The following is a 114,021-nucleotide window of genomic DNA, read 5'->3' as shown; positions in this document are numbered from 1 at the left end:
CGCGGAATGTAGACCGGAAACCGTGGACGGTGTAGGCGGCGCCACCTGCCGCGCTGAGCGCCTTGCCGAGGCTAGCGTCCGACAACGGCTTCTTGTCGCGAACGCCTGGAAAGACGAAATCGTTGACGGACTGTGCCTTCATCGACTTGACGATCTCGACGGCCTTATCAGACAGCGCCACTCGATGTTCCTTGCCGCCCTTCATGCGGACGGCAGGTATAAGCCAGGTCTTCTTCTCCAGGTCGAATTCTGGCCAGACTGCAAATCTGACCTCGCCCGAACGGCAGGCGGTTAAAATGCACAATTCGAGCGCTCTGGCGGACACGCCCTTGACCTCAGCGAGCTGCTTCATGAAAGCGGGCGTCTCAACGTGTGGCAACGCGGCATGATGCTCGGTGGTAACTAGTTCGTTTGGCTTGTGAAGCACATGTTCCAAGTTGCCCCTCCACGCAGCCGGATTGTCCCCTGCACGATGCCCCTCCACTTTGGCTGCATCCAGCACCCGCTCGATCGCCTCTCGCAGCTTTTCCGCAGTTTCCTGTTTCGACCCCCAGACCGGATTGAGCACATTGATGACGTCCTTCGTTTTGACGCTTGCCAGCATCTTCGCGCGGATCGGCTTGGCATGGTTCTCTAGAAGATTCCGCCACCTGGCTTCCGTCTTGGCGCCGCGCCACCTACCGGCCTTCACGGCGGCATCAACGAACGCGTCCGCATACTCCCCGAACGTGATTGCCTTCGGTGTGTCCGCCTCATCTTCCTTGCGGGCAGCGATAGGATCCACTCCACGACGGACCATCGAGCGCGCCTCCTCTGCTTTCTCGCGCGCATCTGCGAGCCCGACCGTATGAAGCGGGCCGATGCCCATTTCACGCCGCAAGCCAGCAAAGGTGTAATGGAAAAACCAGTATCGACCGCCCCCTTTGGTGACGAGCCACAGCCCGCCGCCATCACGGAGCTTTACCGCCTTGCTAGCCGCAATAGACTTCACGGTAAGCGCATTGCGAGTATGGCTCCCCATTTGTCTTCCCCACTTTTTCCCCGCTTTTGGATGATGCGCTATAAATAGGCCTCTTGGATAAAATAGACAAGGGATTGCAATGATAACAAAAGGTTAAAACATATGCTGTTTACATTATGGAGCATTAAAGTTGATAAAAATTATCCGGCCCGGGGAGCCATTTTCAAGTAAGCGCCTGTTGTCGTTGATAAATCCGAAAGCAGGCGCTTTCTTTCCTATTCCCTCCTGCTTTCCGACACGATGAAAACCGGCCGGCTGGTGAGACCAACTGCGCGCTGGTGATGGCTTCGGTGGTCACGGCTGACAACGCGCTTTTTACTGCGAGCAGGTAACCGCTGGCCAAAAAACTGCCGGCGGTGTACAGCAAATGCCATGGCGCTAGATCCCGAAAAAGCATTCTTAGATTACAGTACGGCGGACTGCAGCGTGCAGTTCTGGACCGCCAATGCACCGGCGGTGCAATTCACCTCTTTGGAAGCCGCCGTCAGGTTCGCAAAAGACCATGGCGGCAGGTGGCAAGAGATCGAGATAACAGTCCATCTGCCGCGCGAGGACATCGCCTTCGCCACCGGAAAAGTGCATCAACTTATTGACGCTTTGCCCGGTGACCTCCGGAAAAAGCGGTAGCGAAGTGAATTGGCAGTCAAACCAACCAACCGGCTCGCTGCTGGTGTTGGCAACGGGGTGACCGACGCGGTGTGATTTGCGGCGGTGTTTGTTAGACCTCAACCTCGATGACCATCATCAGGCCGCCGCCCCCTTCGGTTTCGGTATTATTGTTGGTCGTGTGGTGCCCGATGTGGCAGTGAATGAGCCATTTGCCGGGATTGAGCGCCTTCCAGATAACGTCGTAGCGCTGTCCTGGGCCGACATTGACGGTGTCCGCCTGAAAGCGCGCTGTTGGCGAGAGATTGATGCCGTCACGGGCAACGACGGTAAATGGTCCACCATGAATGTGCATGGGATGGATGAAGCCATTGTTCGACCCGACAAAGCGCACCTTCAGGGTTTCGCCGACCTTCATTTTGATGGTGTCTGTCTCGGGATAGGCACGGCCGTTGATGGTAAAGTAGTTGGGCTGCCCGCCATCCATCGGCATGGCTGGATAGGTGAGGCCCTCGCGCTTCAGCCACTCCTGCAAGAGAATGACATACTCGTGGTCTGCGATCGTGGTCGGATCGGCTTGCGCCGGATCGATCATCAACGCGCCATAGAGGCCCAGAGCCTGCTGCCGGTCAACGTGGTCGTGCGAGTGATAGAAATATGAACCCGACTGCCCCGCAGTAAATTCGTACACGTAGGTCTCGCCCGGATTGATCGGCGGCTGGGTAATTTCTGCCGGTCCGTCCATCTCGTTGGGAAGGACCAAACCGTGCCAATGCACTGACGTGCTTTCGGGCAGGCTGTTTTTCACCTTGATGCGGACGCGATCACCTTCACGGATCTGAAGCCGCGGACCGGGGAGCTGACCATTGAAAGTGTAGGCGTCGACCGTGATTCCTGGCAGAATCGTCCAGCGAACGACCTTGGTCTCCATGTCGAAGACCTTGACGCCGCCCTCGATGCGAGGTTCGAGCACACGGTCGCCGCGCGTGTCGAGGCCATAGGTAGCGGTGATATAGCGTGGATGGATCGCCGCCATATCCAGCATCGCCTCGGCCGGAGTGTCGCGATCCATGATCATGCCCGGCGGCATGATGGCGCCCTCGACATCGCGCGCGCTCAACGTCATATTGACCCAGTTGGCAGGGGCGACCATGCCGAACAGCAACAACATCAGTGAGATGCCACCAACGGCAGCGAGCTGTGGCACAGGCGTATCCGGGGCCATGTCGTGGCCGGAACCGTGGCCATCATGATGGAGCGCGCTCCCGCGACGCGGCGACCGCGGAGCTTCCATCACGGCGTGTCGATGGTTTTCCTTGTGCTCATGCGCTGGTGGCGAGGGCTCCGAACGGCTTTCGTGCGCACGCTCGGCATGGTCAGTGTCTCCGCGGTCGGTCATCAAACCGTGCTTGAGACCATGGGCGACCATCCAGACATTGGACGGATAGGCGAGCGCGAACCCGACCATGACGCCCAACGACATGACGCCCCAGAATAGCAGTTCGGTCGGTTCCATGGCGCGCATATCGCGGCCCATCATCAGGAAGCTCATGACAGGCGCCATGCCGGCCATCATGAAATTCATGGAGATGAACTCAGGCAGGAAGGACTTGCGAACGTTCTCTTGGTAGGTGCCGCCCATCATGTTCTTCATGAAGAGGGACTGGAAGATGAAGAGGCCGACCACGAACCCGGCGATGTACTCGACGATCAGGTCGAGCCACATTGGCAGACCCAGTAGCGCGACGATCACCGCGGCGATGATGATACCGGTAGCATCTCCCGCCACACAGTGGATCGTGGAGCCGATGCCCTGCTTCCATAGCGGTTTGACGAACTCTTCGTGCGTGCCCGGCCGCGGCTCCTTGTCGGCGAGCACATAGATCAGCAACCCGAAGGGACCGAGGTAGAGCGTGACGAGGATGAAGCCCCACTTCATCACCACCGGTTCGGGATTGTTGGTGTACTGGTCCCAAGCAACGTACAAGGTGGACGTAAGGGCAAGTGCAAACCAAACAAGCAGAAAGTAATCAATTGGCTGAATGAGCATCGTTCCGCCTCTGACAACATTGGCACCTGATTTGGAGCGGTCGCCGCCCCCGGCAAGGGCGACGCCGTCAAGGAGGCGATCAGCCGCCCCTACGTGTTCTAATTAAAGCACCAATATGCCCGCTTAATCCCGTTTTCACTGGAACTCTCGCAGCCGGCCGCTGTTTTGCATTAGGCAACGAAACGGAGGAAAATCATGACTTCCAAACATCCCAAGTCATCTCGCCCTACCGACGCAGATCTCGAGCGAGATCCGGGTATCGGACAATCGAAGGGGCTGCATCGTGACACGGGCGCCGACGATATTGCCGGGGAGAACACCGAAGAAGGCGATGTGGCCAACGACACCAACAGATTTGGCGGCATAAACCCTAAACAGCGCGGCCGCACAAACAAGTAAGCATGCTCGATAAAAGCGCTGACGGCGCGCTTGTATTGCAGCCGGCCGGCCGGCGAAACAGTCCGCCACGGTGCCGGTTGGCGCTCCAGGAACCTAGCGCTGAAGCGGCCAGCCACCGCCTGTTGTGCTGACAAAGAGACGCCCGCCTTTAGACGCCTGGCTCTAATAGCTGCATGAACGGCCGTCGCCTGGCCGAAATCCATCCGCACAGGCCGGGTTCATTGAATCGCCCGGCTGATATCCTGATGCCGAGCCATATGAATTCGGTGGTGTCGAGCAGGCCGAGGTCATGGCGGCAAGGCTGATTGCCGCGGCTGCTACAAATGTCTGAAGTCTGTTCATCGATGCTTCTCCAGTTTACGAAGCGATGAGAGCCTCTCCCCTTTTGGAATACTGGGAGAAATTTTCCCAGAACTCATCTCCTTCCAGATCATCTGGATGATATAGGCGCACTCCCCGATTGGCGTTAGCTCCGAACGCGCAAGATTCTCTTGCGACCTCCATAAACTCTGCACCGTCAACCAAGGGCTCTCGAGATTGTTTCCGTTCGAAAGCTGCGGAAACCTCAGCGTCGACCTCTCTTGACTCGTCAGTCCATCGGAACATAATAGGAACATCGGCGTAATGGCCGCCAATCTGAAAACTTGCGGTGGAAACTCTGAAGGAGATCGAGATCGTGCGTCCGCAGATAGCTGAAAAGCTGGCAGAAGAAGCGCTGAAAGTTGAAGTCGATGCAGTTGTCGCCTTTCATGATGGTGACGTCCGTGCCGCCATCACGACATTGCTGCTGGACTGCCATCACCTGCGACTTCAGCTTGCCTTCGCGGAAAGAGGGATGGGTTGCGACATGACACGTGGACGGACACAGACTGTTGAACGGGCATGAAACATCGCCGCAGTATTGAACTCGCATCTCCTGGTCGCCACGCCGTCGAAATCGAAAAAGAAACGCTGGCGACCTTGCCGCAGTGGTACGTCCTCCATGCCCGTTGCCGCATATGCCATCACGAAACATCCATCGACCGGTGGGAGATTGCTCGCCGTTGCGGCCGTGACATATCTCTCGCCGAGGTTGCCAATCGCCTCAAATGTCAAGGATGCGGCAACCGATCCGACAATCTGTTGTTACTTTATAAGCTGCCGCGTGATTGAAGAGATTGCGCGGCAGATCATGTCGGGTTTCGGCTGAACCCGCGCGAGAGAAGCCGGCCGGGAACAAACGCCGTGGATAAAAGTTGAGTGGCATCAACCACGTAACGTCAGTTCCTGACAGGAGGTCTCTCATGGGTCGCGGTATTCTTCTTTGGCTGCTTGGTGTTCCACTGCCGATCATCATCCTTCTTGCTCTGTTTATGCGATAGGAACAGATCATGTCGGTTTCAATGACAGGTTCCGGAGAGATTGCTACTCCGGTCGAATCGTCCAAATCCGCCATCACATGGGGGCCTATCTTCGCAGGCGCCGCGGCTGCCATCGGGGTGACGCTCATTCTTCTGTTGCTTGGATCCGGGGTTGGGTTGACGATGGTGTCGCCCTGGTCGGGGCAAAGCAGTTCGCTCGGCACGGTGGGGGTGACGGCCGCGATCTGGCTCGTTGTTGTGCAATGGCTCTCCTCCGGGCTCGGAGGCTACATCACCGGCCGGCTGCGCACGAAGTGGGCGGCCGTCCACACCGATGAGGTGTTCTTCCGCGATACGGCGCATGGCTTCATCAGCTGGGCGCTGGCGACGATCTTCGTCGCCGGATTTCTGGCGTCGTCGCTGACTTCGCTTGCCGGCGCAGGCGCACAAGCCGTAGGCTCCGCCGCACAAGCTGTGGGTTCGACCGCCACTGCAGCCGGCACGGCAGCCGCATCGTCGACAGCATCGCCGATGGATTTGCCCACTGCCTATTTTACCGACGCGTTGCTGCGTCCTGATCAGACTCGCGCAGCGGCACCGTCGAATGACGCCGCGGCAACGGCGGAAGTATCCCGCATCCTCCTGAACGGCGCCGCTGAAGGCCAAATTCCCGATGACGACAAGGCCTATCTCGCCACCATCGTCTCTGCGCGGACCGGTCTTTCCGAAGCCGATGCGCGTACCCGCGTCGACACCGTGCTGAAGCGGATCGACGACGCCAAGGTCGCCGCCCAGAAAGCCGCCGATAAGGCACGCAAGGCGGCCTCCACCACGGCATTGCTCGGCGCGTTGTCGCTTCTGATCGGGGCTTTCATCGCCTCTGCCGCCGCAGCGTTCGGCGGGTCGCAGCGCGATGAAGAGGAGGATCTCCTCGTCACACCTCGGATTTAAGAATCGACGGAAACCGGGCGCGGGGTCGAAGGGCAACGCGTCCCCTTTTAACCGGCGCCATCGCGGCTCTCCGCCGCCGGAGTACGGCGGACCGCACTCCTCCCCTCGGCCGAGGGAACCGGCGACTTGCTAAAGGAGGCAACGGCCCGCGATTTCGTGGCGGATGCCTTCGTGCACTGCAAGTTCATCGGCTATGTGGAATCAGCACAGGCGCTGATGCAGAAGGCCGGAATCGCCAATTCACCCGATGAGGCGTGATTGCGCTCGGAGCGACGAAGGACTTTACAGCTTTTATCAAGGCGCTTGGCAAACTGCGTGTCTGGGGCCGGGAGCCATCGGTCAAATTGAATTGACCGTTTTCCTCGTCACTCGGTGAGAGAGTGGTTTGCCGTAGGTTTGAGCCTACGTCATGGAACTTGCCCGGAGCCGGTTCGTCGCGGGAGCCGGCGCAACATGCCCACGCGCTTGGAAGTGCAGCCATCCCAGAATATTGTGCACTGCAGCAACCATTCGCTCACTGACGCGTTTATGTAAGCATCACCGCCGTCCCGGCTGCTGATTGGCGGAGAATTTTTCATGAGATCCATGTCAGACACGCTTGCACGCCTTGCTGCGCTGCGAGGAATGCTTCGCACCCGCCCCACGCAGGACAACACCGACCTCGTCTCCCTGGAAACGTTCGGTTCTAATCCCGGCGCTTTGGGAGGCTATACGTATCTGCCGTCACAGCGCGGGAAGAACATGGCCCTGGTCGTCGTCCTGCATGGCTGCACCCAGACTGCCGCCGGCTATGATATCGGGTCCGGCTGGTCGCGATTGGCCGAGGACTACGGCTTCGCACTGCTGTTTCCCGAGCAACGGCGGGCAAACAATCCAAACCTCTGCTTCAATTGGTTTAACCCGGAGGACATAAGCCGGGATCACGGCGAGGTCTTTTCCATTCGTCAGATGATTGCGAAGGTGGTTGCGGAACACAGCATCGACCGCAGGCGCGTGTTCGTGACCGGACTTTCGGCTGGCGGTGCGATGGCCGCCGCCATGCTCGCCACCTATCCCGAGGTCTTTGCCGGCGGCGCAATCATCGCAGGCCTGCCATATGCCAGTGCCGCAACCATTCCCGAGGCGTTCGACCGAATGCGCGGCCAGGGCGGTCCGACCAGCAAAGAGCTTCAACAGCGGTTGAGAAATGCTTCAGAGCACAACGGACCGTGGCCGACATTATCGATCTGGCAGGGAAGCGCAGACAGAACCGTCGTGCCGTCCAACGCAAATACGATGGTCGAGCAATGGACACATGTCCGCGGCGTCGACGCATTCCCGGGGCGTGTCGAAGAGATCGGACAGCATCAGCGAAAGGTCTGGACCGACGCTGACGGCGTCGAGGTGATCGAGCTCTATACGATTGCCGGGATGGGTCATGGCACGCCGCTTGATGTCGGCACCGGCTATGGGGCAAGCGGTCCCTTCATGCTTGACGTCGGAATTTCCTCGACCGTCGAAATTGCCAGGTCCTGGGGTCTCGTCCCCTCGTTTGAAAAACGGCGCAACGCGAAAGTCTCTGCTGCTCAACCGGAAAGCGCGGCAGATCCATACGGCACAGGTAGCGATCGTGGCGGCATCCAAAAAATCATTGAAGACGCCCTTCGGTCCGCCGGACTGCTGCGATAGTCGCAAGGCATATGACGGCCGTCAGAACCTGCGAGATCGCCGCTATCGGTTTTGAGACTTGGGCAATGGTCCGTTTTGATGGCTGAAGACGAGTTCGCTCTGGACGTCTTGCTGAAACTGCAGCACCCGCTGACCGACATCGCTCTCCGGCATACCTGCCGCCAAAAGCTGATCGGCAATCCTGCGGCATTCGGCCTTCCAGAATTCTATCGCATCTGCGCCATGCCGCCGGCCGAGTTCGCGAGCGCAACGCTCGACATTGGCAGTTCCGGTTCCAGCGGGGAAGGCAATAATCCTGCCTTCATTGTCGCCGGCAGGCCGGCGGGTCATTTCAGTAGCCATCGAACACAGGTTCCTTTGATCCTGTTCGTTGTCTACGGGACTATGGTTAATGCTTTCTATTTGCTGCAGTAAGAAGATCAATCAGGTGGAATTTTGGCGGGCCGCAACGTCACCAGACAATCGGATGGGTCTTGCCGGTGAGCACGTTCACGAACCCCTCCGGCGCCAGTTCCGACGGCGCGACCAGGACCCAGCGCCAGGGCGAGCAGGTCAACGTCGCAAACGACAGGCGTTCGGGAAATCCCGGCCACCATCGAGGCGAAAAGGTCGGCTCGTACATCCAGTCGATCCCGGCGCCAGCGGCATAAAGAGCCTGCATCTCCGCATCGAGCACTTCGGCCGAACGCGCCGTCATCAAGCCGCCGATCTCGTAGCGGACGCGGGCGAGAATCTTGCCGCCGGATACCAGCACCCAGCCGCCCTGCTGCTCGTTCAGGGCATTGACTGATATCGCCATCGCCTCGTCGGATGAGCCGACCGTCCAGATATTGTGCTTGTCGTGCCCCAGCGTGGAGGCGAGTGCCGTCTCCGGCGTGCGCGGTCCGGTGCCCAGCCAGAACATCCTGGAGACCTTCGCCTCCCCGGAAAACCGGTCGACAATTGCGAATTTGGTGACATTACGCGCGGCATCCCGCTGCACGGCGCCCTCTTCCACCGGCAATTCCATGGTGATGAAATCGTCGTGCCAGTGAAACGGCCGCAAAAGTGCAGCATTGACCGTGGCCCGGTTCGGCGGCGCCTCGATGCGGAAATCGTCGGATGTCACCGTCCGGTCTATTTTCACGGTCCGCGTCGCCCATTGCGGCCAATCGATTTCAGGGCGCACGCCAATGAATGTCGCACCCTCGGACACGGGACGCCCGTCCGCCCACACTCTTTCGATCGACAGGCTGGCGATGTCGCTGAGAAGAACGAAATCGGCGAAGCGGCCCGGCGCGATCGATCCGACCCAAGGCGTCAGCCGCATATGGCGTGCCGGATTGAGGGTGACGCACTGGATGGCGATCTCCGGCGCAAGGCCGTTTTCAATGGCGAGGCGGACATTGTGGTCGGTCGCACCGATTTTCAGCGTGTCCGAGGCGCTGCGGTCGTCGGTGACCAGCGCGATCTGCGACCAATCCGTCAGCCCCTTGTCGATCAGTCCGCGGATGACCTCCGGCAGGGAATGCGGCCGGAGCTCGATGAAAAGACCGTGGAGCAGCTTCTGCCAGATCTCATCGAGAAACCAGCCTTCATGATCCGAAGCGAGACCCGCTGCGGCAAAGGCGTTGATCGAGGCCATGTCGCGCAGTCCCGCACCGTGGCCTTCGACGACGCCGCGCTGCTCGAAGGTCGCGCCGATCATGCCCCATAGGCGATCGTAGGAAGGATTGCCGGGATCTGAAATGGACGGCCAGTCCATGACCTCGTCCAGCCCGGCGACCATCAGGCTCTCGGAAAGAAAGGCTTTCTGTTCGTCGTAGCCGAACCAGCCGCCGCCCCACTCGTAGGCGGTCGGCGGCACGGCTGAGCCAGGCAGGGGAAAGATTTTCATCGGCGATCCGCGCCGGCGCGCTTCCAGCCAGAATTCCAGATTGCGGGCGCCGTTGACGTTGGAAAATTCGTGGCTCGCCTCGCATGTCCAGGTCACGCCATGCGGCATCACCAAAGCCGCCTCCCATTCGGGGGTCAGATGGGAGCTTTCGATATGTTTGTGTGCCTCGCCGAAGCCCGGCACGGCCGCAAGATCCGGCTCGGAGAACTGCTCGCTCACCTCGCCTGCGTAACTGCCGGCGGGGCCGACATAGGCGATGCGGCGGCCCTTGATGACAATCTCCTGATCGTCGAGCCATTTCCTCGAATGGACATCAAGCAACTTGCCCACGCGCAACAGCTTGTCGGCGGGCCGGCGTCCGAGCGCCGTCAGCACCAGATCCTGGCGCGTCAAAACCTCGTCGGACGCGTTGATCAGCAGATCGTCGGGAAGGGCAGTACGCGAAGTGGCCATGAATGAAATGCCCGTGAGAAGCTGGAACCGCCGGACCGTAAAGGCCACAGGCCGACGTGTAAAGCGATGCTCCGGCCTTGGAAAATTCCTCGCATAAGAGCGCATTTGCTCAATTATTGAGCTTGCGACCCGATCGATCAAAAAATAGTATCCCCCAAATCCTGGGGGTATCATCCCGATTGCCAACGCCGCTTTTCACAGAAGGACATTGCTCATGAAGGCCAGACGTTTTGCCCGAATCCTGTCTCTGGCGCTGCTTGCCGCCGTCGGCAGCACCACAGCGGCACATGCGCAATCGAAGACGCTGACCATCTCCTGGTGGGGCTATAACGGCGAGAAGATGAATGCGAACATCATCACGCCGTTCAAGAAGATCTGCGGCTGCGAGATCGTGTTCGAGACCGGCAACAATGCCGACCGGCTCAACAAGCTGAAACTGCGCGATGGCAAGGGCGTCGATGTCATCTATCTTACCGACAGCTTCTCGCAGCTCGGCATCGAACAGGGACTGTTCCAGGAGATCGATGCGTCAAAGATCCCCAACCTCGCGGATATCTACGAGCTGGGCAAGGCGCCTCAGGGTAAATACGGCCCCGCCTATACGATCGGGCGCGTCGGCATCGTTTATGATTCCGCCAAGGTCAACCCGCCGATCACCGCCTGGGGCGACCTGTGGCGCGACGATCTGAAAAGCTCCGTCTCCTTGCCCGGAATCACCACTACGGCCGGCCCGCTGGTCGTTCTGGAAGCCGGCAAGCATGGCGGCGCAGATACCTATGAGGACACCGACAAGGCCTTCTCGGAAATCGAGGCACTGAAGCCCAATGTCGTCAAGAACTACAACACCGGCTCGGAGCTGGTGAACCTGATATCAACAGGCGAAGTGCGCGTTGCGCTGGCCCAGGACTTTACCCTGGCATCGATGCAGGCGGCCGTTCCGACGATGACATGGGCCAAGCTTACGGACGGCGATATCGCCACCCTGAACACCGTGAACATCCCGAAGGGTTCGGAAAATGTCGAACTCGCGCATCAGTTCATCAACTTCATCCTGTCCAAGGACGTCCAGCAGGCTGAAGCCGAACAAGGTGTCGATGCGCCGATCTCGACAAAGGTCAGCCTGACGCCGGACCAGGCGAAGATCTGGACCTATGGCCCGGATATGGTCGCCAGCCTCACCCGCATCGACTATGCCAAGATGAATGCTGCCAAGGCCGACTGGATCGACCGCTGGAACGAAGTCTTCGGTCAGTAAGGTGCCCGATATCCCGGCCTGACCTGAAGCCGGTTGACTGCCAGACATGGAAGCGCCGCACATTCGAATCCGAGATGCGGCGCCCTGATATCAGGACATGCCACGAGTTTTGAGATGAAGCATTTTGCCAGATGGGGATTGACGATGCCGGCGACGATTGCCGTCATTGTGCTTCTCATCATTCCCGTCGCCATCACCATTGCGGCGACGTTTGCGGAACCGAAGGGTGTGTTTGCTCCCTATGTGACGTTCTTCAACAGCGGTTTTCGGCGGGCGGTTCTCTATCGCACGTTGGAAATCGCCCTGATCACGACGGCGATTTCGCTCACCGTCGGTTTCATCACCGCCTATGTGATCGCGCAGATGCCCGGTCGCGCAAAGAGCGTCATGATCATCGCAGCGGTTTTTCCGCTGCTGACAGGTGTCGTCGTCCGGTCCTTCGCATGGCTGATCATTCTCGGAAAGAACGGCATTCTGAACGCCATGCTGATCTCGACCGGCATCCTCAGTGAACCGCTTTCGATGCTCTATACCGAAGGTTCGGTGATCGTTGCCATGGTCTATCTCTTCGTTCCCCTGATGATCCTGACGCTCGTCGGGGTGCTTGAAGGCATCCCGCGCGATCTGATCGATGCGGCCGCGTCGCTCGGCGCGAAACCGCTGATGACATTCTTTCAGGTGATCTTGCCGCTTGCGACACCCGGCCTCATCGTCGGCGCGGTCCTGGTCTTCACCGGCAGCTTCACCTCCTATGCGACACCGCAACTGCTCGGCGGAGAAAAGCAGATGATGATGGGAACATTCCTCTACCAGCGCGCCATGGTGACCTTCGATTGGGTCGGTGCATCGACGATTGCCGCCATCATGGTGGTGCTGACGCTCGGCGTCGTCCTCATCATGAGCCGCATCGCACGCGGGCTCAATCCGATGGCGGTGTGATGGACCGGCGCGTTCACCCGATCCTCGCGGCCTTTGCGGCCTGCGTTTTCTTCTTCCTGCTCGCACCGCTCGTCATTATCATCGGTGCGGCCGTCAGCGACACGACCTATCTGACCTTCCCGCCGCAGGGCCTGACATTGCGCTGGTTCGTCAATATCTTCCAGATCGAGGCCTTCCGCACGACCGCGATCACCAGCCTGCAGGTTGCCTTTCTCGGCACGGCGCTCTCCCTGCTGATTGGTGTCCCGGCAGCCTATGCGATCAACCGCTACCGGGTGGAATTGCCGCGCTGGCTTTCCACCATTTTCGTGCTGCCGATCCTGGTGCCGGAGATCGTCTTCGGCTTCTCGCTGATGAAATCGGTGACGATCGGCCTCGGACTGCCGATCTTTATCAGCCTGCTGGTCGGCCATGCCCTGCTGATCCTGCCCTATTCGGTGCGTGTCGTCGGCGCCAGCCTGGCGGCCTTCGATTTTTCCGTCGAGGAGGCGGCGATCAGCCTGGGTTGCCCGCCGCTGAAAACCTTCCTGACCGTGGTCCTGCCGAACATCCGCGCCGGGGTCATTGCCGCCTTCATCCTCGCCTTCATCACCTCGATCAACGACGTGTCGGTTTCGGTCTTCCTGACGGGGCCGGGCATCTCGACGCTGCCGATCCAGATCCTCGCGCATATGGAACAGTTCTTCGATCCGACGATCGCATCGGTCTCGGTGCTGCTGATGTTCGTGACAGTCGGCGTCATGGCCGTCGTCGAGGCCACGCTCGGCCTCACCTTCCTGACAAAGTAGAACGCTCTTGACCGTATCCCTCACCATCGATTCCATCTCCGCCCACTACGGCAGCACGCAGGTGCTCAAGGACCTGTCGATCTCAATCATGGCCGGGGAACTGGTCTCCTTGCTCGGCTCCAGCGGCTGCGGCAAGACGACGACATTGCGCCTCGTGGCCGGTTTTCTGCAACCGAGCAGCGGCAGCATCAAGCTCGGCGAGCGCGACCTGACCGGCCTTCCCGCACATGCGCGCGACATCGGCCTGGTCTTTCAGAACTACGCGCTTTTTCCTCACCTGAGCGTACAGGACAATGTCGCCTTCGGCCTGAGGCAGCGTCGTATTCCTCAGCCGGAACTGACGAAAAGAACGATGGCCATGCTGGAGCGTGTCGGCCTTTCCGCCCTCGCCGACCGCCTGCCGTCGGCTCTGTCAGGCGGTCAGAAACAGCGCGTGGCTCTCGCCCGGGCCTTGGTCATCGAGCCACCGCTTCTGATGTTCGACGAGCCGCTTTCCAATCTGGATGCAAAGCTCAGGATCGACATGCGCATCGAGATCAGGCAGCTCCAGCGCGCCAATGGCACGACATCACTTTACGTCACCCACGACCAGGAGGAGGCATTCTCGATCTCCGACAGAGTGGCGATCATGAATGCCGGGCGCATCATGCAGCTCGACGCGCCGGAGGTGCTGTATCGCCAGCCGGCCAACGCCTTCGTCGCCCGTTTCGTCGGCTTCGAGAACCTGATCCGTATGAAGGTGACCGCGCGCAACGGCGCGCTTGTGACCACCGAAACGACGGGCGGAGCCAGCCTGCAGCTGTCACAGGACACATTCGGGCCGATCAAGGATGACTTCGTGCTGGCCTGCCGCGCAGACGGTCTTGCCGTCAGCCGTGACGGCGATGGCATCGCGGCCGTGCTCGGCACGCGCACCTATCTCGGCCGGGCCTATCAGTACAAATGCATGACATCAGCGGGAGAGATCACCGCCAATGGGGCGTTGTCCGATCCGATGGAACCAGGGGCGTCCGCGGTGCTGACGCCTCTAGCAGAGCAATGCTGCATTCTCGATCCGGAAGATTGAAACGCTGAGGAGAGACGATGAATAGTGCCATGGACCAAGATATCGATGCCGTTCTCGCCTATGTGGACAAAAGCCTCGATGGCAGCTTGGCGCGGCTGTTCGAGCTGATCCGCATTCCGAGCATCTCGACCGACCCGGCCTATCACGATCACTGCCGCGCCGCTGCCGAATGGCTGAGCCGGGATCTGGCTGCCATCGGCTTCGAAGCATCGGTGCGCAAAACGACTGGCCATCCAATGGTCGTCGCCCATGAAAAGGCGGCATCCGGACCGCATCTGCTGTTTTACGGCCATTACGATGTCCAGCCGGTCGATCCGCTGGCGCTGTGGACGAGCGATCCGTTCGAGCCGCGCATGGAAGCCTTGCCGAACGGCGATACCGCGATCGTGGCGCGCGGCGCGTCCGACGACAAGGGACAGTTGATGACTTTCGTCGAAGCCTGTCGCGCCTGGAGGAGCGTCACCGGAAAACTGCCGGTGCAGATAAGCGTGCTGTTCGAAGGCGAGGAAGAGGCCGGCAGCCCGAGCCTCGCACCCTTTCTGGATGCCACGGCAGACGAGTTGAAGGCCGATGCGGTTTTCGTCTGCGACACGGATATGTGGGATCGCGAAACGCCTGCCGTCACGACGATGCTGCGCGGTATCTTTAGTACGGAAATCGAGGTCATCTGCGCCGATCAAGACCTGCATTCCGGCATGTTCGGCAATGCCGCGCGCAATCCGCTGCAGGTGCTGTCAGACGTGGTTTCGAGCCTGCGGCGCGCCGATGGCGGCGTCGCGGTCGAGGGTTTTTATGATGGCGTCAAAGAGCTCCCGGACGCCATCAAGGCGCTGTGGAAAAGGCTGCCCTTCGATGAGGCGGCCTTTCTCGGCGATATCGGCCTCAGAGATCCGGCCGGCGAGGCAGGCCGTTCCGTCCTCGAACAGATCTGGGCGCGGCCGAGCTGCGAGATCAACGGCATGAGCGGCGGCTATACGGGCGAAGGCTTCAAGACGGTCATTCCGGCCAAGGCGAGCGCCAAGATTTCGTTTCGCCTGGTGGAAGGACAGGATCCCCAGGCGATCCGCGATGCCTTCCAGCGGCACGTGCGCGCATGTATCCCTCAGGATTGTTCGGTCAGCTTCAGGGATTACGGGCTCTCGCCGGCAACGGTCATGCCGATCGACAGTCCGTTTCTCACCAGAACGCTTCAGGCGCTTTCGACAGAATGGCAATGCGAAGCGGCCCTTGCCGGCACCGGAGGCTCGATCCCCATCATCGGGGAATTCAAACGCCGGCTCGGATGCGATGCCCTGCTGGTCGGCTTCGCCCGCTTCGACAACGGCGTCCATAGCCCGAACGAAAAATACGATCTCTCCAGCTTTCATAAAGGCATACGATCCTGGGTCCGCATCCTGGCGGCCCTCGCCGACTGACGCGAGTGTGCCGCGCCGGGCAGCTTTTCGGGCGCTGTAACACTTTGAATTGCTGCATTATGCAGTAGGCTATGGCGCAGCAAGCGCCCCACATTACCATCGATACCGAGGCAGTAGAGACCACCGATGACGATAACCGCTCCCCGCGATTTCCTGAAAGGCCTGTTCGACGCGGCGGTTCGCGCCGCCGATCCGCTGACCGGCATCAAGGCGCATCTGCCTGAAAGGCCGAAGGGAAGGACCGTGGTGATCGGCGCCGGCAAGGGCGCGGCGCAGATGGCGCGGGCACTCGAAAGCGTCTGGGACGGACCGCTCGAAGGTGTGGTGGTCACCCGTTACGGTTATGGCTGCGAGACACGCGGCATCGAGATCATCGAGGCAGCGCATCCGGTGCCGGATGCGGCTGGCCTTGCCGCCGCAAAGCGGCTGATGGAGACGGTGAACGGGCTGACGGAAGACGATCTGGTGATCGCGCTGATCTGCGGCGGCGGCTCGGCGCTGCTGCCTGCCCCACCGGACGGGCTGACCCTTGAAGACGAGATCGCGCTCAACGAAATGCTGCTTGCGTCTGGCGCGCCGATTTCGGCGATGAATGTCGTGCGCAAACATCTCTCCACCATCAAGGGCGGAAGACTTGCGGCAGCGACCGAAGCGAGAGTCGTCAGTCTGATCGTCTCCGATATTCCCGGCGACAACCCGGCCCATGTCGCCTCCGGGCCGACAGTGCCTGATGGTTCGACACGACATGATGCGCTCGAGATCATCAGGCAATACGGATTACAGCTGCCGCAGGCAGCACTCGACCATCTGAACTCGCCGAAGGCCGATGCACCGCGGCCGGATGATCCGGTCTTCTTGCGCCACGCGCATCACATCATCGCCTCCGCCGGCGTTTCGCTGGCGGCGGCCGCTGCCCTGGCGACGTCGCAGGGGATCGAGCCGGCGATCCTTTCCGATGCGATCGAGGGAGAATCGCGCGACGTGGCGCTGGTGCATGCGGCCATCGCCCGCGAAGTGTCGGGCCGGAATAGACCGTTTCCGAAGCCGGTCGTCATCCTTTCCGGCGGCGAGACGACGGTGACGCTGAGAACCAAGGGTGGCAAGGGCGGACGCAACGGCGAATTCGCGCTCGCCATGGCGCTTGCGATCGACGGACAGGAGGGCATTCATGTCCTCGCTGCCGACACCGACGGCATCGACGGCTCGCAGGATAATGCCGGCGCCTTTGCCGATGGCGGCACGGTGAGGCGCTTGCGCGCCGCCGGGCTCGATCCGCGCCGGCTGCTCGACGGCAATGACAGCTATTCGGGCTTTGCGGCCACCGGCGATCTCTTCGAAACCGGCCCGACCGGAACCAATGTCAATGATTTCAGGGCGATCCTGATCCGTTAGAGCAATTTCAGGAAAAGTGCGAAGCGGTTTTCCGTCCGGAATTGCGTAAAACAAAAGCAGCCGCCCGCTACGCGCGGCGCTGGCGGATCAGGTCTCGATCCGCCCCTGCCCGACCAGCCAACCCACGGATTCCTGCACCGCCTGCAGGGAGGTGTATCTCGGAGTGTAACCGAGCAGGCGTTTGGCTTTGGCGATCGAGCAATTCGGGCTGCGGGCAATATGTTCCCAGGTCGCCTTCGCATCCTCAGCCGTCTGATTTTCGGCCCAGGCGTCGAATGGGGCGAAGCTGAGCTTCGGCTCGTGCCCGAACCAGCGAGACATGGATTCGGCATAACCGCGAAGGGTCAATGCCTGCTCCGAAACCGCGTGGAAACTTTCGCCGGTCGACGCATTCCAGTTGGCGATCGCATCCATGAACATCGCCGCCACGTCGTCGGCATGGACGTGATGAACGGTCTCCAAGCCGAAATGGGGCAGCGCCAGGGTCTCTCCGCGGGCAAGGGTTGAAAAGGCCCGCAGGTTGAAATTGCCGGCCGGATTGAGCGGCGTCCAGCCGGGACCGACAATGTGCCCGGGATGGATGATGGTTGCCGGAAATCCGCGAAGCCTTGCCTGCTGCAGCAGATAGGTTTCGATTGCCGCCTTCTGCGTCCCGTAGTCGCCGAAGGGAAATTTCGGCGTCTCCTCCAGCGTGGGTACGACCGTCGAATGGCCATGCGTCCAGATCGTGCCGGTATGCAGGAAGTGACCGACATGCCCCGACAGCGCCGTCACCAGATGCTCTGCACTTTCCAGCGTGAAGCAAATCATGTCGATGACGATGTCGGCTTCCAATGTACGCACGGCCGGGCCGAAATCACCCGTCCGCTCCATGGCTGCCCGATCCATCTGACGCTGATCGACGGCAGCCCAGGCGTGGTTTGCCGTATAAGGCTTTGCCGTGCCGCGGCTGATCGTGACGACGTCGTGACCGGCTTCCACCAGACGCGGAACGAGATAGGTTCCGACATGGCCCGTTGCTCCGATTACCAAAACCCGCATCATCGTTCCTCCCTTGGCATTTCCGTGTTGAATATGCTGCGCTTGGGTGATCCTGCAAGGAGACTTTTCGTGATCAAGGGACTGGACAGGCCCGCTATCGATTCTTGAAAACCAGACAGGTGCCGCCGTGTTTGCGGATCTGGTTGCAGAGGTCGTTGGCTTCCATGCGCGTCTGCCGGCCGATGCGAACAGCATAACGCGGCCGAAAACCGAAGCTGCGATCGCGCTGGCGCAGGATCAGCGGCTGCTCCGCATTCAGGGGCGCAGGCAGATCCTGCACGGCATCGAGAAACATGCGCCGGGCGACCGCGACATTTGCATTCGCCGCAAGCTGGACGCCCCAGGGCGCCCATTCACCCTCCTGACGCCAGGGCGTGTCCTTCAACGTCCGTCGCTCCGCAAGCGCCACGCAGCCATCGAGGAAGGACTTGTCCTTGTCGAGCGGGGCGGCCGCATCTTCCGGTGGATTATCCTTCCATTCCTCGACCGTATGCGCGGTGATCGCCATGACGTAGCCACGCGTCTCGTAAGGTAATCTGCCTGACGTCAGGTAAGTGGCAAGGCCGTTTTCACCGGCATTATAGGCGGCGGCGGCAAGGCCGAGATTGCCGAAACGATTGCGCAATTCGTCGAGATACTGCGCCGATTTCCGTAGGGCTTCCAACACCTGGTAGCTGTCTTCGAGACCGCGCAGTTTGGCCGTTCCGGGCATGAACTGCGCAATCCCCTGGGCTCCCTTGAAGCTGACTGCATCGGGGCGAAAGGTGCTTTCTCGCCAGATGAGACGGGCGAAATAATCCGCCGGCAATTGGTTGGCGCTGGCGAAATGCTCGATCGCGACGCAAAGGTCGTAGTTGAAACTGTCTTTCCGGATGCAGAGCGTCTCACCCGATCCCGCCGCCGAAGGTCCCGAATACAAGCAGGCCGGCGACCCGGCGCTCCCTTCAGGCTGGGCCTTTATTGTGTCCACGGCCGGAAACAGAAGACAGAGCGAAAGCATGGCCTTCGTCGATCTCCTCGCAATGTCGGACTGACGCTTTCGACGTATCATCGGATCTCGGCGGGTTCGAACTTCCATCGCGACGCTGGATTTTAGATACCATTGATGAAGGCGCGACGCCTCCCCCATTTCCATACCTGCACCCGAATTGGTGCCGGGGACGGTCACAGGTTTCTAATTTCGCTACCGATTTTGGAACAAACATATTCGACCTGCCATGGTCGTAGCGTCATCCTGTTTGCCAGGAAATCCCGAGCGAACGAGGATAAGCAGATGATTGATCTCCACTACTGGCCGACGCCGAACGGCAAGAAGGTTTCGATCTTCCTGGAGGAAACGGGCACGCCCTACCGGCTGGTGCCGGTTAATATCGGCCGTGGCGACCAGTTCAAGCCTGATTATCTCAAACTCAACCCCAATCACCGCATGCCTGCCATCGTCGATCACGCGCCTGCCGACGGCGGCGGTCCGTTGAGCGTCTTCGAATCCGGCGCGATCCTCTTCTACCTCGCCGAGAAGACCGGAAAATTCTGGCCGCAGGATCTGCGCGGCAAATACGAGGTCACGCAATGGGTGATCTGGCAGATGGCGAACCAAGGGCCGAAACTCGGCGAGGCCGGTCATTTCCGTCGCCTTGGCGATCGCGAAGGCGATCAGTCCTATGCGGTGCGACGTTTCACCGACGAAGCCAACCGCCTCTACGGCGTTCTCAACATGCGGCTTCGCGACCGGCGCTACCTTGCCGGTGACGAATTCACCATCGCCGACATCGTCAGCTATCCCTGGACCGTCAACTGGCAGGCACAGGGTCAGGACATCGACGAGTTCAAGCATTTCAAGCGATGGTTCGAGGAGGTCGGCGCAAGGCCCGGCGTCCAGCGCGGCCTTGCGGTCGGCGCCGATCTCGGCACCGACAACAGCAAGCTCTCCGAAGAGGAACAGGCGCGCATCCGCAAGATCCTCTACAACCAGCGCGCCCTTCCCGTTCCGGATTGAGCACCGGCCCAGATGCCTTGGCGGTCGCAAAAGCTCTTGCACCTGCATCGCGACCAAGGATAACCATATGGTGACAACCGAGCCGGCAGTCAGCCCGAGGCCGGTTCCGGTTTCGCGGCGTTGCAAACCACCTGCCCGAGGGGCCAGGCGGCTTGGGCAGCAGCTGGCGTTGCGACTTGGGGTGTGACGAGCAATGGCAAGACCTGTAATCGGCATCATCGGGAACGCCCGCATCGTCGAAAGCCGCTTCTCGACCCAGCTTGTCGGAGAAAACAATATGCGAGCCGTGGCCGATGTCGCCGAAGCGTTACCGCTGATGTTTGCCGGCAATCCTAAACTGGCCGATATCGCGGATCTGCTGGCTGTCGTCGACGGCATTCTGCTGACGGGTGCCAGAGCCAATGTCCATCCCAGCCGATTCAACATGGTGCCGGATCCCAAGCATGAGCCATATGATGAGGATCGTGACGGGCTGGCGCTGCCATTGATCGAAGCCTGTGTTGCGCAAGGCGTTCCTGTTTTCGGCATATGCCGCGGTTTTCAGGAAATGAATGTCGCCGCCGGCGGCTCGCTGCATCCCGAAATCCGGGAATTGCCCGGACGCATGAACCACCGAATGCCGCGCCTGGAAACAGGTGAGATCCATCCCGACCCAGCCATCGTTTTCGGCGATCGACACGACGTTCAGCTCGTTGCGGATGGGATGTTTGCGCGCATCCTCGGTCGGGAGACGATCCGGGTGAATTCCCTGCATGGACAGGGCATCCTCGCACTCGGCGAGAGGGTCGTTGCCGAAGGCATTGCCGAGGACGGGACGATCGAGGCGATACGGTTCAAGGACGCGCCGGGATTTGCTTTGGGTGTGCAATGGCATGCCGAATACGATCCGCAAACCAACCCTGTTAATCGTGCGCTGTTTCAGGCATTCGGCGATGCGGTGAGAGCCCATAAAGCCATCGCTTAGTCTGATCAGAAAAAAGCCGCCGCGAAGTGTTTCGCGGCGGCTTGGGGAAGGCTTGAAAGCAGTCGTCAAGCCGTCGGCTGCTTGGTCTTTCTGAGATAGGGCAGAACCGTATCGAAGGAACCGAAACGCGTGATCGCGTCTTCGTTGGAAACCGCGGCGGTGATGATGACGTCCTCGCCCTGGTTCCAGTTCGCCGGTGTCGCCACCTGGTGCTTGGCCGTCAGCTGGATGGAATCGATGGCGCGCAGGATCTCATTGAAATTGCGGCCCGTCGTCATCGGATAGGTCAGGATCAGCTTGATCTTCTTATCGGGACCGATGATGAAGACCGAACGCACCGTCGCATTGTCGGCAGGCGTGCGGCCTTCCGAGCTCTCGCCGGCGCCGGCCGGCAGCATGTCGTAGAGCTTGGCGACCTTGAGGTCCTTGTCACCGATCAAAGGATATTCGACGTCGAAGCCGGTGGCGGTCTTGATGTCGTTCTTCCACTTGGCATGGCTTTCCACGGGATCGACGGAGATGCCGATGATCTTGGCGCCGCGCTTGGAAAACTCCCCTGCAAGGCCGGCCATGGCGCCGAGTTCGGTCGTGCAAACCGGCGTGAAATTCTTTGGATGCGAGAACAATACGGCCCAGCCGTTGCCGATCCAATCATGGAAGCTGATCGGTCCCTGTGTGGTGTCGGCAGTGAAATCGGGGGCAATGTCGTTGATACGTAAACTCATGGTCGGCCCTCCAAAGCCTGATGTTGAATGTCGTTAATGCAGATCGTCGTCATGGGAGCCGCCTACCGGATCATTCAAAAGTCCGGGTCGTGACGGCTGAGAACAGAAAGCCTCCCATCCCAAGATTTTCGTCGCATTTCTTTAAGCCATATACCACGAGAACCGAAGGCATGCTCTTTCGATTTTGCCTCCTGCTCCGGCATTATTTTTCCGGAAGGCCGGCGCGGTGAAAAGACCGATTTTTTGCCATCGGTTCCCGTCAACCTGCTGAAGTAACCGCCTGCCCTTGGCTCAGGCTGCCTGAACGGATTTGATCTTGTCGATGCCGCCGACGATTGGCGCGAAGTCGGCCCATACGCCCTGCGCGCCCTTCTGCCATTCGTCGAAGGCCTCCGGCTGCAAGAGCTTTCCGCCATGGCCAAGGGCCGTCTCGACGGATTTGGATTCGTCGTCGACGATCAACTGGTTGAAATAGGCAGCCCCTTCGCTGGAAGCCTGCTGGAATACCGCCTTCTGCTCGTCGTTAAGGCCGGCCCAGAAGGTCGAGGCATAATAGATGACGCCTGACGCCCAGATGTGGCCGGTCTCGGTCATGTCTGGCACGACCTCGTAGAGCTTGAAGCCGGCATAGGCCGATTTGGTCAGATCCATCGCGTCGGCGACACCAGTTGCGAGCGCATTATAAGTCTCGGTGATCGGAATGCCGATCGGCGTCGTGCCGAATGCGCTCCAGAGCTTGGTGTGCAGCGGGCTCTGGATGACACGAATGCGCTTGCCCTTGAGCTGCTCTGGCCGCGTCACTGGTTCCTTGGTCAGGAGATGGCGGGCGCCGTAATTGATGAAATCGCCGACGACGAAATTCTGCGCCTGCAGTTTCTGCTTGAGATCGGCGCCGACATCGCCGGCGACGGTTTTGCGGACATGGTCGGCATCGCGGAAGAGAAAGGGCAGATCGAGGATCTGCAGCTCGGGCGCCCAGCCGGAGAGCGACGAGACCGTGGAAAGGCTGGCCTGGATGGAACCGAGACGCACGCCTTCGGCCACCTCCTTCTCGCCGCCGAGCGCACCGTTCCTGACAATATTGAACTTGAACTGGCCGGGAAGCTTCGCTTCGACCAATTCGCCGATCTTCACCCAGATTTTCGTTTCCGGCTTGTCGTCGCCGAGCAGCGAAGCGATCGTGATCGTCGTCGTGCGGGCGGCAGCCGTGCGGACGAAGACGGGTGCCGTAAGCGCCGTTCCGGCGAGAGCTGTGGTCTTCAGGAAATTGCGTCGGGTGAGATTGTCCATGGGATTGTCCTGTTTACGAGAAGATAATGGCCCAGACGCAGAGGATTGCGAGCGAGACCAGGAGAGCGAGCAGATAGGGAATCACCGCCCGAAAGAGCTCCGAGGCGGGAACGCGCGTAACGCCGCTGACGACGAAGATCAGCATGCCAAGCGGCGGCGTCAGTCCGTGGATCATCAGGTTGACGACGATGATCACCCCGAACTGAATGGGATCGATGCCGGCGGCAACCGCTGCCGGCAGCAGGATCGGACCGAAGAGCAGGATCGCGGCGCCGATGTCGAGAACCAGGCCAACGACCAGCAGGATGACGTTCGACAGCAGGATGACCGCTAGCGCGCTGCCGCCGAGCGCCGTCGTCAGATGCGAGATCAGCCCCGACACGTCGTCGACCGCCAGCAGGAAGGCAAAGGGGCCGGCTGTGCCGATGAGGAGACCGATCGCCGCCGCTTCAACGGCCGCCTGGCGAAAGGCGGCATAGAGCGAGAGAATGCCGAGCCGCGCACCGATGCCGAGTAGCAACGTGTAGAAAGCAGCAACAGCGGCGGCTTCGGTGGTGGTGACGATACCGATGCGGATGCCAACGACAATGATGACGCCGAGCCCGAAAGCCGGAATCGCCTGGACCGCCGATTGCCAGCGCTGTTTCGCATTTGCGCGCGGCAAAGGCACCTGCTCACGCACGGTCAGATGGATAGCGACCGCCAGGCATATGGCCATCAGGCCGCCGGCAAAGAAGCCGCCGACGAGCAGCGAGCCGACCGAAAGATTGGTGGCCGTCGCAAGAATGAGAAAGGCGATCGACGGCGGGATGACATTGTCGAGAACCGATGTCGAGGCAATGATCGCCGCTGCCTGCGCCTTGGGATAGCCGTGCTTGACCAGCTCGGGCTGGAAGGTCGATGCGCCGAAAGCGGCATTTGCGACCGACGAGCCGGAGGCGCCGGAAAATAGGACGCTGGTGAGCAGTGTCGTCTGCGCCAGTCCGGCACGGCGATGGCCGACCATGGCGGCGGCGAAGCGCACGAGTTGGTTGGCGACTCCGGAGGCTGTCAGCAGGCCACCGGCGAGCAGGAAGAAGGGAATGGCGAGCAGCAGGAACTTCGAGATGCCGGTGACGGTCGCGGAAACGATCGCCGGCTCAGGCAGGCTGCTGCCGAAGGCGATGACGACATAGGCTGCGGCAAGAAAGGCGTGCGGCAGCGGCGCAGCAAGCACGAGGCCGACCGCGGCGATCAGTCCGAGAAAAATGCTCGGCGGCCAGTCGAGATCGAGCGCGACATGCGGAATGCCGGCATAGAGCGCGACGCCGACGGCAAGCGAGAGAAAAACCGCCAGGATCTTGCCTTCCGCGATGCGCTGCAGAAGCAGCACGACGAGGATCAGCGCGCCGCCGACGCCGAGGAAACCGAAGCGGATCCATTCCGGTACGCCGAGCGTCGGCGAGACGCCGCCAAGCATCGTCATGATCTCGCTGCCGCCGAAGCTCAGGATCAGCGCCGAAAGCACGGTGAACACATCGGCGCCGATCGGCGTGACCTTCTGCAGGCTCTCCGGCAGCATCTTGACGAAGACGTCGAGGCGCATGGCAAGCGCGCTGTTGAGGCTAAGCGGCGCGCCGAGCGCGATCAGGCCCACATGCAGCCAGATGCCGAGATCCTCGGCGCCGATGAAGCCGGCGCTGAAGAAATAACGCAGGCAGACGGTGACCAGCACCATGAAGAGCAGCACCGCGAGAACGAGTGCCGCCGCAATGCCGAGAACCGCTTCGACCACCCTCAAGGCGCGCGCGGCAAGTCCGTCATCCAGAGCAGTCCGTTCGATCGGATGAAATTCGCTGGTGGCCACAAAACGTACCTTCTGACTTCCCTGCTGACATCGAGCCGCGGCAGCTCCTTTTCGCCGAAACGATAGGTTTCCTCAAGCAGCGGATGCTGGAAAAGATGAAAGTATCGACAACGGCCGATCAGGCCGGCTTCTGGCGGCCATAGAGCAGGAGCATGCCGATGATGACGGCGCCGTAGATGAGCTGGCGGCCGGCCTCCTCGATCTGCATCACCGAGAGGATGGATTGCAGCAGCGTGATCAGGATGACGCCCGCAACCGTTCCGAGGTAGGAACCCTTGCCGCCGAGCACATGCGTGCCACCGAGAACGACGGCCGCGATCGACGGCAGCAGATAGGCGTCGCCCATGGACTGCGATGCCTTCGACGCATAACCTGCCAACAGAACGCCGCCGAGCGCGCTCAACCCTCCTGAGATGACGAAGGCCAGAAGCGTGATCCGGCGGGTGTCGATACCGGACATGTAAGCGGCGCGCTCGCGGTTTCCGATGGCGTAAACGGATCGGCCGAAGGTCGTGCGCGTCAACATGAAGACCGCAGCCAAGCCGACGCAGAGCCAGACGAGAACGCCGTTCGGAAGTCCCGGAATGGTGTAGCCGGTGGCCAGGAACCGCATGGCCGGCGAGGCCGAATCTTGCGGGGAGAAGCCGCCGGTGTAGACGACCATCAGTCCTTGCGCGACGGCATTGGTCGCCAGCGTGATGATCATCGAGGGAATGCGGAGATAGGCGACCGCCAGGCCGTTGACAAGACCGATCGCAGCGCCGCAGAAAATGCCGAAAGGGATCGCCAGAACCGAGCCGGTCGTGCCGTAAGCGGTCGCGGCGCAGGCCATCATCGCGCCTGACGTCACCACCCAAGGCACGGACAGGTCGATCTGGCCGAGCAGGATGACCGCCATCATGCCGGTGGCGATGACGCCGAGAAACGAGGCCACCTTCAGCTGCTGCAGCAGATAATCCGGCGACAGGAAATTCGGCGAATAGATCGATCCGGCGAGCAGAAGCAGAATGATGCATCCGAAGGCGGTCGCCACCGCCGGATCGATGCCGCGCAGGCGCGTGGGAATTCGAAGCTGCCGCATGGAGGATGCGTCCTCGCTCATTGAAACCACTCCAATCGATTGCGGACCCTGGAAAGACCGATGCAGCCGATGCCGATCGCCAGCATCAAAACCACACCCTGGAACAGCGGCTGCCAAAGCGGATCGAAATCGAAGACGAAGAGCAGGTCGCCGATCGTACGAAAGGCCAAAGCTCCGAAGACAGCGCCGACGGCGCTTCCCTTGCCCCCCGCAAGGGAAACGCCGCCGAGCACCACCGCCGCGATCGAATAGAGCGTGTAGGCGTTGCCGCTCGCAAACGCCGCTTCGCCGGTATAGGAGAAAAAGGTGAGATAAAGCCCGCCGATCGCCGACAGTAGTCCGCCCAGCGCATAGGCCGTCAATTTCGCCCGCTTGACGGGCATTGCCGACATATAGGCGGCGTTCTCAGCCGACCCCACCGCATAGGCCGCCCTGCCGATCGCCGAGCGGCTGAACGGCACCCAGATGACGACAATCACGGCGAGAAGCACGACGAGGCTTGCCGGAACGACTCCTAGGAGTTTCGAGGTAAAGGCATCGGCCAGATCCTCGTTGACAGAACCGCCGGGTGTCGGTCGCAGCAGGAGCGCCAGCCCGTAGAAGATCGCGCTGGTCGCGATCGTCGCCACGATAGGCTGCAGCCGGCCGAAGATGATGATGAGCCCGTTCAGCATGCCGCAGCCGAGCCCGGCGAGCAGCACGACGACGACACCCGCTCCAGTTTGTAACGGCGTGCCAACGACCAGCCAGGATGCAAGGCAATTGCAGAGCACAAGAACCATGCCGGCTGAGAGATCGATGCCGGCGGTGATGACGACCAAGCACTGCGCCATGGCGACGAAGGCGAGCAGCGTCGCCTTGTTCGAAGCCGTCTGCACGACGTTAGGCGTGAAGCCCGCCGGGTGGTTCGAGACGTAGAGGGCGAACATGGCGACGAAGAGGAGTGCTGCAAACAGCGTTCCCTTCTGCTGCGCATACCAGAACCGCCGGTCGCCGGAAGCATGCTTGTTCATGGGGCAATCCTTTGCGCTACGTGGTCGCCGGCGATGTTGAGAGCTGCGCCGATCAGTTCGTGCTCGTTGATCTCGGCGCCTTCGAGCTCGCGGATGATGCGGCCGTCATACATGACGAGCACGCGGTCGCAGCAGCCGATCAGTTCATCGTAGTCGGTGGAATAGAAGATGATCGCCGCGCCCGCATCGGCAAGCTTGTGCAGCAGCAGATAGATTTCCTGCTTGGTGCCGACGTCGATGCCGCGCGTCGGATCGTTGAGCAGGATGATACGCGGCCGGTTCATCAACCATTTGGCGATAACCACCTTCTGCTGGTTACCGCCGGATAGTGCGGCAACGGGCATGTCGATCGTCGCGGCCTTGATCGCCAACAGCTTGAACAGATCGTCGATCTCGCGTCGTTCGGCCGCCCGATCGATGACGCCGTTGCGCGAGACGCGGTCGAGGGCTGCAATCGATAGGTTCTCGCGCACCGTCATCGGCAGCATCAGCCCCTCGGTCTTCCGGTCCTCGGGGATCAGCGCCATGGATATGCCGCCGGACTTGGCATCACGGGGGCTTTTCAGCGTCACCGGCCTGCCGTCGATCGCGACTTCGCCCTTCACGTCGCGCAGCACGCCGAAGAGGGCCAGCAGCAATTCGCGCTGCCCCTGCCCGTCTAGCCCGCCGACGCCGATGATCTCGCCGGGCCTGATATCGAATGTGATGCCAGAAAGCCGGTCACCCCAGGAAAGGTCGAGGCAGGAAAGGACCGGTTTTTGCTCTCCGCGGCGGGCCGGCTTCGGCGGAAAGACATTGCTGTATTCGCGGCCGATCATCAGTTCAACCACCTGCTGGTCGGTCTTCGTGCTGGCCGGATAGGATTCGATGCTGCGGCCGTTGCGGAAGACCGTGCACTCATCCGCCAGCTGGGCAATTTCGTGCATGCGGTGGGAGATGTAGATCAGCGCCATTCCCTCGGCGCGCAGGCGCTTCAACACGGCAAAGACCTTTTCGACATCCGATTGCGTCAGCGCCGAGGTCGCCTCGTCGAGGATCATCAGCCGTGGCTTGCGGGCAAGCGCCTTGGCAATCTCGACCATCTGCCGCCGGGACAGGGGTAGATCCTTGACCAAGGCGGACGGATGAATGTCGGAGGCACCGGCGCGCGCCAGCGCTTCCTCGGCGATCCGCCGTTGCCGGCGCCGGTCTATCATGCCGAATCTCAGCGGCGGATTGCTGATGACGATGTTGTCGGCGACGGAGAGGTCGGGGATCAGCGAAAGCTCCTGGAAGACGCAGACGATGCCCGCCGCATTGGCGGCGGCCGGCGAGGCGAAGGCGATCTCCTTGCCGTCGAGCAGCATGCGTCCTTCATCTGGCGCCACGACACCCGCCATGATCTTGATCAGCGTCGATTTGCCGGCGCCGTTCTCGCCAAGGACGGCATGGATCGCTCCCGGCCGGATGGCGATATCAGCATCCTTAAGCGCGACAGCACCGCCATAGCGTTTCGATATGCCTTCCGTGCGGAAAAGCGGTTCGGACAAGGTCATGCGTCCAGCCTCCATTCGGTGTATCACCTTCGAGATTGCGGGTGCAAACACCCGCAATCAGATCCGGAGGACGGCTGCTATTGGTTCTCTTTGGACTGCCCCATGATTTCCTGAGCGCTGAAATTGATTCCGCAGGTGGGGAAGGAATTGCCTACGAAGAAGTTGTCGGACTGGGTGGGATAGTAATCCTCACCTTCCTTGAAATCAGGATCCGAAACAATCGCGGTCGGCAGCTTGACGGCCTGCGGCACGACCTGACCCTCGAGTGCTGCGATCGCCGTCTTGATGGCGACGGCGACCTGGGCCGGGCCAGTGCCGGCGGACGAGCACTTCAGGCCGTCGGCGGCATGGGCAGCGCAGAATTTGCGGAAGCCATTTTCCGTCTCACCGCCGAAGGGCACGAAGGGATGTTTGGCATCGATCATCGCCTGCACGACGCCGGTATCGCCGCCCTGCGCAGTGATGCCATCGAACGGGCCGTTGGTGGCGATCGCGTCAGCCGTCGCCTTCTGGGCAACACCGTCGTCCCATTTTCCGACGACCTCGGTTACCGTGAACTTCTTGCCCGAGGCGTCCAGGGTTTCGTGGATGCCGTTGTGGCGATCCGTATCGACCGACGTACCGGCGACGCCACGCACTTCCAGCACCTTGCCCCCGCTCGGCAGATGTTTCACCAGCCAGTCGGCCCAGAGGACGCCGAGACCCTTCTGGTCGACGTTGACGTTGATCGCGTCCTTGGTATCGAGGATGTTGTCGAAGGCGACGAGAATGACACCGGCCTCCTTGGCGCGCTTGATCACCGGCCCGAAAGCTGTCGGGTTCTGCGCATTGACTACGATGGCATCATAACCGGCATCGATGAAGTTGTTGATGGCGGAAATCTGCGCCGGCACATCCTCGCCTGTCGAGACGACCTTGAACTCCTTCAGCTTGGCTGCGACGTCGGGCTGGGCGGCGTAGGCCTTGGCTGTCTGCACCATCTGGATTCGCCAGGTATTGGCGATGTAACCGTTGGCAAGCGCGATGCGATAGGGGCCGTCCTTCTTTGGATATTGCAGGAACTGCGTGTCGGCGGCCCAAGGCACCATGCAGCCGGGCTCGGCGGCCGGGCCGGACACGACCTTCGGTTCCGCGCTGGCCGCGCCGCAGAGCAGGGCAAGCGCGGACACGGAAAACGCGGCAATGCGAGCCAATTTGGCTTCTTTCACCTTAAACATGAATGTTCTCCTCCTCAGGCGGACCGAGCCGCCTCTCCTATGCTTTGATTTGCACTTGGTCCCGGAAGGCTCCACCCGTCCCTTTCCGGTACAATTTTAGGTTAACATAGTTGACAGCGCTGTCAAATTGTATCTTCTAGCGCTGTCAACTACAGCAATGAGCAAATATTCTCTATTTTTAAAGAATATGACAATCAATATTCTGGGACGAATGGCGGGACTTGCATGCGGCGGATAACACTTGATGACGTGGCAAATCTTGCCGGGGTCAGCCCGATCACGGTTTCGAGGGTGCTGCGCAAGCCCGATGCGGTCTCGCCAGGCCTGCGGCTGCGCGTCGATGCCGCCGTCAAGGAACTCGGCTATGTGCCGAATATTGCCGCGAGCCGCCTCGCCTCCTCGCGCACGCATGCGATCGGCGTCATCGTTCCGACCCTCTACAACGTTATCTTCGCGGAATATCTGTTTGCGCTTCACGAGGTGCTGGTCGCCGCCGGCTTCCAGGTGATCGTCGTCAACAGCCGCTATTCCGAGATCGAGGAGGAAAACGCCATCAAGGCATTACTCGGGCAAAGGGTGGAGGCGATCATCATCGCCGGCACTCATCACACGCCGCTCTCGCGTCAGCTTCTCGCCAAGGCTCGTCTGCCCGTTGTCGAGACCTTCGAGCTTTCTCCAAACCCGATCGACCTCAACATCGGCATGTCGCAGGAGCATGCCGGGCAGACGGCGACGCAGCACCTGATCGAACGGGGTTTCCGCCGGATCGCCTTCCTGACCGGCAATCTCGACCACCGCGCCCAGTCGCGTTTCGACGGCTACCGGCTGGCGATGCAGGAGGCGGAACTGCTGAATCTGGAGATCATCGCCGAGAGGCCACGCCATAGCTACGTGGCACTCGGCTCCGACCTCTTCGCCATGACGCATGAACGTGGCGACGTGCCAGAGGCGATCTTCTGCACTGACGACAATCTGGCGCTCGGTGCCATGCAGGAATGCCGCAAACGCGGCATCCGTGTGCCCGATGACATCTCGATCATCGGATTTCACGACCTGGAATTCGCCGCCTGCGCCGCACCCTCCCTCTCCTCGATCGCGACTAGGCGTTTCGAAACCGGAAAACTCGCGGCCGAAAGGGTGCTTGCCGCGTTGAATTCCTCCGTGGTATCGAGGTCCGAGCAGATCGACCTCGGCTTTGCCTTGATTCCGCGCGAAAGCACGGCGATCTGATCATATATTGTGCATACTTAGTTTTTGCACACTTATCAGGCTGGCGCGCTTGCCAAAATTGCTGCAGTGCGTCATGAATAGAACAATGACGCATCTCGATCTGACAATTCTGGTGATCGACGAAAATGCCATTCGCGCCTCCATCATCGAAGAAGGACTGCGCGAGGCAGGGCATACGCGCGTCACCGTGGTCCATGAGGTCAATGGCATCGCGCGAATCATCGAAACGCTGATGCCCGACGTGATCATCATCGATATCGAGAATCCCAACCGCGACATGATGGAGCATCTGTTCCAGCTGACGCGCACGGTCAGCCGCCCGATCGCCATGTTCGTCGATCGCTCCGACACAGCCTCGATCGAGGCAGCTGTCGATGCCGGGGTCTCGGCCTATATCGTCGACGGATTGAAGAAGGAACGCGTCAAACCAATCCTCGACATGGCCGTCAGCCGCTTCAATGCCTTCAACCGCCTACGGCGGGAGCTTGCCGATGCCCGCTCCGCGCTCGAGGAACGCAAGCTCATCGAGCGCGCCAAGGGCATATTGATGAAGATGCGCGGCCTGTCGGAGGAAGAGGCTTTCGCCCTGCTGCGCCAGACAGCGATGAACGAAAAGAAGAAGATGTCGGAAATCGCCCAGAGCGTCGTCACTGCCGCGGGGCTGTTGATGTAATGGCCGACCTGATGAATTTCCGGAGGAAACCGGAGTGGATATGATGACAACGACCTCCAACTCCGGCGGCGACATGCCCTCGCCCGTGCGGGTGAACAACGAAGGGCCGAAAGTACTGCGGGCCGGTTTCATTCCGCTCGTCGATGCATCGGTGCTGATTGCGGCGGCGGAATTCGGCTTCGCGCGGAAGGAAGGCCTGACGCTCGATCTCGTCAAGGACGTCTCCTGGGCGAATGTGCGCGACCGCCTGGCATTCCGCCAGTTCGACATTGCCCACATGCTGTCGCCGATGCCGGTGGCCTCCATGCTCGGTCTCGGCTCCAATCCCTCGCCGACGATCACGCCGTTTTCGCTGGGGCGCGGCGGCAATGCGATTACGCTGTCGACGCGGCTCTTCGACAGGATGCGGGATGACGCGGGATTGCAGGAAACGGCAAGCGCGCTCGACAATGCCCGCGCCCTGGCAAAAACATTGGCGGCAATGAGGGCGCGCGGCGAGCCGCTGCCGACTTTCGGGGTCACCTATCCCTTCTCCTCGCACAATTACGAATTCCGCTACTGGCTGGCAGCCGGCGGCATCGATCCCGACAAGGACGTCAAGCTTGTCGTGGTGCCGCCGCCCATGACTTCGGATGCTCTGGCAGCCGGTGCGATCGACGGTTTCTGCGTCGGCGCGCCGTGGAACATGGTCGCTTCGGAGCGCGGCGTCGGCCGCATCGTCGCCGCCAAGCAGGACATCTGGCCGTCGGCGCCGGAAAAGGTAATCGGCATGCGGCCGGACTGGGCGGAAAGCCATCCGGAAACCATTTCCCGGCTGATCGTGGCACTCGACGCGGCAGCCCGCTGGTGCGACCGGCCGGAAAATCACGACGCGCTGGCAGCAGCTCTTGCCGACCCGCGCTATATCGCTGCCCCCGTCGAGATCATTCGCCGTGTACTCGCCGGCGAATTCAGCCTCGACGCAAAAGGCAACCGCCGCATCATCACCGATTATTTCATGTTCCATTCCGGCTTCGCCAATTATCCCCGGCCAAGCCATGCGCTGTGGATTTACAGCCAGATGATCCGCTGGGGACAGGCCGAGGTCAGCCTTAACATGGCAAGGGCCGCAGCATCCGCCTACCGCCCGGATCTCTATCGCACGGCTCTCGGTGACGACAACGCACCCGAAGATGCCGATATCCGCATCGAAGGCGGTGACGAGGGCGACCGTTTCATGGACGGCCACGTCTTCGACCCCGCGAGGCTGCCGGACTATGTCGCAGGTTTTGCCGTCAAAAGCGCTCTCCCCTTCGTTTGTAACGACGAGGTCTAACCGATGCCGGCCTGCACAAAACGCCAGCACGCATCTGCCCGCCTCACGACAAGCGCACAAATTATTTGCATGGCTGGGCGGCGGCCCGAAAAACAAGCAGCCGACGTATTTCATAAAACGTCATTTATATTCAGTGGCTTGCATGATGGACACCAAACTGGCACGCAGTTTGCATCGCCATTATTGCATCGGTCAATGGCGATCAGCGCAGCAAGAGTGGGCAATAGACGCTCACGGAAGACACAGAGATTACTCTTCAGATTGAAGAGGTAGGTTTTAATCTGAGCAATCTGGCCTAAGGATTGCGTCCAGGCAAATGGGCCAGAAGGCCACATATTCGGCGTCCAACGGCGGGCGCCACCAGCAAAGCCGCTGATCAGGATATTTCGCGCACCTCGTGTATGCGCGTCCTGACCAGCGGCTTTTTGTTTTAACCCTCAGCGATGGATCGGCACGACCTTGTCGGGCCCCGGAGAAGTTATGTCTGTCATCGAGAAAGCACAACCCATGTCGGCCGGCGAACCAGCCAAGGCATTGTGGATCTCCACTGTAGCCTTCACCCTCTGTTTTGCCGTGTGGACGATCTTCGCGATCATCGGCATTCGCATCAAGCAGGATCTCGGGCTGAACGAGGCCGAGTTCGGATTGCTGGTCGGCACCCCCGTCCTTACCGGTTCGCTCGTGCGCATCGTTCTTGGCATCTGGACCGGGCGCTACGGCGGCCGTCTCGTTTACACGCTCACCATGCTGGCCGCCGCATTGGCGACCTTCCTGCTCTCCTACGCCCAGACTTATACCCAAATGTTGATCGCCGGGCTCGGCGTCGGCCTCGCCGGCGGCTCCTTTGCGGTCGGTGTCGCCTATGTCTCGCCTTTCTTCCCGGCGGAAAAGCAGGGAACCGCGCTCGGCATCTTCGGTGCCGGCAATGTCGGCGCGGCTGTGACCAAATTCGCCGCCCCCTTCGTGTTGCTCGCATGGGGCTGGCAGGCGGTTGCCGAGATCTGGGCCGTCTGTCTGGCACTGATGGCAATCGTCTTCTGGTTCACCACGACCGATGATCCGGCCTACCGTCTCCGCCGCGAACGCCGCGCCGCCACCAAGAGTTTTGCCGAGGAATTCGCGCCGCTGCAGAACGTTCAGGTCTGGCGCTTTTCGCTCTACTATTTCTTCGCCTTCGGAGGCTTCGTCGCCCTGTCGCTGTGGCTGCCGCGCTACCTGGTCGGCGTCTATGGCTTCAACCTGGAAACTGCCGGCATGATCGCGGCCGCCTACTCCATCCCGGGCAGCATCTTCCGCGCCTTCGGCGGCGTACTGTCGGACAAGAAAGGCGCCCGCAGTGTGATGTACACGATGCTTGCCGTGTCGGCCGTCGCCACCCTCATTCTTTCGCTGCCGGCTGCTTCTGGGACCGGGACGAGTCCCGCGTTCGGCATCACCCCCGTCATCTTCATCGTCGTCATCTTCGTGCTCGGATTCTTCATGAGCCTCGGCAAGGCTGCCGTCTACAAGCACATTCCGGCCTACTACCCCGAAAACGTCGGCGCCGTCGGCGGCATCGTCGGGATGATGGGCGGTCTTGGCGGCTTCATCCTTCCGATCGCCTTTGGCCTCCTCAAGGACATGACCGGCCTTTGGTCCAGCTGTTTCCTGCTGCTCTTTGCAATCGTTGTGATCTCTCTCATCTGGATGCACCTGTCCGTCAAGCAACTGTCGCGCCAAGGGCACTCGGCGCCCGTGGCTGCAACCTGATCCAAGGACCTGGAAATATGACCGAAAAACTTGTCATCATCGGCAATGGCATGGCGCCCGGGCGCATGCTGGAGCACCTCTTCGAGCAGGCGCCGGGTCGCTATGAAGTTACGATCTTCAATGCCGAGCCGCGCGTCAATTACGACCGCATCATGCTGTCGCCGGTTCTCTCAGGAGAAAAGGACTACGAGCAGATCATCATTCACGGCGACGGCTGGTACATCAAGCATGGCATCATGCTCTACAAGGGCCACAAGATCGTCAACATCGATCGCGCCGCAAAGACCGTGACCTCCGACCACGGCGTCACCGAAAGCTACGACAAGCTGGTGATCGCAACCGGTTCCGTGCCCTTCATCATTCCCGTTCCCGGCAAGGATCTGCCCGGCGTCATCACCTATCGCGATCTCGACGACGTGCAGGCGATGCTGCTTGCCGCTCAGTCGCGCGAAAAGGCTGTCGTCATCGGCGGCGGCCTGCTTGGCCTCGAAGCAGCGGCCGGCCTTGCCCAGCGCGGCATGGACGTCACCGTGCTGCATGTCATGCCGACACTGATGGAGCGCCAGCTCGACCCCGCCGCCGGCTATCTGCTGCAGAAGGCAGTCGAGGAGCGCGGCATCAAGGTCATCTGCAAGGCCAATACCAAGGCGATCGTCGGGAATGGCAAGGTCGAGGGCATCGAACTTGACGACGGCCGCATCATCCCGGCAACGCTGGTCGTGATGGCCGTCGGCATTCGCCCCAGCGTCGGTCTGGCGAAAGACGCCGGCCTTGCCGTCAACCGCGGCATCGTCGTCGATTCCGGCATGCAGACCTCGGATGGCGATATTCTTGCACTCGGCGAGTGCGCCGAAGTCGGCGGCATGGTCTATGGCCTTGTTGCGCCGCTCTATGAAATGGCCCGTATCGCCGCCTCGCATCTCTCCGGCGATCGCTCGCCTTCCTTCGTTCATGCGGATACGCCGACCAAGCTCAAGGTCACCGGCATCGAGCTTTATTCACTCGGCGATTTCGCCGACGGCGACGACCGCGAGGAGATCGTGCTGCGCGATGCCAGCGCCGGCGTCTACAAGCGCTTGGTGCTGAAAGACAACAAGATCATCGGCACTGTGCTTTACGGCGAGACCGCCGACGGCGCCTGGTTCAATGACCTGAAAAAGAAGGCAACCGATATTTCGGAGATGCGCGAGACGCTGATCTTCGGACAGGCCTATCAGGGAGGGTCGCCGCTGGACCCTATGGCGGCCGTTGCAGCCTTGCCGGATGACGCGGAGATTTGTGGCTGCAACGGCGTATGCAAGGGCAAAATTACCTCGACGATTTCAGGCAAGGGGTTGACGTCGCTCGACGACGTGCGCGCCCACACGAAGGCATCCGCCTCCTGCGGCTCCTGCACCGGCCTCGTCGAACAACTCATGGCGCTGACGCTCGGCGACAGCTACAATCCGGCTGCGGTCCAGCCGATGTGCACCTGCACCGAACTCGGTCATGACGACGTTCGCCGGCTGATCAAGGCCAAGGGCCTGAAAAGCATCCCTGCCGTCATGCAGGAGCTCGAGTGGAAGACCTCCTGCGGCTGCGCCAAATGTCGGCCGGCGCTCAACTATTACCTCGTCTGCGACTGGCCGGATGAATATGCCGACGACTACCAGTCGCGGTTCATCAATGAGCGCGTGCACGCCAACATCCAGAAGGACGGTACCTACTCCGTCGTTCCACGCATGTGGGGCGGCGTCACCAATTCGAACGAGCTGCGCGCCATCGCCGATGTCGTCGACAAGTTCGAGATCCCAATGGTGAAGGTTACCGGCGGCCAGCGTATCGACCTGCTCGGCATCGAGAAGGAAGACCTGCCCGCCGTCTGGGCCGATCTCGGCAAGGCCGGTTTCGTCTCCGGCCAGGCTTATGCCAAGGGCCTGCGCACCGTGAAGACCTGCGTCGGCTCCGACTGGTGTCGATTCGGCACGCAGGATTCCACCGGCCTCGGTATCCGGATCGAAAGGTTCATGTGGGGCTCCTGGACGCCGGCCAAGTTGAAGATGGCCGTCTCCGGCTGCCCGCGCAACTGCGCGGAAGCAACCTGCAAGGACATCGGCGTGATCTGCGTGGATTCCGGCTTCGAGATCCATTTCGCCGGCGCGGCCGGTCTCGACATCAAGGGCACGGAGGTCCTTGGGCTTGTCCGAACCGAGGACGAGGCGCTGGAGCATATCGTGGCCCTGACGCAGATGTATCGCGAGCAGGCCCGTTATCTCGAGCGCATCTACAAATGGGCAAAGCGCATCGGCCTGGAAGAAATTCGCCGCCAGATCATGGGCGATGCCGAAAAGCGCAAAGCCTATTACGACCGCTTCGTCTTCTCCCAGAAATTTGCCCAGGTCGATCCCTGGTCGGAGCGTGTTTCCGGCAAGGACAAGCATGAGTTCAAGCCGATGGCGACAATCGGCTATCCCCAGGCTGCAGAATAAGGAGATGGACATGAACTGGCCCAATGAAAACTGGCATCCAATCGGTGACATCTCCGACATCCCGCTGCGCGGGGCGCGCTGCGTGAAGACGCCGCAGGGCAAGATCGCCGTCTTCCGCACGGCCGAAAACGAGGTCTTCGCCATCGAGGATCATTGCCCGCACAAGGGCGGCCCGCTCTCCCAGGGCATCGTCCATGCCAAGTCAGTTACCTGCCCGCTGCACAACTGGGTGATCTCACTGGAAACCGGCAAAGCGCTCGGCGCCGACGAAGGCGAAGTCCGGACGATACCGGTGCTGAACGAAGACGGCAGGCTGTTCATCGCCGTGGAAAGCCTGATGATGGCGGCGGAATAGATGGCGGTTGAGGTCAAGACCACCTGTCCCTATTGCGGTGTCGGCTGCGGCGTTCTCGCCTCGGTCGACGAGGCAGGCGCAGTCAGCGTCAAAGGAGATCCGGAGCATCCGTCGAATTTCGGCCGACTCTGCTCGAAGGGTTCAGCCCTTGCCGAAACCATCGATCTCGATGGCCGGCTTCTCCATCCCGAAATCGAAGGCGAACGGAGCGGCTGGGACGAGGCGCTTGATCTGGTCGCCCGCCGTTTTTCTGAAACGATCGCCGAACACGGGCCTGACGCCGTTGCCTTCTACGTCTCCGGCCAGTTGCTGACCGAGGATTACTATGTCGCCAACAAGCTGATGAAGGGCTTCATCGGCTCCGGCAATATCGACACCAATTCAAGGCTCTGCATGTCGTCTTCCGTGGCGGGGCATCGCCGCGCCTTTGGCGCCGATACGGTGCCCGGGACCTATGAGGATATCGAACTTGCGGATCTGGTGGTCCTGACCGGCTCCAACCTCGCCTGGTGTCATCCTGTCATCTACCAGCGGCTTGCCGCCGCAAAGACAGCGCGCCCAAACATGCGGATCGTCGTCATCGATCCGCGCCGGACGATGACCTGCGACATCGCCGACCTGCATCTCGCCATCCGTCCTGATGGCGACGTCGCGCTGTTCATGGGACTGCTTGCCCATCTCGCGACCAGTCCGGCAATCGACCAGAATTATATCGGCGCCCATACCGAAGGTTTCGGCGATGCTTTTGCGGCCGCCGCCGCGCTTGACATCAACGATCTTCTGGAACGGACCGGCCTGCCGGCTATGCAGATCAGGGAGTTCTTCCGCCTGTTCGAGACGACGCCGAAGGTCGTGACCTGCTACAGCCAGGGCGTCAACCAATCCTCCTCCGGCACCGACAAGGTCAATGCCATCCTCAACTGCCACCTGGCGACCGGCCGCATCGGCCGCCCCGGCATGGGACCGTTTTCGCTGACCGGCCAGCCGAACGCCATGGGCGGGCGCGAGGTCGGCGGTCTTGCCAATATGCTTGCCGCCCATATGGCGATCGAGAATGCCGAAGACCGGGATCGCGTGCAGCGCTTCTGGAACTCGCCCGTCATCGCCGCGAAGCCCGGCCAGAAGGCGGTCGACATGTTCCAAGCCGTGGCCGACGGACGCATCAAGGCGCTCTGGATCATGGCGACCAATCCCGTCGTCTCGATGCCGGATGCCGACAGCGTCGAAAGCGCGATCGCCGCCTGTCCCTTCGTCGTCGTCTCCGACATCCTGAAAGAGACGGATACGACCCGGCACGCAGATGTGCTTCTGCCCTCACTGGGCTGGGGCGAGAAGGACGGCACCGTCACCAATTCCGAACGGCGCATTTCAAGGCAACGACCGTTTCTCGACATCCCCGGCGATGCAAGGGCCGACTGGTGGCAGCTTGCGGAAGTCGGACGCCGCATGGGATTTGCCGAGGCCTTCGATTTTGATGCGCCGGCCGCAATCTTCGACGAACACGCCGCGCTTTCCGCCTTCGAAAATAACGGCAACCGCGATTTCGACATCGGCGCGCGCGCCGGCATGAGCGGCGGCGCCTATGACGAACTGTCGCCCTTTCAGTGGCCACAGGCGGCAGGGACAGAACCAAGCATCACCCGCTTCTTCGCCGAAGGTGGTTTCTTCCACCCCGATCGCAAGGCGCGCTTCGTCGCGGTCAAACCGCCCGCAACGGATCGCACCAATGCCGAGTACCCCTTTACGCTGAATACTGGGCGCATCCGCGACCAGTGGCACACGATGACGCGAACCGGAAAGAGCGCGCGGCTTTCCGCCCATATCGCCGAACCCTTTGCCGAAATCCATCCGCGCGACGCGATCGAGACCGGTATATCAAGTGCGGGCCTCGTCGAGATCGACAGCCCACACGGCAAGGTAATCGTCAGGGCGCTAGTCACCGATCGCCAGGCCCGCGGCGGCATCTTTGCGCCGATGCACTGGAACGACCAGTTCGCCGCAAGAGCACGGATCGACGCCGTGGTCGCGCCGGTAACGGACCCGATTTCCGGTCAACCGGCGTCGAAGAACGTTGCCGTCGCCGTCCGGCCGTTTCGCGCCACCCATTACGGTTTCGCCGTCTCCGCCACAAAACCTGCCACACCTGACGCCGCCTACTGGGCGCTGGCAAAAGCCGCCGGCGGCTGGCGGCTGGAGCTTGCCTTCGGCGAAAACGTCGAAGACTGGACGGCCTGGTGCCGCGCGGTTTTCGCCATTCCGGCCGAGATCGAACCGCTTGGTTATGCCGACCGGCAATCCGGCGACCTCAGGCTCGCCTTCTTCGATGGCGAGGTCCTGCTTGCGGCGCTATTTCTGGCACGCCAGCCCGTCGCCGTCGCGCGCAACTGGGCGATCTCGCAGCTCTCCGCCTCGCATGGCGACCTCAGGAAGCGCTTTGCGCTCGTTGCGGGTCGCCCCGGCGCAGGCAGGCCGGATCCAGGCGCCACCGTCTGCTCCTGCTTCAGTGTCGGGGTCAACCAGATCGCTGCTGCCGTGCGCGGCGGATGTCACAGCGTCGAGGCGGTCGGCAAGGAAACCAGCGCTGGAACCAATTGCGGCTCCTGCCGCAGCGAAATCGGCAGCGTCATCGATCGCTGTCTTGCCGCAGCCGCGGAGTGAACCGCGCAAAAGCAAGCAGGACGCGATCGGGGCACCTTCAGGCCGCGTTCGGGACGATCAGCATCCTGTGATCGGAGGAGATGCGGACCGAGATCTCGTCATAGGATGAGAGGGTCGGGTGCGGCGTCTTTATTTTTTGGTGATGTGTTGCCGTGATAACCATAACATCGGCACCCGCCGCCTCGCCCGCGGTGATGCCGGCTGCGACATCCTCGAACACCAGGCAATCCTGCGTGCTGACGCCGAGGCGCTCGGCGCCCAGAATATAACATTGCGGGTCGGGTTTTCCGACCTTCACGTCCTCCGCCGTTACCATGAATCTCGGCACCGGCAGGCCTGCCGCCTCCAGCCGCCGGCGAGCAAGGCGCAACGGCGAGGAGGTGACGATCGCCCAGCGATCCGGGGGCAGCGAGCTCAGGAACGTCGCGGCGCCGGGAATGGCCACGACGTCGCTGACATCGGCGATTTCGGCCTCGGTCACCAGCTTCGATTCATGTTCGGGATCAACTCCCGGCAGGTTCAGCCGGGCGATCGTGTCAATGCCGCGCGATCCATGCATCTTCGGCAAAAAAGTGGCGACGTCGAGCCCATGACGCCTTGCCCAGTCGCTCCAAACGCGCTCGGCTGCAAGGATAGAATTGAGGATAGTGCCGTCCATATCGAACAGGAAGGCGGCATAGGGCTTCTCGAAGCCGCGGGGCATCGGCATAGGCAAAAGGCTGAATCCTTCAGGGAAAGAGTCGGATGGTGGTCGCTATCGCGATGAGACGGCAAATCATTGGGTTTTGCAAGCTTTCGGGAATGGCGATGACGCCTCCCGATCGCCTTTGCCTAGAAAGCCGCAGTACCGGAGGTGACGATCAAGTCGCAGGAAAGCCGGAGGCCGATCGGGTCGTTGCACAGGTCATCGGCACCACCGGCGAGTTCCAGTGCGGCCGAAGCATCGGCGCGCAGGTAGGCCTGCGTAGCCGGATCGACGCGCATCGGAGCCGCAGTCCAGAGCGAGGGACGGCTGACGTCGATCGCTGAAATTTTAGCCTTGTCATTCCTGACGGCGTAGGAGGAGACCACAATGCCACTCATCGTCAAGGTGAGTGCAAGTACGATCTGGAAACCGAGTTCTGCGGCTTCGCGAAAGGAGATGAACATAGCGGCCTCATGCCACGGTTTTTTAGTATCTCCGCATGCAAGTAAGACATGCGCTGGCGCCGATCCAGCGACATCGCCCGTTAAGGTTTACGCATAACCATGCTGGTATGCCGCGAGGCTTGAATGCAGGTTTTTTCGGAACAATGATTCCATCAGGCAGTTACCCCTGGGTCATCCAAGATGAAAATCCAAGGAGGATATCCCATGTCTAAGTCCCTTATCGCCGTTTCGCTGCTTGCGATCGGCATGGCGTCGTCAGCCTTTGCCCAGTCGAACCCCGATCCAATCGGGCCGACGAATGGCGGCTCGACCGATCCGAGATCGGGTACCTATTCATCCGACTACACCAACGATGACAACGGCTTTCGTCCGGTACCTGTCTCGCCGGTCGATCCAATGACGACACAGAGCATTGGACGACCGCAGACGATGGAATGCCCCGGCATGCCGCAACAGATGTCCGGTGTCGACACGCGCGGCGGCCAGAGCGGCGCATCGATCAGCGAAGCCTGCCGCGAATACGACAACTAAGCGACAGACTGCTGCTCTCAGAAAAGGCCGGTTCACGCCGGCCTTTTTCATGTCGCCGACACCCGCCGGAGGAAACGAGGCCGGCCTCCGTGCCCGCAATGTCGATGTGCGCCAGGTCGTATTCTCGCGCCGTTGATCATTCCGCCGCATGCGGTGTCACCGGATGGTGACCCGCCAATGGCGGCCGCTCCCGCCAGCCGGTCACGCGGTTCACCAGCGTGAAATAAGCGCCATAGGGGAGCAGGCGTGCGAGCTTGAGCATGGTGGTGAAGCGCTTCGGAAACGTGATCTCGAAGGCCTGAGATTTCAACCCGGCGGCAATCTCCCGGGCGGCCTCCTCCACCGATACCAGAGCCGGCATCGGAAAGGCATTTTTACGCGTCGCCGGCGTATCGATGAAGCCCGGACTGACGAGCTGGATGCGGATGCCCATCTTGTCGAGATCGAATTTCAGGCTTTCGGCCATGTTGATCAGCGCCGCCTTGGTCGCGCCATAGGCGGCCCCCGTCGGCAAGCCGCCATAGCCGGTGACGGAGGAAACGATGGCGATCTGTCCCTGCCCTTTCGCCTTCATATGGCGGATCGCCGGCAGCAGGCAGTTGACGACGCCGGAGAGGTTGACGGCAAAGCTCTTCTCGAAATCGGCGCGGTTCAGATCCTCGGCATGAACAGGCAGGTAGACGTCGGCATTGAGGATCGCCATGGCGAGCGTGCCGTGCTCGTATTCGATCGAGGCCATGACATGTTCCATGTCCTCGGCATCGGTGACGTCGCCGTCGAGCACAATGATACTGCCCGAAAGGCCATTGGCCTCGGCTTGCAGTTCGACCAGCTTTTCGTGGCTTCTGGCGGTGACGGCGACTTTGTATCCTTCGCCGGCGAGCTTTAACGCAAGCGCCCTGCCGATGCCTGAACTTGCGCCCGAAAGCCAGACGATTCCATGTTCGGGATGGGCAATGAAATCACGCATGACATGTTCCTCCGGGCTGCCTGATCAATGCGAAAACAGGTCCGGAAGTTCCTCAACCCCTCCGGATTTACGGCTCTATCACATCATTGTGGCTGCTTTCAGCCGATCAGGTCGCCGATCATCTGACGAAAGGATCCGGTGAGCTTGACCGGTCCGTCCGAGACCGCAAAGGCGATGCACGGCCTGTCCTTTTCGGCAATCGGCCGGTGGTCGACCATCTCGTCGGCGATGGAGATGTCGCCGGGACCGAAATGGCCGCGTTCATCGTTGAAGGCGCCGTCGAGAATGAGGATCAGTTCCATGCCTTTATGGGTGTGCGCCGGCAAGGCGCGGCCAGGCCGGATCCACATCAGGCTGACCTCGCAGCCGTCCATGTCGAGCGAATATTCCTTAAAACCGGGCAACCGCCGGCGCCAGGGCACATCCTCGGCCTCGAAACCCAAGAGGGCGCGCAACGCTTGCGGAAACAGCGCGTTTTCCGGTCGCGCGGCCGTCCGTGGCGCCGGGATGGAAGACGCAGAGGAAAAGATGGCCGCAAGCCGCCCCTCGCGATCGGCAATGGCGGCTTCGGGCGCGTTTTTCAGAGCTTCGCCTGCCAGCAGCTCGAGGCTGTTCACCAGGCTGCGATTGTCCGGTTTCATTTCGAGATGAGCCTGGACCAGCACACGCGCCGGCTCGGGCAAGGAGCCGGCAACATAATGCGCCATCAATGCATCAATCGTGTCGATTTGCTCGTGAACCATGTCGGTTTCGGTCACGCCCTGTTGCCGCGCTCCGTTTTCGCTTTGTCGTCATCCGTACGGGGAAAGTCAATCTTCGGATCACCCCTCACACGACGGGATTGCGGGCTGTGCGTCATTTCGGGGGAGGAAAGCAAATTTTATCGTGTCCGCCAGAGGCGTGGAATAGCATTTCTTGCCAACTCAGCCTTGTGAAGGGAAAAGACCGTTCCTAAAGTAAGAGTTCGAATAGAGGCAGATTCCATGACCTTCCACCCTTCCGTCCTCGAAGCCATCGGCAACACGCCCCTGATCAAACTCAAGGGCGCCTCAGAGATGACCGGCTGCACCATTCTCGGCAAGGCGGAGTTCCTGAACCCCGGCCAGTCGGTAAAGGATCGCGCCGCGCTCTACATCATTCGGGACGCAGAGCGGAAGGGATTGCTTCGCCCGGGCGGCGTCATCGTCGAGGGTACGGCCGGCAATACCGGCATCGGGCTGACGCTGGTCGCCAAGGCGCTCGGTTATCGCACCGTCATCGTCATCCCGGAAACGCAGAGCCAGGAAAAGAAAGACGCCCTGAAGCTGCTCGGCGCAGAACTCGTCGAAGTGCCCGCCGTTCCCTACAAGAACCCGAACAACTACGTGAAGGTATCCGGGCGGCTGGCAGAGCAGCTGGCGAAGACCGAGCCGAACGGGGCGATCTGGGCAAACCAGTTCGACAACGTCGCCAACCGTCAGGCGCATGTCGAAACGACCGCCAGAGAAATCTGGAAAGACACCGACGGCAAGGTCGACGGCTTCATCTGCTCCGTCGGCTCCGGCGGCACGCTGGCCGGAGTGGCTGCCGGCCTCAAGGCTTTCAAGGCAGACGTCAAAATCGGCATCGCCGATCCCGACGGCGCCGCACTCTATGAATTCTACCAGAACGGCACGCTGAAATCCGAGGGATCCTCGATCACCGAGGGCATCGGCCAGGGTCGCATCACCGCCAATCTCGAGGGTTTCACGCCTGACTATGCCTACCGGATCCCGGATGCCGAAGCGCTTCCCTATCTCTTCGACCTCGTCGAGAACGAGGGCCTCTGCCTCGGCGGCTCGACAGCGATCAACATTGCCGGCGCGGTCAATCTCGCCCGGGATCTCGGACCTGGTCACACGGTGGTGACGATCCTCTGCGATTACGGCAATCGCTATCAGTCAAAACTCTTTAACCCTGATTTCCTGGCGTCGAAGGGACTGCCCGTTCCGGGCTGGATGGCCAAGTCGCCCGATATCCACGTTCCCTACGAGCCCGTGTGAGACCCCATGCCCGTCAATGCCCTCTACCGCGACGACTTCTATCTCTCGACGTGCGAGGCGATCGTCACCGCCGTTCACGAAGACGGGGGCATCGAACTGGACCAGACCTGCTTCTATGCAACATCGGGCGGCCAACCTGGCGACACCGGCCTGCTCGAACGGGCCGACGGCACCAAGATCGCGCTTGGCCAGACGAAGCATGGTCCAAGCAAAGATGTCATCATCCATGTGCCGCTCGAAAAAGAGCCGCGGCCTGTGGTCGGCGAGACGCTGGTGCTGCACGTCGACTGGCCGCGCCGCTACAGGCTGATGCGCATGCACACGGCCTGCCACCTGCTTTCCGTCGTCTGCTCCTATCCGATCACCGGGGCTGCTGTCGGCGAGGAGGAAAGCCGCGTCGACTTCGACATGATCGAGACGATCGACAAGGACGCGGTGACGGCCAAGCTGATGGAACTGGTCGAGCAGAACCATCCGGTCACTCTGCAATGGATCACCGACGAGGAGCTCGTGGCCAATCCCGACATCGTCAAATCGAAGAACGTGCGCCCGCCGATGGGCCTTGGGCGCGTCAGCCTCGTCTGCATCGGCGAGAACTCCTCGATTGACAGCCAACCCTGCGGCGGCACACATGTTTCCGAGACTCAGGAAGTCGGCCAGATCCATATCGCCAAAATCGAGAAGAAGGGCAAAGAGAACCGGCGCTTCCGCATCCGCTTCGGCACGCCCGGCGACGAAGCCTGACCATCAAGGGAGACCATCATGAGTGAGACCAAGAGCCGTTTCGTCGTTTCGGCCGACTGGCTGCAGTCCGAGCTCGGCAAAGCCGACCTGCGCGTGCTGGACGCCTCCTTCTATCTGCCGGCGCAGAAGCGCGATGCCGATGCCGAATATGCGGCCGGCCATATTCCCGGCGCCATCCGCTTCGATCAGGACAAGATCGCCGACCATTCCACATCGCTGCCGCACACGATCCCCTCGCCCGATTATTTCGCCGCCGAAGTCGGTCGGCTCGGCATCAGCGAGAATGATCGGATCGTCGTCTATGACGGTATCGGCCTGTTCGCCTCGCCGCGCGTCTGGTGGCTGTTCCGGGTGATGGGCGCGAAAAACGTCTTCGTGCTCGATGGCGGTCTCGACGGATGGAAGGCCGAGGGCCGTCCGCTGGAAACCGCAGCACCCAATCTTGCATCGGCGACCTTTACGCCGAATTTCGACGAAAGCCGCGTGGTGACGCTCGATAGGATGCGCGATATCGTCTCCAGTGGCGCGATGCAGATCGCCGATGCCCGCAGCGCCGGCCGCTTCGCAGCCGTCGAACCCGAGCCGCGCGCCGGCATGCGTTCCGGCCATATGCCCGGCGCCCGCAGCCTGCCCTCCGGCGTCTTTGCCAGCCAGGGCCGTTTCAAGTCGCTGCCCGAACTCAAGCAGACGATCGAGGATGCCGGCATCGATCTTTCCAAGCCTGTCGTCACCTCCTGCGGCTCGGGAATCACCGCCGCGATCATCACGCTGGCGCTGGAATCGCTCGGCCATCAGGATAACAAGCTTTATGACGGCTCGTGGAGCGAATGGGGCAGCCGTGACGATACGCCCATCGTCACCGGTCCGCCGACGCCGGTCAAAGCCTGATCGCCATGGGGAAGACACCCGCTTCGCTGAAAGCTCACATCACCCGGCTCGAAATGACGGCGCCGCCGAAGGCGAGCATGCCGGTGCCCGTCAATATCCAGACGGCGATCATGCGCGCTCCCGAGATCCCATTGCCCTTCTACCGGTATCTCTACCGGCAGGTGGGTGCGCGATGGCAATGGGTGGATCGGTTGCGCATGAGCGACGAGCAGCTTGCCGAGACACTGAACGACAAGCGCAACAATATCAGCGTTCTCTACGTGAACGGCGCGCCCGCCGGCTTCTACGAATATTTCTGCGAAGACGAGGATATGATCGAGCTCAGCCATTTCGGGCTGATCGAACATGCGCTCGGTCTGGGCATCGGCAAATGGTTCCTGCTGCAGGCGCTCTATGCCATCTGGTCGCTCAATCCGAAGCGGGTCACAACCACCACCAACAATCTCGACCATCCGCGCGCGCTGCAGCTCTACCAGATGTACGGCTTCTCCCCCGTCTCGACCGGCACCGGCATCGTCCGGCCTCTCAGCGACAAGGAGCTTCTGGAGATTGCGCGGAAAAGCTGACGGCTTTTTCCCGACGTAAGTGGAGACGACTAACGCTGCGTCAGGCTGTTCGGGCGGCGCGGGTCGTTGCGGCGCTCGAAATCGAGCGTGCGGCCCGACTGTTCCTTCAGTTCCGCCACTTCCCGCCGCAGAGCCCTGAGCTCTTCCAGTATTTCCGCATTCTGTTGCGCCAGCAGCGCGAGATCGACGTCGGCCAAGGGGCTTCTCCTTTCGCCTGCAGCGTTCGGACAGAAGATACCTGGATTTTCGCTCTTCGGCGATCTCATATCGAGAAGCAGGCAAGAATCGGGTGGCTCGCGCGCTCGTCCAGGTGCATTTCATGGCAATACAAAGGAGATCTATCATGACCGCCATTCGTTTTGTTGCCATGCCGACGACCGACGCCGAACGCCTCTGGAGCGGCGGCCGCGACGCCTATGACAGACTGCCCGAGACGATCGTCTCCGATGGTCCCGGTCATCCCTGCCGCCATTGCCTTCAGAATATCGATGCCGGCGAGGAGTTGCTGGTCTTCGCCTACCGGCCCTTCCCGGAGCTGCAGCCCTATGCCGAAACCGGCCCGGTCTTCCTGCACAAGCAGCGTTGCGCACGCTACGGCGCCGAAGAGATCATACCGCCGGTGTTGACGACGAGCCGCGACTTCATCGTCCGCGGCTATAGCGAGAACGACCGCATCGTCTACGGCACCGGCGCGGTGACTGAGATCGGCGATATTCCAGCCTATGGCGAGGAGCTGCTGGCCCGGCCTGATATCGCCTATGTGCATGTGCGCTCTGCACGCAACAACTGTTTCCAGTGCCGGATCGACAAGGTAAAGGCGCCGGCCCTAGCGGAGAACGGCGCCTTCTGACCTATAGCCAGGTACTTACGCTACGTTCAGCACGCTCTCCGGCGCGAAGGCCTCGTAGCCTAGCGCTTCGGCGACCGGCTTGCTGGTGATGCGACCCTTGTGCACGTTGAGGCCGTTCCTCAGATGCCTGTCTTCGGCAATGGCGCGCAGGCCGCGGTCGGCAAGCGCCAGGCCATGAACCAACGTGGCGTTGTTGAGCGCGTGCGCCGAGGTGACCGGTACAGCGCCCGGCATATTGGCAACGCAATAATGCACGACGCCGTCGACTTCGTAAGTCGGATCGGAATGGGTCGTCGCATGCGAGGTCTCGAAGCAGCCGCCCTGGTCGATGGCGACGTCGACGATGACGGAGCCCTTCTTCATGCCGGAAAGCATCTCGCGGGTGACGAGCTTCGGAGCGGCAGCGCCTGGAATCAGCACGGCGCCGATAATGAGATCGGCCGAGAAGACTTCCTCCTCCAGCGCCTGGATGCTGGAATAACGGGTGTGAATGCGGCCTGCGAAGATATCGTCAAGCTGGCGCAGGCGCGGCAGCGACTTGTCGAGGATGCTGACATCGGCTCCGAGGCCGGCGGCCATCCTGGCGGCATGCAGGCCGACGACGCCGCCGCCGATGACTGCGACCTTGGCCGGCAACACGCCGGGTACGCCGCCGAGCAGGACGCCGAGGCCGCCATTGGCCTTCTGCAGCGCGGTCGCTCCCGCCTGGATCGACAGGCGTCCGGCGACCTCCGACATCGGCGCCAGCAACGGCAGGCCGCCGCGCTCGTCAGTCACCGTCTCATAGGCGATCGCGGTGACGCCGGAGGCGATGAGACCCTTGGTCTGTTCGGGATCCGGCGCAAGATGCAGATAGGTGTAGAGAAGCTGGCCGTCACGAAGCTGCGCCCATTCGCCAGGCTGCGGCTCCTTCACCTTGACGATCATGTCGCACTTTTCGAAGATATCCTTGGCGGAGGCGGCGATCTTCGCGCCAGCCGCGGCATAGGCAGCATCATCAGCGCCGATACCGACGCCTGCCTTGGTCTCCACCCAGACCTCGTGGCCGTGGGCAACATATTCTCGCACCGAAGCCGGCGTCAGGCCGACGCGATATTCATGATTCTTGATTTCCTTCGGGCAACCGACACGCATGCGCGTTCCTCTCATTTTATCTCCGCGGCCGCGGATTTTTCAGATGAGGAATCCAACCATCAAGACAGTGAAATGTCCTTGCAAAGACGATTTGCGGAGACGCGATTTTTCGGCGATTATTGCATTCATCCTATCTTTTTCGAAGGTTCTTCGAATGGCTGATCTCGACACCATCGATCTTGCGATTCTGCGGGCATTGCAGACCAATGCCCGCATCACCAATGCCGAGCTTGCCGAAAGGATCGGATTGTCGCCTTCGGCCTGTTCGCGCCGGCTCGACATCTTGGAAAGAAGCGGCGTCATCGGCGGCTACCATGCGCGGCTTTCACACAAGGCGCTCGACTACAAGATGATCGCCATCGTGCATATCTCGCTCTCCGGCCAGTTCGCCAAGACGCTGGCGGAATTCGAGGCAGCAGTGAAGCTCTGCCCGAACGTGCTCGTCTGTTACCTGATGTCGGGCGAATACGACTATATCTTGCGCGTTGCCGCCCGCGACCTCGAGGACTATGAGCGGATCCACCGCGACTGGCTGTCGGCCCTGCCCCACGTCGTCAAGATCAATTCCAGCTTCGCGCTCAGAGAAATCATCGACAAGCCGAATGTCGGGCTTTGAGGCCTTGCATCTTCGCCGAAAGCCTGCCCAGACTTTTCACGCTCGCGGGCGTTTCCCGCTCATTGGCACGTCATGACTTCGAAGACCCAAGGCTATATTTTCGTTCTGCTGGCGCTCACCATCTTTTCACTGCAGGACGCCATCTCGAAACATCTGGCGACGGCCTATCCGCCGATCTTCGTGACGATGATCCGCTATTGGGCCTTTGCGGTTTTCACGATCATCCTCGCGTCGAAGATGCGCGGCGGTATCAAGGCGACGGCCCGCACCAAACGCCCCTTCCTGCAGGTGACGCGCGGCGTTCTGCTTGCAGTCCAGGTGGTTCTGGCCATCACCTGCTTTGCCGTAATCGGCCTTGCCCGTTCACAGGCGATCTTTTCCGCAACGCCGATCCTGATCGCGCTGCTGGCGATGCCGATCCTCGGCGAGCGGGTCGGCTGGCGGCGGTGGTCAGCGATCGGCGCCGGACTGTTCGGGGTGCTGCTGATCCTGAAGCCGGAAGGCGAATTTTTCGACGTGAAGCTGCTTCTCGCCGTCATTTCCTGCTTCAACTTCGCCTTCTACGTCATCGCCACCCGTCTGGTCAGCCGCGACGATTCGTCGATGACCAGCTTCTTCTATACCGGCGTCGTCGGCGGCGTCACGATGACGCTCATCGGACCGTTCTACTGGAGCTGGATGGCGCCGGGCGACTGGGGCTGGATGGCGCTCGTCTGCATGACCAGCATTTCCAGCCATTATTTCCTGATCCGCGCCTACGATGTTCTCGATGCCGCCGCCGTCCAGCCGCTGACCTATCTGTCACTTGTCTACGCTTCTATCTTCGGCATGGTGATCTATGGCGAAACGCTCAGCTTCAACATGATCGTCGGCTCGGCGATCGTGGTCGCCGCCGGCATCTTTACGGTCTGGCGCGAACATGTGGTGGGACGCAGAGCCACGGCTGCCAATTGACGTTTCACTGCAATTTTAGCCAAGCCTCTAAAACCATTTCAATTTTCCGGCGCTATGCTCCCCGGCAATACCAAGGGAGACAGTATGACCCGCAACTTGAAAATCACGGCCCGGAAGGCCGACCGGAAAAACTGCCGCGTGTTCGGCCATGTCAAATACCTGAACAGCCAGGTGGATGCCCGCATCCTCAACCTATCGCCTACCGGTGCGGCCCTGGAGATGAAGGGGCCGCTCCACGCCGCTTCCGGCAGCAAAGTGCGCATCGAGGCCGAAAACCTCGGGCTGCTCGAAGGCATCATCCGCTGGAAGCACAATGGCCGCGTCGGCATCCAGTTCGACGTGAATTCGAATGCGCGGGCGCAGATCTCCTCCTATTTCCGCTTTTTCCATAAGGAGATGCGGCCGGTACTGGCAGTACGCCCGCTGGTTAGAACCGCCGTCAACGTCGAGCGGACGCCTCAGTTAACAACATCGACGCCAAACTCGTAAGGTTGCCCGGCCTTTGCGTCGAAGGAGCGGCTGAGATCGCTCCAGCGGCTGCGGTTGACACTGGCGCCGAGGATGACCGCGCCTTGCGTTTGCGGCAGCCTGGCACCGGGTGACTGCACTATAAATTGCATTTTGGAGCCATGACGCTTTTCCGGCGGATTGTTTTGACGTCCTGTCATTTTCGCAGTGTACTCCTCGCCAAATCGTCCTAACTCTGACGGGCCGGACGATGCATGATCTTTAAAGGAGAGTTTCCATGTCTTCCATTTTCGATGTTGGCGTGATGAGCCGCCGTTCCCTGCTCGGCGGCCTCGCCGCCACTTCCGCGCTGGTGCTGCTGCACCCTTTTAGCGCCCGCGCCAGCGCCAACCAGGCGCATCTGAGGCTCATGGAAACGACCGACATTCACGTCAACGTCTTCCCCTATGACTATTATGCCGACAAGCCGAACGACACGATGGGCCTGTCGCGCACCGGGACGATCATCGACACGATCCGTGCAGAGGCCGTCAACTCGCTGCTGATCGACAATGGCGACGTGCTGCAGGGCAATCCAATGGGCGACTACATGGCCTATCAGCACGGCATGAAGGACGGCGACGTCCATCCGGTGATCAAGGCGATGAACACGCTCGGCTATACGGTGGGCACGCTCGGCAATCATGAGTTCAACTACGGCCTCGACTTCATGTTCAAGGTCCTAGCAGGCGCGAACTTCCCCTTCGTCTGCGCCAACCTCACCAAGGGTCAGCTCGCCTCGGACCCGAAGCAGGACGATCTCTTCTTCAAGCCCTACATCATTCTGGAAAAGCAGATCAAAGACGGCGCCGGCAATGAGAGCCCCGTCAAGATCGGCTTCATCGGCTTCGTACCGCCGCAGATCATGCTCTGGGACATCAAGAACCTCGAAGGCAAGGCGCAGACGCGTGATATCGTCGAGGCCGCCAAGGCCTGGGTTCCCGCCATGAAGGAAGCCGGCGCCGATATCGTCATTGCGCTCTCGCATTCCGGCATCGACGGCAGCGCACCGTCCGAAAGGATGGAGAACGCCTCGTTGCATCTCGCCGCCGTCGACGGGATCGACGCGATCTTCACCGGCCACCAGCATCTCGTCTTCCCCGGCCCGAAGAGCTGGGACGGCGTGGCCAATGCCGACCCCGTCAAGGGCACGCTGCACGGCAAGCCCGCCGTGATGGCCGGCTTCTGGGGCTCGCATCTCGGTCTTATCGACCTGCTGCTCGAAAAGGACGGCAACAGCTGGAAGATCGTCGATTTCACCTCGGAAGCACGGCCGATCTATCATCGCGACGACAAGAAGAAGGTGGTTGCCGACTACGCCGACAAGAAGGACGTGATCGAAGCCGCCAAGGCCGAGCACGAGGCGACACTTGCCTATGTCCGCACCCCGGTCGGCAAGACGTCCGCGCCGCTCTATTCCTATTTCGCGCTGGTTGCCGACGATCCCTCAGTGCAGGTCGTCAGCCAGGCCCAGACCTGGTACATCAGGCAGATGCTCGCCGATACCGAGTTCAAGGACCTGCCGGTGCTTTCGGCGGCGGCCCCCTTCAAGGCCGGCGGTCGCGGTGGCGCCGACTATTACACCGACGTTCCGGCCGGCGACATCGCCATCAAGAACGTCGCCGACCTCTATCTCTACCCGAACACGGTGCAGGCCGTTGCCGTCACCGGCGCCCAGGTGAAGAACTGGCTCGAAATGTCGGCCGGCATGTTCAATCACATCGAGGCCGGCTCGAAGGATGCGGCGCTTCTCAACACCGATTTCCCGTCCTACAATTTCGACGTGATCGACGGCGTCACCTACCAGATCGACCTGTCGCAGCCGCCGAAATATGATTCATCAGGCAAACCGATCCATCCGGACGCCAACCGCATCCAGAACCTGGCCTTCAACGGCAAGCCGATCGATCCGGCTCAGAAGTTCGTCGTCGTCTCGAACAACTACCGCGCCGGCGGCGGCGGCAATTTCCCTGAGATCAAGGCGGACAAGGTAATCTTCCAGGCGCCTGATACCAACCGCGACGTCATCGTCCGCTATATCCATGATCAGGGCACGATCAATCCGTCGGCCGACGCAAACTGGACCTTCAAGCCGCTCCCGGGTACGACCGCAACCTTCGAAAGCGGCCCGAAGGCGAAGCAGTTCCTCGCCGAGGTCAAAAGCGTGAAGATCGAGGATGCCGGCGAAGGGGCCGACGGTTTCTCGAAGTTCAGGCTGGTTCTTTAGAGCAATTTCCAGGAAAAGCGGAACCGCTCTAAATTGAAGACAATATCAGCGAAGGCGCGGCACCCGCGCCTTCGTCATTCTGCCGCAAGCGGCGTAGCGGGTTCAGACAGTTCCGCCATCCGAGCATGGAAATCGGCCTGGCTCGGGCAGGCGGAAAGCCGCGTGCGGAATGCGTCGATCATCCAGGTGGCGGCTGGTCCGGGCGGGTTAGCGAGTTGGCGCACCGAATATATCGGATACTCCCCCTGTTCGTAGGCATCCAGATCGAGATGGACGAGCGTGCCACTGACGAGATCGTCATGGATCACAGAAGCCGGAAGGCCGCCCCAGCCAAGGCCGGCCTTGATGAGCTGGTGCTTCGTTGCAATATCGCTGACGCGCCATGTCTTGTAGGACAGAACGTTGAAATCGCGCCCCTTCGTCCGGCCCGACGCATCGGTGACGACGAGTTGCACTTCCTCGCGCACGTCGCCCAGCGTCAGCGGCCGACCGATCCCGGCAAGCGGGTGGTTGCGCGCGGCAACGGGCAACATGAAGGAATGACCGATCCGTTCCGTGACGATCGAATCGTCCTGCTTGACGACCGCGCCACCAATTCCGACGGTCGCCTTGCCGCTCAGGACGAGATCCATGACCATTCCGAGCTCGCCGACGTTGAGGCTCAACGAAACGGATGGAAACATCTCGCGAAATTCGCGCAGAACCTCCACCAGGGCTCGCGAAGGCACCATGACGCTGATGGCGACGGAAACCTCCGCTTCGAGCCCTTCCCTCAGGCTCTTGACGCGCGCCCGCATAACCTGCAGGTCGCCGAGAATGCGCCGCGCATCCTCCAGCATCGCCTTGCCCGCCTCCGTCAGCTTTGGCTGGCGTGCGCCGAAGCGCTCGAAAAGCGGCACTTCGAGCTGCGCTTCGAGATTGGCGATAGTATAGCTCACGACTGACTGTGCACGGTTCAGCGCCCGCGAGGCGGCCGAAAAGCTGCCGGTCTCGGCAACGGTCAAAAACACCTGCAATTGGTCCAGAGTCGGGTTCGGCAGCATCTTCTATCCATTCCATCGATAGTTTCGATCGACATTATCACCGTTTTTTCGATAGCAGGCCAGACCTATTTTCCTCATCGAGACTGCGGCTCACCTCCCAGCAAGGGGCCGTCAAATCCCATTCGAAAGGAAATGCACCATGTCGTCCATCCTTCTTCTGACGTCCAGCCCGCGTGCCGAATCGCTCTCGACGCCGATCGCCGTCGATCTCGCCGAAAAGCTGAAAAGCCAGAACCCGGGCAGCGTCGTCGTTCGCCGCGACCTTGCCGCCAACCCGCTGCCGCACATCGATGACCTCTTCACCGGCGCGATCCGCAAGCCAGCCGAGGCCCGCACCGCTGAGGAAGCCGCGGCCGTCAAGACCTCCGACGAGCTTGTCAACGAACTGCTCGCCGCCGACAAGATCGTCATCAGCACCGGCCTCATCAATTTCAACATCTATTCGTCGCTGAAGACCTGGATCGACAACGTCGCTCGCGCCGGCCTGACCTTCAAGTACACCGAAAGCGGCCCGGTCGGCCTCGCAACCGGCAAGAAGGTCTATGTGGTGCTCGCCTCGGGTGGCGTCTACTCGCAGGGCCCGGCCGCCGCCTTGAACCATGCCGTGCCGTACCTGAAGTCGGTTCTCGGCTTCCTCGGCATCAGCGATATCGAGACCATCTATGTCGAAGGTCTGGCCTTCGGTCCGGAAGCTGCCGAAAAGGCCATCGACGCCGCCAAGTCGCGCGTCCAGGAAATCGCACTGGCCGCCTGATCGGCTCTTCGACGCTCGATGGAACGGCCGGCTTTTACCGGCCGTTTTTCATTTGTTGATATCGGCGGCGAGACCCCGGACCTCGCCAGGATTTCGGCCGAGAGTTCTTCATCGGACGAAATCCCGGCAAGGCCGACGCCGCCGGCCATCATCGCGAAGGCCATGATCGCCTTGCGACGTCTTTCTCCTTCGTCCGCTCCCGTAACCTTGCTCGCCAGTGACGCGAAATTACGCCTAAGCCCGTCCCGTCGCTATTGTCTCCTACGGACGCTTTCTTTCGTTCTTGCGTTGCACGGTGGGCAACACGAAATAGGACAATTGCCAAATTCAGGACGGCAAGCAGGAGCAAGACACAGAGCATGGTCTGGATGCCAGAGCCACGGGCTAACTGAGTTTCACCACACCGGAGCGGCCGACGACGCAGTTGCGGCCGCTCTTCTTGGCCGCGTAGAGCCTGCCGTCGGCAGCCGTCAGCACGGCGGTGAAATCGACGCCGTCCTCGTCGGCAGTCGCAACGCCGATGCTGACCGTGATCGGCCTGTCATCCGGCGTCTTGACGCTGGTTGCGATCGTCCAGCGCAGGCGCTCGGCAAGCAGCAGACCTTCTTCGTGATCGGTGCCTGGACAGACGGCCACGAATTCCTCGCCGCCGAAGCGGAAGACACGATCACTCGAGCGCAACGTCGTGCCCAATCGGGCGGCGATCGCCTTCAGCACCTCGTCGCCCTGGAGATGGCCGTAGCCGTCATTGACATCCTTGAAGTGATCGGCGTCGATAATGAGGACGGTGGCGAATGACCCCTGCTTCAGTGCCTCGAGCAGCATCAGCGGCGCTTCCATTTCCATGCGCGTCCGATCATAGACGCCAGTGAGCATGTCGCGGCCGGTGCGCTCCAGAAGATCGTTGTAACGCTCGCGGAACGTCAGGTCGCCGAACACGTCGCTGATGGAGCGTACGGACCCGCCCGCACCGACGCGACGAATACAATATTCATAGAACGCGAACATCGCCGCGTAGAGGCAGACGGCAAGCATTTTCGCCTTCCATCCGCCCCAGAATGCGGCGATCGGCACATCCAGGAAGTAATGCAGTGCGGCGAAGAAGCCGATCTGGTCGAAGGTCAGCAGCACGAAGCCCGAGATCAGGAAGCGCAGGACGACGCGGCGGCGAAAGAAATCGCCGAGTTTTTCGTAAAGCAGGATGATGCCCAGCGAATCGACATAGAGCAGTGCCGTGCCCCAGACCATCAGCCAGCCCATCTCCTTGAGGAAATCGACGTCGGGTGTGTGGTTGGTCGATATCTGCAGCGGCTGGTGCAACTGCAGCACCCAAGCAATAGCAACGGTGAGCAGGTTGCCGAGGAACAGGCCGTAGATCGGTTGGCGCACCGTCGCGGCATCTTCCTGCAGGTAAAGCATCAGGATCATCATCAGCTTGCCGGAGAAGAAGATGGATGAGCCCGGCGACACATCCCCGAACGGCAGCGAGACGTAGAAGACCGCCGCCAGATAGGTCTCCATGAAATGCATGACGCCCAGCGCCGTCAGGAAAACCCCGAGACCAAGCCGATGACGGAAATGCAGAAGCGTCACCATCAGCACGAAATAGGCAATGGCTTCGACGACGAAGAGAACGAGGTTGAGTGTCTCCATCATGAGACCTCGGCTCCGGACGCTCGGCCTCCGGCTGGCGCGGCGATCACGACAGCGAATCTTCTGGTCAATCGTCCGAAACAGTCAAACACGAGGGGGTGTCCTGCAAATTCTGCAGGCGATACCTTTCACCGCAATCCTTTAAGATTGCGTGAGTGAGAAGGCGCTCGCTGGAGCGCACACCGGTCATACACAGGAATAGTTGCAGCCGGTATTTAGGAGCTATGCCGGATCCGATTCAGACCTGACGAAGCTTCTCGCCGTCACCAAAGAGCGACGAACCATGCTGATCGATGATCTGCTGCGCCTTGCGCACCGTGCATTCGATCGCATCATCGGAGGAGGAAAACAGATCGGCGCGGATGAAATTGCGCACCAGCACCTCGTCGCCGACCTTCTTTTCGATGCGGCCGGCAAGGCGATACTGGCCACCTTCCTTACGCGGCTCGGCATAGATCGTGCAGTCGCCGTAAAGCTGCGGCTCGCCCGAAGGACCTGCCGCCTCCGTCGCCGGTTTGCCGCCGCCGGAGAACATCGAAAAGATATTTGATAAGAACGAAGCCATGCTCCGCCTTTAGCACGGCGATATCGCTGTCGCCAAGTCAAATGATCAGGTTGGCGAGGATCTCGTTTTCGGTGATATCCTCGTAACCCATGCCGGCTGCTTCGAAATTTCCGATCAGCCGGGCGAAATTCTCAGGCGCTTTGGTCTCGATGCCGATCAGGATGGAACCGAAGTTGCGCGCCGATTTCTTCAGATATTCGAAGCGGGCGATATCGTCGTCGGGGCCGAGCAGATTGAGGAAATCCCGGAGCGCACCAGGGCGCTGGGCGAGCCGCAGGATGAAGTATTTCTTCAGCCCTGCGTAGCGCATGGCTCTTTCCTTTACGTCAGGCAGACGCTCGAAATCGAAATTACCGCCGGAGACGACGGCAACGATGGTCTTGCCGCGGATCGCTTGGCAGTCCATCGCGGCGATCGCCGTCAGCGACAGGGCGCCGGCCGGCTCCAGTACGACGCCCTCGACATTCAGCATCTCCTGAATGGTGACGCAGATGGCGTTCTCCGGCATGAGTTGCACTTGCTCTGCCGGAAAATCGCGAAGAGCCGCGAAATTCAGGTCGCCGATGCGCGCCACTGCAGCGCCATCGACGAAATTGTCGACCTTGGGAAGCGTCGTCACCTTGCCCGCCTCGATGCTGCGCTTGAGACTCGGCGCACCGGCCGGCTCAGTGAAGACGAAAGCCGATTTCGGCACCGTGCCGTCGAGATAGCCGGTGATGCCGGCGGCCAGTCCGCCGCCGCCAACCGGCAGGACGACCATGTCGGGCACCGTTCCTTCCGGCAGCTGCTGCATGATTTCGGCGGCGACGGTCGCCTGCCCCTCGATGATGTCGGCGTGGTCGAAGGGCGGCACCATGACTCCACCGACCGCCTCCACGTGTTCGCGGGCGGCTTGGTAGCATTGGTCGAAGAAGTCGCCGAACAGCCGGATGGTGATGAATTCGGCGCCGAACATACGGGTCTTGTCGATCTTCTGCTGCGGTGTCGTCACCGGCATGAAGACGACGCCCGGCACGCCGAAATGGCGGCAGACGAAGGCAAAGCCCTGGGCGTGATTGCCAGCCGAGGCGCAGACGAAGGTCTTGCCGGCAGCACCCTGCCCGATCGCCTTGCGGAAGAAATTGAAGGCGCCGCGGATCTTGTAGGAGCGCACCGGCGACAGGTCCTCGCGCTTCAGCCAGATATCGGCCCCATAGCGGGCCGAAAGGTGATCATTGAGCTGCAGCGGCGTTGCCGGAAAAAGGCTGCGCATCGCCTCTTCGGCGCTTTCGACATCAAGTCTCGTCACGGGCGTGGTCCATTCTCTCAACTAGCCACCGCCGCTATTGCACAGGCCGGCCGGCAAAAGAAAGCCCGTTTCGGCCGTTTCCGGTTCGCTCCCATACCGGTTCGCTCCGAGGAAGGCTTTCTTAAGCCAATCGCGAAATTGGCGGCACATGAACTGATTTTAACTGTCAATGAAAAGGGCGGCCACTTATATGAAGTCATGATGATCTTCAAATTCGCAAAACCGCTCGCCTGGCTGCTGCTCGCCTTCATCATCTTCGTCACGGTTTCGCCGATCGGAGAGAGGCCGAATACAGTCACGATGGTCGATGTTGACCGCGCGGTTGCCTATCTTCTCGTCGGCCTCGCCTTCGCGCTTGCCTATCCGAAACAATGGAAAACGGTGGCCGTGCTGCTGATCCTCGGCGCATTCGCCATCGAAGGGCTGCAATATTTCGCGCCGACCCGCCATCCGCGCCTGCATGACGCGAGCGTCAAGGCGATGGGTACAGCCCTCGGGCTGCTTGCCGGCTGGGTGATCAACAAATGGCGCGATACGAAGGCGCCAAACGCCCTTCCGTTCGCAGAACGCTGATTATCTCGAATTAGAAATCGCCCAACTGCACGGCCCAGAAGAACAGTGGTATCGCGGCCATCGCAGTTGCGAGAACAAGCGCGAGACTGGTCTTGAAGACGCGGATGCGCCTAGTCCTCGCCCCACTCCAATCGTAAACCATCGTCTTACTCCCACAAGACAACACTTACTCAACCGCCGCGGCGCAATCCTTGCACCGAAAATGTCATTGTCAATCAATAACGCGCTTTTACACACATTATACAGCATATTCAAACAGGATTATGAAGGTGGTGCGGGCGACGGAACTGCTGAATCTACTGGCGCCGAGCCTAAATGGCAGCTATCGCGCCAAATGGCGATCCAAAGCATCCTGTGGAGATGGGCTCGTTGCGGGCAAAATACCGTCGAACCGGTATAGTTCCCATCCAAATCCATCTTTAAGCAGCAAAGTAGATTCCGGCAACATTCGTGATATGATTTTCTCCGCCGACGCAAATTTGGCTGCGCCAATGCGATCAGCCAGCAACTCCCTTTTCTCGGTTACCCGAATAAAGTAGTGGATGTTATTACGCCTGATAAAAGCATTCGCATCGCCTTCCGTTTCAGGAAACACATAAGGCGGCAGTAACCAGCCCTGGTCTCGCCCACCGGTGTAGGCGGCGGCATACAGAGTGCTGCCCGTGTCGAATGGTTGAAATACGGTCCTCAAATCATTTGCCGCGATATAACGATAGACAATGTAGCCTTCACGCTGGGCTCCAAGAAAATCATCAAGTTTTTGCCGGCCGACCAGGACATCCATCACGCCTTGCTCCATCCAGGAATAGGGCTGCCCCCTGGGGCGGTATATGAATTTGGCGGCGGGAAGACTGAAAATAACGAAAGCGACGAGCACCACTCCAAATGTAAACAAATGGCCGTTGATAGCCCTCCGTGCTGCCCGCAGACGTGCCGATGTTTCAAACAAAAATCCACCCGAGTGAGCGGCCCTGCTCGCTGCAATTTTCTCGGCGATTAAGCTCGCGCTGATATACGCGGTAGAAAAATACAATAGGTAGGCTGGCGTCGCCCATCGAATATGGTTGAACATAACCGCGTACCAGATGATGAACATTGCGGCAGTCGTCGCAACAAGCACAATTATCCTTCTAAATGACGTGATCAACGCGCCGATAATCAGGATGAGAGCGACGATCGCATATCGTCGGTGGTCCAGAAACCAATGATGCATGATAAAGAAAAAGTCGTGCCAGCCTTGGCGGGTCGTGAGGTCGGTCGTAAAACCGCGGTTCACCGGATCAAAAGCGCGCCCGAGTTCAAGCGTGTAGTCCGCCATCCACTCGTCTGAAAGTCCGGGATGGCCGAAAATGAAAGGGTAGATCGGGTTGCCAAGTAAAACGAGGTTTGGTGTACCAGTAGCCTGCGAGGCCCAAGAAGGCGGCCAGGCAAGTCATGAAAAGCGAAAATGACAGTTTGCCTTGATAGATCGAAGGCAGCAGCGCCAAGCCGATCAATCCAACCATCTGAAGCTCGGTATATTTGCCGCCGACTGCCCCACCCAAAAGCAAAGCACAGGAGACAATCTCGGAAGGCCTGAAGGTTTCGAGGTAGCGCCACAGATAAAGGACGGCCGCAACCGAAAAACAAGATCTGGGAAGATCAGTCAAAGGGACTGCCGCGCCCGGCGTAAAAAATGGCTGGAACGCAATCAGAAAAAAGACAAGCAACAATCCAGCGGCCCGCCAGCGGTGCGCACAACTTGTGAGCAACAGCAGGAATCCAAGGAAAATCGCCGCGTTCAGCAGACCCGACCCGAGCCAGTGATCGACGAACAGCAGTGGGCAAGCGAAAAGCACATTGAAAAAAAGCGGTATATTGCCGTAAAAATTACTGTCTATCTGTGGCGTGACAAATCCGCCATGAGAAACAATACTTTGAGCGAGCGGAATCTGAAAAGCCCAAACGTCAGCTGATCCCGCCGGGAAAAGCGCGGTAACCGATATTACGCAAGCCAAGCCAATAAATGCGACGGAAGCCAAAAGGGGAAATGGATTGCCCTTGGCAGTCGCCTGCTCACCCATCACGGCCAAATTGCGCAAATCAATAAAAATCGCCAGAACATCATTCCGGCGCCAGATCATAAAGATGGCAGCAAGGAGCAGCACGACTTCTATGCGCAACAGATGAATCGCTCCAAGAGCGGTTGCCAAACCGCCGACGAGAGCAATCCCCGGCAAAACACCGCTTAAGAGCAGATCCGTGCCGTCACGAACAGGCGAGTGAACGCCACGGTTTAGCCAAAACACTAGAGCGCGATGAAGGGTCAGCCCAAACAGTACAATCGCTATAACGACAAGCCACACCGCAACGACAGTCATGACCTCATGTTCCTCTCCCCTACTGCGGCTCCTCGTTTGATGGACCGCCTAGAGTCAGGCGCACGAACCATCGGACCGGAAATGAAAACCTGGAAGGCAGCGGCCCACCTCAGAATACGGAAATACTCAAAAAGTCTGGAGGCTTGCGCTTCCATCTCGTCGCCTTGTCACCTTCGGACCCGCCATAGCTTGTAAACCGTTCGGCTGCAATCCGAGAGACGTACCTGGAAATGAAAGCACCAATCGCAAATCTTCCATTTGCAGCATTGACTCGGATTTGACGACCTCTAGCCAGCCCGGAATTCGCTGTCATCTTCACTGGCTGGGAACGGCGCTTGAACGTCATCTATATCGATCGTGATGGTGCGGGCGACGGGGGTCGAACCCGTACAGCCAAGGCCGAGGGATTTTAAGTCCCTTGCGTCTACCAATTTCGCCACGCCCGCTTGCGGCGTTTTCAATATCTTGCGTCGTGGGCGATGGGAAGAGCCGCAAGCCGTAAAAATCATGCCTGTTTTGACAGTTGCACCGCCGAATGATCCGTCACACATTTTCCGCCCAAAAACCACGGCCGATCAAGGGGCACTCGGTCTGTCGCGGGAGAAACGGAAAAGACGCGGCGAGCCTCATGCCCGCCGCGCCTTTATCATTTCAGCGTCAAAGATCAGGCGAGCTTGGCAGCAAGCTTGGCGACGTGGGCGCCCTGGTATTTAGCGCCTTCCAGCTCGATCTCGGAAGGCTGGCGCGAGCCGTCGCTATTGGTGATGGTGGAGGCGCCGTAAGGCGAGCCGCCCTTGACTTCCTCGGTGCCCATCTGGCCCTGGAAGGCATAAGGCAACCCTGCAACAACCATGCCCTGATGCAGGAAGGTCGGGATGAAGCCGAGGATGGTCGTCTCCTGGCCGCCGTGCTGGGTTGCCGAAGAGGTGAAGACCGAACCGAGCTTGCCGACGAGTTTGCCGGCGAACCAGAGGCCACCCGTCTGATCCCAGAAATTGCGCATCTGCGAGGCGACCGTGCCGAAGCGGGTGCCGGCACCGACGATGATCGCATCATAATCGGCCAGCTCGTCGACGGTGGCGATCGGAGCCGCCTGGTCGACCTTGTAGTAGGAAGCTTTGGCGACATCTTCCGGAACCAGTTCCGGAACGCGCTTGACGGTGACGTCGGCACCGGCCGACTTCGCGCCTTCGGCAACGGCATAGGCCATGGTTTCGATATGGCCGTAAGCCGAATAATAAAGGACAAGAACCTTCGCCATCTTCAATCTCCCTTGGAGCATTGGTTGAATTTCCTGAGGGAGTTCTATCAGCGCCAGTTTCGGAACACAGCCATGCCTTGAAGAACTCAGTGTTCAACATCCGTAGACGAAAATTCACTTGCGTTTTCATTTCAGCAAAAACGAACGTATGCGCCGAACAGCATTCAGATTTCAGGCTGGCTCGGCCTAAAATCCGAATGCTCTTCGCAATCAAAGAGTGAGAGCATGATGTCGTCCGAAAACCGCTTGCACTTTTCGCCATCATGCTCTGACTGTTTGCAAAGCGGCCGAACGGCACTACCTATTCACCAGCCTCAGATCACGGAACACCCCATGAGCCAAGACATCGTCGTCACCGCCGCCATGCTCGCCATCGGCGACGAACTTCTTTCCGGCCGCACCAAGGATAAAAATATCGGCCACCTCGCCGATTTGCTGACACTTTCCGGCATCGACCTCAAGGAGGTGCGCATCGTCGCCGACGACGAGGAGGCGATTGTCGAGGCGCTGAACGCGCTTCGCCGCAAATATGATTACGTCTTCACCTCGGGCGGTATCGGGCCGACGCATGACGACATCACTGCCGATGCCATCTCCAAGGCTTTCGGCGTGCCCTGCGAATATGACGAGACGGCAATGACACTGCTTGCCGAGATGTACCAGCGCCGCGAGATGGAATTCACCGAGGCGCGCCGGCGCATGGCGCGCATGCCGCGCGGGGCTGTGCATATCGCCAATCCGGTCTCGACCGCGCCCGGCTTCATCATCGGCAACGTCCATGTCATGGCCGGCGTGCCGCAGGTCTTCCAGGCGATGGTCGACAATGTGCTGCCGACGCTTCGAACGGGCACGCCGGTGCTTTCGCTCGCCATCGCCTGCCCTTACGGCGAAGGCGAGATCGGCACGCCCTTGACCGCTATCCAGAAAGCACATCCGGAAACCAGCATCGGTTCCTACCCGCGCTATATCGGCCAGAAATTCTCGACGGAGATCGTCGTGCGCGGCCGCTCGCAGGCGGCAATCGATGCAGCCGGCGCCGAGGTGCAGGCGATGATCGACGCTATCCGCCAAAAGAAGGACATCGCCGAAAACCATTCCGCGGAGGCATGAGGGAAACGCCGGAACTCAAAGTCCATCCTTGATCCCTATCAAGGAACAGGAAAACGGCCCGGCGCATTCCTTCCCTCGCGCACGCCATTTCAGCGCAAGGAGAATTGACATGTCTTACAAAACCATTCTCGCCATTGTCGATACATCAGACAATAGTGCTGCGGTTGCCGATTTCGCCTTTGCCATTGCTGCTCAAAGCGGCGCCCATGTGATCGGCCTGCATGCCGAAATCATCTCCGCCGTGCCGCTGGTGGCACCGATGGAAATCCCCGATCCCGTCGCCGTGCAGGCGCTGCAGGACATGGCGCACAGCGAAACGATTGCGGTTGAGCGCATCTTCAGGGCGAAAGCGGAGGCATCGGGCGCCTCCTCCGAGTGGCGCAGCTTTGCCACATCCACCGGATACGGCTCCGCGCCGCTGATCGAAAGTGCCCGCAGCGCCGATCTCCTGATCGCCTCGCAGGCCGACCCGGCCAGACCTTCCGACAGCCACGTCGACGTCGACAGCTTTCTCTTCGAAAGCGGCCGGCCGGTGCTGATGATCCCCTATATCATCCGCCAGCCGAAGCCGATCAAGCGCGTGCTGGTCGCCTGGAACGGCTCGAAGGAGGCGGCGCGGGCGACCTTCGACTCGCTACCGATCCTCAAAGCCGCCGACGAGGTGGAGATCTTTTCGGTCGATCCGGCCGACACGGCGCTGCAATCGCCGCTGACGGCTGGCGCCGACATCGCCGCGACGCTTGCACGTCATGGCGTCAAGACGACGCTTTCGACGGCCCAAAGTGTGGACAAAAGCACATCGCATGTCATCGAGAACCGGCTTTCGGACAGCAGCATCGACCTTCTCGTCATGGGCGCCTATACCCATTCCTGGCTCTGGCAGATGATCTTTGGCGGCACGACCAAGACCCTGCTGCAATCGATGACGGCGCTGACCCTGTTATCACGTTGATTGGCTGCTCTTGCCTTTTGCCGGCAAATCCCGCTAATTGCGGCGACCGATGACAGCTTCGAGTTCGGCCCATCTCACGCAGTTCCGGCTGCGCGATTTGCGTTTTGCCGATCGCCGCTTCAAGCCCGTCCGGTCGCCGACAAACGGCGTGTCGTTTTTTCATGCCGCGGAGCAGCCCGATGTCCCTTCCCGATAAAGCCTTTCCCGTTTCCTGGGATCAGTTCCACCGCGATGCGCGCGCCCTTGCCTGGCGGCTTGCCGGTCTTGATCAAACATTCAAGGCGATCGTCTGCATCACCCGCGGCGGCCTGGTTCCGGCCGCGATCATTTCGCGCGAACTGAATATCCGGCTGATCGAGACCGTCTGCGTCGCTTCCTATCATGACTATGTGAACCAGGGCGACATGGTGCTGCTCAAGGGAATAGCACCCGAACTTATGGAAAATGGCGGCGAAGGCGTGCTCGTCGTCGACGATCTGACTGATACCGGCAAGACCGCCGCACAGGTGCGCGCCATGCTGCCGAGGGCACATTTCGCCTGCGTCTACGCCAAGCCGAAGGGCGTGCCGACGGTCGACACCTTTATCACCGAGGTAAGCCAGGATACCTGGATCTACTTCCCCTGGGACATGGGCTTCACCTATCAGGAGCCGATCGCCAAGGGCGCGGGCTGATCGCCACTGATCAAAGCGCGCAACCATCGCATTTACCACTTGAAATTGTTCCAGATTTTGTCGGCGAGGTTTTCAGAATCCGCTATCGGGATCTGCACATCTATTTTATCTTTTGCTCATAAACTCGACGGATGCGAATCGTGTCGGGTTGCGCCCAAAGCGTGCAGCGAACAATGCGGTATAGGGAAGCACGATGGCTCGACGGGGGCATATAAGAGCGGTTGTGACCGTCGGGCTGGCGGCCTTTCTGTTGCCGCTGGCGCCCGTCCGCGCTGAGCCTGCCTATATTCCCCTCGTGCGCGATTACGTCGAGAAGCGGATCCGACCGATGGTGGAAACGCCCTTGGTGCTGAAAGCTATTGCCGAGCAAAACGCGAAATTCGGCGACGTCAGTGAAATGGATATGCGGGTGCTCGACGAGACCTACCGGTCGGAGGTCGATCAGCACCACCTGCAGATGGTCAAGCTGCTGCTCGATAAATCCATATCGCATTACCTCAAAGCCGAGCAGGACGCCTCGCAAGGGGTGATCATCGAATTTTTCGTCACCGACAGCCACGGGCTGAATGTCGGGCAGAGCACCATCACCGCCGACTTCTGGCAGGGCGACGAGGAGAAATATCTCCAAACCTTCGCTAACGGTTCCCGCGAGATCTTCATCGACCGGGCGGAACGCAATGAATCCACCCAGAATCTCGAGACGCAGGCGAGCTTTGTCGTCATGGACGGAGAGAATAGGCCGATCGGCGTCGCCATCGTCACCATCGCCATCGATGCGCTTTAAAAGCGTGTCGCGCAAAACTGTGCGGCGGTTTGCGACAGCGACATGCCTAAGAACAAGAGCGCTGATTTCACCGGCGAATCGGCATGCTCATTTGCTCCGGAAATGCCATCATAAGATTTGCCGCAGGACTGTTTTTTGCCATTCAGAGGTTTTCCTTAGCCGGCAACGCCTGCAAGCCATTGTAATATCAGCGCTCCCCGGCTTTCCCCAATCTCCACAGGCGCATCCACAACATGTTGTGGTTAGCAATCAATTAAAAGCCAGCCCTTGACGGAATCAGCTGTTTCAAACTTTACTGATCCTGATGTTGCGGCGGCGACAGGACCGGAGGTAACGAGCCCGGTTCCCTTTTGAAAATTAGGACGCGGAATCAGGGCGATCGACCGGAAACGGTTCGGGCCTGGCAGGATTTCTGCGCGATTTTCAGCCTCCAAAAAAAGTGACATCGGGACTGGCGATAATAAGCTGTTAATACTATATTTAGCGTTTGCAGCCACCATCACCACAAGATACAGGAAGGTCATCTCCGGATGACACCCCTGTCACAATACGGAAACGAGACTGGCTGCGCGACGACAAAGTGCCGCCGGATAGGAATTTTGCGCCGAGGTCGCGGGGACCGGGCGCCAACGCGAGGTCAAGACTATGCGCATCGAACGTCGTTTCACGAAGGCCGGCCAAGGCGCCTATGCGGATATCGAATTCCGCAAGGCGACGAGCGAGATCAAGAACCCTGACGGTTCGGTCGTGTTCCGCCTCGAGAACATCGACGTTCCCGCGCAGTTCTCCCAGGTCGCGACCGACGTTCTGGCGCAGAAGTATTTCCGCAAGGCCGGCGTTCCCACCCGGCTGAAGAAGGTCGAGGAAAACGATGTTCCTTCCTTCCTGTGGCGCTCCGTTCCCGACGATGCTGCGCTGAAGACCCTGTCTAAGGATGAGCAGACCGGCTCCGAAATCGATGCGCGCCAGGTCTTCGACCGTCTTGCCGGCACCTGGACCTATTGGGGCTGGAAGGGCGGCTATTTCTCCTCCGAGGAAGATGCCTCGGCCTTCAAGGATGAGCTTGCCTATATGCTTGCCACCCAGCGCGTGGCCCCGAACTCGCCGCAGTGGTTCAACACCGGCCTGCACTGGGCCTATGGCATCGACGGTCCCGGCCAGGGCCATTTCTACGTCGACCCCTTCACCGGCAAGCTGACCAAGTCCAAGTCGGCCTACGAACACCCGCAGCCGCATGCCTGCTTCATCCAGTCGGTCGAGGACGATCTCGTCAACGAAGGCGGCATCATGGATCTCTGGGTGCGTGAGGCGCGCCTGTTCAAATATGGCTCCGGCACCGGCTCCAACTTCTCGATGCTGCGCGGCGAAGGCGAAAAGCTTTCCGGCGGCGGCCGCTCCTCCGGCTTGATGAGCTTCCTGAAGATCGGCGACCGCGCCGCCGGCGCCATCAAATCGGGCGGCACGACGCGCCGCGCCGCCAAAATGGTAGTCGTCGATATCGACCATCCCGATATCGAGGAATACATCAACTGGAAGGTCAAGGAAGAGCAGAAGGTTGCGGCGCTCGTCACCGGCTCGAAGGTCGTCGCCAGGCATTTGAAGGCGATCATGAAGGCCTGCTTCAATTGCGAAGGCGGCGATAATGGCGATTGCTACGACCCCAACAAGAACCCTGCCCTGAAGCGCGAAATCCGCGCCGCCAAGAAGGATCAGGTTCCCGAGAACTACGTCCAGCGCGTCATCCAGTTTGCCCGCCAGGGCTACAAGGATCTCCAATTCAAGACCTATGACACCGATTGGGATTCGGAAGCCTACCTCACGGTCTCCGGCCAGAACTCCAACAATTCCGTCTCGATCAAGGACGACTTCCTGCGCGCCGTCGAAAATGATGGCGAATGGCACCTGACCGCCCGCAAGGACGGCCGGGTGATGAAGACGCTGAAGGCCCGCGATCTCTGGGAAACGATTTCCTACGCCGCCTGGGCTTCGGCCGATCCGGGCATCCATTTCAACACGACGATGAACGACTGGCACACCTCGCCGGCCGGCGGCCCGATCCGCGGCTCGAACCCGTGCTCGGAATACATGTTCCTCGACGACACCGCCTGCAACCTTGCCTCGCTGAACCTGCTGCAGTTCAAGGACAAGGCAACCAAGCGCATCAACATCGCCGATTACGAACACGCGGTTCGCGTGTGGACCGTCGTGCTCGAAGTCTCGGTGATGATGGCCCAGTTCCCGTCGAAGCGCATTGCCGAACTCTCCTACGAATACCGCACGCTCGGCCTCGGCTACGCCAATATCGGCGGCCTGCTGATGTCGTCGGGCATTCCCTATGACTCCGCAGAAGCCCGCGCCATCGCCGGTTCGCTGACCGCGATCATGACCGGCATCTGCTATGCGACCTCGGCCGAAATGGCTGCCGAGCTCGGCCCGTTCCCGAACTTCGCGCCGAACCGCGAGAGCATGCTCAAGGTCATTCGCAACCATCGCCGTGCGGCGCATGGCGAGAGCTCCGGCTATGAAGCGCTGTCGATCAACCCGGTCGCGCTGATCCATTCGGAAAACCCGGACCAGGATCTTGTCGCCCACGCCAAATCGGCCTGGGACAAGGCGCTCGAGCTTGGTGAACAGCATGGCTATCGCAATGCCCAGGTCTCGGTCATCGCGCCGACAGGCACGATCGGCCTCGTCATGGATTGCGACACGACGGGCATCGAGCCCGACTTTGCCCTCGTCAAGTTCAAGAAGCTCGCCGGCGGCGGCTACTTCAAGATCATCAACCGTGCCGTGCCCGACGCGCTGCGCACGCTCGGCTATTCGGAAAGCCAGATCGCCGAGATCGAGGCCTATGCCGTCGGCCACGGCAACCTGAACCAGGCACCGGCGATCAACCCGCCATCGCTGAAGAGCAAGGGCTTCACCGACGAGAAGGTGGAAGCCGTCAACGCCGCGCTGAAGAGCGCCTTCGACATCAAGTTCGTCTTCAACCAATGGACGCTCGGCGCCGACTTCCTCAAGGAGACGCTGAAGGTTTCCGACGAACAGCTGGCCGACATGAGCTTCAGCCTGCTCGACCATATCGGCTTCTCGAAGAAGGACATCGAAGCCGCCAACATCCATGTCTGCGGCGCGATGACGCTGGAAGGCGCGCCCTTCCTCAAGAATGAACATCTGCCGGTCTTCGATTGCGCCAATCCCTGCGGCAAGATCGGCAAGCGCTACCTCTCGGTGGAAAGCCACATCCGCATGATGGCGGCGGCCCAGCCCTTCATCTCGGGTGCGATTTCCAAGACGATCAACATGCCGAACGAGGCGACCGTCGAGGATTGCAAGAACGCCTACATGCTGTCGTGGAAGCTTGGCCTCAAGGCCAACGCGCTCTATCGCGATGGCTCGAAGCTGTCGCAGCCGCTCAATTCCTCGCTGATCGAAGACGAGGACGACGAGGATGCGCTGGAGGAACTGCTGCAGGCGCCGCTGGCCGCCCAGGCCGTCACCATCACCGAAAAGATCATCGAGCGGGTGATCGAGCGAGTTTCGCGCGAACGCGAGAAGCTGCCGAACCGCCGCCAGGGCTATACCCAGAAGGCCGCCGTCGGCGGACATAAGGTCTATCTGCGCACCGGCGAATTCGGCGACGGTCGCCTCGGCGAGATCTTCATCGACATGCACAAGGAGGGTGCCGCCTTCCGTGCGATGATGAACAATTTCGCCATCGCCATTTCGCTCGGCCTGCAATATGGCGTGCCGCTCGAGGAGTATGTGGAAGCCTTCACCTTCACCAAGTTCGAGCCGGCCGGCATGGTCATCGGCAATGACGCGATCAAGAACGCCACCTCGATCCTCGACTATGTCTTCCGCGAGCTTGCCGTCTCCTATCTCGGCCGCCACGACCTCGCGCATGTCGACACGTCGGACTTCTCGAACACGGCACTCGGCAAGGGCATCCAGGAAGGCAAGACCAACCTGCTCTCCACCGGCTGGACCCGCGGCTACAAGCCGACCCTGGTGCCCGGCACCGGCGGCGAACGCCAGGCGGGCGAACCCAAGGGTGCGGCCACATCAGCCCCTGCCCGCGCCGCGTCCACCGGCACCGTGACCGCCTTTGCCGGCGCGGCTGCCCGCAAGCTGGAGCCGACGGTTGCCATCGCCAACTCCGAAATCGTCGCCTTCAAGCGCGATTACGAGGAGCGCGCCAAGGAATTGGCGGAAGAGATCGCCGAAGAGGTGACCGAAGAACTCACCAGCGACGCAACGGCATTGTTCTCCGACAAGGCCGCAGCCGACGCGGCATCGGCGAAATCCGAGGCGAAGAAGCGCGAAGCCGAACGCCGCCAGCGCTCGATCATGCAGGGCTATACCGGCAACATGTGCTCGGAGTGCCAGAACTTCACGATGGTGAGGAATGGGACTTGCGAGAAGTGCGATACTTGCGGTGCGACGAGTGGGTGCAGCTAAAAATTGAAGTAAAAACTGGTAATCGGTCCCCAACAAATGTCACGGGACCATGGGTTAGGACTCCGTTTGCCCCCAAGAAATGTCACGGTCGCCATAAACGCCGTGAAAATGGGGAAATCAGACAGCCGCAGTTGAAATATCCGGGCACTGAAAAGTGCCCGGATAATGCATGAAGGAACAAATGGTGAAACAATAGCATCGGTGGACGGAGGTCCGCGATGCATCAGTTGAAGTTGAAGTGTATATGGCTAATGCATGGGAAGGATGCCGCAGCGCTGATTGCGCCAGCATGCGACAGTACATCCTCGGACTCGGGCCATTCAACGGTTTGATGTCCAACGGGTGGCCGCCAGCAGGGTACTGAATAAAGGCACAAAGGATTCGCTAGCCCGTGGATGAGAGCTCAGATCGGGGGGATTCCGCCTCGCCACTTCGCTGGATCCCCCGGCAGAAGGACGGCGAGAGCCTCTACCTCCATTTCACCGGTGGTATTCGCGCGGGACGCATCCAGGGAGATCAATGGGCGCTCGAACCGGTCCTGGTCAGCGGGCGCCCCGCATCGAACGGCTTCTTCTCGCGGGCTGATCTCGCGAGGATGGAGCGAAGCCTGGGTTTGACTGCGATCGCATTCCAGCATGCGGGGTGGGACAAGGGATCCTATTACAGCAATTGGGTTCCGATCATTCCAGGACAGACGAATCATATGCTGGGCGCAGCAGACCTCTGGCGAAACATAACGAGCCAGATCGGCCGACAACGCAGAGGACATTTGCTGAGGGAACTGGTCGATCCGAGTCGCGATGACGTGGCTTCGATCTTTGATGATCAGGAACCGGACGAAAGGTTGGCCGCGTTCGTCGCGTTGAGCTTGAGAGGACTGGACATCAGTGTCGAGGAAATCTCCGGGTTCTATCACGAACAACTCGTCGACCTGATGGCCGACAGCAAGCTCAACGGAGAGCGGGTATCTGGCACCCTTGACCACCTACTCTACGCTCACGTCCATTCATTCTTTCTGCATGCCGGAGCCGCGCGCGACTACCTCGCCTCGTTGATCGCCTTCAGGCTCGGGGAGGATCCCAACGTGGATTCGCTCGCGCTACTTTGCAAGAAACTCCGGAGCCGTCACGTTGGAACCGACAGCCTCCTGAATGTCCTTGTCGATCGGGGCCTCATCGCAGAGTCCAAACAAAAGGGAATGTGGGTGTCCGCGGGTTGGATAAAGAACCTAAGTGACCTGAGGAACCTGTTCACCCATCGCCGCCCCTACGGGAGCCGTTCGTGCGAGCACTGGGGCTCGGCGGTTCCACTGTCCGACAAAGGCCAGTTGTATCGCTACAGAAGGCCCTTCCAAACGGACAACGGCGAAGACATTTTCGATCTGATCGTCCGGCAGTATCGCCATATTATCGGACTCTTTCACCTCCTGGCCAACGCATCGGGCCTCAACACCGACATTCAGGTCTTCACTGACGACGACATCATTGAATTGCGGACGGATTGAACCCAAGCTGTCTCGTATTCAAGGCTTCTCTGCGCGTATATCCCTTCGCCCCTCACCCTGGCGCTCCTCTGGGAACGCGACCGGGTGAGAAATGGCGAGCGAGAGGGCGTCCACCTGCCCTGCGTCCGAGAAGACCTGGTGGCAGTCGTCGACGGGATTGAAGAGAACTGCGGGCTCATCGTTGTCGAGGACTAGGGTTCAAAACCTGGTGGTGCGACGCCCGCCAATCACCGCGCATGGGCGGCACATGTCGCGTGTTGCCACATCTCCTATCCGGTGTCTCAGCGCTTTACCGCAGCCTCTTCACCTAACACCGGATCGGCGAACTCGTTTTGTTCTGGCCGCTCCGCTGCACTGAGGTCTTCCTCATTGACCTTCTTATGCCACGATAGTCGAGCTTTGAAGGAAGGATAGAGGGCGTTGAGGTCGTCGAGCATGCGATTCACGATTTTCGCAATGTCGACGAGCGTCGAAGGCATCGCTGGTCCCATCACTCCCGGAACCCGGTGGAATCTGTGAAGGGGATTGAAGCAATTGATGTAGACGGTGCTCCGCGCGCTCGCCCACTGGCCGTGCACATATCCGGACGACCAGTCATAGTACTTGTCGTAAAGATCTCTGAGGCCGACTTCCTCCGACATCTTTCGCAGATTGAGGTTCGCCCAATGGCCAAGCTCGATGTCTTCGAGCTCCATCCAACGGTCCTCGTTTGCGAAGCTCTCCAATTCATCGAGATCGATGAAACCCGGTATTTCCTCCTCGCGGACGTTTTTCAGAAATGCCAGCTTAGTTTGGCCCTGTCCGTATTTTCGATACTGGAGCCAGATCGTTGCGTCATCCTTTACCGTGAGATAGTGCAGCGTGATGAAAGCCTCCAGGATTGTCCGGAGTATGATCCGTCCTTCCGCGAGTGTGTTTGTCGGTGTAATAGCTGTAGTGAGTGCGAGATGGCACGCGTACAGAACGAGCCCGAAGGCGCCTTCGTGTCGCGGATCCGCCTTTGTGGTCGTGATCGTCCGATGGAAATGACCGCCGACCAATTTGCTGATTTCGAGGAGTTCTTGCCGCGCTTCCTTGGGGCCAGCGTCTGCCCGCTTGAAGTGAGAGGGCACTAGGCAGGGCGTCTTCGCATGCATCTCCTTCCAGAACGGCTCGGCATCATATGTTGGCAGTTTCGGGCGATCAGCAGGCCAATCGACGAGCATGTTCTCGGTGCCGAACTCAACCGTTCGGGTACCCATCTCCATCGCGCGGATGGTTGGACGGACGCTTTGCATCTCTCCCTTGTTCGGATATTCCGATATCTCGGACACGGCCTCTTCAAAGGATCGATCAAAAAACATCCGCTCCTGAGCAAATATGAAACTTAGCAGCTTCAGCCAGCGCATGTCCGTGGCACGTTCTGACTGATGGCCATGCGTATTGGCCACCGCGGCCATCAATATCTCTATCGAGGCCTCGTTTTCCAAAGGCGCGTAGTGCCTCGCCCAGTGCCTTCGATCGGGAAGCCAATCCGAGATCAACAATGCACCCATGACGTTTTTCAGCGCATCGGATTCCAGGACTGGCGACATCATGGCGTCGAATTCGTCGTTCGTCGCGAGAGCCAGATAGTTGTGCGTTACGAAAAGCTCCTTGCGTTTCTCGACAAAGTCAATCGTTCGTCTGACGACCTCGCGGAAAACAACGAGTGCGGCATCCCGATCGAGCGTCGTCACTGCGATGGCCGCCCAGAGTAGGTTGGGGACACATTCGTCGAACCACGAGACAGGATGGAGCATCCCCTGTCCTAGCTTCTTGAACACGTTTTGGACGGTGCCCTTGTCACGCGGGAGGGAACTGAGCATCGTCAGGTTCCTGTCCTTAAACTTCTCCTGCTTGATTACATCCGGTTTCGCTGGCTTCTTCGCCATTTTTCCTCCTGAGCCTGAGCCGATGGTCTTGCCTGTGTGGTTACTCTCGGCGGAATAGCGAGTTGATCACGCCTTCCATCTACAACCGGTAATACACAGAGCGCGAGTCACCGAGGGCTGTCAATGGCTCCCCATCGGGCGGCTTTCGGAAAGCACAGGCACCCGAATCGCCGACTTCCCATGCGCCCTCGCCCGCCCGTCCAAGGCACAGGTTCCAACCCATGCGCAGACCACGGCATCCAGAGCATCCTCGAAGGTCTTTAGCTCGTAGCCGCGCGCATCCGAAGACGGCAATAACAGCGCATCCTGCACTCCCTGGATTTCGGCATCTAACAGGATGACGATCCGCCTCCACGGCGTTGAGCGGCAACGATGATGTCCGGGTTTCGTACGAATACGTCACCAATGACGGCCGCCGCTGCCCGGGTCGCGCCGATGTCCAGACCACCTATGTGTTTGGCAAGACCGTGGTCTTGAGGATCAAGGCACTTGACGGCTGCTAAATCCCGTCTTCGCTTTACGGCAGCCACCGCAATGACCGCCTCACACTTCCTTTAGACAAACCACCTCGCCCGCGGACCGGCGATCCTTACTCTTCATACCTCCGGGAGTTGGCATCGCATTTGTGCCACTCCCAGTTTATTCCGGCTTCGTCCTTATGGCCATAACACCAGTCCGCGCGATTGAGCAGCGGACCAAGTTCGTCGCGCCGTTTGCATGCCCGTAGCGTCTCGGGCCCCTCGCGATCGACACTCGTGCGGCAGATATCGTCCAATCCTGTCCACTGATGGATCAACCGATCCGGTGCCTTGGCCCCCTTGTCGGTGGCGATCACCTTTCCGGTCTCGGACTCGATCTGCAGAGAGGCCGTGTTCCACACGAAAGAGAATTCCGCCATCCCGGAGGACGTCTTACCCGTGTCCCTGTTTCCGGCAAACCACTCGACAATTCCCGACATTTCGCATTTTCCGGCGCAGCTGGCAGTCACGGAGCCGGGTTTGACGCTGTATATGCGCTCCGGCCAGCGTTGGGCGAAGGCCGCCTTGTCCTTTAAGATGACGTCTTTGTCGACCAAGGTCCCGAAGAAGGAGACCTCGTCGGCATAGACGCCCTTCATAAAGGCCAACGCCGAGGCACTGTCTTTCGACCATTCGTCATTGTATCGGTTGGCGAAATCAAGCGCCTCCGTGGTCAGGTCGCCGGGTGCGGATGCGGTGGCCTCCTCGGAAGCGCTTGGGTCCGATGGCATGATGGCGGGTGTTGCGCTCAGCTCTGGCGCGGCGTCCGGCTGTGGTGACGTGCTTGCCGGTGGCGAGGGCATGTTCTCGGGCGTGATGATGTTCCAGTCCCGCATTTCGGCAGCGGTGAGATACCGTATATCGGTGCTGTCGATCGACAGGCTGAGCTGCAGCAGATTGGGGCTTACCCCCATATCGGTGAGATATCCGATGATCTCGCCGGTCAGCGATTGAACCGACGAGACTACCAATTTGTTGTCCATGCCGGCATCTTCGGATAACGAAACCCGATGCACGCCGATGGAGCCCGGCTCGGCAAACCTTTCAACGCCACCGACGAAGGCGAAGGCGCAAGCCGATGCGCACTCGGCGGCTCTGATCTGGAACGTTCTTGCATTCAGCAGGCGGAGGGCCCGGCCGAACCTGATCGCGGCGACCACGTTTCCGCCGGGCGAGTCAAAGGTGACATAGTTCGGCTGGTACTGCGTATATTCGTCGACAAGCGTCATCGGATCGTCGGAACTCTCGAACACGCCTTTTATCGCCAGGGCGCGCTCTCCCGGCGCGCCGTCCAGACGTTGGTAGGAAATGGCCGCATGTGCCTCCGCGGCAAGGGCGACGAACGCCAGCAGCATCGATATGAACGAGACGGATTTCCGCATTCTTCTCCAGCCTTCGAGCACGTGTATCTCTCCCGTCGTCACTCGCAGCATATCTTGCCCACCTATTGCCGGGCGATCATCGAATTCTTGCGATGAGACCGTCAGCTTTCAATGCGACCAAACCCGTGTCCATCACGAGTTGAAGATCGACAGCTTTGACGAGAACATTTCAGACCTACCCCAACAGCATATAATCAATGCACAAGGACCAATCTTCTGGCAAGCGGCACAATCAGAAGTGATGATACAAGGTAAACGGCGGTTCCTCGCCGCGATCGTGAGGCCACCGTCCACGCGATCCGATACGTGCCGGCAATTGATGCGAGAGTTGCAGGAAAGGCAGTGAGTCTTCGGATTTTGTCCCGGCTGGTCTGCCGCTACGGTCTGACGCGGTCAGGATGCGCCACCTGGAAGGCCGGCAGTTCGGCGCATTTGCTATCGATGTCGACGATGCGCTTGAAAGCGGTCAACTCCACTCCCCAGCGGCGGGCGTTGTAGACCTGGGGAACGAGACAGAGGTCGGCCATCGTCGGCGCGTCCCCAAAGCTGAACGCGCCATCGGCTTCGCCGATCATCGCTTCCAGTTTCCCCAGTCCGTCGGAGATGAAATGTTTCATCCATTTCTCGCGGGCATCGGGCTTATCCGTCATGCTCATCAGATGCGACACGACATGCAGGTTGCAGATCGGATGGATGTCCATAGCGATCGCATAGGCAAGGGCGCGGACTTTCTGGCGATCGGCAATATCCGATGGCAGCAATCCACATTCCGGCCGGGTCTCGGCGAGATATTCGACGATCGCCAGCGACTGCGTCAGTGTTTTTCCGTCGATCACCAATGTCGGCACCAGCCCCTGCGGGTTGAGGGCCAGATAGTCCGGCGTCCTGTGCGCGCCCTCCAACAGGTTGATGGACACTGTCTGATAATCGACGCCCAGGAGATTGAGCGCGATGCGGACGCGATAGCTCGCCGATGATCGCCAGTAGTCGTATAGGACGACCTCGTTCATTGCGGGTCGGCCCTTTGGTATTTTTCGACCGTCTGCTCGATTGCCCCGAAGATCGAATGGCCGGCATGATCCTTCATCTCGATGCGGACCTGATCCCCGAACTTCATGAAGCCGGTCTTCGGCGATCCGCTCTCGATCGTCTCGATCATCCTGATTTCGGCAATGCAGGAGTAGCCGTTTCCTCCCTCTTCCACCGGCTTGCCCGGGCCGCCGTCGAGCTTGTTGGACACTGTTCCCGAGCCGATAATCGTTCCGGCCAGGAGGTTACGGGTTTTGGCGGCATGGGCGACCAGTTGGCCAAAATCGAACGTCATGTCGATGCCAGCGTCGGCTTTGCCGAACGGCTTGCCGTTCAGGCTGACGAGCAGCGGAAGATGCAGCTTGCCACCGTTCCAGGCATCTCCGAGCTCGTCCGGCGTTACCGCGACCGGAGAAAATGCCGATGCCGGCTTCGACTGGAAGAAACCGAATCCCTTGGCCAGTTCGCCCGGGATCAGACCGCGCAGCGACACGTCGTTGACAAGCATCACCAGCCGGATGGCGTCGAGCGCCGCTTCCGGGCTGGAACCCATTGCAACGTCGCCGGTGATGACGGCGACCTCGCCCTCCATGTCGATCCCGTAAGCCTCGTCAGCCGCCAGAATCGGGTCGCGCGGCGCAAGGAAAGCGTCTGACCCGCCCTGATAGATCAGCGGATCGGTCCAGAAGCTCGCCGGCATCTCGGCGCCGCGCGCCTTGCGCACCAGCTCGACATGGTTGACGTAAGCGGAGCCATCGGCCCATTGATAGGCCCGCGGCAAAGGTGACGTAGCGTCATGTTCGTGAAACCGGATCGTCGGCTGGGCGCCGGTCTCGACGCCTTCGGCAATGAGCTGGAGTCTCGGAGCCACATGCTCCCAGTCGTCGAGTGCCGCCTGCAATGTGCGGGCGATGTGGCCGACTTCGGAACAGCGGGTCAGGTCGCGGGAAACGACGACCAGCCGGCCGTCCCGCGTGGAGTCTTTTAACGTCGCAAGCTTCATGTCCGAAATCCCGTGCCGGAGGATGACTTCACTTGATACCGGGCGTTCCGTCGAACTTGCGTTGCAGGCCATCCCAGCATTCGAGGTAATCATCCTGCAGCGTTTCAAGCTCGGCTGCGTATCTCGTCAGTTGCTGCGGGTACCGGGTTTCGAACATGAAGGCCATGGTGTGATCGAGCTTCACGGGTTTGAGCTCGGTATTGGATGCCTTTTCGAAGGCGAGCGCATCCGGACCGTGGGGAAGCATCATATTGTGCAGGCTCATGCCGCCCGGTACGAAACCCTCCTCCTTGGCGTCATACTGGCCGTGGATCAGGCCCATGAATTCGCTCATGATGTTGCGGTGGTACCAGGGCGGACGAAACGTGTGCTCGGCGACCAGCCAGCGCGGCGGAAAGATCACGAAATCGACATTCGCGGTGCCGGCATCTTCGGTGGGCGCGGTCAGTACCGAAAAGATCGACGGATCGGGATGATCGAAGCGGATGGCGCCGACCGGAGAAAATGTCCGCAGGTCGTATTTGAAAGGGGCGTAGTTGCCGTGCCAGGCCACCACATCCAGCGGCGAGTGGCCGATCTCCGTGACATAGAACTTTCCGCACCACTTCACATGGACGCGGCACGGCGTTTCCTTGTCCTCGAATGCGGCGACAGGCGTCTTGAAATCGCGCGGGTTTGCCAGGCAGTTGGCGCCGATCGGCCCGCGGTCCGGCAGTGTGAATTTCGCGCCGTAGTTCTCGCAGATATAGCCACGCCAGACCGTCTGCCCGCCGCCCTTCATAATCTTGAACATCATGCCGCGGGGGATGAGGCATATTTCCAGGGGCTCGACATCCATGATGCCCATTTCGGTGAACACTCTGATGGCGCCGAGCTGCGGCACGATCAGCAATTCACCATCGGCATTGAAGAAGTAATCGTCGACCATGTCCTCATTGAAGACATAGGCATGGGCTGACATGCCCACCTGGGTGGTGGCATCGCCTGCCGACGTGATGGTCCGCACCCCATCGAGGAATGTCAGTCTCTCCGCGGGTGCGGGAATGGGATCCCAGCGAAGCTGGCCGAGCGGGAGCGAATGTTCGTCGAGACACGGCGCGGTTTTCCAAAGCGGATAGGACGCGTTGGAGAAGCGGCGGGTGTGACGCACGCTCGGGCGGATGCGGTAAAGCCAGGACCTTTCGTTGGTCCCGCGTGGAGCGGTAAACGGCGAGCCGGAAAGCTGCTCCGCATAGAGACCGTAATTGCATTTCTGCGGGCTGTTCTGGCCTTGCGGCAAGGCGCCGGGAAGTGACTCGGTTTCGAAGTCATTGCCGAACCCCGGCATATATTTCAGCTTGTTTGCCGCCGCGGCTTCACCATCCGACGTCTGGATCGATGTCTGGTCCATGCTCACTCCTCCCCGACAACCCGCAGCGCTGCACGTCTGACAAGGCGCGCAACGCTTTAGAGTTTACTCCGCTGCGGTCCCGATGACACCACGCTTGATCTGATCGGCCTCGATCGACTCGAAAAGAGCTCGGAAATTGCCTTCACCGAATCCTTCGTCGCCCTTGCGCTGGATGAATTCGAAGAAGATCGGGCCGATGACCGTCTTGGAGAAAATCTGCAGCAGGATTTTCGTCATGCCGCCATTCACCACACCTTCGCCATCGATGAGGATGCCGTGCTTCTTCATGCGTTCGACCGGTTCGCTGTGGCCGTTCACGCGTTCATAGGACATGTCGTAATAGGTCTCCGGCGGACCCGGCATGAAGCGCAGGCCGTTGTCGGCAAGCCTGTCGGTGGCGTCGTAAATATCCTCCGTTCCAACGGCGATGTGCTGAATGCCCTCGCCCTTGTACTTCTTAAGATATTCCTCGATCTGGCTGGTGTCGTCCTTCGATTCATTCAGCGGAATGCGGATTTTGCCACAGGGCGAGGTGATGGCGCGGCTCACCAGACCGGTGATGCGGCCATCGATATCGAAGAAGTGGATCTGCTTGAAATTGAACAGGTTGCGGTAAAAATCCCACCACTTGTCCATGTTGCCGCGGAAGACGTTGTGCGTCAGATGGTCGAGATAATAGAAGCCGATGCCTTCAGGATGCGGGTTGCGCTCGCCGAGCCAATCGAACTCGGCCTCGTAAGCCGATCCCTTGGCACCATAGGTCTCGACGAAATAGAGCAGCGAGCCGCCGATGCCGACGATCGCCGGGACGTCGAGCGTCTTGTCGTGCCCTTCATAGGGAACGGCGCCCTTTGACACAGCATGGTCGAAAGCGTGCTTGGCGTCGACGACACGCCAGGCCATCGATGGGGCGCAGGGACCATGATTTGCGACGAAACGCGCGGCATGGCTGCGTGGTTCGGCGTTCAGGATATAGTTGATGTCACCCTGTCGCCAGACGGTGATGTCTTTCGTCTTGTGTTTGGCAACGGCAACGTAGCCCATGCGTGTAAAGAGCTCGCGCAGCGTCTCGGGCTCGGGATGGGCGAATTCGACAAATTCGAAGCCGTCGGTACCGGCCGGATTGTCGGCGGTGATTTCCGAGGGCGGCGCATCATGCGGGAAAGGACCCATTTTCTTTCCTCCAGAGGAGATGGCATTTGATATGCAAAGTGTGGCCCAAAACGCGTGCAAAGTTCTTGCATTCTTCATGCTCCAGGAAGATATTCTGCACGATCCGTGAGTGTTTTTGGGATTTCGCGCAATGGATGAACCGCTCGACAGATTGGACCTGCGCCTGCTTCAGGAACTTCAAAAGGACGGCAGGCTGACGAACAACGAGCTAGGAGAGCGGATTGCGCTTTCACCGTCGCAATGCTCGCGCCGGCGCACAAGATTGGAGGCTGAAGGATATATCCGCAGCTACCGCGCTTACCTTGATCGGCAGAGGCTGGGTCTCGATATGCTGGTGGTCATTTCCGTGACGCTTGCGACCCACAACAGAGACAATGCCCGCCGATTTTCGCAGCTGATCAATGGACTGCCGGAAGTTCTTGAGGCCTATGCGCTGACCGGTGAAATGGATTATCACCTGACGGTGGCGACCCGCGGCCTCGCCGACCTCTCGAAATTCGTCAACGACGTGCTGTTGCCGCACGAGTCGGTGCAGCACGTGAAGACATCGATCGTGCTCGACACGCTGAAGACATTCGAGGGCTTTCCGGTGCTGATGCCGGGACATTGATGGCGACAACACGACATTGATGTCGACGGCATCGCCCTGCGTAAATATCTAAATCAGAGCGGCAGTTCGGTCGAGAATTTCAGCTCGCGCAGCACGAAGCTCGAGACCACCGTGCGCACATGCGGGTTGCGCATGAGGTAGCGGGTCATGAAGGCTTCGTAGCTTTCCACGTCGCTTGCTCTTATCTTCAGCATGTAGTCGAAGGCGCCCGACAAGGCGTAGCACTCCATGATCTCCGGCCGCTCCAGCACCATCGAAGCGAAAGAGGCGACCGCCTCCTCGTGGTGATCCTCCAGCGTCACATGCGCGATCACGCAGAGCTTGAGATCGAGTTTTCCAGGATCGAGCAGCGTCACACGCTTGCGGATGACGCCGTCGGCTTCCAGTTCCTGGATCTTCCGCCAGGCCGAGCTCTGCGACATGCCGGCCTTTTCCGCCAGGTCGGCCAGCGACAGGCTGCCGTCGGCCTGGACGAGCTGCAGCAGCTTGCGGCGAAAATTCCCAGGTTCTTTCATTTTCTGCATCTCATTCGGGAATATTTGCCACCATTATGGTGATAGCCAGCATGAAAGGAAAGAAAATCCTCCAGACTCGGATCATAATGGCAGGAAAAGCGCCCTGCTCGGGAGGATCAGCACATGACTAAGGAAAGCAGCTACACCGCCAAACTGCCCGGCCCGGATGGTTTGTATGACTACACTCCGGATGAAGATGCGATCTGGGGTGAACTCTACCGGCGTCAGATGACGCTGCTTTCCGACATGGCCTGCCGCGAGTATCTGGACGGCGTCAAAATGCTGGGGCTGAAGCCCGACAAGGTGCCTCAGCTTGTCGATGTGAACAGACGCCTGAACGAGACCACCGGCTTTGGCGTCGAAGGCGTGCCGGCGCTCATTCCGCCCTCGCGCTTTTATGAGCTTCTGTCGCAAGGCAAATTCCCGCTCGCAACCTTCCTGCGCCGTCGCGAGCATATCGACTATATCGAGGAACCAGACCTGTTCCACGAGGTTTTCGGCCACTGCCCCATGCTCACCAACCAGAGCTATGCCAATTTCGTCCGGCATTTCGGCGAAACGGCCGTCCGCCTCGGCAAGGGCTATTCCTGGCATCTGTTCCGCATCTTCTGGTTCACCGTCGAATTCGGCCTGATCAACACGCCGCAGGGCCGCCGCTGCTTCGGCGCAGGCATCGTCTCATCTCCTAGCGAAGCGAAGGCGGCCATGGACGGCAAGGCATGCGAATTCCGGCCGTTCGATCTGCTGAGCGTGCTCCGGACGCCCTACCGGATCGATATCCTCCAGCCGATCTATTATGTAATCGACGGCTTCGCCGATCTTGAAGCGATCGTGGAGCAGAATATCGAGGCCACCGTCCTCAAGGCAATATCGCTGGGTGATTTCGCCCCCGCTTTTGAAGCCAAAGCGTCGTGAGTTCGGATGATAGGCCGGGATCCCTACATAAGAAGCGTTTCGTGGTCGCAAATCAAAGGGCTTGCGACCACGACCTGAATTTGTCAGCCTGGCCACCTCAGTCGTCACTCACGCAGCATTCGAACCGGCCGTAGACTGCTTGGCGAGTAGTTTGACCAGGGCCTGCGCCCCGGCAGTCGAAGAAGCCGGGTTCTGTCCGGTGATCAACCGGCCGTCCGTAATGGCGAAGCTCTGCCAGTTCGGCGCTTTTTCATAGAGTCCGCCGAGCCGCTTCAATTCATCTTCGACCAGGAACGGCACAACGTCGGTGAGTTGAACCTCTTCCTCTTCGCTGTTCGCAAACCCTGTGACGCGTTTACCTTTGACGATCGGCGCGCCGTTATATGTCACCCGATGCAGCACCCCAGGTGCATGGCAGACGGCGGCAACCGGCTTACCGGAATTATAGAAGGACTCGATCAGGGAGATCGAATCCGGGTTGTCGACCAGATCCCACATCGGTCCGTGGCCGCCCGGATAGAATACTGCGTCGAAGTCCTCCGAGCGCATGTCCGCCAGCTTCAAGGTGTTGGCGAAATCCTTCTGCGCCGCTGCGTCCTGCTTGAAGCGAGTCATCGCCTCCGTCTGGTTTTCCGGCAGATCGCTCTTCGGATCGACCGGCGGCTGACCGGCTTTGGGCGAGGCGAGGACGAGTTCAACGCCGGCATCGCGAAAGACATAGTAGGGTGCAGCTCCTTCTTCGAGCCAGAAGCCCGTCTTTCGGCCGGTGCTGCCAAGAATGTCATGGGACGTAAACACCATCAGGATCTTCATCTGTCGACTCCTTCTTGTTCGACCGCAGTCAGAACCGGCTGCGTGAGGAGAAGTATGGCAAGTTTCCGCTCGTACAACAGTTACACCTTGGTATCGGCGATACCTTGGTATTGGCTTCCCTTCGCCCTGCCCCCAAAAATCAAGCGTTGGTAGTCGGCAAGCATCTTGGGGTCTTCGACCGAACCGTGGTGGTGGAGTTGCCGCCAGACGTCGTTCCTTCGAACGAACCAGCGTGTCGTGCGAAAGGCGACATCGAGCCCCTCCTCGGGTGTCTCGCATCGGCCTCTTTCTCGGCCGACAAAGAGGTGCCAGTCTTCTCCGCCCTGGCTCGTGAAGTCGTGGAATACCACCTGCACCTTCGCCTGACCTTGAAAGAGCCTGGAATACCCCTCGGCAATCGCGCCCCAGCCGTGTCGGATTCCGCCGATGGGATTGTCCATGCTCGGAGCTTCGCCCTCGACCCAGACGGCTTCCAGCGCCCTCATGTCGGCAGCGTTGAACGCCCTGTAGAACTCTATGAGCGCGTCTAGAGAACCGTCGCCGGTCTTCGCCTCGTTTCCCGTTATCTCTCGAAGATGCCTCTGCATGTCAGAACCTCTTTCCGTTTGGTTTCAAAGGAGCGCCGGCCTGGGCTGGCTTGCTGAGAATGCGGAAAGAAAAAAGCGGATTCCATTAGACGATGGTGTCGTCAACGCGCGGAGTCGGTTTCCTCCGGTGATCAGCGCTCGGTCTCGCCATCCCACCCAAAGGTATCGGCGACACCTTGGTACAATAGGCGGCGACCGTTTTTGGCGAGATGCTCCTGGCAGAACGGCAACGGAGACGTCGAAACCGTTCCCGGCTGAAGGCCGGATCAGCACACAACTCGCGATCGAGGCAGCGCCCGGCCATTGGTGGTGGGCGGCTGATCGATCGCCCAGTAACGGAGGCGAAAATGAGCCTGCACAAGACAGTGGTGATCACCGGCGCATCCCAAGGGATCGGCGCCGGCCTCGTGAAGACCTTCCTCGATAAGGGATACAATGTCGTCGGGACGTCGAGACGCATCAGCGAGACGAGCGCGTTGGAGCGCAATGACAGGCTGGCGTTGATCGACGGCGATGTCGCCGATCCGGAGACCGCCGAGCGTGTGGCGCAGCGGGCCGTCGAGCGGTTCGGGTCGATCGACGCGCTGGTCAATAACGCCGGCATCTTCGTCACCAAGCCTTTCCTCGACTACACGATCGATGACTTTCGGCGCCTCACAGCGACCAACGTCGAAGGCTTCCTTCACTTCACCAAGTCCGCTGTCAGGCAGATGCTTCGCCAGAAGTCGGGAGGAAGCGTCGTCACCATCACGTCGTCGTTGACGGATCATCCGATCGCCGGCGTGACGGCGTCCGTGCCGATGATCACGAAAGGCGGCCTCAATGCCATCACCAAGAGCCTGGCGCTGGAATTTGCCAGAGATAACATCCGGGTCAATGCGGTGTCGCCGGGTGTGGTCGATACGCCGCTGCATGCGACGAACCCACAAGATTATCTCAAATCGCTTTCGCCGATGGGAACGATCACGGCCGTCCAGGAGATCGTCGACGGCGTCGTGTATCTGACCGAGTCAGCGAATATCACCGGGGAGGTGCTGCACGTCGACAACGGCGCACATTTGGGAAAATGGTAGGCCGCGACCCGGAGGGGCGCCTGCAGGAACTGGGGATCGTGCTGCCTCCCCCGCCGACGCCTTTCGGCGCCTATGTCGAGGCGATCCAGTCAGGGCCGCTGCTGTTCCTGAGCGGCATGCTTCCGGTGATCGGCCACGATCCCGTCTACTTCGGGCGGGTCGGCGAGGAGCTATCGACCCTTCAAGGCTATGATGCCGCGCGCACCGCCTGCCTCAGCGGCATCGCGGCCGCGAGGTCGCACCTGGGATCGTTGAACTCGGTTCGTCGTATTTCCAAGCTCGGCGTCTATATCGCGACATCCCACGCGTTCCGCGAACATCCGAAGGTGGCAGACGGCGCCTCCGAGCTTCTGCTCGACATCTTCGGAGCGGAAAGGATTCCGCCGCGTATCGTTCTCGGCGTCACCAGCATCCCGCTCGGAATGCCCGTCGAAATCGAACTCATTCTTGAAATTGAGCCCTAGCGGAGGAATTCGCTGACCAAGCCCAGACATGGAGACAATCATGACACTCACATCATCGAAAAGGTTGCGGCCCCGACGCGCTCTCGCCGTCGTCGCCGCGTCATCCACGTTTCTGACAGCCTCGGCGGTCCTGATGCTGCCGGCGCTTGCGCTTTCCGGCCAGTCGCCACTCAAGCCGGACAGCACGCTACAATCAAAGCCCGGGTCCGAAACACCACACAAATCCCAGATCAAAGTGGACAGGCGGACGCCTGCCTATTGGCGGGTGACATTCGACAACCCTCCGTTCAATATATTCGGTCCGGAGACCATTCCGCAGCTCGAGAAGGTTATCGCCGACATCGAGACCGATCCGAAACTCAGGGTCGTCGTGTTCGACAGCGACGTGCCGGGCTTTTTTCTGACCCATTACAATTTCACGCCGCCTCTGGAGGAGTCGACGAGCCTTCCCTCAGGGCGCACCGGCCTTCATCCGCTTCCCGACATGCTGGTGCGATTGAGCAAGGCGCCGGTCGTATCGATCGCTTTGATCCGTGGGCGCGCCACCGGGGTCGGAAGCGAGCTCGCCCTGGCAAGCGACATGCGCTTTGCGAGCCGGGAAAAGGCCATTCTATCACAATGGGAGGTCGGCGCCGGCTTCGTCCCGGGCGGCGGCCCCATGGCACGGCTTCCCAGGCTGATGGGCCGAGGGCGCGCGCTTGAAGTCCTGCTCGGATCCGACGACATCAACGGCGAACTGGCCGAGCAGTATGGTTACGTGAACCGCTCGTTCGCAGACGACAAGCTCGATCCCTTCGTCAACTCGCTTGCAGCGCGCATCTCTGGATTTGACCGGGGAGCCATCGCGGATACGAAACGGCTGGTCGATTTCGCCAGCCTGCCGACCGACCCGGAAATCGGTGCCGGCTGGGACGCCTTCATTTCTTCGGTCCAGCGCCCCATCGCGCAAAAGAACATCGGCAGGTTGATGGAGATGGGCCTGCAGACGAACCCCGACATTGAGTCCAGGCTCGGCCATTACACGCAGACTTTGGCCGACAAGTAGGCTGAAGAGACCGCAATATTCGGTAACGGTGTCCCTGTGATGCCACAGAATCCACTTCATGGGCATCGCAGGCCTTGGCTCGCGAGCCTGCACATCACCATGAACAACGGAGAAATGACATGCGCAGCGTTGAGAACCAGATCGTCGATTCAAGCTTTTCCGCCATCATCAATGCCCCGATCGAGAAGATCGACATTCCTCAATGGTGCTTCGCCTTATCCGAGAAGGACTATCAGGGTTGCTCTCCAGCCCACATCACGGCTGGCTTCACCACGACGCCGGACGGCAGACGGATGTCGATCAATGTCGAGACCATCGGCGGCAGTCTGATGGTCCAGCATTATGTCGAGACGCTCGGCGAGAGGGATCATCTGATCCTCGACTCCGACTCGGACGTGTTCACACCGTCGGGACGTACAACCATCCATGTGACCTGGGAACTAAGCGCCAAGAGGCTCGACGACGCGAAATGCGAGTTCACCAACCGCGTCAGGTCCTACGCTACTGACGAGATGCTTGCCTTCCTCGACCGCCAGGGGATTCCATTCGACATCTTCCGGACGCAACGCCAGCCGATGTCCATTGCCCATAACAAGGGCGAGACGCCGCTTTTCGCCGCAAGCATAGAGCGCGCCGCGCTTCGCAACGACTGATCACCTAAATCCAGTTGCCGCACGGAGAGCACCATGAAACCTCTATCATATGATCCAAATAATACCGGCCTCGTGGTCGTCGACCCCTACAATGACTTCATTTCCGAGGGCGGAAAGATCTGGCCTCGGATCAAGGACGTGGCGGAAGCGAACAACTGCGTGCCACACATGCAGCAGGTCCTGTCCGCAGCGCGTGCTGCGAAGCTTCGCATCTTTTTCGCCATGCATCACCGGTACCGGGAAGGCGATTATGAGAACTGGAAATTCGTGGCGCCGATCCAGCGCGCGGCGTGGCACCGCAGAAGTTTCGAGTGCGGGACCTGGGGCGGAGAATTCCGTGCCGAGTTCGTTCCGGCCAATGGCGAGATCGTCGCCTCGGAGCACTGGTGTTCAAGCGGATTTGCCAACACCGATCTCGATTTGCAGCTGAAGCGACACGGCATCGAGAGGATAATCGTCATCGGGCTGGTCGCTCACACCTGCATCGAAGCCACGGTCCGCTTTGCCGCCGAGCTCGGCTACGACGTCACGGTGGTAAGGGACGCCGTTGCCGACTACTCGGACGAGATGATGCACGCGGCGTTGGAAATCAACATGCCCAACTACGCCAGCGCCATCGTGAATACGAGCGATGTTGTTGAAGCGCTTGCAGCGTGACAAGCACGTCGCGCGGCGCCAAAGCGGCCCTCTGCGGACACACTCCGCGGGGGCGAGCGCACGCCTTAAGTGTGAACAAAGGCTCTTGGTCTGTTCTGTCGGACAAACGAAGGCGTTTCTTGCGTGCGGACATCACAGGCGTTCGGCACGGCCTTCATCGACCATCGCCGATTATCGCAGCAACGATCGAACCGACACCATGGGACAATGGACGGCCGCACTGGGCTGACGCATCGTTCGCTGCGTCAAGGGCAATGCCCATCACGCTCATTACGGGAGAATTGAAAATGTCCATCCAGGAACCCAACAGGACTGCCGCAGAGAAGGTGCATGACGTCGACATGAAGCTCGAAGTCGTGGTTATTCCGGTTTCCGACGTCGATAGCGCAAAGGCCTTCTACACCGGGCTTGGCTGGAGGCTGGACGCCGACGTTTCCGGCGCGAGCGGGTTCCGGGTGGTTCAGGTGACGCCGCCTGGCTCGCCGTGCTCGGTGATCTTCGGCAGCGGCGTCACCTCCGCCAAGCCGGGTTCCGCGCAAGGCCTTCATCTGATCGTTTCCGACATCGAGATGGCTCACGCGGCGCTGGCCGCCCGAGGTGCCGCGATGAGCAGTGTCTTTCATGATGTCGGCGGCGTTTTCCATCATCAGGACGACGAGGGTCGTCTTGCCGGACCGCATCCAACTCGCGGGAGCTACTCATCTTTCGCATCGTTCAGCGATCCCGATGGAAACGGCTGGCTCTTCCAGGAGGTGACGGCCAGGCTGCCAGGGCGCATCGACGCCACCGGCGCGGCATTCTCATCGGAGAGCGACCTTGCGAGCGCCTTGCGCCGCGCCGCTGCCGCGCATGGCGAACATGAGAAACGCACCGGCGGCAATCATGATGAGAACTGGCCGGACTGGTATGCGCAGTACATGATCGCCGAGCGCTCAGGACGGCCGTTGCCCGACTGATGGCTCATTTTGTACTGCCGGCATGTGCCATGGGAGCCTTCGAAGAGTGCTTCCGGCCGCTCAGAGCAAGGCCGCAGCAACTGTTGCGATCGAACCTGGATTGGGGTCGCCATCTGCGATGATGGCGGCCTTTTCTTTTGCCATGTTCGAACTCCCCGTTCCAATGGAACATCGGGCGCGGCCTCGCCCAGTTCGCTCGAATTTTAGCCGACCGGACGAGCGAGAGATGCCCGCTTTGATGACGACATCAACGAGCCTCGTTGCTCCCAATGTCGGCCTGTTCGACACGCTCCAAAGGCCCTTTTTGCCATCCGTATTCGGAACCGATCCAATGGTATCGGCAACACCTTGGTGCAATAGAACCTCACTTCCGCACATGAGAGCTTTGGCGCGTCGAAATTCTGAACCCAGGAGACCCCCATGTCATCCATCTCATCCCCAGTCACTCGCCGCACTCTTTTGGCGACCGCCGCGGCCGCGGGCGCGCTCAGCATCCTTCCAGCCTCAATCGCCCTAGCCAAAGCCGGTGGAGAGGAAATTCGGCCCTTCACATACAAGGCAACCGATGCCCAACTCGACGATCTCCGTCGCCGCATCGAAGCAACGCGCTTTCCGGAGCGCGAGATCGTCGATGACAATACCCAGGGCGTTCAGTCCGCGACCATCGAAAAGCTCGCCAGGTATTGGGCCAAGGACTATGACTGGCGAAAGGTCGAAGCCAGGCTGAACACCCTGCCCCAGTTCACCACCAAGATCGACGGAGTGGACATCCACTTCATCCATGTGAAGGCCAAGCGCGACGGCGCCCTGCCCATCATCGTGACACACGGATGGCCGGGGTCGATCATCGAGCAGATGAAGATTATCGAGCCCCTTACCAATCCGACTGCACACGGCGGCTCGGCGTCGGACGCTTTCGACGTCGTCATCCCTTCAATTCCGGGCTACGGCTTTTCCGGAAAGCCGACCGAAAAGGGCTGGGATCCCATCCGGATCGCGCATGCCTGGATCGAACTCATGAAACGCCTCGGCTACTCGAAATATGTCGCTCAGGGCGGCGACTGGGGCGACGCCGTGACTGAGCAGATGGCACTGATCGCCCCGCCGGAACTGGTCGGCATCCACGTCAATATGCCGGCCACCGTTCCGGACGACATCGCCGCCGCGCTCCGGCCGGGAGGCATCAAGCCTGCAGGACTGTCGGCCGACGAGGAACACGCCTACAACCAGCTCGATGACTTCTACAAGCATGGCCTCGGCTACGCGATCGAAATGGCAAACCGCCCGCAGACCTTGGTCGGGATCGCGGATTCACCCGTTGGCCTTGCCGCGTGGATGATCGATCACGACATCCGGAGCTACGAGCTGATCGCCCGCGTCTTCGACGGCGAGACGGAAGGCCTGACACGAGAGGATATCCTTGACAACGTGACCCTCTACTGGCTCACGAACACGGCCGTCTCGTCGGCACGCCTTTACTGGGAGAACAAGCTTGAATTCTTCGCTGTGAAGAATGTCAAGATTCCAGTGGCGGTCAGCGTATTTCCCGACGAAATCTATGCGGCGCCCCGGAGCTGGACCGAGCGGGCCTACCCGAACCTGATACACTACAACAGGCTCGCGAAGGGCGGGCACTTCGCAGCTTGGGAGCAGACGGTGGTGTTCTGCCAAGAGCTTCGCACTGCGTTCCGTTCAGTCAGAACGTAAACCCATTTCAGACGCCTGCCTGGTCGCCGGTTTTCCGGCGGCCTTGCTCCATGTGTTGACATGGACGTGGGTCCATATCTGATTTCGGTTGCGACGCAGGGACTGTCGTGCAGCGATTTTCGGCTTTCGTTTCAGCCCAGACCGTCGATCAGCATCTTTGCTCGTGACAGTTTGACGCTGGAAAATCCTTCCGTGAACTGCTGGTAGATCGGAAGGAGGATATTGCGAGCCGATCCACCTCCACCATTGCGATCGAGGAACTCGACCAGGCTGGTTCCTGCTGAAATTTGCCAGTAAATTCCGCCTTGCGCAGAGGCCTGGTGCATTGCCTGTTGGTACAAGCTTTGGACATCAGAGGCGTTGCTGATATCCTGGGTGGCTAATATCTCGCCCTTCTTTCTCAAAATCTCGGGCACCATCCACCGATAGCCTTTTTGCTCTGAAAAATGCAGAGCATTTCCGATTTCCTGAAGCGCCTCATTGAAACGACCGGCTGCCTGCAACGCAGACGCCAGCTGGCATAAGAAAAAAGGATAAAAAAGCAGGTAGGCGGCTTCACGCATTTCACCAATGCCGGATCGAAGCGCGTCAATTCCATTCATAGGATCGCCCGATCGAGCCGCCAGACTTCCCTTCACGCATAGGCCAACCGCGTGAAAAGGGCGCAGGCCATGCTGCAACGCGTGGTCGAGCAACTCTTCGCCGTATTCCTTGGCTCGATGCACCTCGTCAAGGCTTAGTGAAACGAAGGCAGCCGACCACGCGAGAGCAACACATACGACGAATGGCTGCCTTGTTTCGCGTGCTTCCCGGATCGACTCCTCAGCCGTTCGAACCGCCGCGTCCAACTGACCGCGTGAGATCAGGTTCACCGTGTTGTGGGCCATGGCGGACGTCCGAACGTCGGCACCCAGCCTCAGCATATCTTTGCGGCGATTGTCGAAGGGGAAATGCCTCGCCGCCCAATCAAGCCGTTCGCCAGCTTCCTGGTGCTCCGCCTGATAAGTTTGAGGGATTCCCACCAGCCATGCGGCCGTAGCCCGGGACTGTATGTCTCGTCCCTTGACGACGTGCTCGTATTCACGCGCAAACACCAGCGCGTCTTCCAATTCCATCGATCGGGCGGAGAACAGCCAAAGTGCGCATGTCACGCGCTGCTGGTAATCAAAGTCATCGAATGCCTTTGCCAGCGACAAGGCACCGGTCAGCACGTCCCTGCCGCGATGGCTCATGCCCCGGGTGTAAATCAGCGCGAATCCGAGAGCGCATCGCAGGACCATCTCGGTGCGGCTTCCGCTCTCCTCGCCGATCTGTTCGAGCGCTTTTTCCGCCCAGTCGCCCGCCTCGGAAACGAGCGACATGGCAGTCCAGAAGTCGCTCGTGGTGGCGGCGAGCCTTGCGCCCAGAATTCCGTCCCCATCGGGCGAGAGAGCCCATCTCAGCGCGGCACGCAGATTGTCGATCTCCCGGCGATAGCGAGCAATATCTTCGATCGCAGCCTGAAGATGGCTTTCCTCTGAAAACGGCTGAAAGAACGACAGAAAGTACTTCGCCAGCCGACGCATGGCGCGTTGGTAGTGGTCGCGGACCCCGAGCTTTTCGCGCGCGTAGACTCGCACGGTTTCGAGGAGACGCCAGCGAGGACCTGTTTCCGCTCCTTCGAATGTCACCAGAGACTTCGAGACGAGATTAGAAATAGCCAGAGCCGTTTCCGCCTCGGTTTCCCCACTCACCGCCACGGCGGCATCCAGTGTAAAGCCGGCCGGGAAGATCGCCAGATTGCAAAGCAGCTGGCGTTCGGCTTCCGGCAGCAATTCATAGCTCCAGTCCAGCGCCGCGCGGAGTGTCTGATGGCGAGGCAGAGCGGTCCTACGTCCGCCGGTGAGAAGTACAAAGCGGTCATCCAACCGACCAGCGATCTGTTGGAGGCCCAAGGTCGCAGCGCGAGCTGCGGCAAATTCGATGGCAAGGGGAATTCCATCCAGATGCCGACATATCGACGCGATGGCAGACAGCCTTTCCTGGCTTGGCGAAAAATCCCATAGCAAGGCCCGGGTGCGAGCAATGAAGAGCTGGACCGCACTATGTTCCAGAGCGTTGCCGAGATCCTCGCTCGCCGGAACCTCGAGCGGGGGCACGCGATAAGCGAATTCGCCCTCGATACGGAGAAGCTCTCGGCTTGTCGCGAGCACCGATACGTTCTGGCAAGCACGCACGATCGCCTCGACCATAGCGGCGGCGGCGTCGATGACGTGTTCGCAATTGTCGATCACCAACAACATCTTCTTCGTGCCGATGGCGCGGGCCACCAGCTCTGCGGAAATGTCGTCTCCCTGAAGATGCAAATCGAGGGCTTGAGCCAGCGTTGTGGGAACGAGGCCCGGATCCGACAGGGATACAAGTTCGACGAAGAAGGCGTTGCCGTCCAGCGATGGCAGCAAACGACGGGCGATTTCCGATGCAAGTACGGTCTTTCCGATACCGCCGGGGCCGGTCAGCGTCACAACTCGGTAGGCAGAAGTCAGGTTCAGGACTTGGGTAATCGTCGTCTCGCGGCCTACCAGATCAGACGTCGAGGCCGGAATATTCGTAAAGAACGAATTCTCAGTCGACCGCGGTTGGATAGCGGGCGTCGGCATCGGCGCGTGTGCCGGTTTACGATGGCACGTCCACTCGCCAAGGATACGATAGCCTCGACCAGAAATGGTCTTCAGCAAATTCCTATCTTTTCCGAGCGCCTTGCGAATTGCCGATATGTGAACTTGAATCGTATTGTCTTCGACGATGAGTCCGGGCCAGACACGCTTCATAAGGTCGTCTTTGGATACAATATCGCCTTCCGAAACCACAAGTGTTTCCAGGATTTCGAAGGCCCGACTGCCAATGGGTACTGGCGCTCCCATGGCACGCAGCTCTCGCTTCGCGAGGTCAAGCTCCCAACCGCAGAACTCGAAAAGGCCTAGCTCGATCTGTCCCAAAGCGCTCTCTCATCCATCCAGGCAATGGTATTTAGGACCATAAAGCCACAGGAACGCCCCCTATTCCAAGGGCACAGGGCCGCGCTCCAAAGCAGCGATTCAGATTTTTTCAGAAACTCTCATAGCACTTAAGTGCCATTTTGAATCGCTATCCGCTAAAAGAAATTCCAGCAGCGATCGCGACGATCAACACTCGGACGCGAGTACAATTCATTTCCAATATCTTTGCCCGCAGAATTCTCGACACGATTTAAAGGAGAATGGCAATGTACACTGGCAACGCGCATGCAACAACGCGCAAAGAGCAGAAACTCTCACCAGAAGACGCAATCGTCGTCATCTTGAGTGACGACGATACTATTTCCTCGGCGTTGAACGCAAACATCTGCTTACAGGGTTGGCGGCCGCACCTTTATAAATCCAGAACGGAATTTCTGACATGCCCCGAGGCGGATGTTCTCGGTTGCGTTGTTCTTGATGCGAGACTCCCCGATCTGACCGCGTCTGATCTGACACATCTGATATGTTCGCATGCAATCCGTTGCCCGGTGATCGTCCTCACCGGCCATGGCGGGCAAGCGATGACCGTGAACGCAACGAAATTTCATGTCAGCTTCATACCCCAGCCCTTCGACTTAAACGCTCTGATGGAGAAGATCCACGCGGCCATTCAGACCACGATGGAGATAGGTCGCCTGGAGGGAAACTACCGGACGCTCACGCCGCGGGAACGAGAAGTCATGAAGTTCGTGGCAGAAGGGCTCCTAAACAAGCAGGTGGCGTTCAAACTGAAGATTAGCGAGATCACCGTGAAGGCTCATCGCGGTCAGGTCATGAGGAAGATGAACGCCCGAACGTTGCCGCATCTGGTGAATATGGCAGCGAAGCTCGATATCGGTGTGGGATCCCTGCATTAGTTTGCGGTCTGACAGATAGCCGGGATGCCGGGAAGCGCCCGACATCCTATCGGCAGCAAGCACGAGAAGGGATCAGAACAGAAATAATTCCGCCTCACTTCGGGGCGGCGGGGCTGCCTGTGACGAAGTCCACGAAGACCCCTGGCTTGACCATGCCAGCCAACTCTTCGGCATCCCAGTTCGTCAGCCGCACACAGCCATGCGATCCCACCTTATCGATGAGCTTCGGCTCCGGTGTTCCATGTATCCCATAAGTCGGCTCGGTCAGGTCGATCCAGACCGTGCCGACCGGACCATTTGGTCCCTTTGGAATTGTCAGGACCTTGTCGTTCTTTCCCTGCTTGAAGTTGCGCTTCGGGTCATATCTGTAGACCGGCATCCGGGCCACGCCCTTGACCTTGTGCTTGCCTGACGGCGCCGGATTGTCTTCGCTTCCGATCGTTGCGGGATAGACTGCAAGCAGCGATCCATCCGCGGCATAGGCGAGCACCTGTCCCGTCTTCCTGTCAGCCTCGATCCTCTTGACCTTTCCTTGCCTTGGAGGGCCGGGTTCCACGACCCACACCGTATCGCCAGGAGCAAACTGCGAAGCTGGGTTAAGCGCATGCACGAGATCGATCCCCATGTGGAACCGCTCGGATAACTTCTCGGCAACGCTCGTATATCCCAAGCTCTGCATCTTTGCCTTCTCGCCATAATCTTCGGGGATCTTATCAACGAGATCCGCGGCATCATCCGCCGAGACCACATGGCTTTCAACGATCGGGGCAACGATCGGGGCATTGCCTTCCAGGCGGGAGACGACTTCCGGATCCAGCCTCCCATCGACAGGCAGATTGTTCATTGCCTCGAAGCCGGCCACGGCCTTGTTGACGTTCTCCCCGTAGTGGCCATCGATCACGCCGGGAGACGAGCCCGCACGGTCGAGCAGGACCTGAAGGCGGACGATCGCCGGGTCTGGATCTCCCGGCGCAGGCTTCTCAGTCCCAATGGAGGCGATCGACGCCGTGTTGATTTCTTCAGGCCGGAATTCCCGCGCGGAGGCGCCGCCAACGGAAAGGGCCAGAGCGAGCAGCGACATCGGCAGGGCTGTTTTCATGGACGACAAATGGCCAAAGCGGGAACTTGTTCCACTGCGCGAGAGCGGCTGGAGAATTTCGGCGCCAGCTACGTCTTCAGCGGATCCGCCGGCTTCCGTTCACGATGATTTCAATGTCCAAGCTCAGCAAATTCAGTACAACCGCCATTTGATCCGAAGGAGCTGGTGAATGCCGCGCGAGAGCGTCAATGACCTCATGGCCTTTCTGGCGGTCGCCCGAGAGAAGAGTTTTACGCGGGCGGCGGCAAAGCTGGGCGTATCTCAATCGGCGCTCAGCCATATTGTCCGCCAGCTCGAGACGCGGCTCGGAATCCGGCTGCTGACCCGTACCACGCGGGCCGTTTCGCTCACCGACGCTGGAGAACGATTGTTCCAAGGCGTGGGGCCTCACTTCGATGAGATCGAGGCGCAACTCGAAACCCTCACCGAGTTCAGGGAAAAGCCAGCCGGGAACATCCGCATCACAGCATCAGACCACGCAATAAGGTGGATCATCTGGCCGAAGCTCCAACGTTTCCTACCGAACAACCCTGACATCAAGGTGGAGCTGATCCGCGAAAACGGGCTGTCCGACATCGTGACGGAGCGCTTCGACGGGGGCGTCCGGATGGGCGAGCAGGTGGCGAAAGACATGATCTCGACTCGCATCGGACCTGATTTCCGTTTTGCCGTCGTCGGCGCACCCTCATATTTCGATGGCAAAGAGATTCCCGAGCATCCACAGGACCTTGTCCGCCACAACTGCATCAATGAGCGCCTGCCCACCTATGGGGGCTTCTGGGCATGGGAGTTCGAAGACAACGGGAAAGAGATTAAAATCCGGGTCGAGGGACAGATTGCCTTCAACAACTCCTATCAAGGCGTGGAAGGGGCTCTGGAAGGGCTTGGATTGGCTTACATACCGGAAGACGTTGCTCTTCCCTATATCGCGGAAGGCCGTCTGAGACGCGTCCTGGAAACCTTTTCGCCATACTGGGATGGCTACCATCTCTACTATGCCAGCAGAAGGCAGTCCTCTCCGGCTTTCGTGGCGTTGGTGGACGCGCTGCGCCACCGAGCCTGACGATCGGAATCCGGCATAGTCATCCTCTTTTCTACGGCAAGCAGCGGTCACGGCGTCTTCGCGTATCTCCTGGCCTCACGCGATCTTGCCGTGCGACGGGCCGGCCTCAGTTCTTCGATCGTCGGCAGCCACCACTCGGCGTTCTCAACCGGCAGCGTTTTCGCGGGCCAGGTGCGGACGAGTTCTTCAAGTGTGGGCACCCGCCAATATCCCCAGACATGATCCTCGGCCACACCGGGATAGAAGTCCCCAACAACGTCCGGGTCGACCAGTTCGCCTGAGATGTCGGTAAAGACGACGATTCCATAGATCGTGGCCACCGGACGCCCGATCGGCGGCAAGTCGTCGCTCTGAAGCGCGTAACGATGACGCTTTCGTTCCGCAGAGCGGAGCTTGTTGCGCAGATCCAGTTCGCTCCCCTTCCGCTCCTCGGCGCGACGTCGTCTCTCTTCCGGCTCGTTTCTGCGAGCCGCCGCCTCGATATCTGGCCATCTGCGTCGGAGTTCCTCATAGGACCGGAAGGGAACGTGCCAGATCCTGAGATCGCCGTCCCAGCGTGAGAATGGCACCTCGTGCAATTCGTCGACGACGGTTTTCGAATATGGCGTGCGGATTCGAAAGCCTGCCTTGCCGAGTTCAAGATATGGACTGTCGATGGGATCGAAGGCGAAGGCGTCGCGTCCCTTCGCATCCGCATGGGCGTCGGCTTCGGCCTCGATCTCGGCAAGCCATCGCCCGATGCGACGGGACGCCGTCCGTCCGGGAACGAACCACGCCTTGCGGGCATCGCTCCAGCGGGCACGGGGGAAGCGTCTTCGGAATTGCTCGACGGTCATCCTGTCGTAGGGGAAAGAAATGTCCGCGCCGGGCTTCGAACCGTCTTCACCGGGCGGCGTCGCATCCTGATCGGCGGAGGATTTCGTTTCGGTCATGGAAGGAAACGCTGACGCGCAGCGATCGGTTTCCGCTGAGGCGCTCATTTGGCTGCCCACTGGCGACCTTCTCAGTGAATTGTCTTCGAGGGGTTCTCCGCATGCGAAATGCCATCGAGCGTCGCGATAAGCTTTTCGAACTCGTTCAAGACACGATTGAACTCGGCGTCCTGCATGTTGATGATTTCGGATATCGTCGAGGACACGGACGCGATGAGCCTGTCGATCCAAACACAGCGCTCGGCGGGCACATTTGCGAAAACCTCCCGCCGATGCGTCTTCAGCTCGCGCAGGATGCGAACGACAAGGGCTCCCCGGTCCGCTCGGCTCAAGAGCGGAAGCCTCGTCTGCGCCTGCTGGATTTCCGTTATTAGCGTCGTTGCCATCCCCGATCTCCAAGCTCTGAATGCAACCAGGTATCACAACCGTAGCGTTTGCAACACGGACTTTAGTCCGTGACCAGGTCGTGCAATTGGGGACGTAGCGTGCGACCACATCAGTAGCTTGTCGCAACGAGATGCGACACGTCGCAGCTGCGGCGCGGTCCTTCCCATGGTTGATACGTATTGTCTTCCGGTCGATACGACTTGTAGCGAGCGGCGCACCAGGCTGCCGCCTGTGCATTCACTTTCGTGCCGACGCCCTCATCGGCCTCGGCGACGATCCGTTGAAACGGCGAAATGCACTCGCGAGTCTCGCCGCCATAGGATCGATAGCTGTTGGTCGCGGGATCAAAGGAGCGGTAGCGGTCCGCACACCAAGCAAGATGCTCGGCCGAGACTCTTGGTTGTGGCGTCTGAACTTTGGTCGACGGGCGACCAGAATCCGGTGTCGCCTTTGACGTCGCGAACGTCGGCGCTTCGGTCACATAGCTGGAGTAGAGAGGCGGAATTCGTTCATAGTGCTGCTGCCGAAGATCGACTTTCACCGGCGTCGTGGTCCAGAGATCGCGCGATGCAAGGTCATTGAAGGTATGAGATTTCGAATCCGCCACCACGTGGGAGGCGACAGATGCAGCCGCCATGCAAGCCCCGACCGAGCTTAAGATGCCAAAGGCAAGGGATGCGATGGCTTTCATTGCCCCGACTCCTGCTGGTAAGCCTGTGGAACCCAGACGCGGCCGGCAGTGCTGCTATCTCGGCCGCCGGTGGCGACAAGCACGGCGAGAATGCCGGCGATTGCCAGCAGGATGACGATCAGCGGCAAAGCCAGACCACCGGATTTCTCTTCGGAATAGATCATGTTCCTCTCCTCTGTCCCGACGGCGCCGAGCCGTCGGGGCGCCGGCTAGAGCCTTCAGCACGGCGAGTGTCTTGGTCTTCAATAACAATCTCTCTGCTTTTTCGGCCGCACGACGCTGTCGTCCGTCGTGCGGCGGTTCTCTGGTTTTAACGGTGATATTGGAGGGCAAGACGCGGCAGAGACCACGTAGGATCAGGTCACTTGATAACCTGGATCACCTTGCGGGACGACGGCTCGACGATGACACGTTCATCATTGACCACCGCGTAAGCATAGGTCGGGTCATCCGGAACAGGCGTCACGACGACCGTCTCCGGCAGGGGTTGGCCGACGACAACCTTCTCCTTCACGACCACGCGCGCCGATGGTGCCGGAGCCTCGCGGACATAGGTGACGACCTTTTGCGGCGGCGGATCGATCGCCGTGCCAACGACTGCGCCGGCAACGCCGCCGACAGCAGCACCAACGGGGCCGCCGACAATCGCACCGGTCACAGCTCCGCCGGCTGCACCATTGACCGTCGAGGACTGGGCGAATGCGACGCCCGACATGAGGGTCGCGGCAGTTGCCGCACCGACGACAAGCTTGGAGATCATTTTCTACTCCTTCTGTTTTGAGGCGGCCTTCGTGACCGCTGCCAAACCAACTAGCTGGAGACGGGGTCGTTCCACGGCCCGGACCTCAGTCCGACAGACCCCGGCCTTTGGTCCCTAAAACCATGTTAATGTCCGTTGCCGGCGCTAGTTCACGATCAAAAGGCCCGGCACACACGGCCATAGGCAGGGAGACTGAAGGAGATGGCACGATCCAACCGTCGGGAAGCTGGACGCCGGCGCTTGGCGATGCGTCTACCGCATATGCGGAAGCTGATCATGGCAGCGTGCGACCCGTTGCAGCTTGAACTCTTCGAAGCCTACCAGATGGCAGTCGAAGCGCGCGATACTGTCCGAGGGCAGCCGTTCAATTCGAACCTGGTGCGGGAATACGACGAGACCTGCTTCGAGATCGAACAACACGTCATCCGCGCAATGCAGGAACCTTCCTTCGCGCAGCGCACTCGCTAAGTCTGCAAGCTGGTACATCTTGGCGGACAAAGCTTTTGGACATTCGATCCAGAGGAATCACGTGATTGCCACGACAGCCTACGCCAAAGGGCGCTATCAAACGCGACCGACGACGACGAACGCGCTCATGCCGCCGCACGGACGAACCCCGTGGCGTGATTCCAATTGCTCAGTCACGGCATCGACTACTTCTGAGATGCGCGCCGGCGCCCGCCTTTCGATCTCTTCCCTGAGCGGAGTGCCCTGGCAGAAGGCCACTGCGATGTCATGGGCGGCTGCAACGGAGGTCAACTCGATCCGATCGCAAGAAACTGCGTCGAATCCGGCCGAAGACACCTGTGCCTTGATCAAGGGTATATCAAAGTAGGAATATGGCAGGCGCCTGAGAAAATCCGGTGGATCGAAAGGAAAAAGGTTTGCCAGACATTCGTCCACAGATCTTGCGAAGTCATTGGCCGAGAGTGAGTCCCACGTCGAAAACAAAAAGCGACCTCCGCTCCGCAACACTCTTGCAGCCTCGCTATAGGCCTTCAGCTTATCCGGAAAGAACATCACGCCGAATTGGCAGACGACGAGGTCGAACATCGAAGGCGCGAACGGCAGATTTTGCGCATCGGCGTGCATCCAGTGGGTCCGCGACAGCGTCAGCGACGGTGCGCCGACGTCGATCATCGCCTGGCTGAGGTCGGTGGCAACTAGTTCTGTTTCATGATCGAGTGTCGCCCGCAGAGCGCGTGTCAATGCGCCGGTCCCCGCAGCGACCTCGAGAACGCTGCCCGGCTTCAATCGCTCGGCGACGATGGCCATCTCCGAAGCATAGGGCTCGAAGAGGATCGGCACGAGAAGGCTGTCGTAAAATTCGGCGACGCCTTCCTCGAAGGGCGCGAGAGAAGAGGCCGATGCGGCGCGGACGCCGCTTTCGATATCCATGGAAATAGTCACTCACAAGCCTCCAAACCTGGGTTCGTCGGCCAGGAAATATGCCTGAATCTGCTGACGTCTACAGGGGTCAGACCTTGGTCCCAACCTTCTCCGACCGAAGTCCCCGGAGTGGAACGCGCGTCGCACTCCCGCCGTTTCGAAGGAGATTGAAGGAGATCCGAACATGCACCAGAGTCATAGATCCCGAGTGAATGACGCTTGCAACGCGTCCGTCTTCGCACTTGTTATCGTTCTGGCCGCCCTTCTCTACGTCTTCGGCGCAGCAATGTCCGGCGATACCGTCGGGTTAACCCAAAGCATAAGAGGCGCCGAGGTGTTCGACACCAGGAATGTGCCCTGATCCTGTTTGGAAATCGCTAAAGACGCGGTAGGTTATTCAGGCAGTCTCTTACGGTATCAAAAAATGAATTGGCTTCGCCGCTGGAATGCCCGCTCACTCGCCTCCCAGTTCTTTATCGCGGGTGGGCTCATTTCGATTGCTGCCATGTTCGTGGTGGGCTTGTTTGTAAGCCATCTCATAGACGAGACCGTCATCCACAATTCGGGCGCAGCGACGGCGCTTTATGTGGACAGCGTGATCGCGCCGCTGCTTCCCGATATGCAAACAGAGTCGCTGCTGGATGACGCGAGCACTCAGGCTCTGGACGAGACACTCGGGCAGGGTGCGCTTGGCAAGCGGCTTGTTTCGTTCAAGCTGTGGCGGAGCGACGGCACCATCCTCTATTCGAACGAGAAGGAACTGGTGGGCAGGAAGTTCGCGGTCAACGACAAGCTGCAGAGAGCATTCGCAGGGTCTCTTGTCGCCCGCTACGAAATCGCCAGCGATCCGGAAAGCGACAAGGAGCGCGCGCTCGGCAAGCCGCTCATGGAGATCTATAACCCGGTGCTCCAGCCATGGTCCGGCCAGGCGGTCGCCGTCCTTGAGTTCTACGAGACAGCGGAAGGATTGGGCGATAGTCTGGCGCATGCCAGGCTCCGGAGTTGGGGCGCCGTCGCCGCCCTCACGGCGACTTTTTTCCTTGTTCTCTCCGTTCTGGTGTTCCGGGGTAGCCGCACGATCGAGGCGCAGCGCAGGGACCTCAAAGAACGGGTCACCGAACTGTCTGCGCTGCTGGCGGAAAACCGTGGGCTCCAGCGACGCCTGCAGCGCGCCTCCCAGCGTGCGGCAGCGCTGAACGAAACATATCTGCGCAGCATCGGCGCCGATCTTCACGACGGTCCGGCCCAGCACATTGCCTACGCCTCACTGCGACTGGACAGCGACCTGTTGATCAATGCGTCCACCCAGCCCGAAGCGCGCGAGAAGGAACTTGCCTGGATACGTTCGAGCCTGGCCGAAGCGATGACGGAGATCCGCAATATCTGCAGAGGACTAGTGCTGCCGCAGATCGAGAAGTCCTCGATCACGGAGATCGTCACGCGGGTTGTCGAAGCGCATCAGCACAAGACCGAAAGCCATGTCGAAACGATCGTCGACGAGGATGGACCGGATCTTGCCCCGGCCGTGAAGATCTGTATCTATCGCTTCATTCAAGAGGCGTTGAATAACGCTTACCGTCACGGCGGCGGCGTTCAGCAGGCCGTAAAGGCTGTCTCGCGCGACGGCCATGTTCGTATCGAGGTCAGCGATCACGGCGACGGCTTCGATCCGACCGAGGTGAGGCCAACGAGCCTCGGCCTCGTGGGGTTGCGGGAGCGGATCGACAGCCTGGGAGGATCTTTCGACATCAAGACAGGCGAAGGAGGAACGACCGTGACCATGATCTTCGAGCCAATGGAAGTGGGAGAGTAGGATGACAGCAATCACCATCGGCGTTGTGGACGATCATCCGCTTTTTCGCGAGGGCGTCACGCGCAGCCTATCGGAGATGAGCGACTTCGTCGTCGTCGGTGAAGGCGCCAGCAGCGACGACGCCGCCATGATCGCTGCGGACAATCGCCCCGACATCATGCTCCTCGATGTCTCGATGCCCGGCGGCGGACTGTCTGCGATCGAAGACGTCCTGGCGCGTAGCCCCGCAACAAAAGTGCTGATGTTGACGGTATCCGAGGAGGTGGACACTTTACTGGGAGCTCTGCAACGGGGCGCGATGGGTTATGTTCTAAAAGGCGTAGGTTCGCGTGGCCTCGCCGAAGCAATCCAAACCGTCCTGCGTGGCTCACGATATATCTCGCCGACCATGTCGGCGAAAGTCATGGAAAATTCCTTGAATGGCGGAACCTCCGACAAAAACAGTCTGACGCCACGGGAACGCGAGGTGATGGATCTTGTCGCTCAAGGCCTGTCAAACAAACATATCGGTCTGCGTCTCGACCTGCAGGAAAAGACCGTGAAGCACCATATGACCCAGATTCTGAGCAAGCTCGGCGCTTCGAATAGGACTGAGGCGGCTCTACAATGGCGCGAACGGCGCTGAAAGAGTTTATTGTCCGACTACCACTTCAACGAAGAAAGCGGCTCAGCCTGCGGGCATCGTTAGCCGTCGCCAGCCGATTTATGATCGTCCGACCCTTCGAGTCCTTCATAATGTAGCGACCGCGCTGCAGGACTTCAGTGATGCCATTTGAATGACGGACGTCGATCGAGCCATCGGACGCTGCTGTCGCTTTCGTTCCAGATCCTACCGACGATCCTGTGCTCGAGGAAGAAGACCCTCCGCCGCCGGAGGAATTCCCACCGGAGGAATTCCCGGATCCGCTGTTGCCGTTGCCGCCACCGTTGCCATTCCCTCCCCCGTTGCCATTGCCATTACCGCCGCCGTTGCCATTCCCTCCACCATTCCCATTTCCTCCACCATTCCCATTACCATTCCCGTTATTGCCGTCCTTTGCCTCTGCAAAGTCCACCGCCAGAACAGGAAGGGAACTGCCGAAATTCAAACTGGCTGGCAATGCGGCAGCGATGAGGGCGACGGCCGCGCCGCCGCCCAATCTCAGAAAATCGCGTTTCCGGATACTCATACCGCAGCCTCGTTCGTCCGTTCCGCTTCCCATGCAAATACGACCTACGAGACTTTTCGCTGTTCCGAGTAAAGAATGCAACCGACCTAGGTAGTAGGCGCGGCAAGACTTTGGTCCGCCCCACGCAAATTGCAATGCTTTTCATCGGAAAAACGTCGCATGGTGACCTCAAGCGCACTTCTGCGAGAGGCTGTTCGTGCATCGCTGCTAAGCGCGGAAGCATTCTATGGAACTTCTCCGCTTTTCGCCGCTTTGTTTGTTCAAGGTGCAACAGAGGAAACTTCCATGGCAGATCCAAACGAATCCCCAGCAGTCCAGTCCATGCGAAAAGAACAGGCAGAGCAGCGGAAGCAGGCGCGAAAAGGCGAACTCGACAAAGCAATCGAGGATACTTTTCCTGCGTCCGACCCCGTGTCTGCCACTCACACTTCTATTCCGGCCGGCCGCAGCGACGTCGAGGCGGCTGAACGTGTCAAGCGGGAGCCGGATCCCACTAGGCTTGACGAGCAATATCCGTTTGTCGATCAAGCTCTACGCTCGACCGGCGACACCGTCCGCTCCTCGGAAGCCTCCGATGTCGATCGCCAAGGAATGCGATCTCTTCAGAGAGAAGCAAGCCGCGTGGCCGAGTCCGCATCTGAACTGGCATCCGGATCGGCTCGCTTGGCAAAGGCGGAAGCCCGTACGTTCGTCCATGATCTCGAGGATCGCATACGCCGGCAGCCACTGACAGCCGTCGCGATCGTCGCCGGCCTCGCCTTCGTCTTCGGTGCGACGCGTTGAGAAGCCAAGTGATAGCCGGCTCGCGTGATCACCAAAGAGGATTCGATCGGCAGGACATTACGCTGTGGAGAGCCGCCTTCATTGGGCCGATCGCGGGCGGGGATTTCCCGAAGAGGAAACTCGGAAGCATTTCCAGAGCCTGTCCGTGCTCCAAGTTCCGGGGGTCTCATGAAAATCGCAACCTACAACGTCAACGGGATCAATGGCCGGTTGGATATCCTGCTGCGCTGGCTCAAGGAGGATGCCCCTGATGTGGTCTGCCTCCAGGAACTGAAGACAGACGATGCCAGGTTTCCGCGAAAGGAGATCGAACGAGCCGGCTACGGCGCCGTCTGGCACGGACAGAGATCCTGGAACGGGGTGGCGATCCTGGCGAAGGGCAAGACACCGATCCTGACGCGGCGCGGTCTTCCCGGCGATCCTGATGATAGCCACAGCCGGTATATCGAAGCAGTCGTCGACGGCATCCTGATTGGATGCCTCTATCTTCCGAACGGAAATCCGTTCCCAGGAGCAAGGTTCGAGTACAAGCTTCGATGGTTTCGCCGTCTGCACCAATATGCCGCCGAACTCCTCGAGTTCGAGGTGCCTTCAATTCTCGCCGGCGACTTTAACGTCATGCCGACGGAGATCGACGTCTACAAGCCGGAACGCTGGCTGGACGATGCCCTCTTCAGGCCGGAAGTGCGCAAGGCCTATGCCCATCTTGTTGCCCAGGGCTGGACCGACGCCATGAGACATCTGCATCCCGAAGAGCGCATCTACACCTTCTGGAAGTACTGGCGGAACAGCTTCGAACGTGACGCGGGGCTTCGGATCGACCATCTCCTGCTCAGTCCGGCGGTCGCCCCATGGCTTCGATCGGCAAGCGTCCGGAGAAAACCGCGAAGCTGGGAGCATACGAGCGACCACGCGCCGGTCATGATCGAGCTCGACGTCTCCAAAGCCGGAGCCGATCTATGAGCCGCGATGTCGATCGCGATCGAGGGAACCTGTCACGTCGTCGAGAGTTAGCCCAAAAGCGCGGGACGGCATTCCTGCCCCGCAATTTTCCAACCTGATGTGACCGCTATGGACGAAGCCAAGAACTACCTGAACACCGACGAGATCCAGGCCGACGACCAGTTGTCACCAAAGCCGGTCGAAGGCAAGGATCCGCCAAGACGGGTGCGCAGAAGCGAGGAAGCTATCGCCGAAGGTTCTGACGATACCGAGCGCGTCCGGGTTCCGCCGCCGTTTCAGAATCCCGATTGATCAGCCGCATGGCTCGGTATCGACGTGACTCCGATTACCGGCATCATCTCATTTGTCGGCGCCCAGATGGTAGATGCGGCCTGTCAGCCAGGCTGGCCAGTCCCGCTCGAAGAAGGATTTGGCGCTTTCATCGAATGTGCGGTTCGCACGCGTTGAAAGCCTGATCTCATTCCCATCAAGACGAACGACGATCTGCTCTTTGCGATGCGCTTCGCGTTCCTTTCGGAAGCGATAGTCCTGTAACGGCCCTGAGCGCGCCAGCGGAAGAGATTCGCCTTCCCGATCGCATATCGCCCGAGCCCCGCGGCTGCCGCCGCCATTGCGAATGAAGAAATCGAGCGCGCTGAGCACCGCTTCCGAAGCAAGCGCCATATGCCGCCACTGCACGCCGCGAACCGCCTCCGCTGCTCGACCGTAGGCGACGCCGTTATCGCGAATTTCAGCATTCAGCTTGCGCGCTTCGATCAAGCCCCGGCCTACGCTTTCTTGATCACAGAGGATGCCGGCCTTGTCGCTCATTCGCGCCTGCACTTGCGAACGGATCGATTTGACGGTGAGCGGGCTCTCGGTCCGAAGGCCGGCAAGGATTTCGGCAATGCCTGCCTCTGCCATGGCGCCTATATCCTCGGTGGCGGCCCTCTTCGCCCGACCGCTCGCGCCGATGTGCTCGGCCGCTCGGGTGCCGAAGACCTGCCCGGCATTGAGCGCTGCTCCGCCTGGCCTCGTCACGCCATGTGTGCCCGCTGCTTCTCCGACCGCGTAGCAGCCCTTAAGATTGCTACGGCCCCAGATGTCAACCATGATGCCGCCGTTCATGTGCTGATTGTTGACGGCGAATTCCAGCGGCTCCTCGGCGATATCGATCTTGTAGCGGCGGTAGAGCTCGATCGCGAGCGGGTTCATATGCTTCAACCGATCGATCGGCATGTCCTGGCCGGCGCCGGCCTTGCCGAGATAGAGACGGACGTCGTCATCCAGTCTTTCCAGGCTGAACGAAAGGTCCCCCGGCACAGGCAGCGGATTGCGATTGAAGTCCATGAAGACGCGCCGTCCCTCGGCGGTCTCCCTGAAGATGGCCAGATCGACCAGGCTCGAGCCGAAATCGAGCATGCGCGTCGCGTGAAATGGCCACTGATAGCCCTTGCGAAAGACGTTCGAAGCCAGCTCCTGCGTGCTGCGGTAGTATTCTGCCAGGAAATGGTGCTCGGCACCTTCGGAATCGAGTGAGTAGATATGCGGGATCGCCTGGACGTATGTGCCTGACAGATTCCATGGGAACCCTTCCCTGCGTGTTCCGATGCCAAACTGGCTTTCGGTCAGGTTGACGAGCTCGACGCCGGCCTCCAGCGCCAATCCGAGAGAGCCGAAGCAGCCGTTGGGATAAACGCTGTCGCGATAGAGTTCGCCCGGCCCGCCGGCGGCGAGCACGATCACCCCACTGACGAACAGCGCGATGCCCAGCGGGTTCTCCTCCCTGCGGTCACTGGCGCGCATCGCGACTATCCCGACGACGTGGCCGTCTGCGCCATCGCCCTCGGTGAGGATCTTTACCGCGATCGTCTGGTTGTAAAACGGCACTCCGAGCCGGATCGCCTCCTCGGCCAGCACCTTGACCATCAGGCGCGAGGTGCGCGGTCCGCAACTGGTGGCGCGGCCGACCTCGTCGTGATCGGTCTGATATCTAAGCGTCCCGCCGAGCGGATCCTGAGGCAGCGGCAGGCCTAAGAACTGGAGCGACGCCATCATCCGTGACGAGCCCACCGCCTCGACATAAGCCGTGTCCTCGTCCATGGCGCCGCCGCTGCGGATGGCGCGCGCCATCGCCTTGTAATTGTCGCCCTGATCCGCCGTGTTTGCCGTGTGCAGGGTCTGCTTGTCCGATCCTGAACAGGCCGAGGTTCCGCCCCAAGCGCTCTGGCTGATGATGACGACGTCATCACCGCGCCGCTTCAATTCCACTGCCGCCCGCAGACCCGCCGCGCCGGATCCGACGACGACGCAGCCGGATCGATAGATCGGCACCTCGACGCCGGCGAGCCCGATCACTTCCGAGGGGGCGGCCTCAGGTGGGAGCCGTGGCATGTCGATATCGGTCAGCGCGTCAAGAATTTCCTGGGGAACATCTATGGCCATCGGCGTTCAATCCAGCGGGATGTCGACCCAGCGCTTCTGGCGGGAGGACTCCATGCACGCGTCGACGATCTGGCAGATATGGTGGCCGGTATCGAATGTCGGCCACATCGGTCTGTTGGTAACGATCGAGCGGATCACCTCGGCTACCTCGATGATCTTGCTTTCATTGTAGCCCAGGCCGAAATTCGGCAGAGGAAGGAAAGCCCTGAAAGTGGGGTTCTCAGGACCCACGTCGATCTCGCGAAAGCCGCGCCGCCCCGACCGGTCGTCGTCGGAGTAGAAGCGCAGCCGGTTTATCTCGTCATAGGTATAGGCGATGCTGCCTTTCGTTCCATAGATTTCATAGGTCTGCATGAACTTGCGGCCGGTCGCGACACGGCTGAAATCGACGATCCCGCCGGCACCGTTCTCGAACCGGCACAGTAGGTTCGTCGCATCGGGGTTGGTGATATCAGCCCAGGACTCAATACCTGACAGTTTCACCTGCTCGCCATAGGCAAGGCCCTCGACGACAGGCCGGCGCGGCGTGACAATGAGATTGTCGGCGATCAGGGAGCTGACGCGGCCAACCAGGAAATCCATGAAGCTGAAGATGTGCGAGCCGGTATCACCGACGATCCCGGTCGGCGCAAGCTTTCCGTCGGCCCGCCACATGAAGGGCGCGTTCGGATCGCCATACATGTCGACGTGCTGGCAGCCGCGGAACAGCTTGATCTCGCCGATTTCGCCGGATTGAATGATGTCTTTCGCCAGATCATGGACGGGATTCCGGGGAAAGGCGTGTCCGACGCGGGTAATGACACCCTTTTCCCTGGCGATCTCGGCCAGTTCCCGCGCTTCGGCGGCGGTGTTTGCCAATGGCTTCTCACAGTAGACATGTTTGCCGGCCAGCAAGGCCGCCTTGGCCACGGGGTAGTGAAGATGGTCGGGCAGGCAGATATCGATCAGATCGACGCCAGGATCAGCGACCGCGAGGTTCCAGTCCTGAAGAATCCTGGCGCCCGGCGCTCTCTGGGAAAGATCCTCGGCTACCTTAGGGTTGCCTTCGACGAGAGCGACGATCCGCGCCGTTCCGTCCGACACTCCAAAGAAATGCGGAAAGGTCTGATAGGCCATCGTGTGGACCTTTCCCATCCAGCCCGAGGCGCCAAGCACTGCAACTCTGACTTCAGACATTGTCGTCCCTCCTCTCGATACGGTTTACCGGATTTCGGCGCGGGCCCTGGGCCTCGCATCGTTGCGTTCGTGGGCGAAGATGGTGGGGGCAAGTGCCGGCAAACCCCGGACGAGGTCCGAGCCTTTTTCGCCGACCATGATCGTCGGAGCGTTGGTATTGCATGACGGCACGCGCGGCATGACGGATGAATCGCAGACCCTAAGGCCTTCCAGGCCATGGACCTTGAGATCAAGCCCGACAACCGCGTTTGGCCCTGTCCCCATCTTGCAGGTGCCCACCGGATGATGGTCGGTCTTTGCGTTGGCGCAGCCGTAGTCGAAAAGCTGATCGTCGGTCATGACCTTCGGTCCAGGAAGCCTTTCGGCCATGACATAGGGCTTCAGTGCCGCCTGCTGCATGATCTCGCGCGCGATCTTCAGCCCTTCCAGGGACATCGTCCGGTCATGGGGATCGGACCAGTAGTTGGGATCGATCAATGGAGCGGCAGCCGAGTCGGAGGATGACAGACGCACTGTCCCCCGCGAGCGTGGATGCAGATAGGCGGAGTTAAGGGTCACGCCGGCATTCTTGAGCCGCTCGACACCCGCTTCGATGCCCGATCCGAGGCCGAGGTGGAACTGGATATCAGGAGAACGAGCCTCGGGATCGGCATACCAGAAGCCGCCGGTCTCGAAGAGCGACGAGGCGACCGGTCCTGTGCGGAACAGGACATATTGTATCCCGGCCCAAAGCGTGCGGTGGAGTTTTGCAACGCCGTCATAAGTGTGATCGCCGGTGCATTCGGCAATGACGAAAAGATCCAGATGATCCTGGAGGTTGCCGCCGACACCCGGCAGATCGTGGAGCACCTTGACGCCCACCGACTTGAGATGGTCGGCCGGTCCTATGCCGGACTGCAAAAGCAGCTTCGGCGATCCGATGGCGCCGGAGGAAACCAATACTTCGCGGTCGGCGCGGACGATCTCCAAGCCGTGCGAGGTCACGATCTCGACGCCTGTCGCACGGCCTCCTTCCACGATGACACGCACGACACGGGCGCCAGTCCGAACCGTGAGGTTCTTGCGGTCTTTGATCGGCGAGAGATAGGCGAGCGATGCCGACGACCGGCGGCGGTCGCGCTGCGTCAGCTGATAAAATCCGACCCCCGCCTGCTGGCGTCCGTTGAAGTCGTGATTATAGGGAATGCCGAGCTCCTGCCCTGCACGGATATAGGCGTCACAGATCGGCAGTGGCGCAGCAGGCATCGATACACCAAGCGGACCACCATAGGCGTGATAGTCGTCCGCGAAGCGCTGGTTATCTTCGGCACGTTTGAAATAGGGCAGGATCGACCGGTAGTCCCAGCCCTCGCAACCGTCTTCACGCGCCCAAAGGTCATAATCCACCGCGTTTCCGCGCGTATAGAGCTGCGCGTTGATGGACGAGCCGCCACCGATGACTTTCGCTTGCGTATAACGAAGCACCCGGCCTTTCATGTGTTTCTGGGGAACGGTTTCCCATCCCCAACTGGCGACGCCTTTGGTCATCTTGGCGAAGCCCGCGGGCATGTGAAAAAGAGGATTCCAGTCGCCTCCGCCCGCTTCGAGCAGGAGTACGCTGACATCGGGATCTTCGCTCAGCCGGCTTGCCAGGACGCATCCGGCCGGACCGGCGCCGGTGATGATGTAATCGAATCCCATTTTACTGTCCTGTTGCATCCGGCCTGGCAACCGCCAGCGCCTGTGTCATGCCTGCAAAGTCCTTCGACGCGATGTGATCTGCCACTCTCAGCGCCTGGGCGGCGACGGTGAGCGCAGGATTGACCGCGGCCGATGTAGGGAGGAAACTGGCGTCGACGACGAAGAGGTTTTCGTGATCGTAGGAACGGCAGTACGGGTCCAACGGCGCAGTCGCGGGATCGTTTCCGATGCGGATCGTTCCGCACTGATGAGAGGGCGTGCGTTTGTCGAACGGCCTCGACAGCACAACCGGAAATCCAATCGATCGCAGGATAGTTTTCAGCCGGGCGACAAGTGCGAGATGAGCGTCCCAGTTGGTTCGCTGCCATTTGAGAACGATTCTATCGCCATCGACCATGACCCGGCTTTCGGGATTGGGAACGTCCTCGCTCATCGCGTAGAAGTCGATGGCATGGTCCGTCATGAAACGGAGAAGCCACTCCGGAGCCCGCGGCAGAGAGCCCTTGAGAATCTTTTCGGAGATGCGCCCCAGGAGCTGCACATTGCCGAGGGGCGGCCCTCCCTCCCCGTCGGAGAGATAGAAATCGTTAAAGGCAAAGGTCTTCTGGTAGATGGAGGTGTTCCTGAATCGCGGCGAGACCCCGATGACGGCGGAGGCATTGTGGTTCATGAAGTTGCGGCCCACCTGGTCGGAAGAATTCGCCAGGCCTCTTGGGAAGCGGTCGTTTTTCGAACGCAGCAAAAGCACGGACGATTGGACCGCCCCGGCAGAAAGGATCACGATCTCAGGTGAAACAGTCACCGTCTGCCCATTCTTGACATAGGTCACCCGGTCGATCCGGCTCGCCGCTCCCGTGTCGAGCCTCGTCACACGCGCGTTGGTTTCAAGCCGCACATTCTCGTGCCTCAGCGCCACCGCGAGCGCTGCGGTCTCGGCATCCATCTTGCCGTCCCGTGAATTCGGATGAGCATCCCAGGGCGTGCTCGCCTTGGAGAGCCAAGCGTCGAGATCCAGGCCGAGCGGCAGCGAAAAAGGATGCAGGCCTTTCGCCTTGAGGCGTGCCCTGACTTCGGCGATCGGCGCCTCGTCGGGCACGGGCGGGAATTGGTAGGCAACCGAGTGATACGGTTCGGTCGGATCTTCGCCAAGACTGCCGCGGACTTGATACATCAGCTCCGCCTTCGAATACCATGGCTCCAGCTCTTCATAGGGAAAGGGCCAAGCCGGCGACACGCCTTCCCGATGTTCGATGACATCGAAATCTTCCTTGCGATAGCGCGACAAGACGGCGCCGTAGAATTTCGAATTGCCGCCGACATTGTAATAATTGCCGGGGTTGAAGGCCCTACCGTTCGCCTCGTACCAGATTTCTTTCGGTCGGAAATGTCCGCGCTGGAAGATGGCTCGCTGGTCGCGATTGACGGGAAGATCGGCGATATGATCGCCGGCTTCGAGGATCAATATCTCTGCGCCGGTCGCAGCCAGGCCGCCCGCGACCGTGGCGCCGCCGACGCCTGAACCGATGATGACGATGTCCGGTGAATTGCTCATCTTAGCGCCTGACCCTCACCCAATCCGGACCTGGCTCGCCGGATCGAAGAACACGGCCTTGTCGAGATTGAAGGCCAGGCGGGTTTGTTGTCCGGGAGCGATGCCGGTATCGGCGCGCAGGCGGGCGACGACGGATTTGCCGCCGAGCTTGGTGACGGCGAAGGTGTCGGAGCCGGCCGGTTCGACCACCTCGATCAGGCAGTCGCCCTCGGTGAGCGCGCGCGCCTTGCGGTCGGCGCCATCGGGATCGGTCAAGGCCTCGGGGCGGATGCCGAAGATCACCTTTTTGCCGGTATAGGCGGTCAGGCCGTGATTGCCTGAGATGACCGGCAGGCGGAGCGGGGCGGCATTCGGCCGCTCCAGCGAGACTTCGAGACCGCCGGCGCCGTTTTCGACGGTGGCGGTCAAGAGGTTCATCGCCGGCGATCCCATGAAGTCGGCGACGAAGATGTTGGAGGGGCTGTTATAGATCTCGGCCGGCGTGCCGAACTGCTGCAGCACGCCGTCCTTCAACACGGCGATCTTGGTCGCCAGCGTCATCGCCTCGATCTGGTCATGGGTGACATAGACGAAGGTGGTGCCCATGCGCTGATGCAGCCGCTTGATCTCGGTGCGCATGTCGACGCGCAGCTTGGCGTCGAGATTGGAGAGCGGCTCGTCGAACAGGAAGACCTGCGGATTGCGCACCAGCGCCCTTCCCATGGCGACACGCTGGCGCTGGCCGCCGGAGAGCTGGCTCGGCTTGCGGTCGAGCAGATGACCGATCTGCAGCATGTCGGAGACCTGGGCGATCGCCCTGGCCCGCTCCTCCTTCGGCACGCCGCGGATCTCCATGCCGAAGGCGATGTTGCCGGATACCGTCATGTTCGGATAGAGCGCATAGGACTGGAACACCATGGCGATGTCGCGCTTGGAGGGATGCAGGCCGCTGATGTCGCGCCCGTCGATCCTGATATCGCCAGAGGTGATCGTCTCCAGCCCGGCAATGGTATTGAGCAGGGTCGACTTGCCGCAGCCGGACGGGCCGACCAGCACGAGAAAGCCGCCCTTTTCGAGTTCGAGGTCGATCCCCTTGAGAATGTCGACGGCGCCGAAACGCTTTTTGAGACCGGAGATTTCGAGGAAGGCCATGGATTACCCTTTGACAGCGCCCGCCATCAGACCGCGCACGAAGTAGCGGCCGGCGAGGATATAGACGATCAGCGTCGGCACGGCGGCGATCATCGCCGCCGCCATGTTGACATTGTATTCGACGACGCCCGTCGAGGTGTTGACGACATTGTTCAGCGCCACCGTCATCGGCATGGATTCGCCGGTGCCGGCGTAAG

At 60.1% G+C, this 114,021-nt stretch carries 105 protein-coding genes, 1 tRNA gene and 4 pseudogenes (1 of these 110 only partly in view); 56 read left to right on the top strand and 54 right to left on the bottom strand.

The features are described from left to right. Positions 1–1,021: the 5' portion of a tyrosine-type recombinase/integrase gene (locus tag ACIPSK_RS02420; protein ID WP_162118457.1), read on the bottom strand. The gene continues 167 nt to the left of window position 1, outside the view; the window shows 1,021 of its 1,188 coding nt (coding positions 1–1,021); its start codon is at positions 1,019–1,021; its stop codon lies off the left edge, out of view. A gap of 372 nt (positions 1,022–1,393) precedes the next feature. Here ACIPSK_RS02420 and ACIPSK_RS02415 point away from each other — a divergent pair, with 372 nt between their 5' ends. After that, the gene (locus ACIPSK_RS02415) at positions 1,394–1,648 is read left to right on the top strand and encodes a hypothetical protein (protein ID WP_017964029.1); all 255 of its coding nucleotides are present in this window, start codon (positions 1,394–1,396) and stop codon (positions 1,646–1,648) included. A gap of 91 nt (positions 1,649–1,739) precedes the next feature. Here ACIPSK_RS02415 and ACIPSK_RS02410 read toward each other — a convergent pair whose 3' ends face one another. Further along, entirely contained in the window at positions 1,740–3,677 is a 1,938-nt protein-coding gene (locus ACIPSK_RS02410) for a DUF4396 domain-containing protein (RefSeq protein WP_162118456.1), read from the bottom strand. Between the two features lie 195 nt (positions 3,678–3,872). Between ACIPSK_RS02410 and ACIPSK_RS02405 the strand changes: the two genes are divergently transcribed. Further along, on the top strand, positions 3,873–4,076 hold the full coding sequence (locus tag ACIPSK_RS02405; protein ID WP_162118455.1) for a hypothetical protein: 204 nt from the start codon (positions 3,873–3,875) through the stop codon (positions 4,074–4,076). A gap of 162 nt (positions 4,077–4,238) precedes the next feature. On the opposite strand, the gene ACIPSK_RS02400 is transcribed toward ACIPSK_RS02405, so the two are convergent. Further along, the gene (locus tag ACIPSK_RS02400; protein WP_017964026.1) at positions 4,239–4,418 is read right to left on the bottom strand and encodes a hypothetical protein; all 180 of its coding nucleotides are present in this window, start codon (positions 4,416–4,418) and stop codon (positions 4,239–4,241) included. A gap of 307 nt (positions 4,419–4,725) precedes the next feature. On the opposite strand from ACIPSK_RS02400, the gene ACIPSK_RS02395 reads away from it, so the two are divergent. From ACIPSK_RS02395 to ACIPSK_RS02380, 4 genes and pseudogenes are all read left to right on the top strand, one after another. Continuing rightward, positions 4,726–4,962, top strand: coding sequence for a hypothetical protein (locus ACIPSK_RS02395; RefSeq protein ID WP_162118454.1), 237 nt, complete (start codon positions 4,726–4,728; stop codon positions 4,960–4,962). 484 nt (positions 4,963–5,446) lie between these two features. Then, positions 5,447–6,367, top strand: a complete 921-nt coding sequence (locus ACIPSK_RS02390) for a hypothetical protein (RefSeq protein WP_162118453.1) — start codon at positions 5,447–5,449, stop codon at positions 6,365–6,367. A gap of 93 nt (positions 6,368–6,460) precedes the next feature. Next, positions 6,461–6,720: pseudogene (locus ACIPSK_RS02385) on the top strand (catalase HPII); the annotation flags it as partial. Between the two features lie 223 nt (positions 6,721–6,943). After that, a complete protein-coding gene (locus ACIPSK_RS02380) occupies positions 6,944–8,035 on the top strand; it encodes an extracellular catalytic domain type 1 short-chain-length polyhydroxyalkanoate depolymerase (protein ID WP_162118452.1) in 1,092 nt (363 codons plus the stop codon). Between the two features lie 42 nt (positions 8,036–8,077). Here ACIPSK_RS02380 and ACIPSK_RS02375 read toward each other — a convergent pair whose 3' ends face one another. Continuing rightward, positions 8,078–8,377 (bottom strand): DUF6074 family protein, encoded by a 300-nt coding sequence (locus ACIPSK_RS02375; protein WP_017964020.1) that lies wholly within the window; start codon positions 8,375–8,377, stop codon positions 8,078–8,080. A gap of 109 nt (positions 8,378–8,486) precedes the next feature. Next, a complete protein-coding gene (locus ACIPSK_RS02370; protein WP_432653295.1) occupies positions 8,487–10,469 on the bottom strand; it encodes an adenine deaminase in 1,983 nt (660 codons plus the stop codon). Between the two features lie 109 nt (positions 10,470–10,578). Here ACIPSK_RS02370 and ACIPSK_RS02365 point away from each other — a divergent pair, with 109 nt between their 5' ends. The 6 genes from ACIPSK_RS02365 to ACIPSK_RS02340 all read left to right on the top strand — a co-directional run bounded on the left by ACIPSK_RS02365 (position 10,579) and on the right by ACIPSK_RS02340 (position 17,219). Then, positions 10,579–11,619, top strand: a complete 1,041-nt coding sequence (locus ACIPSK_RS02365; protein WP_017964018.1) for an ABC transporter substrate-binding protein — start codon at positions 10,579–10,581, stop codon at positions 11,617–11,619. A 114-nt stretch (positions 11,620–11,733) separates the two neighbouring features. Continuing rightward, positions 11,734–12,558 carry an ABC transporter permease gene (locus ACIPSK_RS02360; RefSeq protein ID WP_162118450.1) on the top strand — a complete coding sequence of 275 codons (825 nt, stop codon included), beginning with the start codon at positions 11,734–11,736 and terminating at the stop codon, positions 12,556–12,558. Continuing rightward, a complete protein-coding gene (locus ACIPSK_RS02355; RefSeq protein ID WP_065279702.1) occupies positions 12,555–13,346 on the top strand; it encodes an ABC transporter permease in 792 nt (263 codons plus the stop codon). Before ACIPSK_RS02360 ends, ACIPSK_RS02355 begins: the two co-directional genes overlap by 4 nt. A gap of 7 nt (positions 13,347–13,353) precedes the next feature. Beyond that, a complete protein-coding gene (locus ACIPSK_RS02350) occupies positions 13,354–14,412 on the top strand; it encodes an ABC transporter ATP-binding protein (protein WP_162118449.1) in 1,059 nt (352 codons plus the stop codon). Between the two features lie 17 nt (positions 14,413–14,429). After that, positions 14,430–15,827: a dipeptidase gene (locus ACIPSK_RS02345; RefSeq protein WP_162118448.1), complete on the top strand. Its 1,398-nt coding sequence runs from the start codon at positions 14,430–14,432 to the stop codon at positions 15,825–15,827. 126 nt (positions 15,828–15,953) lie between these two features. Then, positions 15,954–17,219, top strand: coding sequence for a glycerate kinase type-2 family protein (locus ACIPSK_RS02340; protein WP_162118447.1), 1,266 nt, complete (start codon positions 15,954–15,956; stop codon positions 17,217–17,219). Positions 17,220–17,306: 87 nt separating this feature from the next. Here the strand turns inward: ACIPSK_RS02340 and ACIPSK_RS02335 are convergent, their stop codons facing one another. Together ACIPSK_RS02335 and ACIPSK_RS02330 are read right to left on the bottom strand one after the other, a co-directional pair. Further along, complete coding sequence (locus ACIPSK_RS02335) at positions 17,307–18,263, bottom strand: NAD-dependent epimerase/dehydratase family protein (protein WP_210254213.1); 957 nt, start codon at positions 18,261–18,263, stop codon at positions 17,307–17,309. Between the two features lie 91 nt (positions 18,264–18,354). Then, positions 18,355–19,338, bottom strand: a complete 984-nt coding sequence (locus ACIPSK_RS02330; protein WP_210254212.1) for a lytic transglycosylase domain-containing protein — start codon at positions 19,336–19,338, stop codon at positions 18,355–18,357. Between the two features lie 195 nt (positions 19,339–19,533). On the opposite strand from ACIPSK_RS02330, the gene ACIPSK_RS02325 reads away from it, so the two are divergent. After that, complete coding sequence (locus ACIPSK_RS02325) at positions 19,534–20,256, top strand: glutathione binding-like protein (protein ID WP_162118444.1); 723 nt, start codon at positions 19,534–19,536, stop codon at positions 20,254–20,256. Between the two features lie 193 nt (positions 20,257–20,449). Continuing rightward, a complete protein-coding gene (locus ACIPSK_RS02320; protein ID WP_162118443.1) occupies positions 20,450–21,220 on the top strand; it encodes a gamma-glutamyl-gamma-aminobutyrate hydrolase family protein in 771 nt (256 codons plus the stop codon). Between the two features lie 65 nt (positions 21,221–21,285). Here the strand turns inward: ACIPSK_RS02320 and ACIPSK_RS02315 are convergent, their stop codons facing one another. The 7 genes from ACIPSK_RS02315 to ACIPSK_RS02285 all read right to left on the bottom strand — a co-directional run bounded on the left by ACIPSK_RS02315 (position 21,286) and on the right by ACIPSK_RS02285 (position 29,927). Further along, positions 21,286–21,945 (bottom strand): peroxiredoxin, encoded by a 660-nt coding sequence (locus tag ACIPSK_RS02315; protein ID WP_017964008.1) that lies wholly within the window; start codon positions 21,943–21,945, stop codon positions 21,286–21,288. A gap of 291 nt (positions 21,946–22,236) precedes the next feature. Then, positions 22,237–23,235: a TRAP transporter substrate-binding protein gene (locus tag ACIPSK_RS02310; RefSeq protein ID WP_162118442.1), complete on the bottom strand. Its 999-nt coding sequence runs from the start codon at positions 23,233–23,235 to the stop codon at positions 22,237–22,239. Between the two features lie 13 nt (positions 23,236–23,248). Next, positions 23,249–25,081, bottom strand: a complete 1,833-nt coding sequence (locus ACIPSK_RS02305) for a TRAP transporter large permease subunit (RefSeq protein ID WP_162118441.1) — start codon at positions 25,079–25,081, stop codon at positions 23,249–23,251. 118 nt (positions 25,082–25,199) lie between these two features. Beyond that, on the bottom strand, positions 25,200–26,183 hold the full coding sequence (locus ACIPSK_RS02300) for an ABC transporter permease (RefSeq protein ID WP_162118440.1): 984 nt from the start codon (positions 26,181–26,183) through the stop codon (positions 25,200–25,202). Then, on the bottom strand, positions 26,180–27,175 hold the full coding sequence (locus tag ACIPSK_RS02295; RefSeq protein WP_162118439.1) for an ABC transporter permease: 996 nt from the start codon (positions 27,173–27,175) through the stop codon (positions 26,180–26,182). The genes ACIPSK_RS02300 and ACIPSK_RS02295 overlap by 4 nt, the downstream gene beginning before the upstream one ends. Further along, positions 27,172–28,710 carry a sugar ABC transporter ATP-binding protein gene (locus ACIPSK_RS02290; RefSeq protein ID WP_162118438.1) on the bottom strand — a complete coding sequence of 513 codons (1,539 nt, stop codon included), beginning with the start codon at positions 28,708–28,710 and terminating at the stop codon, positions 27,172–27,174. The genes ACIPSK_RS02295 and ACIPSK_RS02290 overlap by 4 nt, the downstream gene beginning before the upstream one ends. A gap of 77 nt (positions 28,711–28,787) precedes the next feature. Beyond that, positions 28,788–29,927 (bottom strand): sugar ABC transporter substrate-binding protein, encoded by a 1,140-nt coding sequence (locus ACIPSK_RS02285; RefSeq protein WP_162118437.1) that lies wholly within the window; start codon positions 29,925–29,927, stop codon positions 28,788–28,790. Between the two features lie 225 nt (positions 29,928–30,152). Between ACIPSK_RS02285 and ACIPSK_RS02280 the strand changes: the two genes are divergently transcribed. The 7 genes from ACIPSK_RS02280 (at position 30,153) to ACIPSK_RS02250 (ending at position 40,375) form a co-directional block, all read left to right on the top strand. Next, on the top strand, positions 30,153–31,157 hold the full coding sequence (locus ACIPSK_RS02280) for a LacI family DNA-binding transcriptional regulator (RefSeq protein WP_162118436.1): 1,005 nt from the start codon (positions 30,153–30,155) through the stop codon (positions 31,155–31,157). Between the two features lie 85 nt (positions 31,158–31,242). Further along, positions 31,243–31,830 (top strand): ANTAR domain-containing response regulator, encoded by a 588-nt coding sequence (locus ACIPSK_RS02275; protein ID WP_162118469.1) that lies wholly within the window; start codon positions 31,243–31,245, stop codon positions 31,828–31,830. Positions 31,831–31,864: 34 nt separating this feature from the next. After that, entirely contained in the window at positions 31,865–33,145 is a 1,281-nt protein-coding gene (locus ACIPSK_RS02270; RefSeq protein WP_170258151.1) for a CmpA/NrtA family ABC transporter substrate-binding protein, read from the top strand. 480 nt (positions 33,146–33,625) lie between these two features. Beyond that, the gene (locus tag ACIPSK_RS02265) at positions 33,626–34,894 is read left to right on the top strand and encodes an MFS transporter (RefSeq protein ID WP_162118435.1); all 1,269 of its coding nucleotides are present in this window, start codon (positions 33,626–33,628) and stop codon (positions 34,892–34,894) included. 17 nt (positions 34,895–34,911) lie between these two features. Further along, on the top strand, positions 34,912–37,362 hold the full coding sequence (gene nirB / locus ACIPSK_RS02260; RefSeq protein ID WP_162118434.1) for a nitrite reductase large subunit NirB: 2,451 nt from the start codon (positions 34,912–34,914) through the stop codon (positions 37,360–37,362). Between the two features lie 4 nt (positions 37,363–37,366). Next, on the top strand, positions 37,367–37,717 hold the full coding sequence (gene nirD, locus ACIPSK_RS02255; protein WP_026154121.1) for a nitrite reductase small subunit NirD: 351 nt from the start codon (positions 37,367–37,369) through the stop codon (positions 37,715–37,717). Then, positions 37,718–40,375 (top strand): nitrate reductase, encoded by a 2,658-nt coding sequence (locus tag ACIPSK_RS02250; RefSeq protein WP_162118433.1) that lies wholly within the window; start codon positions 37,718–37,720, stop codon positions 40,373–40,375. Between the two features lie 37 nt (positions 40,376–40,412). Here ACIPSK_RS02250 and ACIPSK_RS02245 read toward each other — a convergent pair whose 3' ends face one another. Both ACIPSK_RS02245 and ACIPSK_RS02240 read right to left on the bottom strand, forming a co-directional pair. Continuing rightward, positions 40,413–41,090, bottom strand: coding sequence for an HAD family hydrolase (locus ACIPSK_RS02245; RefSeq protein WP_162118432.1), 678 nt, complete (start codon positions 41,088–41,090; stop codon positions 40,413–40,415). Between the two features lie 116 nt (positions 41,091–41,206). After that, positions 41,207–41,524, bottom strand: a complete 318-nt coding sequence (locus ACIPSK_RS02240) for a hypothetical protein (protein WP_162118431.1) — start codon at positions 41,522–41,524, stop codon at positions 41,207–41,209. 204 nt (positions 41,525–41,728) lie between these two features. Here ACIPSK_RS02240 and ACIPSK_RS02235 point away from each other — a divergent pair, with 204 nt between their 5' ends. Then, the gene (locus ACIPSK_RS02235) at positions 41,729–42,055 is read left to right on the top strand and encodes a hypothetical protein (protein WP_017963997.1); all 327 of its coding nucleotides are present in this window, start codon (positions 41,729–41,731) and stop codon (positions 42,053–42,055) included. A 136-nt stretch (positions 42,056–42,191) separates the two neighbouring features. Here the strand turns inward: ACIPSK_RS02235 and ACIPSK_RS02230 are convergent, their stop codons facing one another. Then, positions 42,192–43,025, bottom strand: coding sequence for an SDR family NAD(P)-dependent oxidoreductase (locus ACIPSK_RS02230; RefSeq protein WP_162118430.1), 834 nt, complete (start codon positions 43,023–43,025; stop codon positions 42,192–42,194). Positions 43,026–43,123: 98 nt separating this feature from the next. Next, a complete protein-coding gene (locus tag ACIPSK_RS02225) occupies positions 43,124–43,783 on the bottom strand; it encodes a ChrR family anti-sigma-E factor (protein WP_348642940.1) in 660 nt (219 codons plus the stop codon). Positions 43,784–44,008: 225 nt separating this feature from the next. Here ACIPSK_RS02225 and ACIPSK_RS02220 point away from each other — a divergent pair, with 225 nt between their 5' ends. The 4 genes from ACIPSK_RS02220 to ACIPSK_RS02205 are packed head-to-tail and all read left to right on the top strand — an operon-like array spanning position 44,009 to position 47,244. Then, entirely contained in the window at positions 44,009–45,046 is a 1,038-nt protein-coding gene (locus ACIPSK_RS02220) for a cysteine synthase A (RefSeq protein WP_162118428.1), read from the top strand. A gap of 6 nt (positions 45,047–45,052) precedes the next feature. Then, a complete protein-coding gene (locus ACIPSK_RS02215) occupies positions 45,053–45,790 on the top strand; it encodes an alanyl-tRNA editing protein (RefSeq protein ID WP_162118427.1) in 738 nt (245 codons plus the stop codon). A gap of 18 nt (positions 45,791–45,808) precedes the next feature. Beyond that, positions 45,809–46,678: a 3-mercaptopyruvate sulfurtransferase gene (gene sseA, locus ACIPSK_RS02210; RefSeq protein WP_162118426.1), complete on the top strand. Its 870-nt coding sequence runs from the start codon at positions 45,809–45,811 to the stop codon at positions 46,676–46,678. Between the two features lie 5 nt (positions 46,679–46,683). Next, positions 46,684–47,244, top strand: coding sequence for a GNAT family N-acetyltransferase (locus ACIPSK_RS02205; protein WP_017963991.1), 561 nt, complete (start codon positions 46,684–46,686; stop codon positions 47,242–47,244). A 29-nt stretch (positions 47,245–47,273) separates the two neighbouring features. Here ACIPSK_RS02205 and ACIPSK_RS02200 read toward each other — a convergent pair whose 3' ends face one another. After that, on the bottom strand, positions 47,274–47,510 hold the full coding sequence (locus tag ACIPSK_RS02200; RefSeq protein ID WP_170280521.1) for a hypothetical protein: 237 nt from the start codon (positions 47,508–47,510) through the stop codon (positions 47,274–47,276). 77 nt (positions 47,511–47,587) lie between these two features. Here ACIPSK_RS02200 and ACIPSK_RS02195 point away from each other — a divergent pair, with 77 nt between their 5' ends. Then, a complete protein-coding gene (locus ACIPSK_RS02195) occupies positions 47,588–48,094 on the top strand; it encodes a DUF1203 domain-containing protein (RefSeq protein WP_017963989.1) in 507 nt (168 codons plus the stop codon). Between the two features lie 15 nt (positions 48,095–48,109). On the opposite strand, the gene ald is transcribed toward ACIPSK_RS02195, so the two are convergent. After that, positions 48,110–49,228, bottom strand: coding sequence for an alanine dehydrogenase (gene ald, locus ACIPSK_RS02190; RefSeq protein ID WP_162118467.1), 1,119 nt, complete (start codon positions 49,226–49,228; stop codon positions 48,110–48,112). Between the two features lie 154 nt (positions 49,229–49,382). On the opposite strand from ald, the gene ACIPSK_RS02185 reads away from it, so the two are divergent. The 4 genes from ACIPSK_RS02185 (at position 49,383) to ACIPSK_RS02170 (ending at position 53,532) form a co-directional block, all read left to right on the top strand. Next, positions 49,383–49,844, top strand: a complete 462-nt coding sequence (locus ACIPSK_RS02185) for an Lrp/AsnC family transcriptional regulator (RefSeq protein ID WP_017963987.1) — start codon at positions 49,383–49,385, stop codon at positions 49,842–49,844. 72 nt (positions 49,845–49,916) lie between these two features. Further along, entirely contained in the window at positions 49,917–50,798 is an 882-nt protein-coding gene (locus tag ACIPSK_RS02180) for a DMT family transporter (RefSeq protein ID WP_162118425.1), read from the top strand. An 84-nt stretch (positions 50,799–50,882) separates the two neighbouring features. Continuing rightward, entirely contained in the window at positions 50,883–51,287 is a 405-nt protein-coding gene (locus tag ACIPSK_RS02175; protein WP_446532627.1) for a PilZ domain-containing protein, read from the top strand. Between the two features lie 256 nt (positions 51,288–51,543). Beyond that, positions 51,544–53,532 (top strand): bifunctional 2',3'-cyclic-nucleotide 2'-phosphodiesterase/3'-nucleotidase, encoded by a 1,989-nt coding sequence (locus ACIPSK_RS02170; protein WP_162118422.1) that lies wholly within the window; start codon positions 51,544–51,546, stop codon positions 53,530–53,532. A 74-nt stretch (positions 53,533–53,606) separates the two neighbouring features. Here the strand turns inward: ACIPSK_RS02170 and ACIPSK_RS02165 are convergent, their stop codons facing one another. After that, on the bottom strand, positions 53,607–54,575 hold the full coding sequence (locus ACIPSK_RS02165) for a LysR family transcriptional regulator (protein WP_017963984.1): 969 nt from the start codon (positions 54,573–54,575) through the stop codon (positions 53,607–53,609). Between the two features lie 139 nt (positions 54,576–54,714). Between ACIPSK_RS02165 and ACIPSK_RS02160 the strand changes: the two genes are divergently transcribed. Further along, positions 54,715–55,329 (top strand): FMN-dependent NADH-azoreductase, encoded by a 615-nt coding sequence (locus tag ACIPSK_RS02160; RefSeq protein WP_162118421.1) that lies wholly within the window; start codon positions 54,715–54,717, stop codon positions 55,327–55,329. Between the two features lie 48 nt (positions 55,330–55,377). On the opposite strand, the pseudogene ACIPSK_RS02155 reads toward ACIPSK_RS02160, so the two are convergent. The 4 genes and pseudogenes from ACIPSK_RS02155 to ilvA all read right to left on the bottom strand — a co-directional run. Further along, positions 55,378–55,568: pseudogene (locus ACIPSK_RS02155) on the bottom strand (TetR/AcrR family transcriptional regulator); the annotation flags it as partial. Positions 55,569–55,713: 145 nt separating this feature from the next. Then, positions 55,714–56,985, bottom strand: coding sequence for a GGDEF domain-containing protein (locus ACIPSK_RS02150; protein ID WP_162118420.1), 1,272 nt, complete (start codon positions 56,983–56,985; stop codon positions 55,714–55,716). 235 nt (positions 56,986–57,220) lie between these two features. Next, on the bottom strand, positions 57,221–57,547 hold the full coding sequence (locus ACIPSK_RS02145) for an HlyU family transcriptional regulator (protein ID WP_017963980.1): 327 nt from the start codon (positions 57,545–57,547) through the stop codon (positions 57,221–57,223). A 37-nt stretch (positions 57,548–57,584) separates the two neighbouring features. Further along, on the bottom strand, positions 57,585–58,835 hold the full coding sequence (gene ilvA / locus ACIPSK_RS02140; protein WP_162118419.1) for a threonine ammonia-lyase: 1,251 nt from the start codon (positions 58,833–58,835) through the stop codon (positions 57,585–57,587). A gap of 138 nt (positions 58,836–58,973) precedes the next feature. Here ilvA and ACIPSK_RS02135 point away from each other — a divergent pair, with 138 nt between their 5' ends. Next, on the top strand, positions 58,974–59,408 hold the full coding sequence (locus ACIPSK_RS02135; protein ID WP_210254211.1) for a VanZ family protein: 435 nt from the start codon (positions 58,974–58,976) through the stop codon (positions 59,406–59,408). Positions 59,409–59,418: 10 nt separating this feature from the next. Here the strand turns inward: ACIPSK_RS02135 and ACIPSK_RS02130 are convergent, their stop codons facing one another. The 4 genes and pseudogenes from ACIPSK_RS02130 to wrbA form a co-directional block, all read right to left on the bottom strand. Next, on the bottom strand, positions 59,419–59,550 hold the full coding sequence (locus ACIPSK_RS02130) for a hypothetical protein (protein ID WP_017963977.1): 132 nt from the start codon (positions 59,548–59,550) through the stop codon (positions 59,419–59,421). Positions 59,551–59,730: 180 nt separating this feature from the next. After that, positions 59,731–61,768: pseudogene (locus ACIPSK_RS02125) on the bottom strand (hypothetical protein). A gap of 361 nt (positions 61,769–62,129) precedes the next feature. Continuing rightward, positions 62,130–62,214 (bottom strand) — tRNA-Leu (locus ACIPSK_RS02120). Between the two features lie 218 nt (positions 62,215–62,432). Then, on the bottom strand, positions 62,433–63,029 hold the full coding sequence (gene wrbA, locus ACIPSK_RS02115) for an NAD(P)H:quinone oxidoreductase type IV (protein ID WP_162118417.1): 597 nt from the start codon (positions 63,027–63,029) through the stop codon (positions 62,433–62,435). Positions 63,030–63,362: 333 nt separating this feature from the next. On the opposite strand from wrbA, the gene ACIPSK_RS02110 reads away from it, so the two are divergent. The 4 genes from ACIPSK_RS02110 to ACIPSK_RS02095 all read left to right on the top strand — a co-directional run bounded on the left by ACIPSK_RS02110 (position 63,363) and on the right by ACIPSK_RS02095 (position 66,549). Then, on the top strand, positions 63,363–64,139 hold the full coding sequence (locus ACIPSK_RS02110; protein WP_162118416.1) for a competence/damage-inducible protein A: 777 nt from the start codon (positions 63,363–63,365) through the stop codon (positions 64,137–64,139). Between the two features lie 109 nt (positions 64,140–64,248). Next, entirely contained in the window at positions 64,249–65,091 is an 843-nt protein-coding gene (locus tag ACIPSK_RS02105) for a universal stress protein (RefSeq protein ID WP_162118415.1), read from the top strand. A 179-nt stretch (positions 65,092–65,270) separates the two neighbouring features. After that, positions 65,271–65,765, top strand: a complete 495-nt coding sequence (gpt, locus tag ACIPSK_RS02100; RefSeq protein WP_017963971.1) for a xanthine phosphoribosyltransferase — start codon at positions 65,271–65,273, stop codon at positions 65,763–65,765. Positions 65,766–65,958: 193 nt separating this feature from the next. Then, complete coding sequence (locus ACIPSK_RS02095) at positions 65,959–66,549, top strand: hypothetical protein (protein WP_162118414.1); 591 nt, start codon at positions 65,959–65,961, stop codon at positions 66,547–66,549. Between the two features lie 242 nt (positions 66,550–66,791). On the opposite strand, the gene ACIPSK_RS02090 is transcribed toward ACIPSK_RS02095, so the two are convergent. Next, complete coding sequence (locus ACIPSK_RS02090) at positions 66,792–67,073, bottom strand: hypothetical protein (RefSeq protein ID WP_162118413.1); 282 nt, start codon at positions 67,071–67,073, stop codon at positions 66,792–66,794. Between the two features lie 121 nt (positions 67,074–67,194). Between ACIPSK_RS02090 and ACIPSK_RS02085 the strand changes: the two genes are divergently transcribed. Next, complete coding sequence (locus ACIPSK_RS02085; protein ID WP_446532626.1) at positions 67,195–71,010, top strand: vitamin B12-dependent ribonucleotide reductase; 3,816 nt, start codon at positions 67,195–67,197, stop codon at positions 71,008–71,010. Positions 71,011–71,401: 391 nt separating this feature from the next. Then, positions 71,402–72,514 (top strand): hypothetical protein, encoded by a 1,113-nt coding sequence (locus ACIPSK_RS02080; protein ID WP_162118411.1) that lies wholly within the window; start codon positions 71,402–71,404, stop codon positions 72,512–72,514. A gap of 281 nt (positions 72,515–72,795) precedes the next feature. Here the strand turns inward: ACIPSK_RS02080 and ACIPSK_RS02075 are convergent, their stop codons facing one another. From ACIPSK_RS02075 to hppD, 6 genes are all read right to left on the bottom strand, one after another. Further along, the gene (locus ACIPSK_RS02075) at positions 72,796–74,427 is read right to left on the bottom strand and encodes a DUF5677 domain-containing protein (RefSeq protein WP_162118410.1); all 1,632 of its coding nucleotides are present in this window, start codon (positions 74,425–74,427) and stop codon (positions 72,796–72,798) included. Between the two features lie 589 nt (positions 74,428–75,016). After that, positions 75,017–76,348, bottom strand: a complete 1,332-nt coding sequence (locus tag ACIPSK_RS02070) for a hypothetical protein (protein ID WP_162118409.1) — start codon at positions 76,346–76,348, stop codon at positions 75,017–75,019. A 356-nt stretch (positions 76,349–76,704) separates the two neighbouring features. After that, positions 76,705–77,337 carry a maleylacetoacetate isomerase gene (maiA, locus tag ACIPSK_RS02065; protein WP_162118408.1) on the bottom strand — a complete coding sequence of 211 codons (633 nt, stop codon included), beginning with the start codon at positions 77,335–77,337 and terminating at the stop codon, positions 76,705–76,707. Further along, a complete protein-coding gene (locus ACIPSK_RS02060; RefSeq protein ID WP_017963964.1) occupies positions 77,334–78,359 on the bottom strand; it encodes a fumarylacetoacetate hydrolase family protein in 1,026 nt (341 codons plus the stop codon). The genes maiA and ACIPSK_RS02060 overlap by 4 nt, the downstream gene beginning before the upstream one ends. 28 nt (positions 78,360–78,387) lie before the next feature. Further along, positions 78,388–79,749 (bottom strand): homogentisate 1,2-dioxygenase, encoded by a 1,362-nt coding sequence (gene hmgA, locus ACIPSK_RS02055; RefSeq protein WP_162118407.1) that lies wholly within the window; start codon positions 79,747–79,749, stop codon positions 78,388–78,390. Between the two features lie 63 nt (positions 79,750–79,812). Then, positions 79,813–80,922: a 4-hydroxyphenylpyruvate dioxygenase gene (gene hppD / locus ACIPSK_RS02050; protein ID WP_017963962.1), complete on the bottom strand. Its 1,110-nt coding sequence runs from the start codon at positions 80,920–80,922 to the stop codon at positions 79,813–79,815. A gap of 130 nt (positions 80,923–81,052) precedes the next feature. On the opposite strand from hppD, the gene ACIPSK_RS02045 reads away from it, so the two are divergent. Beyond that, entirely contained in the window at positions 81,053–81,532 is a 480-nt protein-coding gene (locus tag ACIPSK_RS02045) for an Lrp/AsnC family transcriptional regulator (protein WP_162118406.1), read from the top strand. A gap of 53 nt (positions 81,533–81,585) precedes the next feature. Here the strand turns inward: ACIPSK_RS02045 and ACIPSK_RS02040 are convergent, their stop codons facing one another. Continuing rightward, on the bottom strand, positions 81,586–82,047 hold the full coding sequence (locus ACIPSK_RS02040; RefSeq protein ID WP_012757075.1) for an Lrp/AsnC family transcriptional regulator: 462 nt from the start codon (positions 82,045–82,047) through the stop codon (positions 81,586–81,588). Between the two features lie 123 nt (positions 82,048–82,170). Here ACIPSK_RS02040 and ACIPSK_RS02035 point away from each other — a divergent pair, with 123 nt between their 5' ends. Beyond that, positions 82,171–82,962, top strand: a complete 792-nt coding sequence (locus ACIPSK_RS02035) for a phenylalanine 4-monooxygenase (protein WP_162118405.1) — start codon at positions 82,171–82,173, stop codon at positions 82,960–82,962. Between the two features lie 108 nt (positions 82,963–83,070). On the opposite strand, the gene ACIPSK_RS02030 is transcribed toward ACIPSK_RS02035, so the two are convergent. Together ACIPSK_RS02030 and ACIPSK_RS02025 are read right to left on the bottom strand one after the other, a co-directional pair. Then, positions 83,071–83,775 carry a type 1 glutamine amidotransferase domain-containing protein gene (locus ACIPSK_RS02030; protein ID WP_162118404.1) on the bottom strand — a complete coding sequence of 235 codons (705 nt, stop codon included), beginning with the start codon at positions 83,773–83,775 and terminating at the stop codon, positions 83,071–83,073. Positions 83,776–83,855: 80 nt separating this feature from the next. Further along, entirely contained in the window at positions 83,856–84,362 is a 507-nt protein-coding gene (locus tag ACIPSK_RS02025) for a YybH family protein (RefSeq protein ID WP_162118403.1), read from the bottom strand. Between the two features lie 347 nt (positions 84,363–84,709). Here ACIPSK_RS02025 and ACIPSK_RS02020 point away from each other — a divergent pair, with 347 nt between their 5' ends. From ACIPSK_RS02020 to ACIPSK_RS01990, 7 genes are all read left to right on the top strand, one after another. Next, entirely contained in the window at positions 84,710–85,435 is a 726-nt protein-coding gene (locus tag ACIPSK_RS02020; RefSeq protein ID WP_162118402.1) for an SDR family NAD(P)-dependent oxidoreductase, read from the top strand. Further along, a complete protein-coding gene (locus ACIPSK_RS02015) occupies positions 85,429–85,899 on the top strand; it encodes a RidA family protein (RefSeq protein WP_162118401.1) in 471 nt (156 codons plus the stop codon). The genes ACIPSK_RS02020 and ACIPSK_RS02015 overlap by 7 nt, the downstream gene beginning before the upstream one ends. Before the next feature lie 40 nt (positions 85,900–85,939). Further along, the gene (locus ACIPSK_RS02010; protein WP_162118400.1) at positions 85,940–86,944 is read left to right on the top strand and encodes an enoyl-CoA hydratase/isomerase family protein; all 1,005 of its coding nucleotides are present in this window, start codon (positions 85,940–85,942) and stop codon (positions 86,942–86,944) included. Between the two features lie 119 nt (positions 86,945–87,063). Next, entirely contained in the window at positions 87,064–87,597 is a 534-nt protein-coding gene (locus tag ACIPSK_RS02005) for a hypothetical protein (RefSeq protein WP_162118399.1), read from the top strand. 33 nt (positions 87,598–87,630) lie between these two features. Next, on the top strand, positions 87,631–88,254 hold the full coding sequence (locus ACIPSK_RS02000; protein WP_162118398.1) for an isochorismatase family cysteine hydrolase: 624 nt from the start codon (positions 87,631–87,633) through the stop codon (positions 88,252–88,254). Between the two features lie 287 nt (positions 88,255–88,541). Continuing rightward, on the top strand, positions 88,542–89,210 hold the full coding sequence (locus tag ACIPSK_RS01995) for a VOC family protein (protein ID WP_162118397.1): 669 nt from the start codon (positions 88,542–88,544) through the stop codon (positions 89,208–89,210). A gap of 420 nt (positions 89,211–89,630) precedes the next feature. Beyond that, positions 89,631–90,917, top strand: coding sequence for an epoxide hydrolase family protein (locus ACIPSK_RS01990; protein ID WP_162118396.1), 1,287 nt, complete (start codon positions 89,631–89,633; stop codon positions 90,915–90,917). A 131-nt stretch (positions 90,918–91,048) separates the two neighbouring features. On the opposite strand, the gene ACIPSK_RS01985 is transcribed toward ACIPSK_RS01990, so the two are convergent. Next, positions 91,049–93,895 carry an ATP-binding protein gene (locus ACIPSK_RS01985; RefSeq protein ID WP_162118395.1) on the bottom strand — a complete coding sequence of 949 codons (2,847 nt, stop codon included), beginning with the start codon at positions 93,893–93,895 and terminating at the stop codon, positions 91,049–91,051. 266 nt (positions 93,896–94,161) lie between these two features. Here ACIPSK_RS01985 and ACIPSK_RS01980 point away from each other — a divergent pair, with 266 nt between their 5' ends. Further along, positions 94,162–94,812 carry a response regulator transcription factor gene (locus ACIPSK_RS01980; protein ID WP_162118394.1) on the top strand — a complete coding sequence of 217 codons (651 nt, stop codon included), beginning with the start codon at positions 94,162–94,164 and terminating at the stop codon, positions 94,810–94,812. Positions 94,813–94,906: 94 nt separating this feature from the next. Here the strand turns inward: ACIPSK_RS01980 and ACIPSK_RS01975 are convergent, their stop codons facing one another. Beyond that, positions 94,907–95,920, bottom strand: coding sequence for a L,D-transpeptidase family protein (locus tag ACIPSK_RS01975; RefSeq protein WP_162118393.1), 1,014 nt, complete (start codon positions 95,918–95,920; stop codon positions 94,907–94,909). A gap of 160 nt (positions 95,921–96,080) precedes the next feature. On the opposite strand from ACIPSK_RS01975, the gene ACIPSK_RS01970 reads away from it, so the two are divergent. Further along, positions 96,081–96,974 (top strand): LysR family transcriptional regulator, encoded by an 894-nt coding sequence (locus tag ACIPSK_RS01970; RefSeq protein ID WP_162118392.1) that lies wholly within the window; start codon positions 96,081–96,083, stop codon positions 96,972–96,974. 47 nt (positions 96,975–97,021) lie between these two features. Here ACIPSK_RS01970 and ACIPSK_RS01965 read toward each other — a convergent pair whose 3' ends face one another. The 5 genes from ACIPSK_RS01965 to ACIPSK_RS01945 all read right to left on the bottom strand — a co-directional run bounded on the left by ACIPSK_RS01965 (position 97,022) and on the right by ACIPSK_RS01945 (position 99,744). Continuing rightward, positions 97,022–97,906: a hypothetical protein gene (locus tag ACIPSK_RS01965; RefSeq protein ID WP_162118391.1), complete on the bottom strand. Its 885-nt coding sequence runs from the start codon at positions 97,904–97,906 to the stop codon at positions 97,022–97,024. A gap of 71 nt (positions 97,907–97,977) precedes the next feature. Then, positions 97,978–98,292, bottom strand: a complete 315-nt coding sequence (locus ACIPSK_RS01960) for a hypothetical protein (protein WP_017963954.1) — start codon at positions 98,290–98,292, stop codon at positions 97,978–97,980. A 110-nt stretch (positions 98,293–98,402) separates the two neighbouring features. Next, positions 98,403–98,984, bottom strand: a complete 582-nt coding sequence (locus ACIPSK_RS01955) for a BA14K family protein (protein WP_162118390.1) — start codon at positions 98,982–98,984, stop codon at positions 98,403–98,405. Then, on the bottom strand, positions 98,981–99,148 hold the full coding sequence (locus ACIPSK_RS01950; RefSeq protein ID WP_168724912.1) for a hypothetical protein: 168 nt from the start codon (positions 99,146–99,148) through the stop codon (positions 98,981–98,983). Before ACIPSK_RS01950 ends, ACIPSK_RS01955 begins: the two co-directional genes overlap by 4 nt. Before the next feature lie 197 nt (positions 99,149–99,345). Further along, complete coding sequence (locus ACIPSK_RS01945; RefSeq protein WP_162118389.1) at positions 99,346–99,744, bottom strand: DUF1236 domain-containing protein; 399 nt, start codon at positions 99,742–99,744, stop codon at positions 99,346–99,348. Positions 99,745–99,945: 201 nt separating this feature from the next. Here ACIPSK_RS01945 and ACIPSK_RS01940 point away from each other — a divergent pair, with 201 nt between their 5' ends. Beyond that, positions 99,946–100,212, top strand: a complete 267-nt coding sequence (locus ACIPSK_RS01940; protein WP_017963950.1) for a hypothetical protein — start codon at positions 99,946–99,948, stop codon at positions 100,210–100,212. A gap of 96 nt (positions 100,213–100,308) precedes the next feature. Here the strand turns inward: ACIPSK_RS01940 and ACIPSK_RS01935 are convergent, their stop codons facing one another. Continuing rightward, positions 100,309–101,142 (bottom strand): class I SAM-dependent methyltransferase, encoded by an 834-nt coding sequence (locus ACIPSK_RS01935; RefSeq protein WP_162118465.1) that lies wholly within the window; start codon positions 101,140–101,142, stop codon positions 100,309–100,311. Positions 101,143–101,557: 415 nt separating this feature from the next. Between ACIPSK_RS01935 and ACIPSK_RS01930 the strand changes: the two genes are divergently transcribed. After that, a complete protein-coding gene (locus ACIPSK_RS01930; RefSeq protein WP_162118388.1) occupies positions 101,558–102,946 on the top strand; it encodes a sensor histidine kinase in 1,389 nt (462 codons plus the stop codon). 1 nt (position 102,947) lies between these two features. After that, on the top strand, positions 102,948–103,571 hold the full coding sequence (locus tag ACIPSK_RS01925; protein WP_017963946.1) for a response regulator: 624 nt from the start codon (positions 102,948–102,950) through the stop codon (positions 103,569–103,571). Positions 103,572–103,596: 25 nt separating this feature from the next. On the opposite strand, the gene ACIPSK_RS01920 is transcribed toward ACIPSK_RS01925, so the two are convergent. Further along, a complete protein-coding gene (locus ACIPSK_RS01920) occupies positions 103,597–104,115 on the bottom strand; it encodes a hypothetical protein (RefSeq protein WP_162118387.1) in 519 nt (172 codons plus the stop codon). Between the two features lie 285 nt (positions 104,116–104,400). Between ACIPSK_RS01920 and ACIPSK_RS01915 the strand changes: the two genes are divergently transcribed. The 3 genes from ACIPSK_RS01915 (at position 104,401) to ACIPSK_RS01905 (ending at position 106,152) form a co-directional block, all read left to right on the top strand. Further along, positions 104,401–104,898, top strand: coding sequence for a hypothetical protein (locus ACIPSK_RS01915; protein WP_017963944.1), 498 nt, complete (start codon positions 104,401–104,403; stop codon positions 104,896–104,898). Positions 104,899–105,066: 168 nt separating this feature from the next. Beyond that, complete coding sequence (xth, locus tag ACIPSK_RS01910; RefSeq protein WP_162118386.1) at positions 105,067–105,861, top strand: exodeoxyribonuclease III; 795 nt, start codon at positions 105,067–105,069, stop codon at positions 105,859–105,861. 108 nt (positions 105,862–105,969) lie between these two features. Continuing rightward, positions 105,970–106,152: a hypothetical protein gene (locus ACIPSK_RS01905; RefSeq protein ID WP_162118385.1), complete on the top strand. Its 183-nt coding sequence runs from the start codon at positions 105,970–105,972 to the stop codon at positions 106,150–106,152. 48 nt (positions 106,153–106,200) lie between these two features. On the opposite strand, the gene ACIPSK_RS01900 is transcribed toward ACIPSK_RS01905, so the two are convergent. The 6 genes and pseudogenes from ACIPSK_RS01900 to ACIPSK_RS01875 form a co-directional block, all read right to left on the bottom strand. Further along, on the bottom strand, positions 106,201–108,285 hold the full coding sequence (locus ACIPSK_RS01900; protein WP_162118384.1) for an FAD-dependent oxidoreductase: 2,085 nt from the start codon (positions 108,283–108,285) through the stop codon (positions 106,201–106,203). Positions 108,286–108,291: 6 nt separating this feature from the next. Then, positions 108,292–109,461 (bottom strand): Gfo/Idh/MocA family protein, encoded by a 1,170-nt coding sequence (locus tag ACIPSK_RS01895; protein ID WP_162118383.1) that lies wholly within the window; start codon positions 109,459–109,461, stop codon positions 108,292–108,294. A gap of 24 nt (positions 109,462–109,485) precedes the next feature. Next, positions 109,486–111,141: a GMC family oxidoreductase gene (locus tag ACIPSK_RS01890; RefSeq protein ID WP_162118382.1), complete on the bottom strand. Its 1,656-nt coding sequence runs from the start codon at positions 111,139–111,141 to the stop codon at positions 109,486–109,488. Position 111,142: 1 nt separating this feature from the next. After that, a complete protein-coding gene (locus tag ACIPSK_RS01885) occupies positions 111,143–112,693 on the bottom strand; it encodes a GMC oxidoreductase (protein ID WP_162118381.1) in 1,551 nt (516 codons plus the stop codon). Between the two features lie 15 nt (positions 112,694–112,708). Then, positions 112,709–113,824 carry an ABC transporter ATP-binding protein gene (locus tag ACIPSK_RS01880; RefSeq protein ID WP_446532625.1) on the bottom strand — a complete coding sequence of 372 codons (1,116 nt, stop codon included), beginning with the start codon at positions 113,822–113,824 and terminating at the stop codon, positions 112,709–112,711. 3 nt (positions 113,825–113,827) lie between these two features. Further along, a pseudogene (locus tag ACIPSK_RS01875) lies at positions 113,828–114,021 on the bottom strand (carbohydrate ABC transporter permease); the annotation flags it as partial.

The organism is Rhizobium sp. LARHSG275, from assembly GCF_052871115.1.
The sequence above is the reverse complement of the archived record's forward strand: the minus strand, read 5'-3'. Positions and strand labels throughout refer to the sequence as shown.

Coding starts and splice junctions, on each gene's coding strand:
- ACIPSK_RS02380 (WP_162118452.1), top strand. CDS start 6,944: ATGAGATCCATGTCAGACACGCTTGCACGCCTTGCTGCGCTGCGAGGA.
- gpt (WP_017963971.1), top strand. CDS start 65,271: ATGTCCCTTCCCGATAAAGCCTTTCCCGTTTCCTGGGATCAGTTCCAC.
- ACIPSK_RS01920 (WP_162118387.1), bottom strand. CDS start 104,115: ATGAGTATCCGGAAACGCGATTTTCTGAGATTGGGCGGCGGCGCGGCC.
- ACIPSK_RS02185 (WP_017963987.1), top strand. CDS start 49,383: ATGGCTGATCTCGACACCATCGATCTTGCGATTCTGCGGGCATTGCAG.
- ACIPSK_RS01990 (WP_162118396.1), top strand. CDS start 89,631: ATGTCATCCATCTCATCCCCAGTCACTCGCCGCACTCTTTTGGCGACC.
- wrbA (WP_162118417.1), bottom strand. CDS start 63,029: ATGGCGAAGGTTCTTGTCCTTTATTATTCGGCTTACGGCCATATCGAA.
- ACIPSK_RS02170 (WP_162118422.1), top strand. CDS start 51,544: ATGTCTTCCATTTTCGATGTTGGCGTGATGAGCCGCCGTTCCCTGCTC.
- ACIPSK_RS02165 (WP_017963984.1), bottom strand. CDS start 54,575: ATGCTGCCGAACCCGACTCTGGACCAATTGCAGGTGTTTTTGACCGTT.
- ACIPSK_RS02375 (WP_017964020.1), bottom strand. CDS start 8,377: ATGGCTACTGAAATGACCCGCCGGCCTGCCGGCGACAATGAAGGCAGG.
- ACIPSK_RS02180 (WP_162118425.1), top strand. CDS start 49,917: ATGACTTCGAAGACCCAAGGCTATATTTTCGTTCTGCTGGCGCTCACC.
- ACIPSK_RS02415 (WP_017964029.1), top strand. CDS start 1,394: ATGGCGCTAGATCCCGAAAAAGCATTCTTAGATTACAGTACGGCGGAC.
- ACIPSK_RS02090 (WP_162118413.1), bottom strand. CDS start 67,073: ATGACCTTCCTGTATCTTGTGGTGATGGTGGCTGCAAACGCTAAATAT.
- nirB (WP_162118434.1), top strand. CDS start 34,912: ATGACCGAAAAACTTGTCATCATCGGCAATGGCATGGCGCCCGGGCGC.
- ACIPSK_RS02275 (WP_162118469.1), top strand. CDS start 31,243: ATGACGCATCTCGATCTGACAATTCTGGTGATCGACGAAAATGCCATT.
- ACIPSK_RS02160 (WP_162118421.1), top strand. CDS start 54,715: ATGTCGTCCATCCTTCTTCTGACGTCCAGCCCGCGTGCCGAATCGCTC.
- ACIPSK_RS02145 (WP_017963980.1), bottom strand. CDS start 57,547: ATGGCTTCGTTCTTATCAAATATCTTTTCGATGTTCTCCGGCGGCGGC.
- ACIPSK_RS01940 (WP_017963950.1), top strand. CDS start 99,946: ATGGCACGATCCAACCGTCGGGAAGCTGGACGCCGGCGCTTGGCGATG.
- ACIPSK_RS01915 (WP_017963944.1), top strand. CDS start 104,401: ATGGCAGATCCAAACGAATCCCCAGCAGTCCAGTCCATGCGAAAAGAA.
- ACIPSK_RS02005 (WP_162118399.1), top strand. CDS start 87,064: ATGCGCAGCGTTGAGAACCAGATCGTCGATTCAAGCTTTTCCGCCATC.
- ACIPSK_RS02150 (WP_162118420.1), bottom strand. CDS start 56,985: ATGATGGAGACACTCAACCTCGTTCTCTTCGTCGTCGAAGCCATTGCC.
- ACIPSK_RS01945 (WP_162118389.1), bottom strand. CDS start 99,744: ATGATCTCCAAGCTTGTCGTCGGTGCGGCAACTGCCGCGACCCTCATG.
- ACIPSK_RS02300 (WP_162118440.1), bottom strand. CDS start 26,183: ATGAGCGAGGACGCATCCTCCATGCGGCAGCTTCGAATTCCCACGCGC.
- ACIPSK_RS02085 (WP_446532626.1), top strand. CDS start 67,195: ATGCGCATCGAACGTCGTTTCACGAAGGCCGGCCAAGGCGCCTATGCG.
- ACIPSK_RS02175 (WP_446532627.1), top strand. CDS start 50,883: ATGACCCGCAACTTGAAAATCACGGCCCGGAAGGCCGACCGGAAAAAC.
- ACIPSK_RS02040 (WP_012757075.1), bottom strand. CDS start 82,047: ATGAAAGAACCTGGGAATTTTCGCCGCAAGCTGCTGCAGCTCGTCCAG.
- ACIPSK_RS02020 (WP_162118402.1), top strand. CDS start 84,710: ATGAGCCTGCACAAGACAGTGGTGATCACCGGCGCATCCCAAGGGATC.
- ACIPSK_RS01980 (WP_162118394.1), top strand. CDS start 94,162: ATGTACACTGGCAACGCGCATGCAACAACGCGCAAAGAGCAGAAACTC.
- ACIPSK_RS02025 (WP_162118403.1), bottom strand. CDS start 84,362: ATGCAGAGGCATCTTCGAGAGATAACGGGAAACGAGGCGAAGACCGGC.
- maiA (WP_162118408.1), bottom strand. CDS start 77,337: ATGAACGAGGTCGTCCTATACGACTACTGGCGATCATCGGCGAGCTAT.
- ACIPSK_RS02030 (WP_162118404.1), bottom strand. CDS start 83,775: ATGAAGATCCTGATGGTGTTTACGTCCCATGACATTCTTGGCAGCACC.
- ACIPSK_RS02015 (WP_162118401.1), top strand. CDS start 85,429: ATGGTAGGCCGCGACCCGGAGGGGCGCCTGCAGGAACTGGGGATCGTG.
- ACIPSK_RS01935 (WP_162118465.1), bottom strand. CDS start 101,142: ATGGATATCGAAAGCGGCGTCCGCGCCGCATCGGCCTCTTCTCTCGCG.
- ACIPSK_RS02075 (WP_162118410.1), bottom strand. CDS start 74,427: ATGGCGAAGAAGCCAGCGAAACCGGATGTAATCAAGCAGGAGAAGTTT.
- ACIPSK_RS02295 (WP_162118439.1), bottom strand. CDS start 27,175: ATGAACAAGCATGCTTCCGGCGACCGGCGGTTCTGGTATGCGCAGCAG.
- ACIPSK_RS02105 (WP_162118415.1), top strand. CDS start 64,249: ATGTCTTACAAAACCATTCTCGCCATTGTCGATACATCAGACAATAGT.
- ACIPSK_RS02340 (WP_162118447.1), top strand. CDS start 15,954: ATGACGATAACCGCTCCCCGCGATTTCCTGAAAGGCCTGTTCGACGCG.
- ACIPSK_RS01995 (WP_162118397.1), top strand. CDS start 88,542: ATGTCCATCCAGGAACCCAACAGGACTGCCGCAGAGAAGGTGCATGAC.
- ACIPSK_RS01960 (WP_017963954.1), bottom strand. CDS start 98,292: ATGGCAACGACGCTAATAACGGAAATCCAGCAGGCGCAGACGAGGCTT.
- ACIPSK_RS02205 (WP_017963991.1), top strand. CDS start 46,684: ATGGGGAAGACACCCGCTTCGCTGAAAGCTCACATCACCCGGCTCGAA.
- ACIPSK_RS01905 (WP_162118385.1), top strand. CDS start 105,970: ATGGACGAAGCCAAGAACTACCTGAACACCGACGAGATCCAGGCCGAC.
- ACIPSK_RS01890 (WP_162118382.1), bottom strand. CDS start 111,141: ATGGGATTCGATTACATCATCACCGGCGCCGGTCCGGCCGGATGCGTC.
- ACIPSK_RS02240 (WP_162118431.1), bottom strand. CDS start 41,524: ATGTTCATCTCCTTTCGCGAAGCCGCAGAACTCGGTTTCCAGATCGTA.
- ACIPSK_RS02410 (WP_162118456.1), bottom strand. CDS start 3,677: ATGCTCATTCAGCCAATTGATTACTTTCTGCTTGTTTGGTTTGCACTT.
- ACIPSK_RS01925 (WP_017963946.1), top strand. CDS start 102,948: ATGACAGCAATCACCATCGGCGTTGTGGACGATCATCCGCTTTTTCGC.
- ACIPSK_RS02280 (WP_162118436.1), top strand. CDS start 30,153: ATGCGGCGGATAACACTTGATGACGTGGCAAATCTTGCCGGGGTCAGC.
- ACIPSK_RS02130 (WP_017963977.1), bottom strand. CDS start 59,550: ATGGTTTACGATTGGAGTGGGGCGAGGACTAGGCGCATCCGCGTCTTC.
- ACIPSK_RS02215 (WP_162118427.1), top strand. CDS start 45,053: ATGCCCGTCAATGCCCTCTACCGCGACGACTTCTATCTCTCGACGTGC.
- ACIPSK_RS02035 (WP_162118405.1), top strand. CDS start 82,171: ATGACTAAGGAAAGCAGCTACACCGCCAAACTGCCCGGCCCGGATGGT.
- ACIPSK_RS02390 (WP_162118453.1), top strand. CDS start 5,447: ATGTCGGTTTCAATGACAGGTTCCGGAGAGATTGCTACTCCGGTCGAA.
- ACIPSK_RS02310 (WP_162118442.1), bottom strand. CDS start 23,235: ATGGACAATCTCACCCGACGCAATTTCCTGAAGACCACAGCTCTCGCC.
- ACIPSK_RS02010 (WP_162118400.1), top strand. CDS start 85,940: ATGACACTCACATCATCGAAAAGGTTGCGGCCCCGACGCGCTCTCGCC.
- ACIPSK_RS02360 (WP_162118450.1), top strand. CDS start 11,734: ATGAAGCATTTTGCCAGATGGGGATTGACGATGCCGGCGACGATTGCC.
- ACIPSK_RS02200 (WP_170280521.1), bottom strand. CDS start 47,510: ATGAGATCGCCGAAGAGCGAAAATCCAGGTATCTTCTGTCCGAACGCT.
- ACIPSK_RS02325 (WP_162118444.1), top strand. CDS start 19,534: ATGATTGATCTCCACTACTGGCCGACGCCGAACGGCAAGAAGGTTTCG.
- ACIPSK_RS02335 (WP_210254213.1), bottom strand. CDS start 18,263: ATGATGCGGGTTTTGGTAATCGGAGCAACGGGCCATGTCGGAACCTAT.
- hmgA (WP_162118407.1), bottom strand. CDS start 79,749: ATGGACCAGACATCGATCCAGACGTCGGATGGTGAAGCCGCGGCGGCA.
- ACIPSK_RS02400 (WP_017964026.1), bottom strand. CDS start 4,418: ATGAACAGACTTCAGACATTTGTAGCAGCCGCGGCAATCAGCCTTGCC.
- ACIPSK_RS01950 (WP_168724912.1), bottom strand. CDS start 99,148: ATGATCTATTCCGAAGAGAAATCCGGTGGTCTGGCTTTGCCGCTGATC.
- ACIPSK_RS02290 (WP_162118438.1), bottom strand. CDS start 28,710: ATGACCTTGTCCGAACCGCTTTTCCGCACGGAAGGCATATCGAAACGC.
- ACIPSK_RS02060 (WP_017963964.1), bottom strand. CDS start 78,359: ATGAAGCTTGCGACGTTAAAAGACTCCACGCGGGACGGCCGGCTGGTC.
- hppD (WP_017963962.1), bottom strand. CDS start 80,922: ATGGGTCCTTTCCCGCATGATGCGCCGCCCTCGGAAATCACCGCCGAC.
- ACIPSK_RS02220 (WP_162118428.1), top strand. CDS start 44,009: ATGACCTTCCACCCTTCCGTCCTCGAAGCCATCGGCAACACGCCCCTG.
- ACIPSK_RS02320 (WP_162118443.1), top strand. CDS start 20,450: ATGGCAAGACCTGTAATCGGCATCATCGGGAACGCCCGCATCGTCGAA.
- ACIPSK_RS02265 (WP_162118435.1), top strand. CDS start 33,626: ATGTCTGTCATCGAGAAAGCACAACCCATGTCGGCCGGCGAACCAGCC.
- ACIPSK_RS02315 (WP_017964008.1), bottom strand. CDS start 21,945: ATGAGTTTACGTATCAACGACATTGCCCCCGATTTCACTGCCGACACC.
- ACIPSK_RS01895 (WP_162118383.1), bottom strand. CDS start 109,461: ATGTCTGAAGTCAGAGTTGCAGTGCTTGGCGCCTCGGGCTGGATGGGA.
- xth (WP_162118386.1), top strand. CDS start 105,067: ATGAAAATCGCAACCTACAACGTCAACGGGATCAATGGCCGGTTGGAT.
- ACIPSK_RS02110 (WP_162118416.1), top strand. CDS start 63,363: ATGAGCCAAGACATCGTCGTCACCGCCGCCATGCTCGCCATCGGCGAC.
- ACIPSK_RS01965 (WP_162118391.1), bottom strand. CDS start 97,906: ATGACCGAAACGAAATCCTCCGCCGATCAGGATGCGACGCCGCCCGGT.
- ACIPSK_RS02250 (WP_162118433.1), top strand. CDS start 37,718: ATGGCGGTTGAGGTCAAGACCACCTGTCCCTATTGCGGTGTCGGCTGC.
- ACIPSK_RS02230 (WP_162118430.1), bottom strand. CDS start 43,025: ATGCGTGATTTCATTGCCCATCCCGAACATGGAATCGTCTGGCTTTCG.
- ACIPSK_RS01970 (WP_162118392.1), top strand. CDS start 96,081: ATGCCGCGCGAGAGCGTCAATGACCTCATGGCCTTTCTGGCGGTCGCC.
- ACIPSK_RS01880 (WP_446532625.1), bottom strand. CDS start 113,824: ATGGCCTTCCTCGAAATCTCCGGTCTCAAAAAGCGTTTCGGCGCCGTC.
- ACIPSK_RS01955 (WP_162118390.1), bottom strand. CDS start 98,984: ATGAAAGCCATCGCATCCCTTGCCTTTGGCATCTTAAGCTCGGTCGGG.
- ACIPSK_RS01885 (WP_162118381.1), bottom strand. CDS start 112,693: ATGAGCAATTCACCGGACATCGTCATCATCGGTTCAGGCGTCGGCGGC.
- ACIPSK_RS02405 (WP_162118455.1), top strand. CDS start 3,873: ATGACTTCCAAACATCCCAAGTCATCTCGCCCTACCGACGCAGATCTC.
- sseA (WP_162118426.1), top strand. CDS start 45,809: ATGAGTGAGACCAAGAGCCGTTTCGTCGTTTCGGCCGACTGGCTGCAG.
- ACIPSK_RS02365 (WP_017964018.1), top strand. CDS start 10,579: ATGAAGGCCAGACGTTTTGCCCGAATCCTGTCTCTGGCGCTGCTTGCC.
- ACIPSK_RS02330 (WP_210254212.1), bottom strand. CDS start 19,338: ATGGAAGTTCGAACCCGCCGAGATCCGATGATACGTCGAAAGCGTCAG.
- ACIPSK_RS01900 (WP_162118384.1), bottom strand. CDS start 108,285: ATGGCCATAGATGTTCCCCAGGAAATTCTTGACGCGCTGACCGATATC.
- ACIPSK_RS01930 (WP_162118388.1), top strand. CDS start 101,558: ATGAATTGGCTTCGCCGCTGGAATGCCCGCTCACTCGCCTCCCAGTTC.
- ACIPSK_RS02345 (WP_162118448.1), top strand. CDS start 14,430: ATGAATAGTGCCATGGACCAAGATATCGATGCCGTTCTCGCCTATGTG.
- ald (WP_162118467.1), bottom strand. CDS start 49,228: ATGCGTGTCGGTTGCCCGAAGGAAATCAAGAATCATGAATATCGCGTC.
- ACIPSK_RS02000 (WP_162118398.1), top strand. CDS start 87,631: ATGAAACCTCTATCATATGATCCAAATAATACCGGCCTCGTGGTCGTC.
- ACIPSK_RS02370 (WP_432653295.1), bottom strand. CDS start 10,469: ATGCGCTCTTATGCGAGGAATTTTCCAAGGCCGGAGCATCGCTTTACA.
- ACIPSK_RS02095 (WP_162118414.1), top strand. CDS start 65,959: ATGGCTCGACGGGGGCATATAAGAGCGGTTGTGACCGTCGGGCTGGCG.
- ACIPSK_RS02285 (WP_162118437.1), bottom strand. CDS start 29,927: ATGTTTAAGGTGAAAGAAGCCAAATTGGCTCGCATTGCCGCGTTTTCC.
- ACIPSK_RS02235 (WP_017963997.1), top strand. CDS start 41,729: ATGTCTAAGTCCCTTATCGCCGTTTCGCTGCTTGCGATCGGCATGGCG.
- ACIPSK_RS02195 (WP_017963989.1), top strand. CDS start 47,588: ATGACCGCCATTCGTTTTGTTGCCATGCCGACGACCGACGCCGAACGC.
- nirD (WP_026154121.1), top strand. CDS start 37,367: ATGGACATGAACTGGCCCAATGAAAACTGGCATCCAATCGGTGACATC.
- ACIPSK_RS02045 (WP_162118406.1), top strand. CDS start 81,053: ATGGATGAACCGCTCGACAGATTGGACCTGCGCCTGCTTCAGGAACTT.